The organism is Pseudomonas sp. MF6394, assembly GCF_002018845.1.
Taxonomy (GTDB): Bacteria; Pseudomonadota; Gammaproteobacteria; order Pseudomonadales; family Pseudomonadaceae; genus Aquipseudomonas; species Aquipseudomonas lactis.
Genome location: NZ_MVOJ01000002.1, coordinates 115,344 through 230,686, shown reverse-complemented (window position 1 = coordinate 230,686; position 115,343 = coordinate 115,344). Strand labels below are relative to the sequence as shown.

The 115,343-nt window shown below is 58.3% G+C and carries 105 protein-coding genes and 2 tRNA genes (2 of these 107 cut by a window edge); 67 read left to right on the top strand and 40 right to left on the bottom strand.

Going from position 1 to position 115,343, the window contains the following annotated elements; all coding sequences use genetic code 11:
• Nucleotides 1–576: the final stretch of a phospholipase gene (locus MF6394_RS03755; protein WP_078466200.1), read on the top strand. It extends 582 nt beyond the left edge of the window; the window shows 576 of its 1,158 coding nt (coding positions 583–1,158); its start codon lies beyond the left edge, outside the window; its stop codon occupies nucleotides 574–576.
• Nucleotides 577–1,101: 525 nt separating this feature from the next.
• Here MF6394_RS03755 and MF6394_RS03745 read toward each other — a convergent pair.
• From MF6394_RS03745 to rplM, 8 genes are all read right to left on the bottom strand, one after another.
• Nucleotides 1,102–1,851, bottom strand: a complete 750-nt coding sequence (locus MF6394_RS03745) for a FadR/GntR family transcriptional regulator (protein ID WP_003188534.1) — start codon at nucleotides 1,849–1,851, stop codon at nucleotides 1,102–1,104.
• A gap of 159 nt (nucleotides 1,852–2,010) precedes the next feature.
• A complete protein-coding gene (locus tag MF6394_RS03740) occupies nucleotides 2,011–2,430 on the bottom strand; it encodes a ClpXP protease specificity-enhancing factor (RefSeq protein WP_003188531.1) in 420 nt (139 codons plus the stop codon).
• A 17-nt stretch (nucleotides 2,431–2,447) separates the two neighbouring features.
• Entirely contained in the window at nucleotides 2,448–3,065 is a 618-nt protein-coding gene (locus tag MF6394_RS03735) for a glutathione S-transferase N-terminal domain-containing protein (RefSeq protein WP_003188529.1), read from the bottom strand.
• 148 nt (nucleotides 3,066–3,213) lie between these two features.
• A complete protein-coding gene (locus MF6394_RS03730; protein ID WP_044271591.1) occupies nucleotides 3,214–3,993 on the bottom strand; it encodes a cytochrome c1 in 780 nt (259 codons plus the stop codon).
• Nucleotides 3,993–5,204 carry a cytochrome b gene (locus tag MF6394_RS03725; RefSeq protein WP_003188526.1) on the bottom strand — a complete coding sequence of 404 codons (1,212 nt, stop codon included), beginning with the start codon at nucleotides 5,202–5,204 and terminating at the stop codon, nucleotides 3,993–3,995. The genes MF6394_RS03730 and MF6394_RS03725 overlap by 1 nt, the downstream gene beginning before the upstream one ends.
• Nucleotides 5,204–5,797, bottom strand: a complete 594-nt coding sequence (petA, locus tag MF6394_RS03720) for a ubiquinol-cytochrome c reductase iron-sulfur subunit (protein ID WP_003188524.1) — start codon at nucleotides 5,795–5,797, stop codon at nucleotides 5,204–5,206. The genes MF6394_RS03725 and petA overlap by 1 nt, the downstream gene beginning before the upstream one ends.
• A gap of 266 nt (nucleotides 5,798–6,063) precedes the next feature.
• Entirely contained in the window at nucleotides 6,064–6,456 is a 393-nt protein-coding gene (gene rpsI, locus MF6394_RS03715; protein ID WP_002555064.1) for a 30S ribosomal protein S9, read from the bottom strand.
• A 14-nt stretch (nucleotides 6,457–6,470) separates the two neighbouring features.
• Entirely contained in the window at nucleotides 6,471–6,899 is a 429-nt protein-coding gene (gene rplM, locus MF6394_RS03710) for a 50S ribosomal protein L13 (protein WP_003188508.1), read from the bottom strand.
• Between the two features lie 250 nt (nucleotides 6,900–7,149).
• Between rplM and MF6394_RS03705 the strand changes: the two genes are divergently transcribed.
• The gene (locus tag MF6394_RS03705; RefSeq protein ID WP_044271587.1) at nucleotides 7,150–8,190 is read left to right on the top strand and encodes an NADP(H)-dependent aldo-keto reductase; all 1,041 of its coding nucleotides are present in this window, start codon (nucleotides 7,150–7,152) and stop codon (nucleotides 8,188–8,190) included.
• A 113-nt stretch (nucleotides 8,191–8,303) separates the two neighbouring features.
• On the opposite strand, the gene MF6394_RS03700 is transcribed toward MF6394_RS03705, so the two are convergent.
• Nucleotides 8,304–9,440: an acyl-CoA dehydrogenase family protein gene (locus MF6394_RS03700; RefSeq protein WP_078466198.1), complete on the bottom strand. Its 1,137-nt coding sequence runs from the start codon at nucleotides 9,438–9,440 to the stop codon at nucleotides 8,304–8,306.
• Nucleotides 9,441–9,660: 220 nt separating this feature from the next.
• On the opposite strand from MF6394_RS03700, the gene MF6394_RS03695 reads away from it, so the two are divergent.
• Nucleotides 9,661–10,581 carry a GlxA family transcriptional regulator gene (locus MF6394_RS03695; protein ID WP_169855855.1) on the top strand — a complete coding sequence of 307 codons (921 nt, stop codon included), beginning with the start codon at nucleotides 9,661–9,663 and terminating at the stop codon, nucleotides 10,579–10,581.
• Between the two features lie 131 nt (nucleotides 10,582–10,712).
• On the opposite strand, the gene zapE is transcribed toward MF6394_RS03695, so the two are convergent.
• From zapE to MF6394_RS03680, 3 genes are all read right to left on the bottom strand, one after another.
• On the bottom strand, nucleotides 10,713–11,807 hold the full coding sequence (gene zapE, locus MF6394_RS03690) for a cell division protein ZapE (RefSeq protein ID WP_032893582.1): 1,095 nt from the start codon (nucleotides 11,805–11,807) through the stop codon (nucleotides 10,713–10,715).
• Between the two features lie 79 nt (nucleotides 11,808–11,886).
• Complete coding sequence (locus MF6394_RS03685; RefSeq protein ID WP_078466197.1) at nucleotides 11,887–13,242, bottom strand: tryptophan--tRNA ligase; 1,356 nt, start codon at nucleotides 13,240–13,242, stop codon at nucleotides 11,887–11,889.
• A 16-nt stretch (nucleotides 13,243–13,258) separates the two neighbouring features.
• Nucleotides 13,259–13,888, bottom strand: a complete 630-nt coding sequence (locus tag MF6394_RS03680) for an alpha/beta hydrolase (protein WP_003188497.1) — start codon at nucleotides 13,886–13,888, stop codon at nucleotides 13,259–13,261.
• A 146-nt stretch (nucleotides 13,889–14,034) separates the two neighbouring features.
• Here MF6394_RS03680 and MF6394_RS03675 point away from each other — a divergent pair, with 146 nt between their 5' ends.
• Complete coding sequence (locus MF6394_RS03675; RefSeq protein WP_032893585.1) at nucleotides 14,035–14,472, top strand: YhcB family protein; 438 nt, start codon at nucleotides 14,035–14,037, stop codon at nucleotides 14,470–14,472.
• A 193-nt stretch (nucleotides 14,473–14,665) separates the two neighbouring features.
• Here the strand turns inward: MF6394_RS03675 and MF6394_RS03670 are convergent, their stop codons facing one another.
• The 3 genes from MF6394_RS03670 to MF6394_RS03660 form a co-directional block, all read right to left on the bottom strand.
• Complete coding sequence (locus MF6394_RS03670) at nucleotides 14,666–16,390, bottom strand: ABC transporter ATP-binding protein/permease (protein ID WP_078466196.1); 1,725 nt, start codon at nucleotides 16,388–16,390, stop codon at nucleotides 14,666–14,668.
• 100 nt (nucleotides 16,391–16,490) lie between these two features.
• Nucleotides 16,491–17,051, bottom strand: coding sequence for a response regulator transcription factor (locus tag MF6394_RS03665; RefSeq protein WP_003171731.1), 561 nt, complete (start codon nucleotides 17,049–17,051; stop codon nucleotides 16,491–16,493).
• Nucleotides 17,044–18,306 (bottom strand): ATP-binding protein, encoded by a 1,263-nt coding sequence (locus MF6394_RS03660; RefSeq protein WP_003188495.1) that lies wholly within the window; start codon nucleotides 18,304–18,306, stop codon nucleotides 17,044–17,046. Before MF6394_RS03660 ends, MF6394_RS03665 begins: the two co-directional genes overlap by 8 nt.
• A gap of 205 nt (nucleotides 18,307–18,511) precedes the next feature.
• Here MF6394_RS03660 and MF6394_RS03655 point away from each other — a divergent pair, with 205 nt between their 5' ends.
• The 12 genes from MF6394_RS03655 to MF6394_RS03600 all read left to right on the top strand — a co-directional run bounded on the left by MF6394_RS03655 (nucleotide 18,512) and on the right by MF6394_RS03600 (nucleotide 38,124).
• Entirely contained in the window at nucleotides 18,512–19,225 is a 714-nt protein-coding gene (locus tag MF6394_RS03655) for an SIMPL domain-containing protein (RefSeq protein ID WP_032893587.1), read from the top strand.
• 146 nt (nucleotides 19,226–19,371) lie between these two features.
• Nucleotides 19,372–22,779, top strand: coding sequence for a dermonecrotic toxin domain-containing protein (locus tag MF6394_RS03650; protein WP_238597272.1), 3,408 nt, complete (start codon nucleotides 19,372–19,374; stop codon nucleotides 22,777–22,779).
• An 80-nt stretch (nucleotides 22,780–22,859) separates the two neighbouring features.
• Nucleotides 22,860–24,461, top strand: a complete 1,602-nt coding sequence (locus MF6394_RS03645; RefSeq protein WP_044271574.1) for an ABC transporter substrate-binding protein — start codon at nucleotides 22,860–22,862, stop codon at nucleotides 24,459–24,461.
• Between the two features lie 258 nt (nucleotides 24,462–24,719).
• A complete protein-coding gene (locus tag MF6394_RS03640) occupies nucleotides 24,720–26,348 on the top strand; it encodes an ABC transporter substrate-binding protein (protein ID WP_034126282.1) in 1,629 nt (542 codons plus the stop codon).
• A gap of 366 nt (nucleotides 26,349–26,714) precedes the next feature.
• On the top strand, nucleotides 26,715–28,259 hold the full coding sequence (locus MF6394_RS03635; protein ID WP_371914722.1) for an ABC transporter substrate-binding protein: 1,545 nt from the start codon (nucleotides 26,715–26,717) through the stop codon (nucleotides 28,257–28,259).
• Between the two features lie 171 nt (nucleotides 28,260–28,430).
• Nucleotides 28,431–29,825 carry an OprD family outer membrane porin gene (locus MF6394_RS03630; protein WP_003188488.1) on the top strand — a complete coding sequence of 465 codons (1,395 nt, stop codon included), beginning with the start codon at nucleotides 28,431–28,433 and terminating at the stop codon, nucleotides 29,823–29,825.
• 80 nt (nucleotides 29,826–29,905) lie between these two features.
• The gene (locus MF6394_RS03625) at nucleotides 29,906–31,504 is read left to right on the top strand and encodes an ABC transporter substrate-binding protein (RefSeq protein WP_044271568.1); all 1,599 of its coding nucleotides are present in this window, start codon (nucleotides 29,906–29,908) and stop codon (nucleotides 31,502–31,504) included.
• 76 nt (nucleotides 31,505–31,580) lie between these two features.
• Nucleotides 31,581–32,591, top strand: a complete 1,011-nt coding sequence (locus MF6394_RS03620) for an ABC transporter permease subunit (protein WP_003171721.1) — start codon at nucleotides 31,581–31,583, stop codon at nucleotides 32,589–32,591.
• 10 nt (nucleotides 32,592–32,601) lie between these two features.
• On the top strand, nucleotides 32,602–33,513 hold the full coding sequence (locus tag MF6394_RS03615) for an ABC transporter permease subunit (RefSeq protein ID WP_003188486.1): 912 nt from the start codon (nucleotides 32,602–32,604) through the stop codon (nucleotides 33,511–33,513).
• 10 nt (nucleotides 33,514–33,523) lie between these two features.
• The gene (locus tag MF6394_RS03610) at nucleotides 33,524–34,492 is read left to right on the top strand and encodes an ABC transporter ATP-binding protein (RefSeq protein ID WP_034134855.1); all 969 of its coding nucleotides are present in this window, start codon (nucleotides 33,524–33,526) and stop codon (nucleotides 34,490–34,492) included.
• Entirely contained in the window at nucleotides 34,492–35,463 is a 972-nt protein-coding gene (locus MF6394_RS03605) for a peptide ABC transporter ATP-binding protein (RefSeq protein WP_078466194.1), read from the top strand. The genes MF6394_RS03610 and MF6394_RS03605 overlap by 1 nt, the downstream gene beginning before the upstream one ends.
• A gap of 402 nt (nucleotides 35,464–35,865) precedes the next feature.
• A complete protein-coding gene (locus MF6394_RS03600; protein WP_078466193.1) occupies nucleotides 35,866–38,124 on the top strand; it encodes a TonB-dependent siderophore receptor in 2,259 nt (752 codons plus the stop codon).
• A gap of 83 nt (nucleotides 38,125–38,207) precedes the next feature.
• Here MF6394_RS03600 and MF6394_RS03595 read toward each other — a convergent pair whose 3' ends face one another.
• Together MF6394_RS03595 and MF6394_RS03590 are read right to left on the bottom strand one after the other, a co-directional pair.
• Nucleotides 38,208–38,462 (bottom strand): hypothetical protein, encoded by a 255-nt coding sequence (locus tag MF6394_RS03595; protein ID WP_047712579.1) that lies wholly within the window; start codon nucleotides 38,460–38,462, stop codon nucleotides 38,208–38,210.
• A 279-nt stretch (nucleotides 38,463–38,741) separates the two neighbouring features.
• Nucleotides 38,742–40,325, bottom strand: coding sequence for a peptide chain release factor 3 (locus MF6394_RS03590; RefSeq protein WP_003188476.1), 1,584 nt, complete (start codon nucleotides 40,323–40,325; stop codon nucleotides 38,742–38,744).
• A 332-nt stretch (nucleotides 40,326–40,657) separates the two neighbouring features.
• Here MF6394_RS03590 and MF6394_RS03585 point away from each other — a divergent pair, with 332 nt between their 5' ends.
• The 5 genes from MF6394_RS03585 to MF6394_RS03565 all read left to right on the top strand — a co-directional run bounded on the left by MF6394_RS03585 (nucleotide 40,658) and on the right by MF6394_RS03565 (nucleotide 45,724).
• Complete coding sequence (locus MF6394_RS03585) at nucleotides 40,658–41,374, top strand: ABC transporter permease (protein WP_004372306.1); 717 nt, start codon at nucleotides 40,658–40,660, stop codon at nucleotides 41,372–41,374.
• Between the two features lie 19 nt (nucleotides 41,375–41,393).
• Nucleotides 41,394–42,287: a glycine betaine ABC transporter substrate-binding protein gene (locus MF6394_RS03580; protein WP_044271547.1), complete on the top strand. Its 894-nt coding sequence runs from the start codon at nucleotides 41,394–41,396 to the stop codon at nucleotides 42,285–42,287.
• A gap of 12 nt (nucleotides 42,288–42,299) precedes the next feature.
• On the top strand, nucleotides 42,300–42,953 hold the full coding sequence (locus tag MF6394_RS03575; RefSeq protein ID WP_003188473.1) for an ABC transporter permease: 654 nt from the start codon (nucleotides 42,300–42,302) through the stop codon (nucleotides 42,951–42,953).
• Nucleotides 42,950–44,107: an osmoprotectant ABC transporter ATP-binding protein OsmV gene (locus MF6394_RS03570; protein WP_003188471.1), complete on the top strand. Its 1,158-nt coding sequence runs from the start codon at nucleotides 42,950–42,952 to the stop codon at nucleotides 44,105–44,107. The genes MF6394_RS03575 and MF6394_RS03570 overlap by 4 nt, the downstream gene beginning before the upstream one ends.
• 453 nt (nucleotides 44,108–44,560) lie before the next feature.
• Nucleotides 44,561–45,724, top strand: a complete 1,164-nt coding sequence (locus tag MF6394_RS03565; RefSeq protein WP_032893596.1) for a type III PLP-dependent enzyme — start codon at nucleotides 44,561–44,563, stop codon at nucleotides 45,722–45,724.
• Nucleotides 45,725–45,772: 48 nt separating this feature from the next.
• Here the strand turns inward: MF6394_RS03565 and MF6394_RS03560 are convergent, their stop codons facing one another.
• Together MF6394_RS03560 and MF6394_RS03555 are read right to left on the bottom strand one after the other, a co-directional pair.
• Nucleotides 45,773–46,522, bottom strand: a complete 750-nt coding sequence (locus MF6394_RS03560; RefSeq protein WP_069557487.1) for a tetratricopeptide repeat protein — start codon at nucleotides 46,520–46,522, stop codon at nucleotides 45,773–45,775.
• A 2-nt stretch (nucleotides 46,523–46,524) separates the two neighbouring features.
• Nucleotides 46,525–47,205: a Fe2+-dependent dioxygenase gene (locus MF6394_RS03555; RefSeq protein WP_003188464.1), complete on the bottom strand. Its 681-nt coding sequence runs from the start codon at nucleotides 47,203–47,205 to the stop codon at nucleotides 46,525–46,527.
• 205 nt (nucleotides 47,206–47,410) lie between these two features.
• Here MF6394_RS03555 and MF6394_RS03550 point away from each other — a divergent pair, with 205 nt between their 5' ends.
• Nucleotides 47,411–49,696: a TonB-dependent receptor gene (locus tag MF6394_RS03550; protein ID WP_078466192.1), complete on the top strand. Its 2,286-nt coding sequence runs from the start codon at nucleotides 47,411–47,413 to the stop codon at nucleotides 49,694–49,696.
• A 123-nt stretch (nucleotides 49,697–49,819) separates the two neighbouring features.
• The gene (locus MF6394_RS03545; RefSeq protein WP_078466191.1) at nucleotides 49,820–52,345 is read left to right on the top strand and encodes a PepSY domain-containing protein; all 2,526 of its coding nucleotides are present in this window, start codon (nucleotides 49,820–49,822) and stop codon (nucleotides 52,343–52,345) included.
• Between the two features lie 137 nt (nucleotides 52,346–52,482).
• On the opposite strand, the gene MF6394_RS03540 is transcribed toward MF6394_RS03545, so the two are convergent.
• From MF6394_RS03540 to ptsP, 4 genes are all read right to left on the bottom strand, one after another.
• Entirely contained in the window at nucleotides 52,483–54,024 is a 1,542-nt protein-coding gene (locus tag MF6394_RS03540; protein ID WP_078466190.1) for an alkaline phosphatase D family protein, read from the bottom strand.
• A 190-nt stretch (nucleotides 54,025–54,214) separates the two neighbouring features.
• Nucleotides 54,215–55,924, bottom strand: a complete 1,710-nt coding sequence (locus MF6394_RS03535; protein ID WP_069557483.1) for a PTS fructose-like transporter subunit IIB — start codon at nucleotides 55,922–55,924, stop codon at nucleotides 54,215–54,217.
• Nucleotides 55,925–55,935: 11 nt separating this feature from the next.
• The gene (gene pfkB, locus MF6394_RS03530; RefSeq protein WP_078466189.1) at nucleotides 55,936–56,856 is read right to left on the bottom strand and encodes a 1-phosphofructokinase; all 921 of its coding nucleotides are present in this window, start codon (nucleotides 56,854–56,856) and stop codon (nucleotides 55,936–55,938) included.
• Nucleotides 56,857–59,715, bottom strand: coding sequence for a phosphoenolpyruvate--protein phosphotransferase (gene ptsP / locus MF6394_RS03525; protein WP_078466188.1), 2,859 nt, complete (start codon nucleotides 59,713–59,715; stop codon nucleotides 56,857–56,859).
• Between the two features lie 285 nt (nucleotides 59,716–60,000).
• On the opposite strand from ptsP, the gene cra reads away from it, so the two are divergent.
• Complete coding sequence (gene cra, locus MF6394_RS03520; protein WP_003188455.1) at nucleotides 60,001–60,996, top strand: catabolite repressor/activator; 996 nt, start codon at nucleotides 60,001–60,003, stop codon at nucleotides 60,994–60,996.
• A 2-nt stretch (nucleotides 60,997–60,998) separates the two neighbouring features.
• On the top strand, nucleotides 60,999–61,775 hold the full coding sequence (locus MF6394_RS03515) for a TatD family hydrolase (protein WP_078466187.1): 777 nt from the start codon (nucleotides 60,999–61,001) through the stop codon (nucleotides 61,773–61,775).
• Here the strand turns inward: MF6394_RS03515 and MF6394_RS03510 are convergent.
• The 5 genes from MF6394_RS03510 to MF6394_RS03490 all read right to left on the bottom strand — a co-directional run bounded on the left by MF6394_RS03510 (nucleotide 61,722) and on the right by MF6394_RS03490 (nucleotide 68,155).
• On the bottom strand, nucleotides 61,722–62,150 hold the full coding sequence (locus MF6394_RS03510; RefSeq protein ID WP_078466186.1) for a hypothetical protein: 429 nt from the start codon (nucleotides 62,148–62,150) through the stop codon (nucleotides 61,722–61,724). The genes MF6394_RS03515 and MF6394_RS03510 overlap by 54 nt on opposite strands.
• Before the next feature lie 125 nt (nucleotides 62,151–62,275).
• On the bottom strand, nucleotides 62,276–62,980 hold the full coding sequence (locus tag MF6394_RS35120) for a methyl-accepting chemotaxis protein (protein ID WP_371914721.1): 705 nt from the start codon (nucleotides 62,978–62,980) through the stop codon (nucleotides 62,276–62,278).
• A 1,569-nt stretch (nucleotides 62,981–64,549) separates the two neighbouring features.
• Nucleotides 64,550–65,386, bottom strand: coding sequence for a regulatory signaling modulator protein AmpE (ampE, locus tag MF6394_RS03500; protein ID WP_003188449.1), 837 nt, complete (start codon nucleotides 65,384–65,386; stop codon nucleotides 64,550–64,552).
• Nucleotides 65,383–65,946 carry a 1,6-anhydro-N-acetylmuramyl-L-alanine amidase AmpD gene (gene ampD / locus MF6394_RS03495; protein WP_003188448.1) on the bottom strand — a complete coding sequence of 188 codons (564 nt, stop codon included), beginning with the start codon at nucleotides 65,944–65,946 and terminating at the stop codon, nucleotides 65,383–65,385. Before ampD ends, ampE begins: the two co-directional genes overlap by 4 nt.
• A 61-nt stretch (nucleotides 65,947–66,007) precedes the next feature.
• Nucleotides 66,008–68,155 (bottom strand): DUF1631 domain-containing protein, encoded by a 2,148-nt coding sequence (locus tag MF6394_RS03490; protein ID WP_078466184.1) that lies wholly within the window; start codon nucleotides 68,153–68,155, stop codon nucleotides 66,008–66,010.
• Nucleotides 68,156–68,400: 245 nt separating this feature from the next.
• On the opposite strand from MF6394_RS03490, the gene nadC reads away from it, so the two are divergent.
• Nucleotides 68,401–69,249, top strand: coding sequence for a carboxylating nicotinate-nucleotide diphosphorylase (gene nadC, locus MF6394_RS03485; RefSeq protein WP_047712568.1), 849 nt, complete (start codon nucleotides 68,401–68,403; stop codon nucleotides 69,247–69,249).
• Between the two features lie 119 nt (nucleotides 69,250–69,368).
• Here the strand turns inward: nadC and MF6394_RS03480 are convergent, their stop codons facing one another.
• The 3 genes from MF6394_RS03480 to MF6394_RS03470 form a co-directional block, all read right to left on the bottom strand.
• Complete coding sequence (locus MF6394_RS03480; RefSeq protein ID WP_044271514.1) at nucleotides 69,369–69,674, bottom strand: DUF6388 family protein; 306 nt, start codon at nucleotides 69,672–69,674, stop codon at nucleotides 69,369–69,371.
• Nucleotides 69,675–69,823: 149 nt separating this feature from the next.
• Nucleotides 69,824–69,899: transfer RNA gene (locus tag MF6394_RS03475), tRNA-Thr, on the bottom strand.
• 64 nt (nucleotides 69,900–69,963) lie between these two features.
• Complete coding sequence (locus MF6394_RS03470; RefSeq protein ID WP_078466183.1) at nucleotides 69,964–70,377, bottom strand: pilin; 414 nt, start codon at nucleotides 70,375–70,377, stop codon at nucleotides 69,964–69,966.
• 201 nt (nucleotides 70,378–70,578) lie between these two features.
• Between MF6394_RS03470 and MF6394_RS03465 the strand changes: the two genes are divergently transcribed.
• The 4 genes from MF6394_RS03465 to yacG are packed head-to-tail and all read left to right on the top strand — an operon-like array spanning nucleotide 70,579 to nucleotide 73,467.
• Nucleotides 70,579–71,787, top strand: coding sequence for a type II secretion system F family protein (locus tag MF6394_RS03465; protein ID WP_078466182.1), 1,209 nt, complete (start codon nucleotides 70,579–70,581; stop codon nucleotides 71,785–71,787).
• Nucleotides 71,784–72,650 carry a prepilin peptidase gene (locus MF6394_RS03460; protein WP_078466181.1) on the top strand — a complete coding sequence of 289 codons (867 nt, stop codon included), beginning with the start codon at nucleotides 71,784–71,786 and terminating at the stop codon, nucleotides 72,648–72,650. The genes MF6394_RS03465 and MF6394_RS03460 overlap by 4 nt, the downstream gene beginning before the upstream one ends.
• Nucleotides 72,647–73,270, top strand: a complete 624-nt coding sequence (gene coaE / locus MF6394_RS03455) for a dephospho-CoA kinase (RefSeq protein WP_078466180.1) — start codon at nucleotides 72,647–72,649, stop codon at nucleotides 73,268–73,270. Before MF6394_RS03460 ends, coaE begins: the two co-directional genes overlap by 4 nt.
• The gene (gene yacG, locus MF6394_RS03450) at nucleotides 73,267–73,467 is read left to right on the top strand and encodes a DNA gyrase inhibitor YacG (protein WP_003188437.1); all 201 of its coding nucleotides are present in this window, start codon (nucleotides 73,267–73,269) and stop codon (nucleotides 73,465–73,467) included. The genes coaE and yacG overlap by 4 nt, the downstream gene beginning before the upstream one ends.
• Here yacG and MF6394_RS03445 read toward each other — a convergent pair.
• A complete protein-coding gene (locus tag MF6394_RS03445) occupies nucleotides 73,464–73,679 on the bottom strand; it encodes a hypothetical protein (protein ID WP_003171680.1) in 216 nt (71 codons plus the stop codon). The genes yacG and MF6394_RS03445 overlap by 4 nt on opposite strands.
• Nucleotides 73,680–73,743: 64 nt before the next feature.
• On the bottom strand, nucleotides 73,744–74,433 hold the full coding sequence (locus MF6394_RS03440) for an energy-coupling factor ABC transporter permease (RefSeq protein ID WP_034134844.1): 690 nt from the start codon (nucleotides 74,431–74,433) through the stop codon (nucleotides 73,744–73,746).
• A gap of 127 nt (nucleotides 74,434–74,560) precedes the next feature.
• Between MF6394_RS03440 and MF6394_RS03435 the strand changes: the two genes are divergently transcribed.
• The 3 genes from MF6394_RS03435 to MF6394_RS03425 are packed head-to-tail and all read left to right on the top strand — an operon-like array spanning nucleotide 74,561 to nucleotide 76,777.
• Entirely contained in the window at nucleotides 74,561–75,190 is a 630-nt protein-coding gene (locus MF6394_RS03435; protein WP_003188431.1) for a DUF1780 domain-containing protein, read from the top strand.
• Nucleotides 75,191–75,244: 54 nt separating this feature from the next.
• Complete coding sequence (locus MF6394_RS03430; protein ID WP_032893628.1) at nucleotides 75,245–75,418, top strand: DUF3094 family protein; 174 nt, start codon at nucleotides 75,245–75,247, stop codon at nucleotides 75,416–75,418.
• A 60-nt stretch (nucleotides 75,419–75,478) separates the two neighbouring features.
• Nucleotides 75,479–76,777 (top strand): NAD(P)/FAD-dependent oxidoreductase, encoded by a 1,299-nt coding sequence (locus tag MF6394_RS03425; RefSeq protein WP_014716868.1) that lies wholly within the window; start codon nucleotides 75,479–75,481, stop codon nucleotides 76,775–76,777.
• A gap of 143 nt (nucleotides 76,778–76,920) precedes the next feature.
• Here the strand turns inward: MF6394_RS03425 and MF6394_RS03420 are convergent.
• Nucleotides 76,921–76,997 (bottom strand) — tRNA-Pro (locus MF6394_RS03420).
• Nucleotides 76,998–77,239: 242 nt separating this feature from the next.
• On the opposite strand from MF6394_RS03420, the gene MF6394_RS03415 reads away from it, so the two are divergent.
• From MF6394_RS03415 to MF6394_RS03315, 22 genes are all read left to right on the top strand, one after another.
• The gene (locus MF6394_RS03415; protein WP_008437313.1) at nucleotides 77,240–78,100 is read left to right on the top strand and encodes a ParA family protein; all 861 of its coding nucleotides are present in this window, start codon (nucleotides 77,240–77,242) and stop codon (nucleotides 78,098–78,100) included.
• Between the two features lies 1 nt (nucleotide 78,101).
• Nucleotides 78,102–78,860 carry a hypothetical protein gene (locus MF6394_RS03410; protein ID WP_008437314.1) on the top strand — a complete coding sequence of 253 codons (759 nt, stop codon included), beginning with the start codon at nucleotides 78,102–78,104 and terminating at the stop codon, nucleotides 78,858–78,860.
• The gene (locus MF6394_RS03405) at nucleotides 78,857–79,558 is read left to right on the top strand and encodes a DUF2786 domain-containing protein (protein ID WP_078466179.1); all 702 of its coding nucleotides are present in this window, start codon (nucleotides 78,857–78,859) and stop codon (nucleotides 79,556–79,558) included. The genes MF6394_RS03410 and MF6394_RS03405 overlap by 4 nt, the downstream gene beginning before the upstream one ends.
• Entirely contained in the window at nucleotides 79,555–80,274 is a 720-nt protein-coding gene (locus MF6394_RS03400; RefSeq protein WP_020301295.1) for an HNH endonuclease signature motif containing protein, read from the top strand. The genes MF6394_RS03405 and MF6394_RS03400 overlap by 4 nt, the downstream gene beginning before the upstream one ends.
• Nucleotides 80,258–80,476 carry a hypothetical protein gene (locus MF6394_RS03395; RefSeq protein ID WP_008437317.1) on the top strand — a complete coding sequence of 73 codons (219 nt, stop codon included), beginning with the start codon at nucleotides 80,258–80,260 and terminating at the stop codon, nucleotides 80,474–80,476. The genes MF6394_RS03400 and MF6394_RS03395 overlap by 17 nt, the downstream gene beginning before the upstream one ends.
• Entirely contained in the window at nucleotides 80,473–81,822 is a 1,350-nt protein-coding gene (gene dnaB, locus MF6394_RS03390) for a replicative DNA helicase (RefSeq protein ID WP_044275348.1), read from the top strand. The genes MF6394_RS03395 and dnaB overlap by 4 nt, the downstream gene beginning before the upstream one ends.
• A 180-nt stretch (nucleotides 81,823–82,002) precedes the next feature.
• Complete coding sequence (locus MF6394_RS03385; RefSeq protein ID WP_008437321.1) at nucleotides 82,003–82,524, top strand: hypothetical protein; 522 nt, start codon at nucleotides 82,003–82,005, stop codon at nucleotides 82,522–82,524.
• Nucleotides 82,521–82,760, top strand: coding sequence for a type II toxin-antitoxin system HicA family toxin (locus MF6394_RS03380; protein ID WP_008437325.1), 240 nt, complete (start codon nucleotides 82,521–82,523; stop codon nucleotides 82,758–82,760). The genes MF6394_RS03385 and MF6394_RS03380 overlap by 4 nt, the downstream gene beginning before the upstream one ends.
• Nucleotides 82,760–83,761, top strand: a complete 1,002-nt coding sequence (yejK, locus tag MF6394_RS03375) for a nucleoid-associated protein YejK (protein WP_008437326.1) — start codon at nucleotides 82,760–82,762, stop codon at nucleotides 83,759–83,761. The genes MF6394_RS03380 and yejK overlap by 1 nt, the downstream gene beginning before the upstream one ends.
• 33 nt (nucleotides 83,762–83,794) lie before the next feature.
• The gene (locus MF6394_RS34920) at nucleotides 83,795–84,031 is read left to right on the top strand and encodes an Arc family DNA-binding protein (protein WP_008437327.1); all 237 of its coding nucleotides are present in this window, start codon (nucleotides 83,795–83,797) and stop codon (nucleotides 84,029–84,031) included.
• Nucleotides 84,028–85,794, top strand: a complete 1,767-nt coding sequence (locus tag MF6394_RS03365; protein ID WP_008437328.1) for a ParB family protein — start codon at nucleotides 84,028–84,030, stop codon at nucleotides 85,792–85,794. The genes MF6394_RS34920 and MF6394_RS03365 overlap by 4 nt, the downstream gene beginning before the upstream one ends.
• A 28-nt stretch (nucleotides 85,795–85,822) precedes the next feature.
• Nucleotides 85,823–86,518, top strand: coding sequence for a DUF2857 domain-containing protein (locus tag MF6394_RS03360; RefSeq protein WP_008437329.1), 696 nt, complete (start codon nucleotides 85,823–85,825; stop codon nucleotides 86,516–86,518).
• A complete protein-coding gene (locus MF6394_RS03355) occupies nucleotides 86,515–87,816 on the top strand; it encodes an STY4528 family pathogenicity island replication protein (RefSeq protein ID WP_019816979.1) in 1,302 nt (433 codons plus the stop codon). The genes MF6394_RS03360 and MF6394_RS03355 overlap by 4 nt, the downstream gene beginning before the upstream one ends.
• Before the next feature lie 203 nt (nucleotides 87,817–88,019).
• Nucleotides 88,020–88,610, top strand: coding sequence for a hypothetical protein (locus MF6394_RS33720; protein ID WP_124356005.1), 591 nt, complete (start codon nucleotides 88,020–88,022; stop codon nucleotides 88,608–88,610).
• A gap of 68 nt (nucleotides 88,611–88,678) precedes the next feature.
• Nucleotides 88,679–89,404, top strand: a complete 726-nt coding sequence (locus MF6394_RS03350) for a PFL_4669 family integrating conjugative element protein (RefSeq protein ID WP_008437331.1) — start codon at nucleotides 88,679–88,681, stop codon at nucleotides 89,402–89,404.
• A 5-nt stretch (nucleotides 89,405–89,409) separates the two neighbouring features.
• On the top strand, nucleotides 89,410–89,949 hold the full coding sequence (locus MF6394_RS03345) for a DUF3158 family protein (protein WP_008437334.1): 540 nt from the start codon (nucleotides 89,410–89,412) through the stop codon (nucleotides 89,947–89,949).
• Between the two features lie 15 nt (nucleotides 89,950–89,964).
• Nucleotides 89,965–90,429 (top strand): single-stranded DNA-binding protein, encoded by a 465-nt coding sequence (locus MF6394_RS03340; RefSeq protein WP_008437336.1) that lies wholly within the window; start codon nucleotides 89,965–89,967, stop codon nucleotides 90,427–90,429.
• A gap of 110 nt (nucleotides 90,430–90,539) precedes the next feature.
• Nucleotides 90,540–90,965 carry a hypothetical protein gene (locus MF6394_RS03335; protein WP_008437339.1) on the top strand — a complete coding sequence of 142 codons (426 nt, stop codon included), beginning with the start codon at nucleotides 90,540–90,542 and terminating at the stop codon, nucleotides 90,963–90,965.
• A 178-nt stretch (nucleotides 90,966–91,143) separates the two neighbouring features.
• Nucleotides 91,144–91,341: a CrpP family ICE-associated protein gene (locus MF6394_RS03330; RefSeq protein ID WP_073845721.1), complete on the top strand. Its 198-nt coding sequence runs from the start codon at nucleotides 91,144–91,146 to the stop codon at nucleotides 91,339–91,341.
• Between the two features lie 99 nt (nucleotides 91,342–91,440).
• Nucleotides 91,441–93,345 carry a type I DNA topoisomerase gene (gene topA / locus MF6394_RS03325; RefSeq protein WP_008437341.1) on the top strand — a complete coding sequence of 635 codons (1,905 nt, stop codon included), beginning with the start codon at nucleotides 91,441–91,443 and terminating at the stop codon, nucleotides 93,343–93,345.
• Between the two features lie 110 nt (nucleotides 93,346–93,455).
• Nucleotides 93,456–95,336 (top strand): hypothetical protein, encoded by a 1,881-nt coding sequence (locus tag MF6394_RS03320; RefSeq protein ID WP_019818088.1) that lies wholly within the window; start codon nucleotides 93,456–93,458, stop codon nucleotides 95,334–95,336.
• Nucleotides 95,333–97,288 (top strand): DEAD/DEAH box helicase, encoded by a 1,956-nt coding sequence (locus MF6394_RS03315; protein WP_024073377.1) that lies wholly within the window; start codon nucleotides 95,333–95,335, stop codon nucleotides 97,286–97,288. Before MF6394_RS03320 ends, MF6394_RS03315 begins: the two co-directional genes overlap by 4 nt.
• Nucleotides 97,289–97,543: 255 nt before the next feature.
• On the opposite strand, the gene MF6394_RS03310 is transcribed toward MF6394_RS03315, so the two are convergent.
• The 5 genes from MF6394_RS03310 to MF6394_RS03290 are packed head-to-tail and all read right to left on the bottom strand — an operon-like array spanning nucleotide 97,544 to nucleotide 100,988.
• On the bottom strand, nucleotides 97,544–98,092 hold the full coding sequence (locus MF6394_RS03310; protein ID WP_008437347.1) for an arsinothricin resistance N-acetyltransferase ArsN1 family B: 549 nt from the start codon (nucleotides 98,090–98,092) through the stop codon (nucleotides 97,544–97,546).
• A 19-nt stretch (nucleotides 98,093–98,111) separates the two neighbouring features.
• A complete protein-coding gene (gene arsH / locus MF6394_RS03305; RefSeq protein ID WP_008437348.1) occupies nucleotides 98,112–98,846 on the bottom strand; it encodes an arsenical resistance protein ArsH in 735 nt (244 codons plus the stop codon).
• On the bottom strand, nucleotides 98,846–99,316 hold the full coding sequence (locus tag MF6394_RS03300) for an arsenate reductase ArsC (RefSeq protein WP_008437349.1): 471 nt from the start codon (nucleotides 99,314–99,316) through the stop codon (nucleotides 98,846–98,848). The genes arsH and MF6394_RS03300 overlap by 1 nt, the downstream gene beginning before the upstream one ends.
• A 9-nt stretch (nucleotides 99,317–99,325) precedes the next feature.
• The gene (locus MF6394_RS03295; protein ID WP_008437350.1) at nucleotides 99,326–100,615 is read right to left on the bottom strand and encodes an arsenic transporter; all 1,290 of its coding nucleotides are present in this window, start codon (nucleotides 100,613–100,615) and stop codon (nucleotides 99,326–99,328) included.
• Between the two features lie 22 nt (nucleotides 100,616–100,637).
• Nucleotides 100,638–100,988, bottom strand: coding sequence for a metalloregulator ArsR/SmtB family transcription factor (locus tag MF6394_RS03290; protein ID WP_008437351.1), 351 nt, complete (start codon nucleotides 100,986–100,988; stop codon nucleotides 100,638–100,640).
• Nucleotides 100,989–101,444: 456 nt separating this feature from the next.
• Here MF6394_RS03290 and pilL2 point away from each other — a divergent pair, with 456 nt between their 5' ends.
• The 12 genes from pilL2 to MF6394_RS03230 all read left to right on the top strand — a co-directional run bounded on the left by pilL2 (nucleotide 101,445) and on the right by MF6394_RS03230 (nucleotide 114,145).
• Entirely contained in the window at nucleotides 101,445–102,602 is a 1,158-nt protein-coding gene (gene pilL2 / locus MF6394_RS03285) for a PFGI-1 class ICE element type IV pilus protein PilL2 (RefSeq protein ID WP_019818090.1), read from the top strand.
• Nucleotides 102,602–104,416: a PilN family type IVB pilus formation outer membrane protein gene (gene pilN / locus MF6394_RS03280; RefSeq protein WP_019818091.1), complete on the top strand. Its 1,815-nt coding sequence runs from the start codon at nucleotides 102,602–102,604 to the stop codon at nucleotides 104,414–104,416. The genes pilL2 and pilN overlap by 1 nt, the downstream gene beginning before the upstream one ends.
• 3 nt (nucleotides 104,417–104,419) lie before the next feature.
• Complete coding sequence (gene pilO2, locus MF6394_RS03275) at nucleotides 104,420–105,751, top strand: type 4b pilus protein PilO2 (RefSeq protein WP_024073376.1); 1,332 nt, start codon at nucleotides 104,420–104,422, stop codon at nucleotides 105,749–105,751.
• Complete coding sequence (gene pilP / locus MF6394_RS03270; RefSeq protein ID WP_008437355.1) at nucleotides 105,741–106,313, top strand: type IV pilus biogenesis protein PilP; 573 nt, start codon at nucleotides 105,741–105,743, stop codon at nucleotides 106,311–106,313. The genes pilO2 and pilP overlap by 11 nt, the downstream gene beginning before the upstream one ends.
• Before the next feature lie 12 nt (nucleotides 106,314–106,325).
• Nucleotides 106,326–107,885 carry a GspE/PulE family protein gene (locus MF6394_RS03265; RefSeq protein ID WP_019818093.1) on the top strand — a complete coding sequence of 520 codons (1,560 nt, stop codon included), beginning with the start codon at nucleotides 106,326–106,328 and terminating at the stop codon, nucleotides 107,883–107,885.
• Nucleotides 107,875–109,014: a type II secretion system F family protein gene (locus tag MF6394_RS03260; protein WP_019818094.1), complete on the top strand. Its 1,140-nt coding sequence runs from the start codon at nucleotides 107,875–107,877 to the stop codon at nucleotides 109,012–109,014. The genes MF6394_RS03265 and MF6394_RS03260 overlap by 11 nt, the downstream gene beginning before the upstream one ends.
• Before the next feature lie 76 nt (nucleotides 109,015–109,090).
• Nucleotides 109,091–109,555 carry a type 4 pilus major pilin gene (locus MF6394_RS03255; protein WP_008437358.1) on the top strand — a complete coding sequence of 155 codons (465 nt, stop codon included), beginning with the start codon at nucleotides 109,091–109,093 and terminating at the stop codon, nucleotides 109,553–109,555.
• A gap of 10 nt (nucleotides 109,556–109,565) precedes the next feature.
• Nucleotides 109,566–110,501: an ATPase, T2SS/T4P/T4SS family gene (locus tag MF6394_RS03250; RefSeq protein ID WP_078466178.1), complete on the top strand. Its 936-nt coding sequence runs from the start codon at nucleotides 109,566–109,568 to the stop codon at nucleotides 110,499–110,501.
• Nucleotides 110,502–110,530: 29 nt separating this feature from the next.
• A complete protein-coding gene (locus MF6394_RS35115) occupies nucleotides 110,531–110,737 on the top strand; it encodes a cation transporter dimerization domain-containing protein (protein WP_443217238.1) in 207 nt (68 codons plus the stop codon).
• 486 nt (nucleotides 110,738–111,223) lie between these two features.
• Nucleotides 111,224–111,898 (top strand): heavy metal response regulator transcription factor, encoded by a 675-nt coding sequence (locus MF6394_RS03240; protein ID WP_019818106.1) that lies wholly within the window; start codon nucleotides 111,224–111,226, stop codon nucleotides 111,896–111,898.
• On the top strand, nucleotides 111,895–113,310 hold the full coding sequence (locus MF6394_RS03235; protein WP_019818107.1) for a heavy metal sensor histidine kinase: 1,416 nt from the start codon (nucleotides 111,895–111,897) through the stop codon (nucleotides 113,308–113,310). The genes MF6394_RS03240 and MF6394_RS03235 overlap by 4 nt, the downstream gene beginning before the upstream one ends.
• Before the next feature lie 604 nt (nucleotides 113,311–113,914).
• Nucleotides 113,915–114,145, top strand: coding sequence for a hypothetical protein (locus MF6394_RS03230; protein WP_019818108.1), 231 nt, complete (start codon nucleotides 113,915–113,917; stop codon nucleotides 114,143–114,145).
• A gap of 187 nt (nucleotides 114,146–114,332) precedes the next feature.
• Here the strand turns inward: MF6394_RS03230 and MF6394_RS03225 are convergent, their stop codons facing one another.
• Nucleotides 114,333–115,343 carry the 3' portion of an ArnT family glycosyltransferase gene (locus MF6394_RS03225; protein ID WP_019818109.1) on the bottom strand. Its footprint extends 429 nt past the window's final position, so 1,011 of the gene's 1,440 nt are visible here — the last part of the coding sequence; its start codon lies beyond the right edge, outside the window — the gene reads right to left on this strand; the stop codon is at nucleotides 114,333–114,335.

Below are 115,343 nucleotides of genomic sequence, written 5' to 3'. Positions count from 1 at the left end.
GTGGTGGCCCACCAGACTGGCACCGACCAGGCCCTGGAATTGGCCTACGCCATGAACAGCTTTGCCGATCACTTTTTGACCGACCTGTTTTCCGCCGGCCACCTGCGGGTACCGCGCAAACAACTGGCGGCAGTGGTGACGCCAGGAGAACTCGGCTCGCTGATCAGCCGCTTCATGCACGATGAAGACAGTAAATTCGGGCTCAAGGTGCGCAATGCCATGGGCGCTCAGTGGCATGCCTACGGCGACAAGCGCTACTTCGACAGCATCGACGCCGACAATCGCCTGCAGGTCAAAGGGGCCGTACAGGCCTCGGCCGATGAGATCTTCGAAACCTTCATCAGCGGCATCGCGCCCTCCCCGGCTGAGTTCAAGGCACCGCTGTATGTACCCGACCTGAACGCCGCACAAAACCCGGCGAATAACTTCTCGCCGCTGTTCAAGATGGAGGGGGACAAGGTACTGCGGCGCAAGGACGTCAACGATTTGAACGACAAGCACTGGACCAATGATTGGTGGGGATGGAGTACGTACTTGCTGCTTAAGGACTACAAGCCTAATCAACCCGCCAGCTAAATAGACGCGGTACTCCAGATAATGGAGATCAACTGTGTGTGGCTTGCCTGCTCCCACAGCTGACCGCGCCCGGCCACACACTCCACGATGCGAAGCGAGCCGCTCTTGATCTGCTTTTGATCTTAAGCGCCCCGTCAAACCACGCTGGCCGGAATTCGACAGGGATTTGGGGGGTAAACCGGCAGGGATGCCGGTTTAGCCGCCCCGCGCCATGGATGGCGCGTGGCGGCGGCCCCCCAAATCACTGGCGGATTACGGGCACACCGAGCCTAGGCGAGGTGCCGAGTGGTGGGGCAAGAGCCCTTTGGTTACTTTGGGGCTTTTCCAAAGTGACCCGCCGTCAGGGCGGAACCCTAAGTGGCCGTTACCTAAACAACGGATATGTACCCGGTCCAACTGTGTTGACTGTTAGGCCGCCTTCGCGAGCAAGCCCGCTCCCACAGTAGGATCGTTGGGGTGTCAGGTAGATAGCCGCCGGTTGGCAGGCCGCCATCGCAGGCAAGCCAGCTCCCACATGGGCAAACCTCAGCCCCGCTGCGCCTCTGCCTCTTCATGGGCATGACGCAGCCGCTCACGGCTGTTGGTCAAATGCAGGCGCATGGCCGCACGTGCCGCATCCGAATCCTGGCGGGCAATCGCCTCATAGATTTCTTCGTGTTCGCGGCTCAAGCGGCTCATGTAGTGCTGTTGATCATCATGAGCCAGGCGCGCCGAATTCAGGCGGGTACGCGGAATGATGCTGGTGCCCAGGTGGGTCATGATGTCGGTGAAGTAGCGGTTACCGGTAGACAGTGCAATTTCCAGATGAAAGGCAAAATCCGACGCCACCGCATCGCCAGCGTGGGCCGCACTTTCATTCAAGGCATCGAGGGCCGCACGCATGGCCGCCAACTGCTCATCGCTGCGACGCAAGGCCGCAAGGCCCGCAGACTCCACTTCCAGGCTGATACGCAACTCCAGAATCGCCAGCACATCACGCAAGGTCACCACGGTGGCCGGGTCTATGCGGAAACCGCTGGGGCTTGGCGTGTCCAGCACGAAGGTGCCGATACCGTGGCGAGTCTCGACCTGCCCTGCCGCCTGCAACCGCGAGATGGCTTCGCGCACCACCGTACGGCTGACGCCATGGGCGTCCATGATCGCCGACTCTGTGGGCAACTTGTCGCCGCGTTTGAGCTGGCCATCGCGGATCTGCTCGGACAACACCGTGACCAATTCCTGGGCAAGGCTGCGGCGCTTGCGGGGAAGACGTGGGGCGGCGCTGGCGTTTTCCATGATGAACCATCTTTCTCGACGAACTAAAGACCGCATCATAGCCCATGGTGGTTGTACGATCACCGTTCTGGCGCGACTTTCATCCATATCCTTCACGCAAAAAAAATGCCCCGACAGCTGTCGAGGCATTTTTCAGATGGGTTTGTAAGCGAAATCCGCCTACTTCACCACTTTCAAGCTTGGCCGACCGCTAGGGCGCGGCGGCTCGGCATCCGGTGGCGGTACATCATCACCGTCTTCGCCTTCGATCGTTTCGTCATCCTCTAAAGGCGACTCCAGATCGAACACCATGCCCTGGCCATTTTCCCGAGCGTAGATCCCGAGGATGGCACCGATGGGCACGAACAGCGTATGGGGCACACCGCCGAAACGCCCTTCGAAGCTCACCGCTTCGTTGTCCATGTGCAGGTGGCGCACGGCACTGGGCGATACGTTCAGCACAATTTGCCCGTCACTGGCAAAACCCTGGGGTACCTGAACCGCAGGAAATTCGGAATTGACCAGCATGTGCGGGGTGCAATCGTTGTCCACAATCCACTCATAGAGCGCGCGGACCAGGTAAGGTCGACTGGAGTTCATCAACGGCTCCTTAAGCCTTAGCGCATATCGCGTTCGGCGCCAGACAGACTCGCCTGGAAAGCCTCACGCGCAAACTGGCGCTCCATGTAATCAAGCAACGGCTTGGCCGGCCGTGGCAGTTCAATGCCCAGAATCGGCAAGCGCCAGAGTATGGGTAATAGGCAGCAATCCACCAAGCTTTGTTCCTCACTGAGGAAAAAAGGTTTATCGGCGAACAACGGCGAAACGCCGGTCAGGCTCTCGCGCAATTCCTTGCGCGCCTGCACACGAGCGGCTTCTTTGGAACGCGAATCCAGGATCACATCCACCAACCCGCACCAGTCACGCTGGATCCGATGGATCAGCAGGCGGCTGTTGGCACGCGCCACCGGGTACACCGGCAGCAAAGGCGGATGAGGGTAACGCTCATCCAGGTATTCCATCACCACGGTCGACTCCCACAACGCCAGGTCACGATCGACCAGGGTGGGCAAGCTGCCGTAAGGGTTCACTTCGATCAGCTTCGGCGGCTGACGGCCCGCCTCCACACTGATGATCTCGGCGCTGACACCCTTCTCTGCGAGCACGATGCGTACTCGGTGGGAATAGTGGTCGGCGGGGTCGGAGTAACAGGCCAACCGGTTGGTCACGCCCATGGCGGTCCTCCTCGCTTGTTGAAATTATCGAAAGCTCAAAAACGAGCGCGCCCAGAAAGCATCCCTGTAACGACCGGTTCAAACCGGCGCTACGTGTTCAGAGATGCCGCTGGGCGCGCAAGATTAACAGCAATTGCTTACGGTTGGATCAATGCACATCCTTCCAGTATTCACGCTTGAGCAAATAAGCGAATACGAAGAAGAAAGCCAGGTACAGCAAGACGTAGGTACCAATGCGCTGATGCTGCAGTTTGACCGGGTTGGCCGAGTAGGCCAGGAAGGTCACCAGGTTCTTGACCTTCTCGTCGAACTGCTCTTCGTTCAGCGTACCGGTCTTGGGCACGATGGTCAGTTGATCGCACGCTTCATGGGTCAGCGGCGTGCCGGTCAACGGATCATATTGCTTCTTGCCGTTTTCAACGACCTGAACCTGCTTGCATCCTACCACTTGGCGCCCCTGCAGGCCGACCAGAACGTTCGGCATGCCGACGTTCGGGAAGACTTTGTTGTTCACGCCATAGGGGCGCGCAGGGTCTTCGTAGAAGGACTTGAGGTAACCGTAGAGCCAGTCGGTACCGCGTACCCGGGCCACCAGGGTGAGGTCGGGCGGTGCGGCGCCGAACCAGGTCTTGGCGTCGGCCGGCTGCATGCCGATGTTCATGTGGTCGCCGATCTTGGCACCCGTGAACACCGCGTGGCTGAGCATCACTTCATGGGGAATGCCCAGGTCATCGGCAACGCGCTCATACCGTTGGAACTTGGCGCTGTGGCACCCCATGCAGTAGTTGGTGAATGTACGCAGCCCATCCTGCATGGCGGCTTTGTCAGACACATCGATATCGACTTTTTCCAACTCCGCGCCATGCTCGGCAGCGAAGGACAGTAGCGGCAGCGCCGCAAGCACGAATGCAACGAGTAATTTTTTCATCAGCCAGTCACCCTTTCCGGAACCGGTTTGGTCTTCTCGAGCCGGGTATAGAACGGCATCAGAATAAAGTAGGCGAAGTACAGGAAGGTGCAGACCTGCGACAGCAACGTCCGCTCAGGGGTAGGCGCCAATACGCCCAACACACCCAGGATCACGAACGAAATGCAAAACACCCACAGCCAGATCTTGCTCAGCCAGCCTTTGTAGCGCATCGACTTGACCGGGCTACGGTCGAGCCAAGGCAGCACGAACAGCACCGCGATGGCCGCGCCCATGGCGATCACGCCCATGAGTTTGTCGGGGATCGCGCGCAAGATCGCGTAGAACGGCGTGAAGTACCAGACCGGGGCAATGTGCTCAGGTGTCTTGAAGGCGTTGGCCTGTTCGAAGTTAGGCTTCTCCAGGAAATAACCGCCCATCTCCGGGAAAAAGAACACGATCGAGCAGAACACGAACAGGAACACCACTACGCCGACAATGTCTTTCACGGTGTAGTACGGGTGGAACGGAATGCCATCCAGCGGGATGCCGTTCTCGTCCTTGTGCTTCTTGATGTCCACGCCATCCGGGTTGTTGGAACCCACTTCGTGCAGCGCCAGGATGTGCAGTACTACCAAGCCCAAGATCACGATCGGCAAGGCCACCACGTGCAAGGCGAAGAAGCGGTTCAGGGTGATGCCGGAGATCAGGTAGTCACCACGAATCCACTGGGTCAGGTCGTTGCCGATCACCGGGATTGCGCCGAACAGCGAGATGATCACCTGGGCCCCCCAGTACGACATCTGGCCCCAAGGCAGCAGGTAGCCCATGAACGCTTCGGCCATCAGCGCCAGATAGATCAACATGCCGAAGACCCACACCAGCTCACGAGGCTTCTGGTACGAGCCGTAGAGCAGGCCGCGGAACATGTGCAGGTAGACGACGATAAAGAACGCCGACGCGCCGGTGGAGTGCAGCAGGCGCAGGATCGAGCCGTACTCGACGTCACGCATGATGTATTCGACAGAAGCAAACGCTTCTTCCGCCGACGGCGTGTAGCTCATCGTCAACCACACGCCAGTGACGATTTGGTTGACCAGCACCAACAGGGCCAGGGAGCCGAAGAAGTAGAAGAAGTTGAAGTTTTTCGGCGCGTAATATTTGCTGAGATGGTCTTCCCACATTTTAGTGGCGGGGAAGCGCGCATCCACCCAATCCATGAACTTGCTCATCACGCGTTCTCCTTGTCGAGGCCAATGACAATGATGTCGTCAGATTCGTAATTGTGAGGAGGAACCGGCAGGTTCAGGGGCGCGGGCTGGGATTTGTAAACGCGGCCAGCGAGGTCATAGTGGGAACCGTGGCACGGGCAGAAATAACCGCCGACCCAGTCTTTGCCCAAGTCGACAGGCGCCACTTCCGGGCGGAAGGTAGGTGAGCAACCCAGGTGGGTACACAGACCAACCAGCAGCAGAATCTCTGGCTTGATCGAACGCGCTTCGTTCTTGGCGTAGGCGGGCTGGTCGGACTTTTCGGATGTCGGGTCAGATAACTGGCCTTCGATCTTCTTCAAATTCCCCAGGATTTCCTCGGTACGACGAACAATGAAAACCGGCTGGCCGCGCCATTCAGCAATCATCTGCTGGCCTGGCTCGATCTTGCTGACATTCACCTTCACCGGTGCACCTGCGGCTTTCGCCTTGGCACTGGGAAACCATGACCCCACGAACGGGACCGCAGCCCCCACCGCTCCTGCAGCACCCACCACGGATGTGGCTGCTACCAAGAAGCGACGCCGGCCTGCATTCACGCCGTCATTGCTCATTCAGTCCTCTCCCATCAGCTTTTTGGCCTGTTAAATCAGGCGTCTACTAAGTGTTGAATCTTTACTTATAAAAATTTTGACGGATGGTAATGAAAAGCCCCACGTATGACAAGGGAATTGCCCGGAGCTCCGCCTCCAGGCCTTGTAGTATAGGGGGTCTACGGATGTGGCAAGTTGTCACGGCGAAAAATGTGCATAAATCGCAGGCAATAAAAAACGCCCAGCTCCGTAAGGAGGCTGGGCGTTTTTGTAGAACGTAAAGCGAATTAACGCTTCGAGTACTGCGGACGCTTACGCGCTTTACGCAGACCGACTTTCTTACGTTCAACTTCACGAGCATCGCGAGTCACGAAGCCAGCTTTGCGCAGAGCGCCACGCAGGGTTTCGTCGTACTGCATCAGAGCGCGAGTGATACCGTGGCGGATTGCGCCAGCTTGACCACTTACACCGCCACCGATAACGGTGACGTAGATGTCGAACTTTTCAACGGTCTCGGTCAATTCCAGCGGCTGACGAACTACCATGCGGGCAGTTTCGCGACCGAAGAAGTTGTCCAGGGAGCGGTTGTTGATCGAGATGTTACCAGTGCCCGGACGCAGGAAAACGCGTGCGGTTGCGGTTTTGCGACGGCCAGTGCCGTAATTTTGAGTCGCCGACATAATGAACTATTCCGTTAAAACTTCAGTTCTTGGGGCTGCTGAGCAGCATGAGGGTGTACAGCGCCCGCATAGACTTTCAGCTTGCGAAACATATCGCGACCCAGTGGGCCCTTAGGCAGCATGCCTTTGACCGCGATTTCGATCGGGGCTTCAGGCTTCTTGGCAATCAGGCCTTCGAAGTTGGAAGACTTGATACCGCCTGGGAAACCGGAGTGACGGTAGTACATTTTGTCGCTTGCTTTGTTGCCGGTTACACGAACCTGCTCAGCGTTGATGATGACGATGTAGTCGCCGGTATCAACGTGCGGGGTGTATTCAGGCTTGTGCTTGCCACGCAGACGGCTGGCGACTTCAGTGGCCAGACGACCCAGGGTCTGACCAGCGGCGTCGACGACAAACCAGTCGCGCTGAACTGTTTCCGGTTTTGCAGTAAAAGTTGTCATTCTTTAATAGCCTCAGGGGCCGCCTGTAAATTTAGACGGCGGATCTTACTGAATAGTGCGTACTTTGACAAGGTCAAAGGCAGCCGGATACAGACGCTATCGGGGGCTCGGGTCGGCGCGTCCGTTCAACGGCAAGATTCTTCGGCAGGCGGCGCATCACTTCCACTGCAGAAAGAGGTGGGCAATTATGCAGATTGCGAAAAAAAATTCAACCTGCTTTTATGATTGTTTTCCCCCGAAGGAGTACCCGATGGATTACCGACAGCTGGGCCGCACCGATCTGAATGTCAGCGCGATCGCGTTGGGCACCATGACCTGGGGCGAGCAGAACAGCGAGGCAGAGGCCTTCGCGCAGATCGAACGGGCCAAGGCCGCGGGGATCAACTTCCTCGACACCGCAGAAATGTACCCGGTACCGCCCAAGGCCGACACCTACGCCACCACCGAACGCTACATTGGCAACTACTTCAAAAGCCGTGGCGACCGCGCCGACTGGGTGCTTGCCAGCAAGATCGCCGGCCCCGGCAACACCATCGACTATATCCGCGATGGCTACCTGCGCCACAACCGCAAGCACATTGGCGCAGCCCTCGACGCCAGCCTCAAGCGCCTGCAGACCGACTGGATCGACCTCTACCAACTGCACTGGCCGGAGCGCAGCACCAACTTCTTCGGCCAGTTGAGCTACAAGCACAAGGACGAAGACGACCTCACCCCACTGGAGGAAACGCTCGAAGCCCTGGACGAACAAGTGAAGGCCGGCAAGATCCGCCACATTGGCCTGTCCAACGAAACGCCGTGGGGCACCATGAAGTTCCTCGCCCTGGCCGAAGCCCGCGGCTGGCCGCGTGCAGTGTCGATCCAGAACCCCTACAACCTGCTCAACCGCAGCTTTGAAGTGGGCCTGGCGGAGGTTGCCATTCGTGAACAATGCGGCTTGCTGGCCTATTCGCCTTTGGCGTTCGGCATGCTCAGTGGCAAGTACGAGAATGGCGCACGCCCGGCCAAGGCGCGCCTGACCGAGTACAGCCGCTTCAGCCGTTACTTCAACCCGCAGTCGGAAGCGGCGTGCAGCCGCTATGTGGCTCTTGCGCGGGAACATGGCCTGGACCCGGCGCAGATGGCGCTGGCCTTTGTGACACAGCAGCCATTTGTGACCAGCAATATTATTGGGGCCACGACGCTGGAACAGTTGGACAGCAACATCGCCAGTGCCGATCTGAAATTGTCCAAAGAAGTGTTGGAAGGGATTGAGGCGATTCAGAAGGATCATCCAAACCCAGCACCTTGATTGATCCTTAGACCGCTATCGCAGGCAAGCCAGCTCCCACATTTTGATCTGTGAATACCGTCAAATGTGGGAGCTGGCTTGCCTGCGATGAGGCCATCAAGAGCACCAGACAATCAAAGCGCCCGCGCAATAATCTCCTTCATGATCTCATTGGTCCCCGCATAAATGCGCTGCACCCGCGCATCCGCCCAGGCCCGGGCAATCGGGTATTCCCACATGAACCCGTAACCGCCATGCAACTGCACGCACTCATCGAGCACCTTGCATTGCAGGTCCGTGGCCCAGTACTTGGCCATCGCTGCGGTAGGCACGTCCAGCTTGCCGTCCAGGTGCATAGCCATGCACTTGTCCACAAAAACACGGCCGATCTGAATCTCGGTAGCCATCTCCGCCAGCTTGAAGCGGGTGTTCTGGAAATCGGCAATCGCCTTGCCGAACGCCTTGCGCTCACGGGTGTAGTCCAGGGTCCACTGCAACGCCGCTTCGGCTGAGGACAGTGCGCCAATTGCAACAGTCAGGCGTTCTTGCGGCAGCTCCTGCATCAGGTAGGCAAAGCCCATGCCCGCCTGGCCCAGCAGGTTTTCCTTGGGCACGCGCACGTCCTGGAAGAACAGCTCCGAGGTGTCCTGGGCCTTCATGCCGACTTTCTCCAGGCGCTTGCCCTTGTCGAAGCCCGGCGTATCGGCTTCCACCAGGAACAGGCTGGTGCCCTTGGCGCCGGCCTTGGGGTCGGTCTTGGCAACGACGATCACCAGATCGGCCATGTAGCCATTGGTGATAAAGGTCTTGGAGCCGTTGATCACGTACTCATCACCGTCCAGCACCGCGGTGGTCTTGACCCCTTGCAAGTCGGAACCAGCGCCCGGCTCGGTCATGGCAATGGCCGTGACCATCTCCCCGGAGATCAATTTGGGCAGGTACTTGTGCTTCAGCGCTTCACTGCCGTAATGCAGGATGTACGGCGCGACGATATCCGAATGCAGGGAAAAGCCGATGCCGGTCAAACCCAGGCGGCTGACCTCTTCGATCACCACCGCGCTGTAGAGAAAATCCGCGCCCAGGCCGCCATATTCCTCTGGCAGGTGGGAACACAACATGCCCGCCTCCCCCGCCTGGTTCCACAGGTTACGGTCGATATAGCCCTGCTTTTCCCATTGCCCATGGAAGGGCACGGCGTGATTTTCGAGGAAGGTCCGCACGCTCTCACGGAAGAGTTCGTGCTCCGAGCTGAACAAGGTTCTGGGGATCATGGGTCACCTGTGTGGATTGTCGGACAAGGACGAGCCCACAGAGCCTATGCCCCGAAGGCGTCACGGGACACTGGACACATGCGACAAAAAATAAGACGATCCAGCCGTCTGGTGACCACTTTCCCCTATAAGAATAAATGAAATTATGTCTAACCAAATCTCCACGCCGTTGCGGCGCGTCAGCATTTTGGCCATTGATCGGGTATTCGCTTCCACCCTCATGCAAGCCAAGGATTTCTTCCATCTCGCCAGCCTGCGCCATGGCAAACAGCAAGGCCTGGGCCTGACCCCAGGGTTCGAAACGCGCCTGGTCAGCCCCGACGGCCAGTCCGTGCGCAGCTTCAGCGATGTGATCATGCCGGTGGACGGCGGTCTCGAAGACGCCGACATCATCGTGCTGCCGGCCTTCTGGGACGACTTCGATGTGTTGTGCACCCGCTACCCCCAGGTGCTGCCGTGGCTGCGCGAACAACACGCCCGCGGGGCTGTGCTGTGCGGCGAGGCCACCGGGGTGTTCTGGCTGGCCGAAGCCGGGCTGCTCGATGGCAAGGAGGCGACCACCTACTGGCGCTTCTTCAATGCCTTCAGCGAGCGCTTCCCCAAGGTGCAGCTCAATCAGGACAAGCACCTCACAGACGCCGACAACCTGTATTGCGCCGGCGGCACCACCTCGGCCTGCGACCTTTATATCTACCTGATCGAACGCTTCTGCGGCGCCAACATCGCCCAGGCGGTGGCCCGCGACATTCTCTATGAGGTGCAGCGCAACTATTCACCGGGGCGGATCGGGTTTGGCGGGCAGAAGCTGCATCAGGATGTGATCATCCTGCAGATCCAGCATTGGCTTGAAGAGCACTTTGCCGACAAGTTCCGCTTTGAAGACGTCGCCCGGGAACACGGCATGAGCATCCGCAACTTCATGCGCCGCTTCCAGACCGCCACCGGTGACAAGCCGCTGCATTACCTGCAACGCCTGCGCATCGAGACCGCCAAGGGCCTGCTCTCGGGCAGCCGCAAGAGCATCAAGACCATCAGTTATGAGGTGGGTTACGACGATGCGAGTTTCTTTGCGCGGTTGTTCAGGCAGCACACGGAGTTGTCGCCCAACCAGTACAGGCAGCAATTCCAGCAAGCCGCCTGACCCAGGCTGAACGCGGTAAAAAAGTGTGGGAGCGGGCTTGCTCGCGAATGCGGACTGTCAGTCGACTTATTCATCAACTGACAGATCTCATTCGCGAGCAAGCCCGCTCCCACATTTGACTTATAGCGTGCTTAAGGCTTGTGCCCGCGCGACAGGAACTCGTGGGACTGCATTTCCAGCAGGCGGCTCAGGGTGCGCTGGAATTCGAAGTTCAAGCGGCCGCCGGTATAGAGGTCCTTGAGTTCGACTTCCGCCGAGATGATCAGCTTGACGTTACGGTCGTAGAACTCATCGACCATGTTGATAAACCGTCGCGCGATATCGTCGGTGGTCACGCCCATCTGCTCCACACCACTCAAGATCACGGCGTGGAAAATCTTGCCCAGCTCGATGTAGTCGTTCTGGCTACGCGGCCCATCGCACAGTTGGCGGAAATCGAACCAGGCCACGTCATCGCAGGTGCGCAGCGCGATGATCTCGCGGTTCTCGATCATCAGCTTGTCGTTTTCCACCGCCTGGGTGCATTCCGGTGTCAGCGCACGGAAGCTTTTCTTCAGGCTTTCGTGTGCGGCTTCGTTGAGCGGGAAGTGGAACAGCTCGGCTTGCTCCAAGTGACGCAGGCGGTAGTCGACGCCGCTGTCGACGTTGACGATATCGGTGTTCTGCTTGATCAGCGCAATGGCCGGCAGGAAGCGCGCACGTTGCAGGCCATCCTTGTACAGGCCATCGGGCACGATGTTCGACGTGGCCACCAGGGTCACACCGTTTTTGAACAGTTCTTCCATCAGCGTGCCAAGGATCATGGCGTCGGTAATGTCGGAGACGAAGAACTCATCGAAGCAGATCACCCGTGCCTCTTGGGAGAAACGCTTGGCAATGATGGTCAGCGGGTTTTTCTCGCCCGGCAGGGTCTTCATCTCTTCGTGCACGCGCTTCATGAAGCGGTGGAAGTGCGTACGTACCTTTTCCTTGAACGGCAGCGCTTCAAAGAAGGTGTCTACCAGGTAAGTCTTGCCCCGGCCCACGCCGCCCCAGAAATACAGGCCCTTGACCGGCGTGTGGTCTTTTTTGCCAAACAGCTTGCTGAACATCCCTGGCTTGCTTTGCGACGCGGCCACGAGGTCCTCGTACAAGCGCTGCAAATGACGCACGGCATTTTCCTGTGCCGCGTCGTGGAAGAACTCGGGGCGTTTCAGATCAGCTTGATATCGTTCTAGGGGCGTCATAATTTCGTTAGCAAGGCAACAAAAACGGGCCGACACTGTAACGACGGCCCCGGATAATGGCAATCAACCCTTGGTCGGGTTAATCCTCGATTGGGGCTAACGCAGCGCGCAAGGCTTCGATGGCCGCGTCACGCGAAGCTTGGTCGGCGTACTCGGCGCTGTCAGCGACTGCGGCGCCATCCAGCCATACGCTGAAGTTCAAAGCCTCGGCGCGTACGTCCAGCGCATCACCACTTTGCAGTTGCTTGGTCACCGCGCCGGCCGCTTTGCCATCGGCAAAGTTGCGCGACAGCAGCAGTTGCTCGCCATCAGCGGCCAGCAGGCGGAAGCGGAAGCTGCCGTCAGCTTCACGGAAGCTCACAAACCGCGCAGCCTTTGCCGCTTTCTTCTTGGTAGCGACTGGCGCCGCCGCCTGGTTGACGAACGAACGCAGGCCCACCGCTTCACGCAGCTCGGCCAGGAACGGTGCCGCCACAGCGCGGGCCTTCTTGGCGCCGACCTGCAGCAGGTCTTCCATGTCCGATGGGCGCGACATCAGTTGGTGGTAACGCTCGCGCGCTTCGCCCAGCTGGCCGTCGAGCAGTTGGAACAGACGGTTCTTCGCCTCGCCCCAGCCCAGGCCTTCTAACAACTGGCCACGGAATTCGGCTTCCTGGGCCTTGGTCGCGAACGCCTGGTACAGGGTGAACAGGTGCGAATTGTCCGGGTCCTTGGCTTCGCCTGGGGCGCGGGAGTCGGTGACGATCCGCGAGATCGCGTCCTTCATGTCCTTGGCGCTGGTGAACAACGGGATGGTGTTGTCGTAGCTCTTGGACATCTTGCGGCCATCCAGGCCCGGCAAGGTGGCCACGCTTTCTTCGATCAGCGCTTCGGGCATGGTGAAGAATTCTTTACCGTTGCCGAACAGGTGGTTGAAGCGCTGGCCGATGTCGCGGGCCATTTCCACGTGCTGGATCTGGTCGCGGCCCACCGGCACCTTGTGCGCGTTGAACATCAGGATGTCCGCCGCCATCAGCACCGGGTAGCTGTACAGGCCCATGCTGATGCCTGCATCCGGGTCTTCACCGTTTTCGACGTTCTTGTCCACCGAGGCCTTGTAGGCATGGGCGCGGTTGAGCAGGCCCTTGGCGGCAACGCAGGTGAGCAGCCAGGTCAGCTCCGGAATTTCCGGGATGTCCGACTGGCGGTAGAACGTTACCCGGTTCACATCCAGGCCACCGGCCAGCCAGGTCGCGGCGATTTCCATGCGCGAGCGCTGGATGCGCTGCGGGTCATCGCATTTGATCAGGGCGTGGTAGTCGGCCAGGAAGTAGAAGGAATCGGCATTCGCGTCTTCGCTGGCGAGGATCGCCGGGCGAATCGCACCGGCGTAGTTGCCCAGGTGCGGCGTGCCGGTGGTGGTGATGCCGGTGAGGATACGGGTACGGGTCGTCATGGGTGATCGCTTGTCATCAATTCGAAAGACGTGGCAGCACCAGATCCTTGAGATCGGTCAGCTTGCCATGAAAAAAGTGTCCGCATTCTGCCACTTTCAGCAGCTCATGGGGGCGTTTCAGGGCGGCGGACCAGGCGTAGACGAGTTGCGGGTCCACAACTTCATCGGTTTCCGGCTGGATCAGGGTCAACGGGCAGCCTTGGGGCAGCACGTCCGACTCGCCCAGGCGCATCACCGCCGCAGCCACCATGAACAGGTGTGCGAGCTTCTCGCCCTTGGCTTCCAAACGCCCGCCGAGGCTGGCAGCCACGTAACCGCCGAAGGAAAAACCCAGCAAGGTGATCGGCAGGTCCGGGTGCTTTTCCCGCAACCAGGTGGCGGCCGCTTCAGCATCGTCAACTTCACCGCTGGCCATATCGTGAGTACCGGCACTGGCACCGACGCCCCGGTAATTGAAACGCAAAGTAATCAAACCCGCGTCGCGGGCGGTGCGTTGCAAGGTCGATACGACTTTATTGAGCATGGTCCCGCCCTGCACCGGGTTAGGGTGGCAAACCAGCGCCAGGCCACGTGGTTCGGGGTGATCCAGGTACAAGGCTTCCAATTGGCCCACCGGGCCATCGATCAAAACGGGGGTTTCACGCATGAGCAAGGATGAACTCCGTGACCTCTCAAGGGGTCGACTCGTCTAGCTAAAAGTCTGTGCATGGCATCATTGCGAGCTTAATCGCGGTATACAGCGCAGGTTTGAGCCGTTAACGTAAAGCAAAGCCGTTTATAGAGGAAGGACTCGTGGAACACTCGCTCTTAGTTTGGTTGTTGCCGACTCTTGCCCTGGTTGCCGGTGTCGCCATTGGTTTCCTGGTTGCCCGCCTGCTGCCGAATGCCGCGCCTAACCGCACGCAGCGTCAGCTGGATGACATTCAGGAACGTTTTGACAGTTATCAGAACGAGGTTGTTACCCACTTCAACAGCACCGCGACCCTGGTCAAGAAGCTCACCCAGAGCTACCAGGAAGTACAGGATCACCTCGCCGATGGCGCTAACCGCCTGGCCCTCGACGACATCACCCGCCAGCGCCTGCTGGCCGCGCTGCATTCCGATGCACCGCAACCCCCACGGGAACGCCTGACCCCGCCACGGGAAAACCAGGAGCCACCACGGGACTACGCGCCCAAAACGCCGAACGCTCCAGGCATGTTGGATGAGCATTACGGCTTGAAGAAGTAAGTCATCTTCGAGCAATAAAAAAGCCCGGCTGATCGATGATCAGCCGGGCTTTTTTGTCTCATTTCCATGCCAACGCAGATCCAATGTGGGAGCGGGCTTGCTCGCGAATGCGCCGTGTCAGTCACTGACGTTTTGATTGATACACCGCATTCGCGAGCAAGCCCGCTCCCACCTTTTTGACCGCGTTTGAGCCTTAAGACACCGGCTGCTCCTGCAACCGACCACCGTCAATGCGCACATGCCGACCATGGAAACGCTTGAGGCTGCTGCGGTGGCCGACGCTGACGATGCTCAGTCCTGGCAGTTCATCAATCAACGCCTGGTACAGGGTTGCCTCGTCTTCTTCATCCATCGCCGAGGTCGCCTCATCCATGTACAGCCATTGCGGTGCAAACAACAACGCACGGGCAAAGGCCAGGCGCTGTTGTTCGCCGGGCGAGAGCATGCGTTGCCAGTGGTTGGCTTCATCCAGGCGATTGACCAGATGGGGCAGGCGACAGGTTTCCAGCACCTGTGCATAACGTTCTGGTGCATAGACGCTGTCGTCCTGTGGATAACTCAACACGGCCTTGAGCGTACCAATCGGCAAATAAGGCTTTTGCGGCAGGAACAGGTAGCGTGTCGCCGGCAGGCGAATGCTGCCATGCCCGGCCGGCCACAGATGCCCCATCGCCCGCAGCAACGTGCTCTTGCCGCTGCCGGAACGCCCGCTGAGCATGACGCGCTGGCCAGGCTCCACGGTCATGTCGGCGTCGGTGAGCAAATGGCGGCCGTCGGCCAGGTCCATGCCCAAGTCTTTGATCACCAGGCGCTCGCCTTCAGGGCGCACGTCGATCGCCGGCGTGCGTTGCTCGTTGTCGCTCATGGCTTGCTGGAAACTCAGCAGACGGTCGCTGGTGGCGCGCCATGTCGCCAGCTCCGAATAGGCGTTGATAAACCAGCTGAAGTTCTCTTGTACGTTGCCGAACGCCGAGTTGATTTGCATCAGCTCGCCCAGCTCGATCTTGCCGGTGAAGTAGCGCGGCGCGGCGACGATAAACGGGAAGATGATCGCGATCTGGCTGTAACCGGCGGTGAAAAAGGTCAGGCGCTTGGACACTTTCATGATGTCCCAGAAGTTCTGCCAGACCTTGCCGAAGCGCGTGCTCAGGCGCTGCCTTTCATTCGGTTCGCCGTTGTACAGGGCGATACTTTCGGCATTCTCACGCACCCGCACCATGGAAAAACGCAGGTCCGCCTCAAAGCGTTGTTGCTGGTTGCTCAGGCCGATCAAGCGCCGGCCGATCAGGTGCGTCAGCCAACTGCCCACGGCGGCGTACAGCAACGCACACCAGAACATGTAGCCGGGGATGGTGACGCCGAACACCTCGATGCTGCCCGAGACACCCCACAGGATGATCGAGAATGACACCAGGCTGACCACGTTGCGCAGCAACCCCAGGCCCAGGCTCAAGGTGCCAGAGGTGAAGTTGTTGAGGTCTTCGGAAATCCGCTGGTCCGGGTTGTCGGTGTAGCCGCCCTGCTCCAGCTGGTAGTAATTCTTGTGGGCGAGCCAACGGCTGAAGTGTTTTTCGGTGAGCCAGGCGCGCCAGCGGATCGTCAGCATCTGGGTCAGGTACAGGCGGTACACCGCACCGAGTATCGCCACCGCCGCGATCCCGCCGAAATAGCCGATCAGTTGCCAGAAGGCCGCGGTGTCCTTCTTCTCCAGGGCGTTGTAGAAGTCCTTGTACCAATGGTTGATCCACACGGAGATCGCCACGCTGAACAGCGACAGGCCAATCACTGCGGCCAGCAACAGCCAGGCCCTGCCCTTCTCTTCGCTGCGCCAATAGGGTGTGATCATGGCCCAGGTTCGGCGGAAGAAGTGCCCACGCACCGCATCGTTGACCGCGCGGTATTCAGCGTTCTGATTCATCGTTCAGGCTCGGTAGGAAAAAAGTGACAGGCGTTTGAACCGATCATAGGTGATCGGTTCGTGCGTCCGTGCAGCCTGAAGCGGGTTGTTCAGTCGCCGTTCAGCGTCGCACCGGGCGCTTCTGCAGCTTGCGTTGCAGCGTGCGGCGGTGCATGCCCAGGGCGCGGGCGGTGGCGGAGATATTGCCTTCGTGTTCGGTCAACACACGCTGGATATGTTCCCACTGCAGGCGGTCTACCGACATCGGGTTTTCCGGCACCAGGGTGTCAAGGTCGGCATGCTCGGACAGCAAGGCGGCCAGCACGTCGTCGGCATCCGCCGGCTTGCACAGGTAATTGCAGGCGCCGCGTTTGATCGCCTCGACGGCGGTGGCGATGCTGGAGTAACCGGTGAGGATCACCACGCGCATTTCCGGGTCGAGTTCCAGCAGCTTGGGCAGCAGCACCAGGCCCGAGTCGCCGTCCATTTTCAGGTCCAGGGCAGCGTAGTCCGGCAGGTCGGCCTGGGCGATGGTCAGGCCCTCTTCGGCAGAGCCTGCGGTGCTGACGCGAAAACCGCGCCGGCTCATGGCGCGTGCCATCACGCGGGTAAAGGTCGCGTCGTCATCTACCAGCAACAGGTGCGGCAGTTCTTCGCCTTCGACTTGGATCTCGTCACTCATCGATATCTCCTCGTGCGACACGGGGCAGGCGCAGCTCGGTGAGCGTGCCACCTTCCTCATGACTATAGAGCTTCACTGAGCCGCCCGCGCGGGTCACGCTGGCCTTGCTCAAAAACAGGCCCAGGCCGAAGCCTTTGCCCTTGGTGGTAAAGAAGGGTTTGCCGATCTGCTCGGCAATGGCCAACGGCACGCCCGCGCCATGGTCACGAATGCTGATGGTGACGTTTTCGGCGTCCCAGTCCAACTGCACACCGAGGCCTTCAGGGCAGGCGTCGGCGGCATTATTCAGCAAGTTGAGCAGCGCCTGGGTCAGGTCCGGCGGTGGCGCCATGCGCGGGACGCTGCCTTGGCCCAGCAGGTTGAAACGGTAACTGGCTTCGGGACGCATCAGGTGCCAGCGGTTGAGCGCCTCATCGAGCCACTGGGTGACGTCTTGCATTTCTACCGCCAGACGGCGATTGGCTTCGGCGGCGCGCACCAGTTGCTGGAGCGTTAGCTTGCACTGTTTGACCTGCTCCTGCAGTACGCTCAAATCGTCCTGCAGGGCCGGGTCGTGATGGTCCTGGGTCATTTCCTTGAGCAGCACGCTCATGGTCGCCAGCGGCGTGCCCAACTCATGGGCGGCGCCGGCGGCCTGGGTGGCAACGGCCAGCAACTGCTGGTCACGCAGGCCCTCTTCCCGGCGAATGGCGCGCAGTTCTTCCTGGCGGCGCAGTTCTTCGGCCATGCGTGCGGCGAAGAAGGTAATGACTGCCGCCGACAGGGCGAAGCTCAACCACATCCCGTAGATCTGCAGGTTTTCCCGGGCGATGGGGAATGTCTGCAAGGGGTAGAACTGCGCCAACAGCAAGGTGTACAGCGTCAGCGCGATGCCCGACAGCACCACCGAATAGCGCCACGGCAGGGTCACGGCGGCGATGGTCAAAGGCACCAGGTAGTAGGAGACAAAGGGGTTGGTGGAACCGCCGGAGAAGTACAGCAACACGCTGTGGATAAACAGGTCACAGGCCAGTTGCAGGGCGTACTCCAGCTCGGTCACAGGCCAGGTGGTACGCAATCGTATGGCGGTGAACACACACAATACGGTGGAAAAACCCAGGGTCACGGCCAGTTGCAGCCAGGGCAGCGGCAGCAGGTCGAACCAATAGGCAAGCCCGACGGAACCGGCCTGTGCGGCCAATACCAGGGTGCGAATGAACGTCAGGCGCCAAAGGTTCTGGCGAGTGGCGGAAGTCAGTTTTACGGCGGCGAGCATGAGCTCTCCCGGTGAGCGCTGCAGGCGGATCGGCACGAGTATAAACGAAGCAGACCTACTGGCACGGCGTGTGTGGCTCTTTGACGCAGGCCGGGCAAATGACCGTTCGTCGGCGCCCGCATCACTTGTAGGTAATGTGTAAACCCGAAGAACCCAGTGCCAACGTCTACAGTCTTACCGAGCACGACTATCTCAAGGAGCTTCCATGTCTCGTTTCATTCGCAGTGCAGCCATCATTACCCTCAGCGCCAGCGCCCTGGCCAGCCTGCCGGCCATGGCCGCCGATGCATTGCATTACAACCAGATCTCCCTGCGCGCCGAAGCCAGCCAGGAAGTGGCCCGCGACAAGATGATCGTCACCCTTTACACCGAATCGCAAAACGCCGACCCGGCCAAGCTCGCCGCCGAAATAACCACCACCCTGAACCAGGCCCTGGGCCAGGCGCGCGAAGTCAAAGGCGTGACCTTGCGCCAGGGCAGCCGCAACAGCTACCCGATCTACGACAGCAAGAACCAGAAGATCACCGGCTGGCGTGAACGCGCCGAGTTGCGCCTGGAAAGCGCGGACTTCCCGGCGCTGTCCAAACTCACCGGCGAGTTGTTGAACACCTTGAAAATGGACAGCATGGACTTCGCCATCGCCGACGCCACCCGCAAGGCCAGCGAAGATGCGCTGCTCAAAGACGCGGTGGCGGCGTTCAAGGCGCGCGCGCAACTGGCTACCGATGCACTCGGCGGCAAGGGCTACAAGATCGTCAACCTGAACTTCAACACCAATGGCTACCCGATGCCCTACGCCCGCAATGGCGGCATGATGATGAAGGCCGCCATGGCCGATTCAGCGCCGACGCCTGAAGTGGAAGCCGGCACCAGCCAGGTCACTATGAGTGCCGACGGCGTGATCGAAGTTTTACAGTAACTTTTTTAGACAGGACAGAGGCGCAGCCCCACGGGGCGTGCGCCTTTTTTTTGCGTTGGCGCCACGTCATATCCAGCAGCATATCTCGCAGGAATCAAGTGCCCGGCTTTCACGACTCATTACTGCCATAGCTACCAGGGAGGGCTGTGCTGGCATTTATTCACACAATGAGAGCCGAATTCATGTCCCTATCAATCAACCCAATACCCTCTGCATCACTGCCATCGGGAATCGCCTATCCGACGCCGAGCACTCAAACGCAGACGCCACCCGCAGTCCCGCCAACAGCCAATCCCGTCCAACCCGACGAAACAGCACTGCTCAAGGCCTACCTCGAGGCCGCACAGCGCAAGGTCTTACACGGCAATGCCGGGCTTATAACCGTCCCGCCCCAAAGTACCCTGGGTCAATGGCTTGGGCTGTATCGCAGGCTTTTGGAAAACTCCGTTGTCCAGAGTTGGCTGCGCGCACAACACTTCGCTGCGGACACCCTGCTTTCAATCAACCCCTCTACCGGTACCTTGTCGGCCGAGGTCGAGGGCAAAACCAAAACCTTTCAACTGTCGGATACATCAGGCTGGGGGCAAATTTCAGGGCCATTGCTGGACGCCGCAAAAGTTATCGCCCCTGGCAATAACGGTGATTTGCGTGTGAGGCTGCGCGAGGACTCCATACAGGTCAGCGCAAAAGTGGTGGCCAACTTTGAAGGCGTTACCCTGCCGCAAACACTGACACAGGCCCGTGCGCAAATCAGGCACCTGGAACATAAAGACACCTTCGACCCTATCCCCGCCGATGACCGCCTGCGCCCTGCCAGCAGCCGCTCGGCACAGGCGCTGCTAGTGCAACAACACAACGCCGCCAGGTACTACAGCACCGCACCACAGGCCTTGGCTTACAAGCGCCTGGCGGTTGACGTGGCCAACAATCTGCCCAATACGCGGGCAGAAGCCAAGAAGTGGGCGGATGACCTGCTGCTCAAACTCACGGGCAAACCTATCGACTCCGACACCGTCTACTTGAATCGCTTCAAAGGTGGCGAAAGCGCGGACACGGCGACCGGCTGGGAACACACATTCCAGGAGCCCTGGTCTTCGCTGCGCTTGCCCGACGCCCTGCTGAAAAACTTCTCCGAGCACGACTGGGTGCCTGGCAACCTGGACCTCGACGCGGGTTTGTATACCCAGCCTGCCGGGCAAAGCGAAAACGGCGGCTACGGAAAACACAATCAAATCGACCTCAAGCCGTCCCAAGTAATGCACGAAAGCTGGAAAACCGACTTTCAGGCCCAGATGACCCAGAAATTCGACGCGTTCTGGAGCGCGCATACCGATGACTACCAGACGGTAATCAAGGGCGAGTTCGTTTCCCAGGCCCGGGAACAACTGAAGAACGCCGAAGCCGGGTCACCTGCTGAGCGAGCGTTACAAGCCCCCGAACATCAGTTCACCCGTGGCGACTACAGCCTGGTAATGGCAGCGGCGAACAATATTCCACTCGACGAAAACACCCCCCTGAGCCTTGAACAGCTGCAGGCTAAAGCGCCAGTAAACAGCACCCCCCAAGTCCATGCCCTTGATATCCACGGCTTTATATCCAGCGACATTCTTCGATTCAGCAACGACGACGCTGGCCGGCAAGTGCTTTACCTACCTGGAGCCAAACCAGCATTTCTGCGCTTCGACTCCTTGGACAAGCTCAATCAATGGGTGATTGACCAGACCAAGGACCCGAAAAAAAGCCAGTCGCTGCTCGCGCACTTTTCGCTGGCTGATCGTCAGAACCGTAAGCCTGGCGTTCTCATACAACTGGCAAGCGGGTTCGTACCGGGCGGGAGCTTTACAGGTATTGGCGACACGCAAGATGGCCTGGACGCCCTCTTCAAGAAAATGGCCGCCGGCGCTCTGAAAACACCGCTGAATAAAAGCAGTCAGTCAAAGATCGAGGGGGACGTGTTTTCCACCCTGGCAACCGCTGCCAAACAGCGCATGACGAGTGATACCGACGTTGTCGTCAAATCCAACAGCGAAGTGACGCGGGATACCTGGCTCAATGACATTACCGTGGCCGCGGGGTTACTGGCCAAGCTTGCCCCCATCGCGGCACCGGTCACCGGCGCCGCAGTAATTGCCGGGTTGACCGAATTGGGGTTGGGGTTCGAACAATCCGCGTCCGGAGACACCGAGGCGGAACGCGACAACGGGGCCTCCCGAGCACTCGATGGTGTGCTGAACACATTATTTTCCATCGGGGCGAGTACCGTCCCTGAAGATCCTTTTGCACTGCCGCCGAAGAAAGAACTGCCGGTGAGAAACCCGCTTGTTCAACCACAAGTCACCGAAATTGAAGAACCAAAACCCGGGCCATCCAGCGGTACTCAGGTGGTCAACGACGCGGGGGCTGCGGCGCCAAAATCCCGCCCCCTACTGCCGATGGCGCCCTATGCTGTCCCCGAGGGTGAACAGTTGATAAAGGATGCGCCCCGCGACGCGCTGGGTGTCTACCGAATATCCGACAGCCAGGGAGCACTGCGCCAATTCGTGCGCCTTACCGATGAGACGGGGGCGAGCAAGGTATTTGAGATATCGGGGCGTTACCGCACCGGCGATGTGTTTGCCCGAGTCATCAACCCTGATAACGGCGCGGGACTGATGATCATCACACCCGGGCGTGATGGAGAGTGGGCCCGTGCCCCGGGCGATGGCGGGGTGAGGTGGCAGTGGCCGTGGCCGCGAACTGAGTCCCCGACACTCAGTAACGATATAAAAACCCCTGCACAGGTATCGGATAATTTTATTGAGTTAGACGGTACCAAAATGAAAGGCGCTGACATATTCGACAAGTATTTCCACGTTGAAGAGCAAGCGAACTATAAATATGGCATCAGCGTCGAGGAGGAGAACGGTGTTTTAAAGAATCGCCCTGTCTTTTCTTGGACAGCCGACAGCGGGGATTTCACGGTATCCGCATCGGAAAGAGCCTCCTCATCCCCGTTCGGTACCAGCGATTACTCCGAACAATTTATCAAAGACATCAACCGAGACCCTTACACAATAAGGCGCCCTGGCCGGGAGAACGTTGAAATCGACATATCTCGGCAGATAGCAGGAATGACTATCCCCAATAACTTAGAAGAGCCGATTCGTGAGGGTCTTATAAGGGACGGGATCGATAAATTTGAGCACATCGTGCCCGATCCTGACATGCGAGCGGCCATTTCAGAGGTTGCTCATCAAGGCTCTTCCGCTCCTGTGTGGTTTGAATTGCAGCCTCCACGCGTGAAGCCCGGCTTTAGCAGCGGCGTTGGCGACAGGCAGTACTTCATCGACTACAACCCTTTAAAAAACGAGACCGAGGTCATAATAACCACCCAATGGCGCCTGAAATATGCGGTTAGAGGTGAGTCCACCCTCGCCGATGACGTGAACATAACAGCCACTCGAACTTTCACCCTTCGTAAAAGTAATGAAATAGACGGCCCGCCCGTTACAATCGACAAATCGGCTCCCATCCGGATAGAAGTCTCCCCCCGCATAAACGTATCCCCTACCTAAGCCAGCTGAACGGCGGTAACCTCGGTCACCGCCGTTTTCGTTTGGGCAGCTTTAATATGCCCGCCATTTCAGGGGTCTTTATGCAAAGAATCGCCGTCAAGCCACTGCTCCTCGCCGCAAGCCTTGCGGCCTTTATGCCGATGGCCCAGGCCGCCACGACCCTGGTCTACTGCTCCGAAGCCAGCCCCGCCGGCTTCGATCCCAGCCAATACACCAGCGGTACCGACTTCGATGCGTCCGCCGAAACTGTGTTCAACCGCCTGACCCAGTTCAAGCGCGGCGGCACCGAGGTCGAACCTGGTCTGGCGACGAGCTGGGATGTTTCGAAGGATGGCCTGACGTACACCTTTCACCTGCGTGAAGGCGTCAAGTTCCACACCACCGACTTCTTCACTCCGACCCGCGATTTCAACGCCGATGACGTGCTGTTCACTTTTAATCGCCTGCTCGATGCCCAGAGCCCGTTTCGCAAGGCCTACCCCTCCGAGTCGCCCTACTTCACCGACATGGGCTTGAACACCACGATCAAGAGCGTCGAAAAACTCGACGAGCACAGCGTGCGGTTCAACCTGAACACGGTCGATGCTTCGTTCGTGCAAAACCTGGCCATGAGTTTCGCCTCGGTGCAATCGGCCGAATACGCCGCCCAACTGTTGAAAGAAGGCAAGGCCGAACAGATCAATCAGCAACCGGTCGGTACCGGGCCGTTTGTGTTCAAGCGCTATCAGAAGGACTCGCAGATCCGCTACGTGGCCAATAAACAGTATTGGAAACCCGAGGACGTGAAGCTCGACAACCTGGTGTTCGCCATCACCCCGGACGCCGCCGCACGCCTGCAAAAACTCAAGGCGGGCGAATGCCAGGTCAGCGGTTACCCGCGCCCTGCCGATATCGAGGTCATGAAACAAGACCCCAACCTGCGCGTGTTGCAACAAGCAGGCTTCAACCTGGGGTTTTTGGCCTATAACGTGACTCACCCGCCGCTGGATCAACTCAAGGTGCGCCAGGCCCTGGACATGGCCATCGACAAGCCCGCGATCATCAAGGCCGTGTACCAGGGCGCCGGGCAATTGGCGCAGAACGCACTGCCTCCCGCGCAGTGGTCTTATGACCCGAATATCCAGGACGCCCCCTACGACCCGACCAAGGCACGGTTGCTACTAAAAGAAGCAGGGGTTGCACCAGGTACCACCATCAACCTGTGGGCAATGACCGTTCAACGCGCCTCAAACCCGAATGCGCGGATGTCCGCACAAATGATTCAACAGGATTGGGCCAAGGTGGGCATCAAGGCCAACATCGTCAGCTATGAGTGGGGCGAATACATCAAGCGCGCCAAAAATGGCGAACACGATGCAATGATTTATGGCTGGACCGGCGACAACGGCGACCCCGATAACTGGCTGGGCGTGCTCTACAGTTGTGCCGCAGTCAAGGGCAGCAACTACGCCAAATGGTGTAACCCGGCCTACGACAAGCTGGTGCAGCAGGCCAAGGTCAGCAGCGACCGCGAGCAGCGCATCAAGTGGTATCAACAGGCACAGAAAATCCTTAAGGAACAAGTACCTATAACGCCTATTGCGAACTCGACGGTTTTCCAGCCTATGCGCAAGCAAGTGCAGGACTTCAAGATCAGCCCGTTTGGGCTAACGCCGTTCTACGGTGTGGGTCTAGATAAGTAACAGCCGCGCCCCAACCGAGTGCGCTAGACGCCTCGGCTGGGCTTTTTTGGTGCGCGATTTGCACCGAAAAAACCCTCCAAACAAGCACTTTTGTGTCGAAACTTTCATAATTGCGACATTCCTGTACGTTCGTACCACAGTTTTCCCTTTGCAACCGCTCTGCATCTTGCATTGGGTATGGCGCCTGCATAAGTATCCGCAGGCCGACTCACGAGGTCGCCCTCACCACCAAAAATGACAACAAATCATGAGGCCAACATGCTTAAACACGCAGTCCTTCCGTTATTAGTGAGCGCTGGCCTTATGGCCGCAGCCCCCGTAGCCCTTGCGGCAACTAACCTGGTGTTCTGCTCCGAAGGGAGCCCGGCCGGTTTTGATCCAGGCCAGTACACCACCGGAACAGACTTCGATGCCTCGGCCGAAACCATGTTCAACCGCCTGAGCCAGTTCGAACGTGGTGGCACCGCCGTCGTTCCTGGCCTGGCCACTAGCTGGGACGTGTCCCCGGATGGCCTGACGTACACCTTCCACCTTCGCGAAGGCGTCAAGTTCCATACCACCCCGTACTTCAAGCCAACTCGTGAATTTTCGGCTGACGACGTACTGTTTACCTTCAACCGGATGATCAATAAAGACGATCCATTCCGTAAGGCCTACCCCACCGAGTTCCCGTACTTCACGGACATGGGGATGGACACCAACATCAAGAACATCGAAAAAATCGATGACCACACCGTCAAGTTCACCCTTGGCACCGTGGACGCCGCGTTCATCCAGAACCTGGCCATGAGCTTCGCCTCGATCCAGTCCGCCGAATACGCTGCGCAGTTGTTGAAGGAAGGCAAGCCTGCCGACATCAACCAGAAGCCGGTCGGCACTGGCCCGTTCGTGTTCAAGAGCTACCAGAAAGACTCGAACATTCGCTACACCGGCAACAAGGACTACTGGAAACCTGAAGACGTGAAGATCGATAACCTGATCTTCGCTATCACCACCGACCCGTCGGTGCGTATCCAGAAACTCAAGAAAAACGAATGCCAGATCACCCTGTTCCCACGTCCGGCCGACCTCAAGGCGCTGGGTGAGGACAAGGACCTGAAACTGCCGCACCAGGCCGGTTTCAACTTGGGCTACATCGCCTATAACGTCATGCCTGTACTCAAGGGCCAGACCGCCGCGAACCCGCTGGCTGACCTGCGCGTCCGTGAAGCCCTGGACATGTCGGTGAACAAGCAGCAGATCATCGACTCCGTGTATCAGGGTGCCGGCCAACTGGCGGTCAACGCCATGCCGCCGACCCAGTGGTCCTATGACACCACCATCAAGGATGCCAAGTACGATCCTGCCAAGGCCAAGGAATTGCTCAAGGCCGCTGGCGTCAAGGAAGGCACCGAGATCACCCTGTGGGCCATGCCGGTCCAGCGCCCCTACAACCCCAACGCCAAATTGATGGCCGAGATGCTGCAGAACGACTGGAAACAGATCGGCCTGAAGGTCAACATCGTCAGCTACGAGTGGGGCGAGTACATCAAGCGCTCCAAAGGCGGCGAGAACCAGGCCATGATCATTGGCTGGAGCGGCGACAATGGTGACCCGGACAACTGGCTGAACGTGCTGTTCGGCTGCGACTCGCTGTCGGGCAACAACTTCTCCAAATGGTGCGACAAGAAATTCGACGGCATCGTTAAAGAAGCCAAGGCCACATCGGATGTCGCCAAACGCACCGAGCTGTATAAGCAGGCGCAACATATCCTCAAAGATGCAGTCCCGATGACACCTATCGCGCACTCGACGGTGTATCAACCCATGCGTAATACCGTGCAGGATTTCAAGATCAGCCCGTTTGGCTTGAACTCCTTCTACGGCGTTAGCGTCAGCGGCAAGTAAGGATCAATAACGGCGACGTTTCATAACGTCGCCGTTATTCCATCCGCCTGGACCTTCGGAAACAGACTACGTTTGCAAGCGTTGCCGTCTTACAGCAATGAACTGCGACCCGTGCCTCCGTTGCCTACAAGGTCAGTCAGAATTGACGCATTTACTGCAAGGTCAACGCCCCATAAGGTCGTAGGACAGCAGAGGCATCATTCTGGGGAAGGGCACTTGCTGTGTGTGGGATCAGTGAGGTTTGCCTGGCTTTACGCCAGAAGCAAGGCTCGCTGTTGATAACTACAAACAAGGACGGGGATCGTCATGCGCCATACAACCGTTGTATCCGCTCTGTTTGCCACCAGCCTGCTGGCCGTGGCCACGATGGGCCAAGCCGCCGAGAAGAAGAGCCTGGTGTTCTGCTCCGAAGGCAGCCCGGCAGGGTTTGACACTGCGCAATACACCACCGCCACCGACAACGATGCGGCGGAGCCTTTGTATAACCGTTTGGTGGAGTTCGAAAAAGGCGCCACCGACGTCGTCCCTGGGCTGGCAACCAAGTGGGATATCTCCCCGGATGGCCTGACCTACACCTTCCACCTGCGTGAAGGGGTGAAGTTCCACAGCAACAAGGAATTCAAGCCGACGCGCGACTTCAACGCCGACGACGTGCTGTTCACCTTCAACCGCATGCTTGACCCCGACCACCCGTTTCGCAAGGCCTACCCTACCGAGTTTCCGTACTTCAACGGGATGAGCCTGAACAAGAACATCGCCAAGGTCGAGAAAACAGGCCCCTACACTGTGGTGATGACCCTGAACACGGTGGACGCCGCGTTTGTGCAGAACATCGCCATGAGCTTTGCCGCGATCCTTTCGGCCGAATACGCCGAGCAGTTGCTCAAGCAAGGCCGGCCCAGCGACATCAACCAGAAGCCGATCGGCACTGGCCCGTTCGTGTTCCAGCGTTACCAGAAAGACTCGCAGATCCGCTACGTGGGCAACAAACAGTACTGGGACCCGAGCCGCGTCAAGCTGGACCAACTGATCTTCGCCATCAACACCGACGCCTCGGTACGCGTGCAAAAACTCAAGGCCGGCGAATGCCAGGTGACCCTGCATCCACGCCCCGCCGATGTCGACGCCCTCAAGGCCGACCCGAACCTGCAACTGCTGACCAAGCCGGGCTTTAACCTCGGCTATATCTCCTACAACGTACGCCACAAGCCGTTCGATCAGCTTGAAGTACGCCAGGCGCTGGACATGGCGGTGAACAAGCAGAGCATCCTCAACGCCGTGTACCAGGGCGCCGGGCAACTGGCGGTCAACGCCATGCCGCCGACGCAGTGGTCTTACGACGACAGCATCAAGGACGCCGCCTACAACCCGGAAAAAGCCAAGGAGTTGCTCAAGGCCGCCGGCGTCAAGGAAGGCACCGAGATCACCTTGTGGGCCATGCCGGTACAGCGCCCGTACAACCCCAACGCCAAGCTGATGGCCGAGATGCTGCAGAACGACTGGGCCAAGATCGGCCTCAAGGTCAAGATCGTCAGCTATGAGTGGGGCGAGTACATCAAGCGCACCAAGAACGGTGAGCACGATGTCAGCCTGATCGGCTGGACCGGCGACAATGGTGACCCGGACAACTGGCTCGGCACCCTCTACAGCTGCGACGCCATCGGCGGGAACAACTACTCCATGTGGTGCGACCCGGCGTACGACAAGCTGATCAAGCAAGCCAAGGTCGTGACCGACCGCGAACAAAGGACTGTTCTGTACAAACAGGCGCAGCAACTGCTCAAGCAGCAGGTGCCGATCACGCCCATCGCCCACTCGACGGTCAACCAGCCGTTAAGCGCCAAAGTCGAAGGCTTCAAGGTAAGCCCCTTCGGCCGCAACGTGTTCTCGGGCGTCAGCATCAACCCATAAGACAATAACCGGATGGCGGGGAGCGAAATCGGCTTCCCGGCAAACGTGCAGGCTTTTGTTGGGAAATTTCCTACGCCAAACGTTTGCATTAGCTTGAACGAGTTCCACACCCAATAGCCGGATCACCCAAAAAGACCGGCATTAAAAAAGAGAACCAAAGGAGCTTCACCCATGAAACTGAGCAGCAAAGCGCTTCTGGCCTTGGCCATCAGCAGCATCACGGCCACCGCCTACGCTGAAACGCAAAGCCAGGACTTCGTTCCTACCACCCTGGCCGGCACCAGCGCCCAAAGCGAGGCCAAAGGCTTTATCGAAGATTTCAGCCTGGGCGGCACCACGCGTAACTGGTACTCCCATGAAAGCAAATACCGTGGGGGCACCTTCTCGTACCAGAAGCACGGCCAGACCCTGACCGATCGCAACCGTACCAACTGGGTGCAAGGCACCATCCTCAACGCCAGCTCGGGTTTCACCCAGGGCACCGTTGGGGTCAAGACTGAAGTGGCGGTGTACAACGCCCTGGTGCTGGACCGCAGCAAGCGTGATATCAAAGGCGGCTCCAACCGTACCCTGGCCGACTCCAACGGCGACGCCGTCGACCAGTGGAGCAAACTGGGCCTGGCCAACGTGCAGTTCCGTGTGTCCAACACCACACTGACCGCCGGTCGCCAGAACTTCAGCAGCGGCATCGTCGACACCATCGGCAACCGTGCCCTGCCTTCCAGCTTCCAGGGTGTGAGCTTCAACAGCGAAGAATTCAGCAACCTGTCGTTCCAGGGTGGCGTGTTTGACCGCGTTTCGCCACGTAGCGAGCAGAGCCTGTCGAAATTCCGCAGCGAATACGGCAATGGCGCAGAAACCGACAAAGTGTCGACCCTGGGTGTGAACTACCAGCCACTGAAAAGCCTGAAGACCAGCTTCTTCGCCGCCAACGTGAAGGACTTCTGGAACCAGTACTACTTCGGCGCCACCCACGAACTGGGCGACGCGCAGCAGTTGGGCCTGACCACCGGCTTCAACTACTACAAGACTGTCGACGAAGGCAAAAAAGAGATGGGGGAAATCGACAACGATACCTTCTCCCTCTCCCTGGGCCTGACTCACCAGGCACACAGCCTGACCTTCGGCTACCAGCAAGTGAACGGTAACGAGTACTTCGACTACCTGCACGAAACCAACGGTATCTACCTGGCCAACTCCCTGACGTCTGACTTCAACGGCCCGAACGAGAAATCCTTCCAGATCGCCTATGCCATCAACATGGCTGAATACGGCGTACCTGGCCTGAAGTTCAACGCCTACTCGGCACGCGGCTGGGGCATCGACGGTACCCACTACACCGGCAACAACGGCCGGGCCAAGTTTGCCTATGACGGCATCCAGTCCCAGGACGGCGAGAAGCACCAGGAATACGGTGTCGGCGCCTCTTACGCACTGCAGAGCGGCCCCCTCAAAGCCACCACCGTGCGCGCAACCTATGTTGAGCACCGTGGCAGCGAGTTCCAGTCCGACGGCAGCATCAAAGAGTTCCGTCTGGTCACCACCATCCCGTTCAACATCCTTTAATTAGCGCCAGGCAGGCGGCGAGCTCAGGATGAGCCCGCCGCCTACGCTTTTCTGGCTCCATCGATTGCAGAGGGCTCTGAATGAAAATGCTCCCACTACAAGCCGCCATGGCCGCTGCGCTGTTGAGCGTGGCGATCGGCGTTTCGGCCAAACCGCTGGTGGTCTGCACCGAAGCCAGCCCGGAAGGTTTCGACCCGGTCCTGTACACCACTGCCGTGACCGCTGACGCCGCCGCTGAAACCATGTTCAACCGTCTGGTGGACTTCAAGCCCGGCACCACAGAAGTGGTGCCTGCCCTGGCCAAAGACCTGCCGGAAATCAGCGCCGATGGCCTGACCTATACGTTCCACCTGCGTGACGACATCAAGTTCCACACCACCGACTATTTCAAACCCACGCGCAACCTGAATGCCGATGATGTGCTTTGGAGCTTTCAGCGTCAGCTGGACCCGAATCATCCGTGGCATAAAAAGTCCGCTGTGGGTTACCCGTATTTCGAAAGCATGGGCTTTAAAGAACTGCTCAAGAGCGTAGAGAAGACCGACGACCACACCGTCGTGTTCACCCTGACCCGTCCTGAAGCCCCCTTCCTGGCCGACCTGGCCATGGCGTTTTCCTCGATTCACTCAGCCGAATATGCCGACCAATTGCTCAAGTCCGGCAAGACCGATGATCTGAACGCCAAGCCAATCGGCACCGGGCCGTTCATCTTCAACCGCTACGCAAAAGACGCGCAGGTGCGTTTCAAGGCCAACCCGGAGTACTTCCGTGGCAAGCCGCCGGCCGACCCGCTTATTTTGGCAATCACCACCGATAGCAATGTGCGCCTGCAAAAGCTCAAGGCCAACGAATGCCAGATCGCGCTGTATCCCAAGCCCGATGATGTACCCAGCGCCAAGGCTGATCCCAACCTGAAAGTGGCGGAACTAGCGGCGATGACCACCAGCTACACCGCCATGAATACCACCCACAAGTACATGAGCGATGCGCGGGTACGTCACGCGATCAATATTGCCTTCGATAAAAAGGGCTACAACGAATCGCTGTACGGCAAAGGCAACGCCGTCGATGCCACCGGGCCGTACCCGCCGACCCTGCTGGGCTTCAGTGACAAGCTGAAAAACCCAGTTCGCGACCTGGACAAGGCGCGCGCCCTTCTCAAGGAAGCCGGCGTGCCGGAAGGCACCGAATTCACCCTGTTCACCCGCAACGGCGGCGGCCCGACCAACCCTAACCCGATGCTCGGCGCCCAGCGCATGCAAGCGGATCTGGCCCAGATCGGCCTGAAGGTCAATATCAAGGTCATGGAATGGGGCGAAATGCTCAAGCGCGCCAAAGCTGGCGAGCACGACATGGTTTCTGCCGGTTGGGCCGGGGATAACGGCGACCCGGATAACTTCCTCACCCCTAACCTGAGTTGCGATGCAGCGAAAAACGGCGAAAACTACGCCCGCTGGTGTAACAAAGAGTTTCAAGACTTGATCGACAAGGCCCGCGCCGACGCTGAACCCGCCGAGCGCGCTGCACTCTATGAACAAGCTTTGGCCGTTTTCGAGAAGGACCAGCCGTGGATTCCCATGGCCTACCCGAAAATGTTTACCGCCATGCGCAAGAACGTCGAGGGTTATACCCAAAGCCCTCTGACCACCAATAACTTCGCCACCACCCAGGTGAAGTAAATAAGAAAAACGCTCGGCACCGTCGACACTGACGGTGCCGGACCTGCCTAACCGGCTGATTGAGGTACACACCAAGATGTTTAGTTTTATTGCCCGCCGACTGGGGTTATTGATCCCCACGTTCTTCGGCATCACGTTGCTGACCTTTGCGTTGATTCGCATGATTCCAGGCGACCCCGTAGAAGTCATGATGGGCGAGCGACGGGTTGACCCCGAAATGCACGCACAGGCAATGGAGCGCCTTGGCCTTAACAAGCCGCTGTATGCGCAATACTTGGACTATGTCGGCAAGCTCGCCCAGGGCGACCTTGGCGAATCGCTGCGCACGCGCACCAGCGTGTGGACCGAGTTCACCGCCCTCTTCCCCGCGACCCTGGAACTGTCCATGGCCGCGCTGTTGTTCGCCGGTATCCTGGGCCTGTTGGCCGGGGTGATCGCGGCACTCAAGCGAGGATCCCTGTTCGACCATGGGGTGATGGGCATCTCCCTGGCGGGGTACTCGATGCCGATCTTCTGGTGGGGCCTGATCCTGATCATGTTCTTCTCGGTGAGCCTGGGCTGGACCCCGGTTTCGGGGCGTATCGACCTGCTCTATGACATCGAGCCACGCACCGGTTTCATGCTGATCGACACCTTGCTGGCTGACGAGCCGGACGCGTTCTGGGATGCGTTGCACCACCTGATCCTGCCGGCCATCGTGCTCGGCACCATCCCGCTGGCGGTGATCGCGCGCATGACCCGTTCGTCGATGCTCGAAGTGCTGCGTGAGGACTACATCCGTACCGCCAAGGCCAAGGGCCTGTCGCCAGCTCGCGTGGTGTTCGTGCACGGCCTGCGCAACGCGCTGATCCCGGTACTCACCGTGGTCGGCTTGCAAGTCGGCACACTGCTGGCCGGTGCGGTACTGACCGAAACCATCTTCTCGTGGCCCGGCATCGGCAAATGGCTGATCGAAGCCATTGGCGCGCGGGACTACCCGGTGGTGCAAAACGGCATTCTGCTGATCGCCTGCCTGGTGATCCTGGTGAACTTCGTGGTGGATATCCTCTACGGCTTCGCCAACCCACGCATCCGTCACCAGCGCTGAGATCATGACCATGACCACACCTACTCAAGTGTCAGCAGTCGATCAGAGCCTGCTGTACCCGTCCCCGTACAAAGAATTCTGGCAAGCCTTCTCCAAGAACAAAGGCGCGGTTGCCGGCCTGCTGTTCATGTTGCTGATCGTGTTCTGCGCGATCTTCGCCCCGTGGGTTGCCCCGCATAACCCCAGCGAGCAATACCGCGACTTCCTGCTGACCCCGCCGGCGTGGCTGGAAGGTGGGCAAATGCAGTTCCTGCTCGGCACCGACGAACTGGGCCGTGACTTGCTCTCGCGCCTGATCCAGGGTTCGCGCCTGTCGTTGCTGATCGGTTTGTCGTCGGTGGTGATGTCGCTGATACCGGGCATCCTGCTGGGCCTGTTCGCCGGGTTCTTCCCGCGCTTGCTCGGCCCGACCATCATGCGCTTGATGGATATCATGCTGGCCCTGCCGTCGCTGCTGCTGGCCGTGGCGATTGTCGCCATCCTCGGCCCTGGCCTGATCAACACCGTGATCGCCATCGCCATCGTGTCGCTGCCGTCCTATGTGCGTCTGACCCGCGCGGCCGTAATGGGCGAACTGAACCGCGACTACGTGACTGCCGCCCGCCTCGCTGGCGCCGGCCTGCCACGCCTGATGTTCATCACCGTGCTGCCTAACTGCATGGCGCCGCTGATCGTACAGGCGACCTTGAGCTTTTCCTCGGCGATTCTCGATGCCGCGGCCCTGGGCTTCCTCGGCCTTGGCGTACAACCGCCAACCCCTGAGTGGGGCACCATGCTGGCTTCGGCCCGAGACTACATCGAACGCGCCTGGTGGGTCGTGAGCCTGCCTGGCTTGACCATTTTGCTCAGCGTGCTGGCAATCAACTTGATGGGTGACGGCCTGCGCGACGCGCTGGACCCGAAACTCAAGAACGCCGCCTGAGGAGATTCCCATGTCACTATTAGAAATCAAGAATCTCAACGTGCGCTTCGGCGACAAGACCGCCGTGCCGGTGGTCGATGGCCTCGACCTGTCCGTCGACAAAGGCGAAGTACTGGCGATCGTTGGCGAGTCGGGTTCGGGTAAATCCGTGACCATGATGGCGCTGATGGGCCTGATCGAGCATCCTGGCATCGTCACCGCCGACGCCCTGAACTTCGACGGCAAGGACATGCTCAAGTTGAGCAACCGCCAGCGCCGTCAGATCGTCGGCAAAGACCTGGCGATGGTGTTCCAGGACCCGATGACCGCGTTGAACCCCAGCTACACCGTGGGTTTCCAGATTGAAGAAGTGCTGCGCCTGCATTTGAAAATGTCCGGCAAACAAGCACGCAAACGCGCCATTGAGCTGCTGGAAAAAGTCGAAATCCCAGGCGCCGCCAGCCGTATGGACGCCTACCCGCATCAACTGTCCGGCGGCATGAGCCAACGTGTGGCAATCGCCATGGCGATTGCTGGCGAACCGAAACTGCTGATCGCCGATGAACCGACCACTGCACTGGACGTGACCATCCAGGCGCAGATCATGGAACTGCTGCTGGCCCTGCAAAAAGAGCAGAACATGGGCCTGGTGCTGATCACCCACGACCTTGCGGTAGTGGCTGAGACCGCCCAGCGCGTATGCGTGATGTACGCCGGCCAAGCCGTGGAAGTCGGCCAGGTGCCGCAGTTGTTCGACATTCCGGCGCACCCGTACAGCGAAGCGCTGCTCAAGGCGATTCCCGAGCACAGCCTGGGTGCTACGCGCCTGGCCACGCTGCCGGGCATCGTGCCCGGCCGCTATGACCGTCCGCAGGGTTGCCTGCTGTCGCCGCGCTGCCCGTATGTGCAGGACGCCTGCCGCGCCCAGCGCCCGGGCCTTGATCCGAAAAGCAACAGCCTTGCCCGCTGCTTCTACCCGCTGAACCAGGAGGTGGCGTAATGGCCGTCGTACTTACCGCCCGCGACCTCACCCGTCACTACGAAGTGTCCCGTGGCCTGTTCAAGGGCCACGCCACCGTGCGTGCCCTCAATGGTGTGTCTTTTGAGCTGGAAGCCGGCAAGACCCTCGCCGTGGTGGGCGAGTCGGGCTGTGGCAAGTCCACCCTGGCCCGTGCCCTCACGCTGATTGAAGAGCCCTCGTCGGGCTCGTTGAAAATCGCCGGGCAAGAAGTGGCCGGCGCCGACAAGGCCCAGCGCAAGCAATTGCGCAAAGACGTGCAGATGGTGTTTCAGAGCCCCTATGCCTCGTTGAACCCACGCCAGAAAGTCGGTGATCAACTGGCCGAACCGCTGCTGATCAACACCAACCTGTCGGCCACTGAGCGCCGCGAGAAAGTGCAGGCGATGATGAAGCAAGTGGGCCTGCGCCCTGAGCATTATCAGCGCTACCCGCACATGTTCTCCGGCGGCCAGCGCCAGCGCATCGCGTTGGCTCGGGCGATGATGTTGCAACCCAAGGTGCTGGTGGCGGACGAACCGACCTCGGCGCTTGACGTGTCGATCCAGGCGCAGGTACTCAACCTGTTCATGGATTTGCAGCAGGAATTCAACACCGCTTACGTGTTCATCTCTCACAACCTGGCGGTGGTGCAGCACGTGGCTGACGATGTGATGGTGATGTACCTCGGCCGCCCGGTTGAGGTGGGCCCCAAGGAAGACATCTACGCTCGCCCCTTGCACCCTTACACCCAGGCGCTGCTGTCGGCCACCCCGACCATTCACCCGGACCCGAGCAAGCCGAAGATCAAGATCGTCGGCGAACTGCCCAACCCGCTGAACCCGCCACCTGGCTGCGCGTTCCACAAGCGCTGCCCGTATGCGACGGAGCGCTGCAGTAGCCAGGAGCCGCTGTTGCGTGCGTTGGATAACCGGCAGGTGGCTTGCCACTACGCGGAGCAATTCGTGGCCTGAAGCAACACAACCGCCCTGTAGGAGCGAGCTTGCTCGCGAAAAACGTCAACGATAACGCGGGTAGTCTGGCTTAACGCGGTGTCCATGGGTTCTTCGCGAGCAAGCTCGCTCCTACAAGGGGCTGCGGTTTAAATGAGTTCCATCGCCCTTCCCGCCAGATTGCGCATCAGTCTGGCCGGAGGGGCTTTTTTTTGCGCGGTTGTAACAAAAAACATACCGTTTGAACCCATGCCCAACGCCCTGAAAACATTGAGCCAGAGCGTTTCAAAAAGTGTATAGATTGTAAATGCAATTTACTTCTGTTTGAGAATCAATACCATTAAGGCGCACAGAGAGCGCTGGATGCACAAAAAAATTCAGACGCCTCTCGTTCAATCGCCCCTCCTAAAGGACTTTGTGGACATGTCGTCTCAATTCAGGCTCAGCCATCTCTCGCTGGCGTTTATCGCTACCCTTTCGTCCCCCGCGCTACTGGCGCAGAGTGTGGAAAAAGAGCGCGACAAAGTGCCGATCCAAGCGACAGACCTGCCTGTGGATGGCACGCCACAAGCCCTGGTACTGGGCGAAACGCGGGTACTGGGCACCGCCGCCGAAGAACTCAAGCAAGCGCCCGGCGTGTCGATCATCACCGCCGAAGACATCAAGAAACGCCCGCCCACTAACGATCTGTCGGAGATCATCCGCCGCGAGCCGGGTGTGAACCTGACCGGCAACAGTTCCAGCGGCAGTCGTGGCAATAACCGCCAGATCGACCTGCGCGGCATGGGCCCGGAAAACACCCTGATACTGATCGATGGCAAGCCGTCCACCTCGCGCAACGCTGTGCGTTACGGCTGGAGCGGTGACCGTGATACCCGTGGCGAAACCAACTGGGTACCGGCCGAAGAAGTCGAACGCATTGAAATTCTGCGCGGCCCGGCCGCCGCCCGTTATGGCTCCGGTGCCATGGGCGGTGTCATCAACATCATCACCAAACGCCCCACCGACCAACTGCACGGCTCGCTGACCGCCTACACCGCCTTCCCCGAAAACGATGCCGAGGGCGCGAGCAAGCGCACCAACTTCAATCTCAGTGGCCCATTGACCGACAGCCTGGCGTTCCGCGTCTATGGCGGCCTGAACAAGACCGACGCCGATGACGCCGACATCAACCGCGCAGCGCAAGCGACGCCGGACTCGTTGGTAGCCGGCCGCGAAGGTGTGCGCAACAAAGATGTGAATGGCTTGCTGAGCTGGCAGTTCACCCCCGAGCAAACCCTCGACCTGGAGGCCAGCTACAGCCGCCAGGGCAATATTTTCGCCGGCGATACCATGCTCAACGGCGGTGGCGCGTTCGTGGAAAGCCTGGTGGGCAAGGAAACCAGTGTGATTCAACGCAGCAGCTTTTCTGCCACCCATCGCGGCGAATTCGACTGGGGTTCGACCCTGGCCTCGCTGACCCACGACCTGACCCGCAACGAGCGCCTCAACGAAGGCCTGGCCGGTTCCGGCGAAGGCGCGCCCTCGGCCAGTGCAGGCCGTTTCGAGTCCCGCTTGCGCAACACGCGGGCCACCGCCGAGGTCAACCTGCCCCTGAGCGCCGGTGCCGAACAGGTGCTGACCCTGGGCAGCGAATACCTCTACGAATCGATGAACGACCCAGGCTCGCTGCGCCCGCAAACTTACGACCCAGGCACCGGCGGCGTGCCCGCCATCCCGGGCGTGAGCCGCAACAGCACCAAGACCACCGCCTCAAGCTACGCCTTGTTTGCCGAGGACAACATCGAACTGGGCAGCAAGACCGTGATCACGCCTGGCTTGCGCTTCGACGATCATGAGGAATACGGCGGCAACTGGAGCCCCAGCTTCAACGCCTCGCACCAGTTGACCGACGAACTGAGCATCAAGGGCGGCATTGCCCGCGCCTACAAAACCCCCAACCTGTACCAGTCCAACCCGAACTATTTGCTCTACAGCCGTGGCAATGGCTGCAACGCCAGCGAAGCCAACATGGGCGGTTGCTACCTGGTGGGCAACCGGGACCTGAAGCCGGAAATCAGCGTCAACAAGGAAATCGGCCTGGCTTTGGACAAGGGCACCTGGCGCACCAGTGCGACGTATTTCCGTAATGACTACAAGAACAAGATCAACGCCAGTAACGAGGCGGCGTTCCGTCTGGGCAATGGCCGACGTGTATTGGAGTGGGAAAACAGCGGCCCAGCCTTGGTGCAGGGCGTTGAAGGCAACCTGTTCATCAGCCTGCGCGATGATCTGGACTTGAACACCAACCTGACCTACATGATCGACTCCAAGGACAAAGACACCGGCGAGCCCTTGAGCATCATCCCCAAGTACACCGTCAACACCACGCTGGACTGGCAAGCCACTGACAAGCTGTCTTTCCAGGTCAGCGGCACTTATTACGGCAAGCAGGAGGCGCCGACGCTCAACTCACGCAGCGCCAGCAGTTACAATCGCAGCGCCCAGCAGGACGTTGACCCGTACGGGCTGATGGGCCTGAGCAGCGGCTACGAATTCAATAAAAACTTGAGCGTACGGGTGGGCATCAACAACTTGCTGGACAAGCGTTTATCGCGCAAAGGCAACGCCGAGGATGCGGGGGCGCAGACCTACAATGAGCCAGGGCGGGCTTACTTCGCGTCGGTGACCACTTCGTTCTGAGGAAAGTGGGCGGCCAGTAATAACAATGCCTTGGAAACCCCATCCAAGGCATTGTTTGAAGCGCTTTACATTGCTGAGCGAGCCTACGTCTGGCTATCGCCTTCGTCTGCGTCGTCGCTGTCGGGCTCTTCGGTGGTCGAGTCATCATCCCCCTCAGTGCCACCTTGGCCTTTATCGCCGGGTTCCGCTTCGGACTTGGCCAACTGCAAGTCCGGGCTCTGGCTACTCGTCACCATGGCTGAGCCATGCACCGGGTTATGCGCCCAGGCCGTCGACATCCCCAACGACAACAGCACCAGCACCTTCATCAACAGCACTATTCGTTGAAAAATACTCATGATCGATTCCGTCCAGTCAGTAGGTAAAGCCCAGGCGACAGACCAATTACCATCGCCAGTCTTTGAAGCTAGTTCTGATCAAGGGTTTGCGCCAATTTCTGGTCAAATCGAGATTAACTGTGGGAGCGGGCTTGCTCGCGAATGCGGGGCGTCATTCAACAGATGCGTCGGCTGATCCACCGCCTTCGCGAGCAAGCCCGCTCCCACACTTAGCCTTTTGGCGACCAATAAAAAGGGCGAAGCCATCACAGCTTCGCCCTTCTCTTAACCGCTCAAACCTTAGTGGTGTTCGCGGGTCGCACGGAATTTCACATCCGGCCAGCGCTCTTCCATCAGCGCCAGGTTCACCCGCGTCGGCGCCAGGTAGGTCAAATGCCCACCGCCGTCGATCGCCAGGTTTTCCACGGCCTTGTTGGAGAACTCTTCCAACTTCTTCTTATCGCTGCAATCAATCCAGCGCGCCGAATACACGGTGATCGGCTCGTAGGAGCACTCCACCTTGTATTCCTCTTTCAAGCGGCTGGCGACCACGTCGAACTGCAGCACGCCCACGGCGCCGAGGATGATGTCGTTGCTGCGCTCGGGGAAGAACACCTGGGTGGCGCCCTCTTCGGCCAATTGCTGCAAGCCTTGGCGCAGTTGCTTGGACTTGAGCGGGTCACGCAGGCGCACGCGGCGGAACAGTTCCGGGGCGAAGTGCGGGATACCGGTAAAGCCCAGCGCTTCGCCTTCGGTGAAGGTGTCGCCGATCTGGATGGTGCCGTGGTTGTGCAGGCCGATGATGTCGCCGGCAAACGCCTCTTCCAGCTGTTCACGCTCGGAGGAGAAGAACGTCAGGGCGTCGCCGATGCGCACGTCCTTGCCGGTGCGCACGTGGCGCATCTTCATGCCTTTTTCGTATTTGCCGGAGCAGATGCGCATGAAGGCGATACGGTCACGGTGTTTGGGGTCCATGTTCGCCTGGATCTTGAACACAAAGCCGGTGAATTTCTCTTCGACCGGTTCCACGGTGCGCTCGTTGGCAACGCGGGCCAGGGGTTTTGGCGCCCAGTCCACGACGGCGTCGAGCACGTGGTCGACACCGAAGTTGCCCAGCGCGGTACCGAAGAACACTGGCGTCAGTTGGCCGTCGAGGAACTCCTGCTGGTTGAACTCATGGCAGGCGCCCTGCACCAGCTCCAACTGGTCGACAAAACGGTCGTACTCGTCACCCAGGTGGGCGCGGGCTTCGTCGGAGTCGAGCTTCTCGATGATCTTGGTTTCGGTGCGTTCATGACCGTGGCCAGCGGTGTACACAATGATGTAGTCGTCGGCCAGGTGGTACACGCCCTTGAAGTCGCGGTAGCAACCAATCGGCCAGGTGATCGGCGCGGCCTTGATCTTCAGGACGGCTTCGATTTCATCCAGCAGCTCGATGGGGTCGCGGATATCGCGGTCGAGTTTGTTGATGAAGCTGACAATCGGCGTGTCACGCAGACGGCACACGTCCATCAGCGCGATGGTACGTGGCTCGACGCCCTTACCGCCGTCGAGAACCATCAGCGCCGAGTCCACCGCGGTGAGGGTGCGGTAGGTATCTTCGGAGAAGTCTTCGTGCCCCGGGGTGTCGAGCAGGTTGATCATGTGCTCGCGATACGGGAACTGCATGACCGACGTGGTAATGGAAATACCCCGTTGTTTTTCCATTTCCATCCAGTCGGAGGTGGCATGGCGGTCGGATTTGCGCGATTTCACCGTGCCGGCTACCGCGATCGCCTTGCCCATCAGCAACAGCTTTTCGGTGATGGTGGTCTTACCGGCATCGGGGTGGGAAATAATGGCGAAAGTGCGGCGTTTCGCGACTTCGGCGGCCTGGTGGGTCATGGGAAATCGCCTGGCAGGTGAGTCAAAAAAGGGCGGCGAGTATAGCGCAAACGCGAGGGTACGGACCACCGTTGAGCCCATTGGGGGTGGCTAAATGCACCCAAGTGTGGAACCTTTTAAAAGGTCGAGACGTCCACTCCCCTGCTACCGCACTCGGAACAGGGGCTGAAATATCAGCAAGTTAGCCTGACGAGGCTGCGCTCATGGCTTGATCGCATACTGCATTGCCAGTATCGGCGAGCTGCTTTTCGCGAACCTATTCGCCGACAGCCAGGAATGGCATTGCCGCCGGAGAATGTGTTCGCCGACAAAAGAAAAAAAGGAGTCCGCCTGTGGCTATTCGCTATGGCAAAGGGCTGATAGGAGGCGCGGTTGTCGTCGCGCTCCTGGCCCTGCTGGTCCACTGGATCGGCATCAACACGATCGAACTGTACCGCGACGATTTGTTGTTTTACCTGCAAGCTCATCTGATTCTCGTCCTAGTCTCCATGCTGGCAGCCCTGATTGTGGGCATCCCCGCCGGTATCCTGCTCAGCCGACCCAATATGGTCGGGCGCGCAGAACGTTTCATGCAGATCTTCAACATCGGCAACACCGTCCCTCCCCTGGCCGTACTGGCCATCGCCCTCGGCGTCCTCGGCATCGGCAGCGGCCCGGCCATCTTCGCGCTGTTCCTCGCCTCCCTCCTGCCCATCGTGCGCAACACCTACGAAGGCCTGAAAAACGTTCAGGGTTCCCTGAAAGAAGCCGCCACCGGCATCGGCATGACTCCTCGCCAGGTGCTGTTTCGCGTGGAGCTGCCCAACGCCGTGCCGATCATCATCGGCGGTGTGCGCGTGGCCCTGGCGATCAACGTCGGCACCGCGCCGCTGGCCTTCCTGATCGGCGCCAACAGCCTGGGCAGCCTGATCTTCCCCGGCATTGCCCTGAACAATCAGCCGCAACTGCTGCTCGGCGCCGCCTGCACCGCGCTGCTGGCGTTGCTGCTTGATGGCCTGGTAACCATGGCCAGCCGCCTCTGGCTGGAACGCGGGTTGCGCCCGTCTTAAGCCCGGTAAAGGAATTCACATGAAAAAACTGAGCTTGATATTAGGCTGCGTCCTGCTGCTTGCAGGTATTGCACAAGCCGCCGAAAAACCCGTGATCCGCATCGGCGCTCGGGTGTTTACCGAGCAGACCCTGCTCGCCGAAATCACTTCCCAGTACCTGCGCACCAAGGGCTACGACGCCCGTGTGACCGGCGGCCTGGGCAGTAACCTGGCGCGCAGTGCCCAGGAAAGCGGGCAACTGGACCTGATCTGGGAATACACCGGTGTGTCCCTGGTGGCCTACAACCATATCGACGAGAAACTCGACAGCGAACAGTCCTACGCTCGGGTCAAAGAACTCGACGCGAAAAAAGGCCTGATCTGGCTGTCGCCGTCTCGCTTTAGCAACACCTACGCCCTGGCACTGCCGGAGAAAGTCGCGCAGGAACATCCCGAGATCAACAGCATCAGCGACCTCACCCAAGCCATGGCTCAGGAGACCAAAGAGCATCGCCTGGTCGCCCTGGACACCGAGTTCGCCAACCGCTCCGATGGCCTGGCCGGCATGGTCAAGCTGTACGACATGAACCTGACGCGCAAAAACACCCGGCAGATGGACGCAGGCCTGGTCTACACCGCGCTGCGTAACGGCCAGGTGTTCGCCGGTTTGGTCTACACCACTGACGGTCGCCTTAACGCGTTCAAGTTGAAGCTGCTGGAAGACGACAAGCACTACTTCCCCGACTACACCGCAGCCCCGGTGATCCGCCAGGAATACCTCGACAAACACCCGCAACTGGCCGCCGAACTCAAGCCTTTGGCCCACCTGTTCGACGACGAAACCATGCGCCAGCTCAATGCACGGGTCGACGTCGACCATGAAAGCCCGTCCGCCGTTGCCGCCGATTTCCTGCGCCAACATCCAATCAACTAAAAAGGAGAAGACATGGAATTTTTGAACGCCTTTTCCCATCTTGATTGGGCCCAAGTGCTGCACTTGACCTGGCAGCACATCACCCTGGTCGGCATCGCCGTGATCCTCGCGATCTTTATCGGCGTGCCCCTGGGCATTCTGATGACGCGCTTCCCCACCCTGGCAGGTCCGTTGCAAGCCAGCGCCACGGTGCTGCTGACCGTGCCCTCCATTGCGCTGTTCGGCTTGCTGCTGCCGTTCTACTCCAAGTTCGGCCAAGGCCTGGGGCCAATGCCGGCGATCACCGCCGTGTTCCTCTACTCCCTGCTGCCGATCATGCGTAACACCTACCTCGCGCTGACCGGCGTAGAGCCAGGCATTCGTGAAGCCGCACGCGGCATCGGCATGACCTTCGGCCAGCGCCTGCGCATGGTCGAACTGCCGATTGCGGTGCCGGTGATTCTCGCTGGCGTGCGCACCGCCGTGGTGATGAACATCGGTGTGATGACCATCGCCGCCACCATCGGTGCCGGTGGCCTGGGTGTACTGATTCTGGCCTCTATCAGCCGCAGTGACATGTCGATGCTGATCGTCGGCGCCGTGCTGGTCAGCCTCCTGGCCATCTTCGCCGACCTGCTTCTGCAATGGCTGCAACGCTCGCTGACTCCAAAAGGATTGCTCAAATGATCGAACTTCAAAACCTGTCCAAGACTTTTCAAAGCAACGGCAAGACTGTCACTGCCGTCAACGATGTGAGCCTGACCGTCAACGAAGGCGAGATTTGCGTATTCCTGGGGCCCTCGGGCTGCGGCAAGAGCACCACGCTGAAAATGATCAACCGCCTGATCAAGCCCACCTCGGGCAAGATCTTGATCAACGGCGAAGACACCACCGACCTCGACGAGGTGACCCTGCGCCGCAACATCGGCTACGTGATCCAGCAGATCGGCCTGTTCCCCAACATGACCATCGAAGAGAACATCGTGGTGGTGCCCAAGCTGCTCGGCTGGGACAAGCAGAAATGCCACGACCGCGCCCGCGAGTTGATGAGCATGATCAAGCTGGAGCCCAAGCAGTACCTGCATCGCTACCCGCGTGAATTGTCGGGCGGGCAGCAACAGCGCATCGGCGTGATCCGCGCCCTGGCGGCCGACGCACCGTTGCTGCTGATGGACGAGCCGTTCGGCGCGGTCGACCCGATCAACCGCGAGATGATCCAGAACGAGTTCTTCGAGATGCAGCGCGCGCTGAACAAGACCGTGATCATGGTCAGCCACGACATCGACGAAGCCATCAAGCTGGGTGACAAGATCGCCATCTTCCGCGCCGGCAAACTGCTGCAGATCGACCACCCGGATACGCTGCTGGCGCACCCGGCCGACGAGTTCGTCAGCAACTTCGTGGGCCAGGACAGCACCCTCAAGCGCCTGCTGCTGGTAAAAGCCGAAGACGCGGCGGACAACGCCCCGTCGGTGAGCCCGGAAACCCCGGTGGCCGATGCCCTGGAACTGATGGACGAGCATGACCGCCGTTACGTGGTGGTCACCTGCGCCGAAAACAAAGCGCTGGGCTATGTTCGCCGTCGCGACCTGCACCGCCAGGCCGGCACCTGCGGCCAGTACCTGCGCGAGTTCAATGCCACGGCGGCCTATGACGAGCATTTGCGCATCCTGCTGTCGCGCATGTACGAGTTCAACCGTTCGTGGTTGCCGGTGATGGATGCAGAGCGGGTGTTCTTGGGTGAGGTGACCCAGGAGTCGATTGCCGAGTACCTGAGTTCCGGTAAGTCCCGTGGGGGCAAGACCAGCATTGTCTCCCCTGCCGAGACAGCCTTGGCTTAAAACTGTGGGAGCGGGCTTGCTCGCGAATGCAGAGTGTCAGTCGCCAGATAGGTTGACTGGTGCACCGCATTCGCGAGCAAGCCCGCTCCCACATTGGACCTTCAGTGGCTCTGAAACACCTCAAATCTCCCCATCCGGGGAACATCAATCCGTCACACCGGTCGGTTACATAAGTAGCTGCACGCGGCCGCGCGACGAACGCGTGCAAAAACGCGACATTTTTAGTTGATCCCACGCCCGCCAAGCCCTAAAGTTCGCGCCGAACGTCCATGCTGGAAACGATCCATCCGGCTCAAGTACTGACGACGAGACAGCAAGGCCAAGGGCAGCTTACCCCGTGGCCTTTTTGCTTTCGGCGACATGCCTTGGGAAGTAGGCGAACCAAAGTGGGGATACGGAGGACGTTCATTTGCACCCATTGATCAAATTAGTTTGCCCTTAGGAGTTCCCAGCATGTCGATCCAGGTCGAAGATTATTTCGCGCGCGCCACTTTTGACAAAATGAAGGCGTTCGCCGACAAGCAAGAAACCCCGTTCGTGGTGATCGACACCGCGATGATCAGCCAGGCCTACGATGACCTGCGCGCCGGTTTCGAATTCGCCAAGGTGTATTACGCCGTCAAGGCCAACCCGGCCGTCGAGATCATCGACCTGTTGAAAGACAAAGGCTCGAGCTTCGACATCGCTTCGATCTACGAGCTGGACAAGGTCATGGACCGCGGCGTCAGCGCCGACCGTATCAGCTACGGCAACACCATCAAGAAATCCAAGGACATCCGCTACTTCTATGAGAAGGGCGTGCGCCTGTTCTCCACCGACTCCGAAGCCGACCTGCGCAACATCGCCAAGGCCGCGCCGGGCTCGAAAGTGTATGTGCGCATCCTCACCGAAGGCTCGACCACCGCCGACTGGCCGTTGTCGCGCAAATTCGGTTGCCAGACCGACATGGCCATGGACCTGCTGATCCTCGCCCGCGACCTGGGCCTGGTGCCGTACGGCATCTCGTTCCATGTCGGCTCGCAACAGCGCGACATCAGCGTGTGGGACGCGGCCATCGCCAAGGTCAAGGTGATCTTCGAACGCCTGAAAGAAGAAGACGGCATTCACCTGAAGCTGATCAACATGGGCGGTGGCTTCCCGGCCAACTACATCACCCGCACCAACAGCCTGGAAACCTACGCCGAAGAAATCATCCGCTTCCTCAAGGAAGACTTCGGTGACGACCTGCCGGAAATTATCCTGGAGCCTGGCCGTTCGCTGATCGCCAACGCCGGCATCCTGGTCAGCGAAGTGGTATTGGTGGCGCGCAAGTCCCGTACCGCGGTCGAGCGTTGGGTGTACACGGATGTGGGCAAGTTCTCCGGCCTGATCGAAACCATGGACGAAGCCATCAAGTTCCCGATCTGGACCGAGAAGAAAGGCGAGATGGAAGAAGTGGTCATCGCCGGCCCGACCTGCGACAGCGCCGATATCATGTACGAAAACTACAAGTACGGCCTGCCATTGAACCTGGCCATTGGTGATCGTCTGTACTGGTTGTCGACCGGTGCCTACACCACCAGCTACAGCGCGGTGGAGTTCAATGGGTTCCCGCCGTTGAAGTCGTTTTACGTGTAAGCCCGCTTCGCATAAAAAACCCATGACGCGTCATGGGTTTTTTTTGGCTTACGAAAAGGTCGCGGCTCTTTGTTGGTAGGCCTCGGCCATGGCGCGAATTCGCGGATCATCCGCCAGCGCCAGGGCCTTGTGCGCCGTTCGCAGGAATTTGAGATTCCCGCCTTCCAGCGCCTTGCGCAACCACTCCAGTGCCGCATCGATCTGGCCGCTGTCGGCCAGCACCGCCGCATGGCTGAACTGCCCACGAAAATCCCCGGCCTCGGCTGAACGGCGATACCACTCGACAGCCGCCTCAAGGTCCTTGGGGCAATGCTGCCCATCTTCCAGGTAGCGCCCGAGCAGGTTCATGGACTTGGCGTGGCCCTGCTCGGCGGCCTGGCGGTACAGCGCCAGTGCTTGCGCCTGGTCTTCTACAACGCCACGGCCGGTAGCCAAGAGGTTGGCGTAGTTGTACTGCGCCCAATCCAACCCGGCGTGTGCCGCCAGGCGATATTCCCGTGCTGCTGCGGCTTCATCGACGGCACAGCCCCAACCATGCTCCAGGCAGCGCCCGGTCATATTGCGCGCCATCTGGTGCCCGCCCTGCGCGGCAATCTGGAACCAGCGCAGCGCCAAGGCTTCATCGCGCGCAATGCCGCGCCCTTCCAGCAATATTTGCCCGAGCAGGGCCTGGGCATCGACCACGCCTGCCTTGGCCGCGATGAGGATTGCCTGGGCGGCGCGCACCGGCGAATCGTCGAGCATGCTTTGTAATTGTTCGACGTTGAGCACTTCTTCGCGGCGCAATAAAAAGCCCATGTTCAGACCTCGACCCAGCGGCGCAGCAGGTTGTGGTAGGTGCCGGTGAGCTGGATCAACGCGGGGTGGTCGGGGACGTCGCGGGTCAGTTGCTGGATCGCGCCGTCCATCTCGAACAGCAGGGTGCGCTGGCTGTCTTCGCGCACCAGGCTTTGGGTCCAGAAGAACGAGGCATAGCGCGCGCCACGGGTCACCGCGTTGACCTTGTGCAGGCTGGAGCCGGGGTACAGCACCATGTCGCCGGCGGGTAGCTTGACCCGCTGCAGGCCGAACGTGTCCTGGATCTCCAGTTCCCCGCCGTCGTAGTCGTCGGGGTCACTGAAGAACAGCGTGGACGAAAGGTCGGTGCGCACGCGCTCGTGGCTGCCTTTGGGCTGGCGCACCGCATTGTCGATATGAAAGTCAAAACTGCCGCCTGCGGTATAGCAGTTGAGCAGCGGCGGGAAGACTTTGTGCGGCAGCGCGGCCGACATGAACAGCGGGTTGCTCCACAACCGCTCCAGCATGGCTGCGCCAATTTCCTTGGCCAAGGGGTGACCTTCAGGCAATTGCAGGTTGTGCTTGGCCTTGGCCGACTGGTGACCGGCGGTGATTTTGCCGTCAGCCCATTCGGTCTCTTCCAGGGCTTGGCGAATGCGCAGCACCTCCTCGCGAGAGAACAGGCCGGGAATGTGCAGCAACATGAGGCAATACCTGCGATCAGAGAGGCGTCAATGGTATTGATTCTTATCCGCCCTGTAAAACACGGGGACGAACGAGAGGGCAAATTCCGTAACAAAAAAGTGTAAAGAATGTAAATTTGATGCGAATAGCAATATCTCGCAATTGATACAAAGTCTTGTTGGCCCTATATTCCGCGGCCTCACATCCTTGGGGAAGGGACACGTCATGTCGCGCACTATTCTAAAAATACCGGTCAGTTCACCACGCATGCTGGCTTCGGCCATCGGCGTTGCCCTGAGTGCCGGCTCCGCCGCCCACCTGGCGCAGGCGGCTGAAAATACCGAGCCAAAAGGCGAGCGCAACCCTATCTCCCTCGGCGCCACCAACATCACCGGCCAAGAGCAGGACAACACCTCCTACCAGGTGGAGAAAGCCTCTTCGCAGAAGTACACCGCGCCGCTGGTGGACACGCCGCGCTCGGTCACTGTGGTGCCGCAACAAGTACTCAAGGACACCGCCGCCACCTCGTTGCAGGATGCCTTGCGCACCGTACCGGGTATCACCTTCGGCGCCGGTGAAGGTGGCAACCCTCAGGGCGACCGTCCGTTTATCCGTGGTTTTGACGCTCAGGGCGACACCTACCTCGATGGCGTACGCGATACCGGCGGCCAGAGCCGCGAGATCTTCGACATCGAGTCCATCGAAGTCAGCAAAGGCCCCAACTCCTCGTTCGGCGGCCGTGGCTCGGCCGGTGGCAGCCTCAACCTGGTGAGCAAGACCCCACAAGCGCGGGACTTCACCAACGGCGGCTTTACCTACGGCTCCGACCAGACCCGCCGCTACGTGCTCGACGTGAACCGCCAGTTCCTCGACGACAGCGCGGCCTTCCGCCTGAACCTGATGAGCCATGAACAAAACGTGGCTGGCCGCGATGCGGTGAACTACGACCGTTGGGGCGTGGCACCGTCGCTGACCTTTGGCCTGGGCACACCGACCCGCGTCAACCTCAGCTACTACCATATGGAAAGTGATGACCTGCCGGATTCGGGGATTCCGTATGGCTATGGCTCAGCAACCGCCACGGCCCACGTGCATGACAAACCCAACGATGGCGGCGACAGCAACAACTTCTACGGTTTGAAAAGCCGTGACTTCCGCAAGACTCGCGCCGACATCAGCACGTTCTCCATCGAGCACGACCTGAACGACAACATGACGCTCAAAAACACCCTGCGCCACGGCAGCACCGGCCAGGACTATGTGCTCACTCAGCCGGATGACAGCAAGTTCAACGTCAACCGCTATGGCACCGTCTGGCGTCGCGCCAACAGCCGTGTCTCCACCACGACCACAACCACCAACCAGACTGACCTGTTTGGCAGCTTCCAGGCCCTGGGCTTCAAGCACACTTACTCCACTGGCCTGGAATTTACCGGTGAAGAAACCCGTGTCAGTGGCTACACCGTCAGCCCTAATGCGAACCCGGTGTGCACCACCGCCAAGGGCAGCCTGGGCGGCCAGTGCACCTCACTGAGCAACCCAAACCCCGACGATGCCTGGAACGGCAGCATCGCCCGCAACTACAACGGCACCAACACCAAAGCCACCAGCCGTGCCGCGTACGTGTTCGATACCATCGAGCTCGATCCGAAATGGCTGCTGAACGTAGGCTTGCGTTACGACACCTTTGACACCGAAGCCAACACCAACGCCGTCGCCGGACGCACCAAGATCAAGGACGACAGCCAGTTCTTCAACTGGCAGGCCGGCCTGGTCTGGAAGCCGGTGGAGAACGGCAGCATCTACGCCTCGTACGCAACATCGGCCACGCCAGCCGGTGGCCTGATAGGCGAAGGTTCCGACGGCAACCCACTGTCTGCCGGTGCCGCCACCAGCGACTTGCAGCCAGAAGAAACCGTCAACTACGAACTGGGCACCAAGTGGGACCTGTTCCACGACCGCCTGTCCCTGACCGCAGCCGTGTTCCGCACCGAGAAGAAAAATACCCGCATCCTGGTGGATGCACTCACCTACCAGAACGCCGGTGAATCTCAGGTCGATGGCATCGAGTTGTCCGCCAGCGGCAAAATTACCGAACAATGGCAGGTGTTTGCGGGCTACAGCTATCTGGACAGCGAACTGGTCAAATCCGGCCTCAACGGGCGTAACGGTGTCGTGAGTTCCGGCTCCAGCAAGGGCAACCAAATGCCCAACACGCCGAAGAACTCGTTCAGCCTGTGGACCACCTACGACGTGACGCCCAAGCTGACCATCGGCGGCGGCGCCTTCTATGTCGATCAGGTTTACGGCGACGTCGGCAACACGGTGTATGTACCCTCCTACACCCGCTACGACGCCATGGCCAGCTACAAGCTGACCAAGAACGTCGACCTGCAATTGAACGTGCAGAACCTGACTGACAAGACCTACTACGACAAGGCTTTCTCCACGCACTTCGCCAACCAGGCGGCCGGTCGTACGGCGTTGTTGACCACCAGCTTCCACTTCTAAAAGCGGTAAAGTTCCAGCCAGAAGCCCCACACATCGGATGCGTGGGGCTTTTGCGTGTTTCCCGGCAACTCACGGCATAATGCGCGCCGTGATCAGATATCCAGCTAAGCGAGGCGCTCCGACGTGTTGAAGAAAACCCTGTTCCAGTTGCATTGGTTCTTCGGCATCACGGCCGGGCTGGTGCTGGCCTTGATGGGGGTCACCGGGGCCGCGTACTCGTTTCAGGACGAGATCCTGCGGGCGCTCAACCCCACCGTGTTGAGCGTGCAGAAACGCGAGGCCGGTGTACTGCCGCCCGCCGAGCTGGTACGCAAGTTGGAAGCGGCCGAAGGCAAGACCGTGGCCATGCTGTGGGTAGAAAGCGACAGCGGCAACGCCGGCCGCGTGTCCTTCACCCCGCCACCGGGCGAGCGCCGTGGCCAGATGCGCTACTTTGACCCGTACACCGGCGACTACATGGGCGACGCGGTCGGCCAGGACCTGTTCGGCTTTATCCTGCAACTGCACCGCTTCCTCGCCATCGGCGATACCGGGCGCAATATCACCGGCGCCTGCACCCTGATCCTGTTGTTCTTCTGCCTCTCCGGCCTGTACCTGCGCTGGCCGCGCCAGGTGAAAAGCTGGCGCGTCTGGCTGACCCTGGACTGGCGCAAAAAGGGCCGCAGCTTCAATTGGGACCTGCACTCGGTATTCGGCACCTGGTGCCTGCTGTTTTATCTGTTGGCGGCGCTGACCGGGCTGTATTGGTCCTACGACTGGTACAACCGTGGCGTGACCAAACTGCTGTCCGACGCGCCGCAGAACGAGCGCATGCGCAAGCGCGGCCCAGCCCCCGCTGGCCCGGCTCCGGTGGCCAACTACGACGCGATCTGGAGCAGCATCTACAGCAACGCCGGCCCCGACTTGAGCGCCTACAACATTCGGATGCCGCCGGTGGCCGGGCAACCGGCCACTGTGTATTACCTGCTCAACTCATCGCCCCATGACCGCGCGCTGAACCAGATCAACCTAGACCCGGCCACCGGCGAGGTCAAATCCCACGAGCGCTACGCCAGCAAAAGCCTCAAGGCGCAGTTGCTGACCAGTGTGTATGCGCTGCACACCGGCAGCTATTTCGGTCTGGTCGGGCGGATTGTCCTCACCGTCAGCTCCCTGCTCATGCCGCTGTTCTTCATCACGGGCTGGCTGCTGTACCTCGACCGACGCCGCAAAAAGCGCCAGGTCCGCGATGCCCGCAAAGGTCTGACAGGTAACCACAGCGATGCGCCGGCCTGGCTGATCGGCTTCGCCAGCCAGAGCGGTTTTGCCGAACAACTGGCCTGGCAAACGGCCGGGCAATTGCAGGCTGCGGGCCTGGCGGTAAAGGTGCAGCCCCTGGGCAGTGTCAGCCCTGACGACCTCAGCCACTCGCAGAACGCACTGTTTGTGGTCAGTACCTTTGGCGACGGCGAAGCCCCCGACAGCGCCCGTGGTTTCGAGCGCAGCGTGCCCGGCCAGGCGCTGCCCCTCAAAGGCTTGAACTACTCGGTGCTGGCCCTGGGTGACCGGCAGTACGAGCATTTTTGCGGCTTTGCTCGGCGCCTGCATTTCTGGCTGACCAACCAGGGCGGCAACCCCCTGTTTGCCCCGGTGGAAGTCGACAGCGGCGACACCCTGGCGTTGCCGACCTGGCAACAACAACTGGGCCAGCTCACCGGGCATGCGCCGGCAGCGGCCTGGCCGACGGCCCAGTACGAAAACTGGACCCTGAGCCAGCGCACCCTGCTCAACCCCGACAGTGTCGGCTCGCCCGTCTACCTGCTGGGCCTCACATCCACGTCTGCGCACAGCTGGCTGGCCGGCGACCTGGTGGAAGTCCTGCCGCGCAATTGCCCCTGGGCCATCGAACACTTCCTGGCCGGCCTGGGCTTGGTCGGCAGCGACGGCGTGGTAATCGACGGCGTCGCCCACACCCTCGACCAGGCCCTGGCCACGCGCCAGTTGCCGGACAACCGCACGCACCTGGTCGGCCTGCACGCCCAGGCACTGGTGGACGCGTTGGTACCGCTGGGCATGCGCGAATACTCCATCGCCTCGATTGCCAGCGACGGTGTGCTGGAGCTGATCGTGCGCCAGGAGCGCCACCCCGACGGCAGCCTGGGGCTTGGCTCCGGCTGGCTGACTGAACACGCCGCCCTCGGCTCGGCCATCAGCCTGCGCCTGCGGCGCAACAGCGGCTTCCATTTGCCCGACGCGCCTGTGCCGCTGATTCTGCTGGGCAACGGCACCGGCCTGGCGGGCCTGCGCAGCTTGCTCAAGGCGCGTATTGCCGACGGCCAGCAGCGCAACTGGTTGCTGTTTGGCGAGCGCAATATCGCCCACGACTACCTGTGCCAGGACGAACTGCAAGGCTGGCTCGCCAATGGAGACCTGGCCCTGCTGGACCTGGCGTTTTCCCGGGACCAGGAGGAGAAAATCTACGTACAGGACCGTTTGCGCGAATCAGCGGATGTGCTGCGTAAATGGCTGGCGGATGGCGCGGCGATTTATGTGTGTGGCAGCTTGCAGGGGATGGCGACGGGCGTGGATCAGGCACTGGCAGACATCCTGGGCAATGAGGCGCTGGAGCGCCTGATCGAACAAGGCCGCTATCGTAGGGATGTCTACTGACCCTGCTAATGCCTGCCTTCTGTAGGAGCGAGCTTGCTCGCGAAGAACGTCAACGATAACGCGGGCTTCCTGAATAACGCGGCGTCTGTGAGTTTTTCGCGAGTAAGCTCGCTCCTACAGTTTTGATTGCATTCCAATCAGGTCGGTTGCAGTTTCTGCTCGAACACGGAAACCCCATCCAAGTCGCGCAGCATCACCGTCAACTCCGCCGTCTGCCCATCAATCTGCACTTCACCAAAAAACTGAAAGCCCGCGAACGGCGAGGTGTTCTGTGCCGGTGGCGCCTTCTGGAACACCACGTGCGGGCCAAAGGTTTTATCCAGTGGGTTGGGCCCGAAGCTCCCGGCATTCAACGGTCCTGCCACAAACTCCCAGAACGGCTCGAAATCCTGGAACGCCGCGCGGTCCGGGTGGTAGTGATGCGCCGCGCAGTAATGCACGTCCGCCGTCAGCCACACGTGGTTGCGCACCTTGTGCTCATGCAGGAACCCCAGCAGTTCGGCAATCTCCAGCTCACGCCCTTGCGCCGGGCCAGGGTCGCCGTTGGCGACGGCTTCCCAACGCGCCACGCCGGGGCTGACCTCACCGTCGGGTACGCCCAGGCCGATGGGCATGTCGGCGGCGACCACCTTCCACTGCGCTTGCGACGCCTTGAGCCCGCGCTTGAGCCAGTCCAACTGCTCACGCCCCAGGAAGGGCTTTTCAGCGCCCAGGTTGTCGTCATTCGGCCCGCGATAGCTGCGCATATCCAACACAAACACATCCAGCAGCGGCCCATAACTGAGCTTGCGATAAATGCGCCCGCCAGCGTCGGCGCTCTGTCGGCGCATGGGTGAGTATTCCAACCAAGCCTGGCGGGCACGGCCCACCAGAGTGTTGATGTCGCGGGTCTGGTAACGCTCATCCAACTGCTTGCTCGATGACCAGTTGTTGATCACCTCGTGATCGTCCCACTGCCAGATCTGCGGCACCTCGGCATTGAAGCGGCGCACGTTTTCATCCAGAAGGTTGTAGCGGTAATTGCCGCGATATTCATCGAGGGTTTCGGCCACCTTGCTCTTGGCTTCGGTGGTGATGTTGCGCCAGATGCGCCCGCCTTCGGTGGTGATCTGCGCGGGTACCGGGCCGTCGGCGTAGATGGTGTCGCCGCTGTGGATAAAAAAGTCCGGCAGGCGCAGGCGCATGGCTTCATAGATGCGCATGCCACCGATGTCGGGGTTGATGCCGAAGCCTTGGCCGACGGTGTCGCCGCTCCACACAAAACGGATATCGCGCCGCTGTTGCGGCACGCTGCGCAAGTGACCGAACCAGGGCTCACTGGCAATGCCGCTCTGGGCGTCTTCGAAATGCACGCGGTAGAAAATCGCCTGGTCGACCGGCAGCCCGGTGAGTTCGACACGGGCGGTAAAGTCGGTGCGGCTGTCGGCCAGGGGCGAGACGAACCGGCGCGGGTTGCTGAACACACTGCGGGTATCCCACTCCACCACCATCTTCGCCGGGCGGTCGCTGCGGCTCCAGATCATGGCGCGGTCGCCCTGCAGGTCGCCCGATTGCACGCCGTCAGTGAGTTGCGGCCGGTCCTTCACCGAAGCGATCACCGCCGGCGCCAGGCCCGGCAACAACAGGCCAGCGCCTACGGCTTGCATCACACGGCGGCGGCCCAGATCGAAGTGGCTCATGCAGGTGCCCTCTTGAGTATCAAAAGGGCCACTTAAGCATGGAGGGATGAAGCGGATGTGACACCGATCGGGAGAACGATCAAATTCACCTGTGGGAGCTGGCTTGCCTGCGATGCAAACACCTCGGTGTATCAGGCAAACCCAGTCGATGCTATCGCAGGCAAGCCAGCTCCCACATTTTTTGCCAGTGTCAGGCAGTCACGGCCAGCTCGGCCGCTTCCGGCCGCTTGAGCAGGGCATACACCAGCCCGGTCAATACACTGCCCGCCACAATCGCCAACAAGTACAACAACGCATGGTTCATCGCATTCGGAATCACCAACACAAACAAGCCGCCATGGGGCGCGGCGAGTTTGCAGCCGAAGTACATCGACAGCGCACCGGTCAACGCACCACCGGCGATGCTGGCCGGAATGACGCGCAGCGGGTCTTTGGCGGCGAAGGGAATCGCACCTTCGGAGATAAAGCACAGCCCCAGGATCATCGCCGCCTTGCCGGCTTCGCGTTCGGTCTGGGCGAACTTGCGTCGGGCCAGTAACGTAGCGATGCCCATGCCAATCGGCGGCACCATGCCGGCGGCCATGGTCGCGGCCATCGGCGCGCCGCTCGACGCGGCCAGCAGGCCGACCGAGAACGCATACGCCGCCTTGTTGATCGGCCCACCCAAGTCCACGCACATCATGCCGCCGAGCAGAATGCCCAGCAGCACCGCGTTGGTGGTGCCCATGGTGCTGAGGAAGTCCGTCAGGCCCGTGAGCAAGCGGGCGACCGGTGGCCCCACCAGGTAGATCATCACCAAACCGGTAAACAGGCTCGCCACTAACGGGATGATCAGGATCGGCTTGAGCGCTTCCAGGCTCTGGGGCAGTTGCACCGCGCGGCTGATCAGCTTGACGCAATACCCGGCGACGAAACCGGCGAGGATGCCACCAATAAACCCAGCCCCCAGCGTCCCCGCCAGCAGCCCGCCAATCATGCCGGGCGCAAGGCCAGGACGGTCGGCAATCGAGTAGGCGATGTAGCCCGCCAGCAGCGGCACCATCAACAGGAACGCCTGGTCACCCACGGATTTGAGCGCCGCCGCCAAGGTGCCAGGCTGTTCGAAGGCATGGATGCCGAATACAAACGACAAGGCGATCAGCAGGCCCCCCGCCACCACCATCGGCAACATGTACGACACGCCGGTGAGCAGGTGTTTATAGACCCCGGTTTTCTCCGCCTTGGCCGCTGCACCGCTGGCCGCGCTTTCCACCGCGCCTTCGGCCAGGGCCTTGTTGAGGATGGCTTCGGATTGCTTGAGGGCAATGCCGGTGCCACAGCGATAAATCTTCTTGCCGGCGAAACGCTCGGTGGCCACTTCGATATCGGCCGCGAGCAATACCACATCGGCATCGGCAATCGCCTGGGGGCTCAACGGCGTGCGGGCGCCGACCGAGCCTTGGGTCTCGACCTGCAAGTCATAACCCAGTCGCTGGGCCGTCTGCTGCAAGGCTTCGGCGGCCATGAACGTGTGGGCCACACCGGTGGGGCACGCGGTAATCGCTACGATACGCGGCGCAGCCTTGGCCGCCACCGCTGCGTCGTTGGCGACATACACCTGGGCCTCTTCAGCCCCACGGCGCAACACGCCTTCGACATCCGCCAACGCCTGGGCCGGCGTGCTCTGGAACACACGTTTGCCGACAAACCGCTGCATATCCACCGGGGTACTGCTGACCAGCAGCACCCACTCGGCATCATCAATCGTCGCCTGGGACAACTGGCGCTCCGGGCGCTGCACATCGACGACTTCAACACTGGTGTGCAAGCCCATGCGCTGGGCGGCGGCGTCCAGCAAGCGGGCGCACAGCACACTGGTGACCATGCCGTTCGGGCAGGCGGTAACAATGGCTAACTTCATCACAAACCCTCTTATTGTTCTGTCAGCGTGCGCACATCGACGCCGCTTTCGAGACGCGCCAACTGCGCGTCATCGCTGATGCCAAAACCGATCTGTGTCACCGCCATCGCGGCAATTGCCGTGGCCCGGCGCAGGGTGTGCTCCGGCGTGTCGCCACTGAGCAAACCGTGGAGCATCCCGGCCAGCAGCGAGTCGCCGGCGCCCACGGTACTGGCCACTGCCACCTTGGGCGGCGTGGCATGCAGCGCCGCACCTGGGCGGTACCAGGTCACGCCTGCGGCCCCGTCGGAGACCACCACATGTTCGACGCCTTGCTGATGCAGTCGGCTGATGGCATCGGTGGCGCTACCCAGGGCCTCGGCCAACTCTTCGGTATTGGGTTTGACCAGCCACGGGCCAACCTCCAACCCCAGGCGCAGCGCTTCGCCGCTGGTGTCCAGGGCCACTTTCAACCCGAGGTCTTTCAACGCCTCCAGCAAACCTTTAAACCACTGCGGGCTGACGCCGCGCGGCAAGCTACCGGCCACCACCACCGCATCGAACTCCGGGCCAATGATCGCGACCATCTTAAGCAGCGCTTTTAGCGCCTCTTCAGTCACCAGCGGCCCCGGTGCATTGATGTCGGTGACCCGCCCATCCTGTTCGGCAATCTTGATGTTGCTGCGGGTTTCGCCGGGGACACGGATGAAGGCATCGCCAAACCCACGGCGCTTGATCAGCGCATTGAAAGCCTGGGGGTTGGCACTGCCGAGGAAGCCGCCCACGCTGACGTAATGGCCCAGGTCCGCCAGCACTTGCGCCACATTCACGCCCTTGCCCGCCGCGTGGGTGAGCATCGCTTCACTGCGATTGACCTCACCGGGTTGCAGGTGCGCCAGGCATACCGTGAGGTCCAACGCCGGGTTCAGCGTCAGGGTCAGAATATTCGCCATCTACACGGCCTCCACTAGGGCACGCACTTGCGCGGGCGAACCCACCGCCAGTGCTTGTTGCGCCAGGCCCTGGGCCTCGCTCAGACTGAATTCACGCACTCGCGCCTTCACCTCGGGAATGCTGCGGGCCGACACGCTCAACTCATCCACACCCAGGCCGACCAGCACCGGTACCGCCAGCGGATCCGCCGCCAACTCGCCGCACACACCCACCCATTTGCCATGGGCATGGGCGGCGCGCACGGTGATGTCGATCAGTTGCAAAACTGCCGGGTGCAAGCCATCGGCCTGGGCCGACAGGGTCGGGTGGCCACGGTCGATGGCCAGGGTGTACTGGGTCAGGTCGTTGGTGCCGACGCTGAAGAAGTCGACTTCCTTGGCGAGCACCGGCGCCAGCAACGCGGCTGAAGGCACTTCGATCATGATCCCCAGTTGCAGGTCCGCCACCGGGATCTCCAGGCGCAGGCGCTCGGTCATGTCCCGGGCGGCGCGCCACTCATCCACGCTGCCGACCATGGGGAACATGATGCGCAGCGGGCGGTTATCCGCAGCACGCAGCAGTGCGCGCAGTTGCGCTTCCATGATCTGCGGGCGTTGCAGCGTCAGGCGAATGCCGCGCACACCGAGGAAGGGGTTTTCTTCTTCGGCGATCGGCCAATAGGGCAAGGGCTTGTCGCCGCCCACATCCAGGGTGCGCACCACCAACGGGCGACCGTTGAGACCGTCGAGTACGCGACGGTATTCGGCTTCCTGGGTGGCCTCGTCCGGCGCCTGGGGGTGGGCCATGAAAATCAGTTCGGTGCGCAACAGGCCGATACCTTCGGCGCCCTGCTCCACTGCACTGGCCACCCCGGCGCTTTCACCAATGTTGGCGAACACTTCCACGGCGTGGCCGTCGCGGGTCAGCGCCGCTTCATGGCGTTGGGCCGAAGCAGCTTGCAAGCGCTGTTCGCGGCTGTCGCGCTCCACGGTGGCCCGTTGCAGGGTGGCGGCGTCGGGGTCGACATGCAGGCGACCGCGCTGGCCATCGAGCAACAGCGGCGTGCCGGCTTTGAGCAGTAACACCGCAGCACCAGCACCGACCAAGGCCGGAATACCCAGTGCGCGGGCGACGATGGCGCTGTGGGCTGTGGCGCCACCTCGGGCGGTGAGAATGCCGGCAACGCGGGCCGGGTCCAGGCGTGCCACGTCCGAAGGGCCGACTTCTTCCATCACCAGGATGTAGGGTTCACTCGGTTCCTGCACGCTTTGGACGCCGCATAATTGGGCCAGCACGCGGCGGCCGATGTCACGCAAGTCGGCAGCACGCTCGGCCAACAGGGCATCCTGCAAGGCTTCCTGCTGCTTGGCGGCGGCTTCGATCACGCTCATCCAGGCGGCTTCGGCGCTTTCGCCTTGCTTGAGGCGGGTGTCGACTTCGTCGGTCAGTTCCGGGTCGTCGAGCATTTCCTGGTGGGTGATGAAAATCTCGCGGATGGCCTTGGCCTGGCTGCGTTCGATCAGGCCCTGGATATCCGTGCGCACATCGCTCAAGGCCGTGTGCAGGCGCTGGCGTTCGGCGGCGGCAGACTCACCGCGCAAGGGGTAATCGAACACCTGTGGCACTTGGATGTGGGCCGGGCCGATGGCAATACCCGGTGCGGCGGCAATCGCCTGGAGTTGGCTACCGCTCAGTGGCGCGCTGAGTACGGGTTCGATATCGACCTGCGCTGGCTGTGCACTCACCGTAGGCAAGGGCTCGACCTCTTCGCCAAGGCCCTCTTGCACGGCGGCCAAGAGGGCGGGCAATGCATCGCCGGCCACCGTCGGCTCGGCCACAAATTCCAGCACCTGGCCACGACGTGCGCCGAGGCTGAGCAACTTGCTCAAGCTTTTGACCGACACGGCGCCCACCGCGCCATCGACGATGCGCACGCGGATATCGCCATCAAAACTTTTCGCCAATTGGGCAAGGATCTTCGCCGGGCGAGCATGAAGCCCGTGGGCGTTGGCCAGGGTAATGCGGGCGCTCGGCCAGTCCGGTGGCAGTTCACCGCCCAGCACTTCCAGCACCGCGCGGCTGCTGGTGGCGCGCCCCAACTCCTGGCCGCGCCCTTCAATCAGCAAGGCACACAGGCGTTCAAGCAGGGTCTGGTGCGCTTCACCGAGGCTCGCCAGGCAAAACAGGCCGTGCAAAGGCTGGCCGAGGTAGCGCATGGGTTTGTCCGGCGTCACAAAGGCCAGGCCCGGACGCTTGACCGTCTGCTCGCTGTGCAACCACCACAGGCCATCGCCCAGGGGCAGCGCGTCGACCTGCTGCAATACGGCGGCAAAACCATTGCTCACACAGTCGGCCTGGCGCAGCAGGCGTGCACCGCGCCACACCAACTCTTCAAAATCATCGGCCGACACGCCCAGGCTGATCATCTGTGCATCCAGCGCCAGTTCCTGAGGCGCGCCTTGCAACAGTTTCAACAGGGCTTCGGCACTGCCGGCACGGCGCAAGGCCTGGCCCAGGTCGGTTTCACCGAGGGCACGGGTGAGCAGTTGCAACAGGCGCAGGTGTTCATCGGATTTAGCCGCGATGCCAATCGCCAGGTAAACGATCTGGCCATCGCCCCAGTCCACCCCTTCGGGGAACTGCAGCAGGCGCACACCGGTGGAGAACACCTGGTCGCGGGTTTCTGGCGTGCCATGGGGAATGGCAATGCCTTGGCCGAGAAAGGTCGAGCCTTGGGCTTCACGGGCTTGCAAGCCACTGAGATAACCTTCGGCAACCAGGCCATCGGCCACTAATTTGTCAGCGAGCAGGTGCAAGGCAGCAGATTTATCCACAGCCACCTGGCCCATGGATATCTGCTCTACAGTGAGCTCAAGCATGCCGTTCTCCTAGTTAGTGCGACGGGGCGCACTAGGTATTGTTGTAGGTAAATATGTTCAAAATTAACTGACTGAGCGGTCAATTGGCAGTGGTCACTCAGCGGCGAACATCGTAAAAATACGCTTGCTGAAACGTTTAATCTAGAATTTATGGCAGATTACGCGTTAATTGCGCAAGCTTGAAGGGCCACTCGGCGCTTGCTGTGGGGCATGGGTCGAATGCAGGAATCGGTTACGATTGGACAAAATGTCGGGGCGAGCGCCAAAAAACAAGGAAATCCCGGTTTGAAACTCAGTGATATCGCACGTCTGGCCGGTGTGTCCGTTACCACCGCCAGCTATGTCATCAATGGCAAGGCCGAACAGCAGCGCATCAGCAACGCCACCGTTGAGCGTGTGCGTGCCGTGGTCCAGGCCCATGGCTTTACCCCCAACCCTCAAGCCGCCGGGCTGCGCAGCCGGCATACGCGCACCTTGGGGTTCATCCTGCCAGACCTGGAAAACCCCAGCTACGCACGCATCGCCAAACTGCTGGAACAAGGTGCGCGGGCGCGAGGCTATCAGTTGCTGATCGCCAGCTCCGATGATGAAGCGGACAGCGAACGCCAACTGCTGCAACTGTTCCGTGCCAGGCGTTGCGATGCGTTGTTCGTCGCCAGTTGCCTGCCGGCCAGCGATGACAGCTATCGCGAGCTGCAGGCCAAGGGGCTGCCGGTGATTGCCATCGACCGGGAGATGGAGCCGAACCAGTTCTGTTCCGTGGTCAGCGACGACCACCAGGCCTGCCAGCAACTCACCAGCAGCCTGCTGCAACCGTTGCCCAAGCAGATCGCGCTGATCGGCGCACGGCCCGAGCTGAGCATCAGCCAGGCGCGTACCGCCGGTTTCCGGGATGCGCTGCAAGGCTTCACGGGCGACGTGATTATCGAACAGGGCGAAGCTTTCAGCCGTGACTGCGGCCGAGAGCTGATGGAGCAACTGCTGCAACGCCTGGGGCATCTGCCGGACGCGCTGGTAACCACCTCCTACGTACTGCTGCAAGGCGTGTTTGATGCGCTGCATGATTTCCCCCTCAAGTCACGGCCCCTGCGCCTGGGCACCTTCGGCGATACGCAGTTACTGGATTTCCTGCCGCTGCCGGTCAACGCCATGGCCCAGCAACATCAGTTGATTGCCGAAACCGCCCTGCGCCTGGCCCTGGCCGCCATTGAAGAGGAACAGTACCAACCCGGCGTGCATGCGATTGGCCGGACCTTCAAGCAGCGTATCCACGAGGCCTGAGCGTGGAGCTGATCGACACCCACACGCACCTGGACTTCGAGGACTTCGACCAGGATCGCTCGCATGTCCTCGCCCACAGCCGTGAACTCGGCGTGCGACGCATGGTGGTGCTGGGGGTGTACCAGAAAAATTGGCAGCGGCTGTGGGACTTGGTGCAACAGGACGAAGGCCTGTTCGCCGCCTTCGGCTTGCACCCGGTGTATCTCGATGAGCATCGCCCCGCCGACCTGCTGGAACTGGGCGACTGGTTGACGCGCCTGCATGGCCACCGGCAACTGTGCGCCGTGGGCGAAATTGGCCTGGATTACTTTCTGGAACAGTTGGACCACCAGCGCCAGCAACCGCTGTTTGAAGCCCAACTGAAACTCGCGGTGGAGTTTAAACTGCCAGCCTTGCTCCACGTTCGCCGCAGCCACGCCGCCGTGATTGCCACCCTCAAGCGCATCCGCGTGCCCAGAGGCGGCATCATCCATGCGTTCGCCGGCAGCGCTGAAGAGGCACGCGAGTACATCAAGCTCGGGTTCAAACTGGGCCTGGGCGGCGCTGCCACCTGGCCCCAGGCCCTGCGCATGCACCGGGTACTGGCGCAGTTGCCGCTCGACGCCGTGGTGCTGGAAACCGACTCGCCGGATATGGCCCCGGCCATGTACCCCAACCAGCGCAATAGCCCGCAGCACCTGCCGCAGATCTGCACGGCCCTGGCCGAGCGCATGGGTATCAGCCCTTTATTGCTGGCTGAGGCGAGCACACACAATGCGTGCGAGCTGTTCAACTGGTAGCGGGCTGATCACCTGCAACTTCAAGGTCATTGTCTGTCGATGGCGGGCATAGCGCACCACCAGCAAATGGATCAGCACGGCGACCAGCGAAATGTTCAGTTGCCCGATCACACTGAGCAGCCCCAACCATTCAGCGACCAAGGCCATCAGCAAGGTTGCGCACGTCAGCATGATCATGCTCGGCCGCACCAGCGCCCAGTGGTCCAGGGCCCTGAACTGGCGCAACTGCTTGACGCACCCCAACTGCAACCCGCAGTGGCAATACGTACAGTCAAACGGTATATCAATGGCAATGGCGTTCAGTTGCCAGGGCTTGAGCTCAAACGTCATGTTGCATTGGGCGCAATGCCCTTTGATACCGATTGCGGCGGCCATCGTTTTGTCCCCTCGTGACCGTGACGGATGAAATAAATTTTCACCTATTCACGCCCCGATAAAACACGCATCGGTAAATCAGGACATAAGCCACATGGCCCGCCGCTTCGTCCTTCAGAACCTCCCTACACCCGAAACGCGCCAATCAATTGCTTCAACTCAACCACCTGGGTTGCCAGTTGCCGACTGGCCGCTTCCGTGTGCTGCGCGCCTTGCGCCGCATGCTCGCCGGCGCGGTTGATTTCGACAATGTTCTGGTCGATGTCTTGAGCGACCGCCGTTTGCTGCTCCACGGCGGCGGCGATCTGCTGGTTCTGATCGACGATCATCCCAACCGCCCCCAGGATATTTTCCAGGGCTTGCTGGACTTTTTCCGACTGCCCTACCGTGCCATTCGCCATTTCATGGCTGCTGCCCATGGCCTTCACCGCCGCACCGACGCCGCTGTGCAAGCGGATGATCATCTGCTCGATTTCCTCGGTGGAGTGCTGTGTACGCCGGGCCAGAGTGCGCACCTCGTCGGCCACCACCGCAAACCCGCGCCCTTGGTCACCGGCGCGCGCCGCTTCGATGGCCGCGTTGAGCGCCAGCAGGTTGGTCTGCTCGGCGATGCTCTTGATGACCTCCAGGACGCTGCTGATGGACTGGCTGTCGGTCGCCAGTTGGTTGATCACCCGCACCGATTCGTCGATCTCCGCCGCCAGGCGCGCAATACCGCCTTGTTGGGATTGCACCAGCGCACGCCCGCTGACGGTTTCATCGTTGACACTCTGAGCACTGCTGACCGCCGCCGCCGCGCTGCGAGCCACCTCCTGGGCGGTGGCGGACATCTGGTTCATCGCCGTCGCCACTTGCTCGATCTGGCTGCGCTGGCCGGACACCGCCTGGTTACTCTGTGCCGACACCGCCTGCACCTGGCCCGCCTGCAACTCCACCTGGCTGACCGTATGCCCAACACGCTCGATCAGGTCATGAATCTTGGCCACGGTGCCATTGAACACCTGGCCCAGGTCGCCCAGTTCGTCACGGCTCTGGGCAACGAAGGTGACCGTCATGTCACCCGCCGCCACTTTGTCCATCATCGCCCCCAGGCGGCGCAAGGTGGTGCGGGTGGAGACAAAGAAACCGGCATAGAGATAGAAAATCAGCGCAAACACCGCCGCCAGGGCCGTGACCAGCAACACCATGTGCAAACGGTTCTGCGCCAGGCGCTGCTGCAACTGCTGCCCGAGGAACGCCAGGGTGGTGTCATCCAATTGATAGGTCTTGGCCATCAGTTGGCTGACGCCGTCATAAAACCCCTGCCAAGGCGCGTCGAGGGTCTCGGCCATCACCACCTGCTCTTCGAAAAACTCACTGCCTTGCTTAAGGCTCGCCTGGCTGGCTTGCGCCGAGACGTCGAGGGCGGCGTGCGCGGCCTTGCTGGCGCCCAGTGCGTCCTGCAGCTTCAAGCCATATTCACCGTGGAGTTTTTCCAGTTGCTGCAACAGTTCGTCAAAACGGGTGCTGGAGGACGAATTGATAAAGCCCTGCCCCAGGGAGTACGCGCCCATCGCCCGGCCTTCGCCCAAGGCTTGGGTGACTTGAGGGGTGACGGTGGTGACCAGGTCGCTGAGCTGGCGCAGATCACTTTGCGGATCACGGCTCAAGCCGGCTTGGCTGGCAATGATCTGGCTGAACATCTGGGCCTGGTTGAGTAACTTGCTAATCAACGCCGCTTTGTTGAGCAACGAGGTTTCCTGTTGCTGGGCCTTGAACGCGGCGATCAGTTCGTCGCGCTTACTGTCAAAGGCCGCAACTTGCTCGGGCTGGGTCGCGATGGCGCGCAAGCCCTGCAAGCGCTCCACTACACTCGCTTCCAAGGCACTGATCTTGGTCTCCAGGTCTGCCGCTTTGCCGGACTGGCCGAGGGTCGCGTTGATCTGAACCTGGTTGTTGAGGGTTTCCAACTCGCGACGCAACGCCAGGCTGCTGCCGAGCAGGTCAAGGCTTTGCAGTTCGACGCGGGTGCCCTGGTATTCACGCCAGGAGTCGCGCACCAGGTAATAGTTGGTCGCCAGCATCGGCAGCAGGAACAGCACGCTGATCAGGCTGAACTTCATGCCGAAGCTCAGGCGGTTCATCAGCGCGACGGCGGGATAGAGCAAGCTCTTCACAGGTGACCTCCCCTTCTTTTATTTTTATTGAGGCGCAGGGCGGCGGCAGATAGCCACTATTTGGCGCTCTATCTGTATAGCTCAATTCGAAAGGGAGTTTTGTAACGTAAGGTTAACGCAGAGGCGCAAGCCCTAATGCCATGTAGGAGCGAGCTTGCTCGCGAAAAACTTAACGACGCCGCGTTTATTCAGGAAGCGCGCGTTATCGTTGAGGGTTTTCGCGAGCAAGCTCGCTCCTACAAATCAGGGGAGTACCGTCCAGATGGCAAACCCGGCATACCACAGCACCGCCGCACGCAGCAGCAGTTCCCACAGGCGATCCAGGCTGTTGATGCCATCGGCCCCCACCACTGGCGGCGGGATTTCCGCAGCGGCCAGGCCGACTTTTTCCACCAGCTGTGCAGCGCTGATGTCCCAACTCAGCAGTTCGTGGAGCATCACACGGCTGACCCCGACGAAATTGCCCACCAAGGCAAAGCTGGCCGCCAGCAGGCGTACCGGCAACCAGTCAAACGCGTGGCGCAATTGCGTGGCGCGTTCGGCCACCAAGGGGTTCTGGCTGTGTTCACTGGCCAGCGCCAACAGGCGGTACGCCAGGGCGGCCACCGGGCCCAGCAGGAAATACCAGAAAATCACCGCAAAAAAGCTTTGGTACGCCTGCCACAGCAGGTAGCCCTGGACGCGCTCCAGCAGTTGCTCGCCACTGTCGGCGCCAAGCTTGAGGTCGCGTTCGGCCACATGCTCGGCCGCCTGCAGGTCACCGCGCCGCCAGGCATCACGAAACGGTCCCAACCCTGCCAATAGGTCGCCACGGCCCAGGCTATAGATCACCACCAGCAAATGCACCGGCAATGCCAACAGGCCATAGGCCACCGGTTCCAGCACCAGCAACAGCAACGCCAGCAATGCCACCGGCAACAGCACCAATACCAGCAGGATCAGCCAGGGCCGCTTGCCCATGCGCGGGCTCGATTCCAGCTTGGCCAGTTCACGCAGCCATCCGCCGTCACGCTGCAACCGCAGGCGCAAGGCCGAGAACTTCTCGATCCATACCGCCAGCACCAACACCAGGAAACTCATCGTTCGTGTCCTCCATCCTGCAGGGCGCTGCGAAAGCGCGTCCAATCAAAAGCGGGGCCCGGGTCGGTCTTGCGCCCCGGTGCGATGTCGCTGTGACCACAAATACGTTGGTGGGTGATCTTTGGGTAAGCCTTGAGCAACTGGCGGGTCAGGTCGATCAGCGCCGCATACTGGGCATCGGTGAACGGCAGGTCGTCCGTACCTTCGAGCTCGACCCCCAGGGAAAAATCGTTGCACACCTCGCGCCCGTCAAAAACGGAAACACCGGCATGCCAGGCCCGGTCGCGGCACGAAACAAATTGCGTCACAGTGCCGTCACGTTCAATCAGAAAATGCGCAGACACCCGTAGGCTGGCTATCCCCTCAAAGTAGGGATGCTCTGAAATATCCAGGCGGTTCTGGAAAAACTCCTGCACCTTGCCGGTCTTGAACTGCGCCGGAGGCAAACTGATGTTGTGCACCACCAACAGCGAGATTTCGCCTTCAGGGCGCTCGTTGAAGTTGGGCGAAGGGCAATGACGAATGCCCTGGCACCAACCGCTGGCGGGGTCCAACTGCATACAGGCTCCTTGAGTGAGACGAGGTGTGACCAGTATGCCGCGTTCCACCCTGCGGTTGCGATCACTTGCCGCGATTGAGTTGCCGCAGATTGCCCACCACGGCTGCCAGCGCACGCTCGAACAGTGGGCCGTCGTCCAAGGCGTGCAGGACGCCCTGCTTGAACGCCAGGGCTAACTGGCACGCGCTTTTCTCCAGTACCTTGAGGCCCCCTCGACTGACAAAAATATAGGTATCGGCGGGCGGCATGATTGCGGTCAACTTGCAGCGCAGGGTACCGGCTTCATGTTGCTGCAACGCAACCCAGGCACCGACTCGCAACTGCTGGACCTTGAGCAGGTCGGGGTCGTCAGGGGGCATTGATTTGTCGGCGGTCGGCGGGCCAGCGTCCAGGGTAAAAGGCTCGCGGACTTCGACCAGCGCCTCGCCGTCGAGCGGCTGAACATGCAGAGCCTGCAACCGCAGGAAAAACTCGCGGGTACTGAAAGGATCGAACGCCGCACCGGCCAACCCGTCACGCAATGCTTTGAGCAGCCCGGGTAATTGCTCCAGCAAACGCCGGCCGGCTTCGGTGTCTTCACGCAGGCCCACGCTCCAGAGCAATTCATCCAGGGTGCGCAGCGCCGCCTGCCATTGCAGCGATTGTTCACCGTTTTTGAGAACGGCCACTAACAGCACCTGGCTCCAGGCCTGCTGCACAAATTGCAGCACCGATGCCGGCAAGGTTTTGCCCACGAGCCGCCGATTGAGCACCTGCGCCACACGCTGGCGCGCCACCTGGGTATGCAGGCGCTCTTGCTCGGCGTCACGGGTATGCCGTTCAAGACGTTCACTGCGCGTGCGCTCTTGGGCTGTAAATGCGCTGAACGTGGTGAGCAACTGGGAGAAAATCGCCGGGTCTTCGACGTACTCATTCAGCAACCGCTGTACGAGTTGCTCGATACACAGATAGAGGTTGTCTCGTGAGTGGTCATGGGGCGGGCTCCAGCCGATGACGGCGCTCGCGATGTCATTGAGCAAGCGCCGCGCCGGATGCTGCGTGTAACTGAGCAGGCTCTTGTCCAGCACCGCCACTTTCAGCAGCGGGATCTGCAAGCGGGCGATCAGCGCCTTGAAAGCGTCCGGCACACTGCTGTCATCGAGCATGAACTCGAACAGCATGGCCACCAGATTGATCACATCTTCGTCTGCTTCTTCCAACACCCGCGACTTGCCACTTTTGACACTGACCCGGGTGAGCAACTGTTCAAGCTGGCTGCGCAGGTCGAAATCGTCCTCGCACTCCGGCTCCGGTACATATTGCTGCAAATGCGACAGCAGCCGCAGCAGATCGCGGGTGGCAATGGGTTGCGGCTCGGCGCTGGCTTCAAGGGTGGGGGCCACGCTGCCACGCACGGCTACCAACAACGTCTGCAAGGCGCTGAACGCTTGCTGGCCGCTTTTATCCAGCGGCGGGTCGGCCACCGCTTGGCCGGTGCAGTCCTGGTGCTCCCGGGCCGCACGCCCGCCGGCTCGACGGGATGGGATCGCTTTGAGTTCCGGCAATACGCCAGTGGCGATCAGCAATTGGTTGGCCTCGCCATACAACAGGTCGGCGTCACTGAGCACGTATTTCTCAAACAGCTTGAGCATGACCAGCTTGACGCGGATCTCCACCCCGAGGCTGCGCCCTGCTTGCAGGAAAAACTCGCACAGCCGCGCCGGGCCCAAGGGGTTTTCCGGATCATCCAGGCGCCTGCCAAGCAGTTCACTCAAGCGCGCGTTCAATTGCCCCAGCGCCAAGCCATCACGGTGTCGCACCCGACCGAGCATCGCCTCCAGGGCCACGGCTTTTTCCACGTCATCGGCGCTGGTGCCGGGTACCGCCTCATAAGACACCAGCGGCACCAGGTGTGCCCCGCTGCACCGGGCCTGGCCCAGGTTGGCGAACGCCACGAACAGCTGCTCCATGAACACGCGTTCGAAGTTCTTGCGCTTGAGGCGCAGGTCGCGCATGGCCTCGAAAAAAATATGATGGTCGACGGTGCTACGGGCCTTTTCGGCCATTTCAAACAGGGTGTCGTCGGCGTTATCGAACAGTTCCTGCAAGCCTTGCTGCAGTTGTTGCGCAGCCTTGTCACGCACCTGCAGCAACACCACCGGCAGGCGCGCGAGCGGCGATGGCGTGGCCTGTGCCCTGTTGATAGGCACCACCTTCCCGTCATTGTGCATCCTGGCCTCCTGAAACGGCGGTTTTGAGAGGTGGAAAGACCGGGGCAGGCCCGGCAGGCACTGCAAATATCCCGGTTACCACCAAGACGTCAAAGCTATGACGCCAATTGCAAGGCGCGAGATTATCTTGCAAACGAGGGCAGTTGCGCCAGCACACTCTGACTTTGTGCGGTAAATGAGTGGCGAGCCTGGGTTAGAACGCACGCTGGCCCTATAATCGAGGCACTTTGTTTGTGGAGCCTGTTATGCCGAACCTCCGTCTTGCCGACCTCACCGCCGAAATCGAAGCCAACGTGCGCCGCGCACTGCTGGAAGACATCGGCAGTGGTGACATCACCGCGCAGTTGATCCCGGCCGAACGGCTGGCCAAGGCCACGATCATTACCCGTGAAGCGGCCGTGATTGCCGGTACGGCCTGGGTGGATGCGGTATTTCGCCAACTGGACCCACGGGTCGCCGTGCATTGGCAGGTAGCTGACGGTGAACGTGTCAGCCCCAACCAGGCGCTGTTCCACCTTGAAGGCCCGGCACGCTCGCTGCTCACGGGTGAACGCAGTGCGCTGAATTTTTTGCAGATGCTGTCAGGTGTAGCCACCCGAGCGCAGTTCCTGGCGGATTTTGTCGCGAGCACCCAGGTCAAACTGCTGGACACCCGCAAGACACTCCCAGGTCTGCGTTTGGCGCAGAAGTACGCGGTGACCTGCGGCGGTTGCCACAACCACCGCATCGGGCTGTATGACGCGTTCCTGATCAAGGAAAACCACATCGCCGCCTGCGGTGGTATTGCCCAAGCGATTACGGCCGCCCACAAAATAGCCCCGGGCAAGCCGGTGGAAATCGAAGTGGAAAGCCTGGAAGAGTTGCGCGAAGCCCTGGCGGCGGGTGCCGACATCATCATGCTGGATGAACTGAGCCTGGACGACATGCGCGAAGCCGTGCGCCTGAACGCAGGCAAGGCCAAGCTGGAAGCCAGCGGCGGGATCAATGAAACCACCTTGCTGCCTATCGCTGAAACCGGCGTGGACTACATCTCCATCGGGGCGATGACCAAGGATGTGAAGGCGGTGGACCTGTCGATGCGCCTCAGTATCTGAAGATGCCGTAACCGTAGGAGCGAGCTTGCTCGCGAAAAACCCTAACGATAACGCGTACCTCTGGGGGCACGCGGTGGTCTTGAGTGTTTCGCGAGCAAGCTCGCTCCTACAGGCTGCTTTTAAACTACAAGGTTATTCATCTCGCAGTACTCGTCCCATTCGACACCCAGCACCTCGGCCGCCTCTTTGTGCAAGGCCAACCGCGCGGCTTCGAACTCTTCGGGTGTCGAGGTGTACTTGAGGGTCAGCTCCCAAGGCTGGTAGCCCTGGCTCTCGGCCTCATCTTCAAATGCCCACTGAATCTGGTCGCGCTGATCGTCAGCGCTCAGGTCCTTGATCTCTTCTTTAAGCTGCGGCGTCGCCTCGAGGTATTTCTCGAGAGCTTCTTGATGCCGAACTTCCTGGGTCATCTCAGTCGTGGTCATGTCGTTCTCTTAGATCGAGGAATGGGAATGCATCTGGGTCTTCAAGGTTGCGCAGATACAAAAGAGCGGGCGCAAATGCCCGGCTCACCTGGCCTTCAGAACCATTCTGGGATCATCTGAAAACATTGCCGTTGAAACAGTGGTGCCTGTGGTGCCCGAGACAGGAATCGAACCTGCGACCTTCGCGTTACGAGTGCGCTGCTCTACCGGCTGAGCTACACGGGCGGTGGGCTAAAGCTAGCACTGCATTGGGCATGCAGCAACTTGCTCGCTCACCGCCCGGCGACTGTCACGCGCCGTTGGCGCCACAACCCTTGGCAGCGTACTGCGGGTCTACCGTGGTGGCACAGCTCCAGCCGGTGGTAGCGCTGCGGGTCAGGGTGATGGTCTTGCCGAGCACGGGCGCTGGCGCATCGAGGATTTCACAACGCAGGGTACCGGCGCCCGAGGCCACATCGCCTGTCACATCGATCGTGCAGTTGGCGGTGGGGCTGGTGCCCCCGATGAGGGCCAGGGTCGGCACGGTGCCCTGGTTAATGACGTCCTCATAGCCGGCCTTCAACGCGCTGATTTCAGCCAACCCCGCGGTGAACTTGGCCTTGGCCTGGTGCTTGGTGTACATGGGCAGGCCGATGGTGGCCAAAATGCCGATGATTGCCACGACGATCAATAACTCGATCAAGGTAAAACCTTTTTGACGCATTTCTTTCACTCTCCAGAATAGAACCATGACAAGGCGCGTCCTGCGCCCCGTAGTGTGCAACGGCGCCAGTGTACTCATCCCCACGCAGCCGTTCGCCTGCAAGACGCACAATCTGACATTTTATCGCCCAACACCAGCCTGGCCGACTCCGCCACCTGACTAAGCTATAAATTCTTCACGACCTGGGTGTGCCAACTTCACATGAACGACACGTCGACAATCTATGCCTGGGAGGGCATCAACCGCAAAGGGCGCCGGGTATCCGGAACGATCGCCGGCCATAACCTTGCGCTGATCAAGGTGCAACTGCGCCAGCAAGGAATCTGCCCCGAGCGAGTGCGCAAGAAGTCTTGTGCACTGCCGACCTTCAAGACGCGCATAACGCCCGCAGATATCGCCCTGTTCACTCGCCAGTTGGCTACCTTGCTCAAGGCCGGCATCCCGCTGCTGCAAGCCTTCGACATCATCAGTGAAGGCGTCGAAAACCCACAACTGCGCGAACTGGTGAAAGCGCTGAAACAGCATATTGCCAGCGGCCACCCGTTGGTTGCTGCCCTGCGTCAATATCCCCGCTACTTCGATGAGCTGTACTGCAATCTGGTGGCGGCTGGCGAAATGGCCGGAGCCCTTGAAACCCTGCTGGAGCGCGTGGCGATTCATCTGGAAAAAAGCCAACGGCTCAAAACCAGGATCAAGAAAGCCATGACCTACCCTATCGCGGTACTGGTAATTGCCACAGGGGTGAGCACAGTGCTGTTGATTCACGTTGTGCCGCAGTTCCAGAACCTGTTCGCCGGGGTCAACGGCCAATTGCCGGGATTTACCCTGGGGGTCATCGCGCTGTCGGAACTGCTGCAACAGGCGTGGTGGATGCTGGGGCTGGGTGTGGGCGCGGCGCTGGTTACGGGGCGCCACGCCTACCGGACTCACCCGGGGTTTCGCCATGGGTGGGCAGCAGGTTTGTTGAAAATGCCCGTGGCAGGCAAACTGCTGCACAAATCTGCGGTCGCCCGCTACGCTCGCACGCTATCCACTACCTTTGCGGCGGGCGTTCCTCTGGTACAGGCATTGGGTTCGGTGGCTGGCGCCGTCGGTCATGGCCCCTTCAAACAGGCAATCGAACGTATGCGCCATGATGTATCCACAGGCATGCAGTTGAATCAATCGATGCATAACAGCGGCCTGTTCCCAGGCATGGCGATCCAGATGACCGCAATCGGTGAGGAGTCCGGCACCCTGGACCGCATGCTGGAAAAAGTCGCGAACCACTACGAGTCAGACGTGGACACCTTGGTCGACAACCTCACCAGCCTGATGGAGCCGCTGATCATGGTGGTATTGGGGGGGATTGTCGGCGCGCTGGTAGTCGCCATGTACTTGCCGGTATTCCAATTGGGGACGGCGTTTTGAGCCTGCTGCTGAGCGAACATCCCTGGGCGTTTGTTGGCCTGGCGCTGGTGTTGGGCCTGATCGTCGGCAGCTTCCTCAATGTGCTGGTGTGGCGCCTGCCCAAAATGCTCGAGCGGGAGTGGCGTGCCCAGGCCCATGAGATTCTGGAGTTGCCAGCCGAGCCCGGTGGGCCCCCCTATAACCTGATGCGCCCCAACTCATGCTGCCCGCACTGCAATCAACCGATTCGGCCTTGGGAAAACATTCCGGTGCTCAGCTACCTGCTGCTCCGGGGGCGTTGTGCCCACTGCCGCGAGCCCATCAGCCTACGCTATCCTCTCACCGAACTGGCGTGCGCGCTGACCTGCGCCGCTGTCGCCTGGCACTTCGGCTTCGGCTGGCAAGCCGGCGCGGTGATGCTGTTGAGTTGGGGCTTGCTGGGGATGAGCCTGATTGATCTGGACCACCAACTGCTGCCGGATGTGCTGGTGCTGCCGCTGCTATGGCTGGGGCTGATCCTCAACAGCGCTGACCTGCTGACGCCCCTGCCCGATGCAGTATGGGGCGCGGTCATCGGCTACATGAGCTTGTGGAGCCTGTTCTGGCTCTTCAAGCTGGCCACTGGCAAGGACGGCATGGGCCATGGCGACTTCAAATTATTGGCCTTGCTGGGAGCCTGGGGCGGCTGGCAGATTCTGCCGATGACCCTGCTGATGGCCTCGCTGCTGGGCGTGTTTGTTGGGTTGATTCTGTTGCGTTTGCGTAAGGCCCAGGTGTCAGCGCCAATGCCGTTTGGCCCCTGCCTGGCAATTGCCGGCTGGATTGCATTGCTCTGGGGTGGTCAAATAACCGACTTCTATTTGCAGTCTGTCGGTTTCAGATGACCACTTCTGTTGCAACACCCTGGATTCTTGGGCTCACGGGCGGCATTGGCAGCGGCAAAAGCGCTGCGGCCGAGCACTTTATCAAGCTGGGCATCGACCTGGTGGACGCCGATCACGCCGCGCGCTGGGTCGTCGAGCCTGGCCGCCCGGCGCTGGCGCGCATTGCCGAACATTTCGGCGCCAGCGTGCTGCAAGCCGACGGCCAACTGGACCGTGCCGCGCTGCGCAAACTGATCTTTGAGATCCCACAAGAACGCCTGTGGCTGGAAGCCTTGCTGCACCCGCTGATCGCCGAGGAAATTCGCAGCCACCTGGCACGCGCCCAGTCGCCCTACGCGATCCTGGTTTCACCGCTGCTGATCGAGTCCGGGCAGTACAGCATGACCCAGCGCATCCTGGTGATCGACGTGCCGCAATCGCTGCAGATTCAGCGTACCCTGCAGCGCGACGGCATCAGCGAACAACAGGTGCAGGCGATTCTCAAGGCTCAGTTCAGCCGCGAAGACCGCCTGAACCATGCCGATGACGTGCTGGTCAACGATAAGGACCTTGCCTGGCTGCATGGCGAGGTCGAGCGACTGCACCACTTTTACCTTACTTTGTGTGGAGGCCGATCATGAGCCAACCCTTGACCGTCGACTGCCCAACCTGCGGCGCCCCCGTGGAATGGAAAGCGACCAACCTCAACCGGCCGTTCTGCTCGGACCGTTGCAAACTCATCGACCTGGGTGCCTGGGCCGCTGAAGAACACAAGATTCCCGTGGCCCCGGACGCCGAAGACGAACTGTTTTCCGAAGACCTGCCGCCGCGCCACTAAGGCCGCATAAAGGCATATTCCTGCTGGTCGTCGAGGTTTTCTGCAAGGTATTGCAACTCGTCGGCCAGGTCTTCAAAGCTGCGTACACCCTTGCTTTGCTGCACCACTGCGCTAAGCATGGCGCGCAAGGTCAAACCGGGGTCAAAACCGATTTCCTGCGCTGCATCCTGGCTTCTGCGCAACTCCTGCCGTGCCCATTCATACACACTCATGATTCATGCTCCTGAAAATTTTGCCGAGCATGGACCTGCGCCGCTGCCTGGCATTTGACCTGGATCAACGCCGCGAATCGTCGTCCTTCCAGGGCGCCGAGAGGTAGCGGGTGCGGTTGAAGGTCTCCAGCCATTCCGGGCAAAACACCACCAATGCGCTGATGACCATGCCGTTGATAAAGGCCTCGGGAAAGATGATCAGCCACAGGTAACCGACAAAGTCCTCCAGCCATTCCGGCATCGCAAAAAGGCCATCGAACCACAACAGGCCCAGGCCGGCCAACAGGCACAGCAATGCCGACAGTGCGGCAGCAAAAAAGCCCGAACAGAAGATATACACAAAGGGGTTTCGCGGCTGCGCCCGCTCCACCAACAGCGCGCACCCTTCGGTGACCAGCACCGGCAGCACGATCAGGAGCAGGCCATTGACGCCAAGCGCGGCCAGGTCCTGGCGCCCCAACAGCATCAAGCCAAGCTGGGCGGCAAAACCACCGACGATAGCCAGCGGCCAATCGAGCAGCAAGGTCACGGCGGTCATGCCGATGAAGTGATAGGACACGCCGGTATCGAAATCCCGCCGCACCAGCCACAGCATGAACAGTGCGAACACCGTGCCGAACAGCAAATGCTGGCGCCGACGGTCGGCAAACAGCTCCACCCAGGGCGAGCGAAGGATCGCCCACATCACCACGGGCGCATACACCAGCCAGCCGATACCGAGGGTCTGGGGTGCCAGAACCGCTGCACTGATCACGGACGCTCTGCCTTTACTAAAAAACTCATCACACACCTCGTCCCTGGCCTGTTTCACGTGAGCATTCTACACCCGCGTTTTAAGGCAAGACTTCCTGTGGTCATCATTTGAACGCTAAGCTGCGACTATGGATGACTCAGATTATTTGCGCCTGCTCACCGTAGCAGCCGAACAAGCCAACGCATTCCTGTCCAATGCCCGCAAGTGGGAGCGTGAGCGTTGGGTCTGCCAGCGCCTGCTGCAAGGCTTGAACGTGCCCTATCGTGTCGAAGAGTTTCACGCAGCGGGCCAGGAGCCGCCCGACGTGCTGTTTCGCGACGCCAGCTTCGAGGTCTTTTTTGTGCTGGACGAGGGCCGTCGCCTGAACGACGAGTGGCGCGATGAGCTGCTGCGCAGGCGCAGTGCTTTCTCCCTGAGCCAACTGGTACGGCGCGAAGCCAAGCCACGGCGTATCCCCGCCCATGAGTTCCTGCTGCGCCTGGCCCCCACACTGCGTAAAAAAGCTCACAACTACAAAGAACGCGGCATGGATCTGGGGGAGCTGGACCTCATTGCGTTTACCAGCCTCAAACGCGAGGTGCTGGACCTCAACAGCCATTTTCCGCCGCCGACCGAATACCTGCGTCAGGGCTGGCGCTCGCTATCGCTGGTGGGGCCGACATTCGCACGGGTCCTGTTCGCACATCCCGACGCGCCGGACTTCTTGCGCAACAACCTGGGCCGCAGCATAGTGTTTGATGTCGGCATCAGCCTGTGATGCCCCTGGCTGTAACGTGGCGCCCCTTTGCAACGTCTACCTGACGAGGCCTTTATGACCAGCCGCCTGAAACCCGATGACCAAGAGCGTGTCGAAGAGTACCTGCAACTCTCCCAGAACAGAGTCGAGCGCAAGCCTTTCCGGCCGTGGCTGCTCCTCTGCGTGGTGCTGGTAGTGGTGATCGGGCTCGGTGCGCTGAGCCGCCTATTGAGTTACCTGACGCTATGAGCCGCCTGGCGCTCGCGAGGGTAACTGCTCCGATTTCTTTTAGCCTTGCGAGATATCCCCATGACCCATCGTATTATTATCGTCGGCGGCGGTGCCGGCGGCCTGGAGTTGGCTACCCGCCTGGGTAAGACCCTGGGCAAGCGTGGCAAGGCCAGCATCACGCTGGTCGACACCAACCTGACCCACATCTGGAAGCCCTTGCTGCACGAAGTGGCTGCCGGCTCGCTGAATTCCTCGGAAGACGAACTCAACTACGTCGCCCAAGCCAAATGGAACCACTTCGAGTTCCAGCTGGGCCGTATGAGCGGGCTTGACCGTGAACAGAAGAAAATCCAGCTGGCCGCCACCCTCGACGAAGAAGGCCGCGAACTGGTGCCCGCCCGCGTACTGGGCTACGACAGCCTGGTGATTGCGGTAGGCAGCACCACCAACGATTTCGGCACCGAGGGCGCGGCGCAACATTGCCTGTTCCTCGACACCCGCAAGCAGGCCGAGCGCTTCCACCAGCAGTTGCTCAACCACTACCTGCGCGCCCATGCAGGCCAAACCGACGCCGTTGAACAGATCAGCGTCGCCATCGTTGGCGCCGGTGCCACCGGGGTTGAGCTGGCCGCCGAGCTGCATAACGCCGCCCATGAGCTGGCCGCCTATGGTCTGGACCGTATCAAGCCAGAAAACATGCACATCACCCTGATCGAAGCCGGCCCGCGGGTATTGCCTGCCCTGCCGGAGCGGATCGGTGGGCCAGTGCATAAAACCCTGGAGAAACTAGGGGTGACGGTACTGACCAATTCGGCGGTCAGTGAAGTAACCGCCGACGCCTTGATCACCAGCAGCGGCCAGGTGATTCCGGCTAGCCTCAAGGTCTGGGCGGCCGGTATCCGCGCCCCCGGTTTCCTCAAGGACATCGATGGCCTGGAAACCAACCGCATCAACCAGCTGCAAGTCCTGCAAACCCTGCAAACCACCCGCGACGAAAACATCTTCGCCTTTGGTGATTGCGCCGCCTGCCCGCAGCCGGGCACCGACCGCAATGTACCGCCACGGGCCCAAGCGGCTCACCAACAGGCGTCATTGCTGGCCAAATCGCTGAAGCTGCGGATTGAAGGCAAAGAGCTGCCGACCTACAAGTACACCGACTACGGCTCGCTGATCTCGCTGTCGCGCTTTTCTGCGGTGGGTAACCTGATGGGCAATTTGACGGGCAGTGTGATGCTGGAAGGCTGGCTGGCGCGGATGTTCTACGTGTCGCTGTACCGCATGCACCAGATGGCCCTGTACGGGTTCTTCCGCACGGCGATGCTGATGCTGGGCAGCAAGATCGGCCGCGGCACCGAGCCACGCCTTAAATTGCATTAACAACCTGGTCTCGAAAGAGGCCTGGTAAATGTGGGAGCAAGTCGAATCGTCGCACCGCCGCTCCCACATTTGTTTTGCGGTGAATTCAGGATTCACGCAGGCAAAAAAAATCCCCGTATCTTTCGATACGAGGATTTTTAATATGGTCGGGGTAGGGGGATTCGAACTCCCGACATCCTGCTCCCAAAGCAGGCGCGCTACCGGACTGCGCTATACCCCGGTAATAAAAAGGCGACCTTTCAGTCGCCTTCTTCGATCAGCGCTTTTGGCCTCTGATCTTAAGATTCGATTCCAGCGTTAACTGGTCTCAAAAATGGTGGGTCGTGTGGGATTCGAACCTACGACCAATTGGTTAAAAGACAATTGGTTTTAGTGCTTCATAGCCCAGGATCGTGTTCGCTACACATAGCTGTTTCCGTGGCCTCGCAGCCTCTAATGAACCCACATTAGAGGCTCCAAACCATGAAAATCTCTGCGGTCGTTTCGACCAAAGGCGGCGTAGGCAAAACTACCATCGAGGCCAACCTCGGCGCTTTTTGTGCGGATGCAGGCCTGCGCGTGCTCATGATCGACCTAGATCCTGCACAGCCTTCGCTCTCCTCGTATTACCAATTGGTCGATGAAGCTCAAGGAGGCATCTACGACCTGCTGGCATTCAATATCACCGAATCAGCCAAGATCATATCCAGCACCACGATACCAAACCTGTCGCTTGTCATTTCCAACGACATCAACAACCAACTGAACAGCCTGATCCTGCAAGCACCTGACGGACGGTTGCGACTCGCCAACCTGATGCCGGGCTTCAAAGATCATTTCGACCTGGTACTGATTGACACCCAAGGCGCCAGGTCGGCAATGCTCGAAATGGTGGTCCTAGCCTCTGATTTGGTCATATCCCCACTTCCGCCCAATATGCTCGCTGCACGGGAGTTCAGCCGGGGATCCATGCAGATGCTGGACGGCCTGCGCGCCTATGGGCGCCTGGGCATGAAAATCCCTCCTGTGCGGATCGTCGTCAACAATCTCGACCAAACCACCGACGCGCAAATGATCGAGCAGTCGGTACGGGAAATTTTCCAGGACAATGACGAAATCAACGTTCTGGAATGCGTCGTCCCCTCCGCAGTGGTGTTTCGTAACAGTTCATCCCTGGGCGTCCCAGTACACCGCTTGGAATACAGACAGCCTTCCAACCGCATATCCCCTGCAGCCCTTGTCGTGATCCGCCAATTGGCCATTGAGCTTTTTCCAGAATGGCGTGACCGCTTCGAGGCCATGACCGAGGAAAAGGTAGCTAACTTGGTGAGGGAGGGTCGTTGAAATGGCGAAGCCCTCCATTACCGACGCCCGCAGTATTACTGCAAACCTCATCCTAGAGGTTGGCAAGTACTACAGCGCTCAGCAATTGCGCAGCTTGCAAGCCAAGCTCAGTGGAACCGCACGAGAAATCCGAGCCCTGACAAGCGGTTACCAATTACCCGGTCGGATTGGCGCTCAGTTGAGCGTTGACCAGCTTCAGCTTTTGCAGGACGCCGCGAAGCTTATCGAGTCAGTGAACTCGAACATTAAGCACGCGAAGGAAAAGCGCGGCCGCGACGAAAACCAAGCCAAACGCCGTCAGCAAAGTCGATATGCCGAAGCCAAACGCCTGGTAGCTGAAACATATTTAGAACCCTTTGCTCCTGAGCCAACGGCTTTGGACCCTCTTCTAGATATTCTTAAAACAGCGCTGACGCTTAATCGAGCAGACGTTTTCAGGAATGGTTATTCCCCTAGGGAGTTCAATCTCAGGCTCCGTGATTACCTGTCGCCTGCCAGAACTCGAAAGCTCATTGGCTGGACCAGCCCAAGTGCTTTTTGGATAAGCACGGTTCTCTCTCTTCGTAATGACGTTGTGCAAGCTGTTGAGCAAGAGATTGCTTACGACGATGGGTCAAGTGTTCAAGACCGCCTTGATGCCCTGAAACAGAAGGTTGCGGACTGCCTTGCCCGGACTCACCTCTCTGCTGATGAGGAAGAAACACTTCGCCTGTGGTCAGAGGCGCTCTCCCCCCGCCTCCAACAGGAAGGGGGTGAATGATGGACAAGCAAAAAGTCCTCAGCAAGGTCGCCAAACTCATGGCGCTGGCCAAGTCACAAGGCGCTGCCCCAAACGAAGTGGAAATTGCACTTCGTCAAGCTCGCCATTTGATGAATCAGTACAACTTGGAACACACCGAAGTCGCTGCCCATACAATCGAAGAATCCATTGTGGGTACCAAAACCCGTCGGGCACCGCAGGATTGGCTGCACAACCTGGCCTCAATCTGTTCCCAAGCCTTCGATTGCAGCCACTTGGCGTATTTCAATCCGCTACTTGGCTGGTCCTTCAAGTTCTTGGGGAAAGGTATTTCACCCGATCTGGCAGCTCACACCTATTCAACGCTGCATCACCAGCTTGTCGCAGCCCGACGAGCTCATGTTGCCCAGCAGAAGCGCTGCCAACTGAAAACCAAACGTCACCGCGGCCAACTGTTTGCCGAGGGCTGGCTCAATGCCGTCGCCTCTAAGGTGAACCAGTTTGCAGGTGGGATAGACGAAAACACTGCGCTGGAGATCCAAGCCTACCTGGAATGGCATCATCCAAAACTAACGCTAGCCATTGTCAAGCCCATCGAAGCCAAAGGTCATGACACCCGCTCTTTGCAAGCGGGATGGGACCAGGGCAAGCATGCCAGGCTGCATCGTGGTGTCGGACAGCAGTCACAAGGAGCCCTTGGGCATGGAGGGAGCCAATGAGAACTCATTCGCTTTCACCTTTGGCCATGGCGGCGCTGGAACAAGCCAGATCCCAACTTGGGCTTGCCCCGGTTCACAAACACCATGTTTGGAGTGAGGCAGAAGAGCGCTCGCTCATTGCCCGCTATCCCAATGAACCGACTCAGGTCCTAGCCGCCGAATTGGGGCTCAGCGTCTATCAGGTCTATGCCAAAGCCAAACGGCTGGGCTTGAGCAAAAGCGCCGAGTTTCTTCGCAGTAGTCTCTGTGGCCGGCTTGACGGCAAGTTGGGCGCAGAATTCCGCTTTCCCAAGGGATCCGTCCCATGGAATAAGGGCCTTAAGGGGCTCCCCTCCTCTGGCCGTATGACTCAGACGCAGTTTAAGGCCGGCAATAAACCGGGGAACTGGCTGCCTATTGGCAGCCTGCGCACAACTCCTGACGGTTATCAGCAGAAGAAAATCACCGATACCGGTTACCCACCCGTTGACTGGAAAGCCGTGCATGTACTGCTTTGGGAGGAGCATCACGGACCAGTCCCTATAAACATGTGCGTGTGCTTCAAGGACGGCAACAAGGCCCATATAGCCCTGAATAACCTGGAGTTGCTGACGAGAGCAGAACGTATGCGTCGGAACACCATTCATCGGTATCCGGAAGAGCTGAAATCCGCAATACGCGCTATCGGCAAACTCAAACGCACCATCCGGGAGGTTGAACATGAAGAACAAGATTGAAGATCTACGTAATCACCTGTTCGTCGCGATCGAGAGCCTCCTGGACCCAGAAAGACCAATGGAAATCGAACGGGCCAAAGCGGTTGCCGAGGTTGCTCAGGTCATGATCAATTCAGCGAAGGTTGAAGTCGACATGGTCAAAGCCCTGGGGGCACGCAACGGGAGTGGTTTTCTTCAGATAGGCCAGGAGTCTGGGAAATGAATCACCTTGACCTCTCACCTCCCTACTCCGTAGAGGCTGAACAAGGTGTGTTAGGTGGGCTACTGCTCGACAACAACACCTGGGATCTCGTCGCAGACAAACTGGATGCCTCTGATTTTTTCCGACACGACCATCGGTTGCTGTTCCGGACAATGGCAAGCCTTGCTGACAAGTCCATTCCGTTCGACATCGTCACCGTCCACAACGCGTTGGAGGAGCCAGACGAAGCCGGAGGGCTGAGCTATCTGGGCGAGCTGGCCAAAAACACGCCGTCTGTAGCCAACATCGAGCATTACGCATCCATCGTGCGTAATCGCTCTCGGCTCAGACAGCTCATGTCCCTTGGATACCAATGCTCTCGCGAGGCGACAGACCCGTTGGCAAGTGCGGAGGATGTTCAAGAATCAATTGAACAGCAACTGTTCGCTCTGGGTGAAGGCAAGAGCGCAACGGAATTCGTCAATATCAACCAATGCCTGACGAACGTCGTCGAACAAATAGACGAACATTTCAACGGCAATATCACCGTGACCGGCCTGCCTTCAGGCCTGGAGGACCTGGACGAGCTGACGTCGGGTTTTCAAAAAGCCGACCTGATCATCCTCGGCGCGCGCCCGTCTATGGGGAAGACCTCTCTGGCCTTGAACTTCATAGATACGGCTCTGCAGGCAAAGCTTGATCGTACAGTTCAGGTTTTCAGCATGGAAATGCCGGCCAAAGCACTGATGTATCGATTGATGGGCATCCTAGGCCATATCGATCTGGGCAGGCTATTGAAGGGCAAGCTCGATGATGATGATTGGCCGAAGCTGACTGCAGCGGTTTCTCGTATTAATGGCTATGGAGAGCGGCTGGTCATCGACGACTCATCAGCGCTCACGCCTGCAGTAATCAGAGCTAAATCTCGTCGAGCAGCTCGTCGCTTCGGACACCCGAGCTTGATCCTGATCGATTACCTGCAGCTCATGCGCTGCCCAGGTCAGGAAAACAGGGCCAACGAGATCAGCGCTATATCCCAGTCCCTCAAGGCCCTAGCGAAAGAGATGAATTGCCCGGTGGTTGCGCTTTCCCAGCTCAACCGAGAACTGGAGCGACGGCCAAATAAGCGTCCGATCAACGCAGACCTGCGTGATAGCGGTGCGATTGAACAGGACGCGGACCTGATTATGTTCGTCTACCGGGACGAGGTGTACCACCCTCAGAGCGAACACAAAGGCATTGCAGAAATCATTCTCGGCAAGGCGCGTAACGGCCCAACTGGGACCGTACGAACAGCCTTCATCGCCAATCAGACCCGGTTTGCCAACCTCAGTCCCAACGCCGGCTGGCAAGGGGCTCAACTATGAAAAAGCACACCTCAGCGATGAATACTCTCGTACGCATCACTCACTGGTGCCTTCAATGCGATAGCCACCACCCGAAACATCAAGTGAGTGGCGCTCCAGCCTTACCCGGCGGTGAAGTGGACGAGCTTATTTGCCCTACTTGCAATAGCTATGACATCGAGGAGCTTCAGGAGGTGTCGGATGCACAGTAGCGCCGAGCTATTTCCTAGTATCCATGCCGGTGCCGTGTTCGAAGCCTCTGCTGTGGCTCATGCCCATAAATCTGGGATCAACCCGGTGGAGCTCGACGCATTAGCTCAAGCGATCGGCCGCCTTGCTCGTGACCACAGCACCGTGGTCCCAATGAGCATGCGTGAGGATCTGTTGGAGTTTGAGAAGCTCGGCTACGTCGAGCTGACCAACACGCCCAGCGCAACAATTACCGTTGAACTGCTCTGTGCGGGCGCCTTGCTATCCAGCTACTTCTGGTCGGTTTGGGTGCCCCGCTACCTCCAGTGCTGCTCGCTGAAAGTGGCCGTCATGTCTCACCTGCAACACCCCGCGGAAGTTCAGCACTGCAGCGTGGTGTTCCGCGTGCCTGGAGCACGTGAGGCTACGCGTCACTTTTTGCATGAGCTCGGTACCAAGTTTCCTGGCGATCAGGCTGAAATCATCGCGATCCAGACCGGTAACGTTCTGGCAGACAGGGATGCAGAGCTATGACCACCAATCTCCTACGCGGAAAAAGCGAGAGCCTTCGTGTACTCGTGAAGTTTGCTGAAGCGAATGGCTGGACGGTGTCTCGCACTCAAGGTGGCCATATCAAGTTCACGAAATCTGGCCTTGGATCGATTTACACCTCATCAACCGCAAGCGATTACCGCTCAGGCCTCAACGCCAAAGCCCGTATTCGTCGTGCTGATCGAGCTCAAACCCTACACTCGCAGGAGGCAATCTAATGCCTATCCGTCATTGCATCGTCCACCTGATCGACAAAAAACCCGATGGCACACCTGCTGTTCTCCAGGCACGCGATTCGGAGCTATCCGAATCGGTCGCCATCGAGAACATGCTTGCCGACCTCAACGAGAGCTATAACGCCAAACAAGGCAAGGCCTGGGGTTTCTTCCATGCCGAGTCCGGCGCGCACCCGTTTAGCGGCTGGTTAAAGCAGTACTTTGAAGGTGACCAGGACTTCACCGCCTTCAGCCACACGGCGGTCGAGCATCTGCAAAAGCTGATGGAAGAGTCCAACCTCTCCACCGGTGGCCACGTACTGTTTGCCCATTACCAGCAAGGCATGACCGACTACCTAACTGTCGCCCTGCTCCACCACAGTGAAGGCGTGGTGGTTACTGACGATCTGGACGTCACTCCTTCACGCCACCTGGACGTTGGCCAGTTGCACCTGGCAGCGCGTATCAACTTGTCCGAGTGGCAGAACAACAAGCAATCCAAGCAGTACATCTCGTACATCAAAGGCAAAAACGGTAAGAAGATCTCGGGGTATTTCAGCGACTTCATTGGCTGCATGGAAGGCGTCGACGGCCCGGGCGAAACCCGCGCCCTCCTCAAGGCGTTCAGCGACTTCGTTGAAAACGAAGACCTGCCAGACGAATCGGCCCGCGAGAAAACCAAGGCCCTGGTGGACTACGCCACCAGCCAGGCCAAGCTCGGTGAACCCATGGGCCTGGAGGAACTGTCAGGCTTGATCGATGAAGATCGCCCCAAGGCGTTCTACGACCATATCCGCAATAAGGACTACGGCCTGTCGCCGGAAATCCCCCTGGATAAACGCACTCTCAACCAATTCCGTCGGTTCACCGGCCGTGCCGAAGGCTTGTCCATCAGTTTTGAAGCGCATCTGCTAGGGGACAAGATCGAGTACGACGAGGCGTCCAATTCATTAGTCATCAAGGGGTTACCTACCCAACTCACTGATCAGTTGAAACGTCGCTGAACACACTTTCTACCCTAGGCATCGGAGCCCACCATGAGTAACAAACCACAGCGTCTGCATGAAGAAAAATTCGTTATTCGCCTGCCCGACGGGATGCGCGAACGCATCGCGTTGGAAGCACGTGAAAACGCCAGGTCGATGAACTCAGAAATTGTTTATCGGCTGGAGACAACTGCCGAACTTGAAGCTGCTCTGGATCGTGCTTTGAAAATCATTGACCAGCTTTTGGCGGCAAGCCCGGCTTATGAGCAGCCAGGAGCCAGAGTATGAAAGCGTCTTTGGCCCAAACCATGAAAGATAAGCTGTTGCTGCCGGCGTTTGAATCGAAGTCGCCGGTGGCAGCGCGAATGAGCGACCCCATCGTCGATACCCCCATGCTGTTGACTCTCGACGAAACGCTGCCGTATGACGAAAACCCAAGGACGACTCGTAACCCGAAGTACGATGAAATTAAAGAGTCGATACGAAATCGGGGACTCGATACGCCACCTCCCGTCACTCGTAAACCTGGGGAAGATAAGTACCGGATCCGCAACGGCGGCAACACTCGCCTGGCAATTTTAAACGAGTTGTATCGTGAGACCGGCGACGAGAAGTACTTCAAGTTTCACTGCCTATTTCGACCCTGGGACGCCGTTCGGGGCGAAATCATCTCGCTCACCGGCCACTTGGCTGAAAACGACCTCCAAGGCCAGCTCCTGTTCATTGAGCGGGCTATTGGGGTCGACAAAGCGAGAGCGCTGTATGAAACAGAGGCAGGGGAGTCTATCTCATTACGTGAGCTTTCACGGCGGCTGTCAGCGGATGGCTACCCGGTCTCCGCGTCTCACTTGAGTCGTATGCACGACACCATTCGGTACTTACTGCCAGCAATTCCAGGCGCGCTGTACTCTGGACTGGGAGTAGACAGAATCATAAAGCTTCTGTCTTTGCGCAAAACAGCTCTTCAGTGCTGGGATCGCAATTATCAAGAGCAGGAGCAGCACCTTGATTTCGATACGCTTTTCCAAGATGTACTGTCCCAGTTTGAGGGCGACGCTGAAGAATTTCTATTCCAGCGATTTCAGGACGAACTGATAGATCACCTTAAAAAGCCGCTGAACCTCGGCTACGAGCAAATACTGTTGGAAATCACTCAGAACCAGGACCAATTGCGCCGGTCTACGCCGGTTCTTGAGCTGCCACAGTACCCTGCATCGCAATTTGAGGGGGGGACTCAACTTAACGTTTCGAACAATGGCATTGAGGCTAATCAGAACCCTCTACAACTACCCCCTACTACTTCGGGGGGCAGCACACATAAGACGACGCCCTCCAAAGAGAGTCCTTCACCTCAAGGGGTGCAACAGCAACTGGCCCCAACTCCGCAGGAGCAAATGAGCCCACAAGAGCGCCAAGCACGTATCGATGGGCACGTTGCGAGCCCTGTGAAGACTTCTCCCAGAGTCGACAAGATGAAACGGGAGCTCGCTGCGCTTGACGGTGAGGTCTTGCCCGACTTCGCCTCCAATGCCTTGGTGGCCATCCCTGTTCAAGCTGGCGGACTCAATCCCATTTCTGACCTTTGGTACATCGAACGCGAAATAGACAATACCGCGACCCTGCGTCAGCACATCGCTCAATTGGCTCGCGAAATAGCCAGCTCGGTCAAAGCCCCAGGTCAATTTATCGATATCGATGGTGGCGTCGGGTTCAGCTACCGACACCCCGAAGCGGAAGTCGAAATTACTGCCACAGCCCAACATACCTTGACGCTGCTCCAGTCTTTGAGCGGCTCGATGGCCATCGTACTGAAAATGATTCAGCAGCAACCCAAGCTTCAAATCGACGCGTTGGCTGACTTTGAGTTCGCAGCCGGACTGGGCCAGATCTTACTGGGCCAGCCTCACACAAAAGATCAGCCCCCTGAAAGTGAATGCCGTCTCAGCGACGGCGCTCTAGTGAAGCTGTTCCGCATTATTCGTCTCGCAAGACGTTTGATTGACCTGGAAATCCAGTCAGTCGCCAACAACGGTCCGAATTCAGCCAGTTAACACACGGACTCTACAAGGGGGAGTCGTCATGTCCAAGACACCAATAAATGAAGCAATCCTGTCACAGGTGCTTCATCACATGCGTAATGGCCAACTTCGGCGCTGCATCGAAATGGGCCTGGAGCCAGAGATATTGGCTCAGCTCCAACAACCTTCAGTACTGAGCTTGCTGCTTAACACTCCCGTGTCTTGGTGCAACGTCACCATTGATGGGGACATGGTAAAAAAACTACTGTCAGGCGCGCAGCGTTCTGATGAAGAAGTGCGCATGATTGAACGTGCGCTGCGACTTGGCGCGACCACTCAAATGCTGCAACAGTTCTTCGGGCTGTCTCCGCAGGATGTGGCCCTTCAACGCCTAATGATCGGCGTGACGGCACGTCGTGGCCGTTGGCGCGAATTCAGTGAGGAGATGGACGCTCAGCTTTGGTACCGATGGACGCACCTAATGCAAGAGCATCAGGTAGAGCTTGGCGACAGTCTCGCGTTGCTGGACATCGCCATGTTGGTCGCCGAGGAACTCAATGCTCCACAGGATACTAGCCCAGATGAGACCCACGAAAACCTCAGCCTGGCCATCATCTGGCATCGCATTCAGTCCTGGATAAAGGAAGGGCTTTACCCTCCTGCAAACCCTGGCCTTCCGAGAAGGCTACAGCTTGTGTCTTCTCAACGACTTGCACAGCCTGCAGCGACATCGGTGGAAGGTGACTCTGTATTATGAGGTTGTCTCGGCTTCCCTTGTCGACGCTTTTAGACTCGGCCTCGGGTCACCTTGAAGCTCATTTGCTTCAGAAAAAAGAGTCGGCGCCTCCGGGGATTGAAGGGTCTTCCCCCTACTCCGGAATTATTTTCAGCGGGAACCCACACGAAACGGTTCCTCGCCGATTGCTTTTGGATGATCGCTTAACCCCGCTTGAAAGAAACACCTGGCAGGTATTTCGCCTACTGATCAATGACGACGGCCTTACGGCGTTCCCTACCTATGACCAACTGCGGCCATATTTGGGTATGCAACCCGGTAGGCCTGCCTCGCGTGAAACTGTATCAAAAGCATTAGTGACCTTACGTCTCACCCGTTGGCTTAGCCTGGGGCGACGGGTGCGCAATGATCTGAGTGGACAAGTGCAAGGCAACGTCTACCTGCTTCACGACGAACCGGTCACACCGGCCGAAGCTATAGAGTTCGACAAGGACTACTTGCAGCTACTCGCGCAGTCAATGCAGCACCAGACCAAGGTGATTCGCGAAGTGGCAGAAATTGCCTGGAAGGAATTTGCAGCTGATCCTGATGTTGGCCAACGCTTACCTAGCAGGCTGGACATCATCGAATCCCGCATGAATAGCCAGGCCTGGACCAAAGCGCAGGCTCCAGTCGTTCTTAAAGCGACTGAGTTCGGAATCCGAACTCAGCAAAATATAGCTCTATCTCCACTGAGTTCGGATACCGAACTCAGTGAAAAAGGCGAAGAGCGAATCGCTTTGGAGCAGAGTTCGGATGCCGAACTCAGCCGTAAATCACTGAGTTCGGACTTAGTTCGGCATCCGAACTCATATAGTACGTATACAGATACACACAAAGATGTTTGTAAAAGCTCTGTACATGTACCGCCCACACCAAACGACATCGCTGCCGATTTGCTCGGTGCACTGCATCGACTACCGGTCGAGCAAAAACAGAACGCGGTCCTGGCGCTGCAAAAGGTTCCAGCAGAGTTGAAAACCGCGCTCATCAAACAATGGGTCCACCGCTGTGACTCGGGAGGGGTCCGAAACCCGCTTGGATACTTAATGACGCTCGTCGGCATGGCCGTTCGCGGCGATTTCAACAGCCAATGGAACCCTGACGACAAGGCAAAAGCGAGCCCCGAGCGTCAAGACGCTTCAGCCCCGCCAGAGGGCGCAGAGCAGCCGACGAAGACGCTAACGCAGACGCGTAGCCCTGAGTCGATACAAACCGCAAAACACACACTCAGCGGAATGCTGCATCTGCTGAAGCCTAATCGGGGTACACATCCATGATGTCAGGTGGACAACCAGAATATCGTGGTAACGCGGCCCAGAGCGAAGCGGTCGTGACCGGAATCTGTGCCAGCTACACAGCAAGTGTTGCGGCCCGCAACACCCTGACAGGAACCGAAATACGCCGCGGCCGCCACGCAAGTGACTCGGCCCAAATCACTTGCCCAGGATCCGGCATTCGTGCCAGCGACACGGCAAGTGTTGTGGCCCACAACACCCTGACAGCATCCGGCACCGGAGGTGGCCGCCATATAAGTGGTGCGGCCCGCACCACCTTGGCAGGATCCGGCATCCGTGCCGGCGACATGGCAAGTGTTGTGGCCCACAACACCCTGACAGCATCCGGCACCGGAGGTGGCCGCCATATAAGTGGTGCGGCCCGCACCACCTTGGCAGGATCCGGCATCCGTGCCGGCGACACGGCAAGTGTTGTGGCCCACAACACCCTGACAGCATCCGGCACCGGAGGTGGCAGCCATATAAGTGGTGCGGCCCGCACCACCTTGGCAGGATCCGGCATCCGTGCCGGCGACATGGCAAGTGTTGTGGCCCACAACACCCTGACAGCATCCGGCACCGGAGGTGGCAGCCATATAAGTGGTGCGGCCCGCACCACCTTGGCAGGATCCGGCATCCGTGCCGGCGACATGGCAAGTGTTGTGGCCCACAACACCCTGACAGCATCCGGCACCGGAGGTGGCCGCCACGCAAGGGATTCGGTCCGCACCGGCGAGTTTCAGCTCTTCCTATATAGAAGCCTCAACAAATCCCCTTCCATCGGGCTACGTATTTAATGCTGCGTCTCCTATAGCCAAATTGCAGCATGGGTACGTCAATCCTCTTCCCAAGGAAACACTGCACCATGGCTGATAACTTCCGGCTCAACATCGGTTCACTGCGCAGCGATGTGAAGCTCACCCTTCACACTCACCACGCCGCTCGTATATGGATGGGGCGCCCTAAAAATGACCTCAAAGCCGGCATCATTGGTCTGTCAGGGTTCTGCACTGTCGTCAATCGAATGTCTCGAGGCGCCCAACAGGATGATCCCTACTCTGACTGGTGGATGATCCTCCTCGAGGAAAAGATCAACGATTCCAAGGAAGCGTTAAAGACCATCGAAGATCGCCTGGACACAGCCATGGCCTCTCTTCCACCGGCCATCAGCATTAGCGAAAACCTCTCGATCCAGCCTGTCAGCCTCCCGCTGTACATCTCCAATCCCCTGGGATTTCAGGCTGTGTACCTGCTGACGAACTACGACGAAATTGTCAGACGCATTCTGTTGGCCCAGCACGTTGGCCTTGTCGGGCGCCACGATATGGAAACCTGGATCGACGAAGGCGCAGCGGTACTGCGGAGACTGTTTGGTCTGGCCCAGATCTATAAGTACTCAGGCGCTGCCCGCGACGACTTCGCTGCAAACAATGCCAAGGCTGAAGCAGCCCGCAAAATGTACGAGCGGTACGGTGAGCTGCCACAAGACATCCTGGAAGGCACCCGCCGTTCGAATTTCGCGCCACCGATCATCCGCGGTCAGCAGCAAACCGAGACGGATGATCATCTCGATGACCCCGTTGAGGGTTAAAGAGCATGGGCCAGATTCCCTCCAATGATGGGTCGCTGCAACAGACCGCCTTCCGGCCACTGCAACAGGAAGCCTTTCAGCGACTGCAACAGGCTGCCTCACTAAAGGGCCTTTTAAAGCCTTTTAAAGGTAAGGGGGAGCTGACCCAATTTGCCGATCTTTGCCGAGCTCAAGAATCGGACTTAAAAGCTCTTGCCCAGGAAGTGCTGAGCCAGGCCCGCCGATATCCATTCACCCTAGTTCCAGTGCGGTTGACTGAGCAGAACACCCAAGCCGGCACCCAGTTTTTGAGATGGCAGCAGGTGACAGATCGGCGAATGGGCGTAGGGGTTTGGGCAGAAATGATGGGCTCACCCAGAACACCGGAATCCATGCTGCAGGATCTTTACGTGATGGAGCTGCAGCGCATCACCTTGAATATGCAAATGAGTTTGCTGCACTCGATCACCAAACAGGCCGCCGAGTGCGCAGAAAAAATGGGCCAGGCAGAGGCCGTGTATACCGCTCGCCTGCAGCAGCTCAACAACCCAACGCAACACCAATAACCTCGGAGAATACTCATGGGCACGCCCGTACAAGGCTGGGAAGGCAATATCGGTTCTGCACCGGAATTCAAAGAATTCCCCAACGGCAATAAAGACCCACGTCGACTCATGCGAGCCAACGTTTACTTCGACAATTCGATTCCGGATGGCAAAGGCGGCTACGAAGATCGTGGCGGTTTTTGGGCGAATGTGGAGTGGTGGCACAAGGACGCCGAGCATTATTCGCAACTGTTCCAGAAAGGTATGCGAGTGCTGGTTTCCGGTCGCGCCGTTATGGACCGTTGGAAGAACGACGATGGCGAATTCGAAGCTTTGAAAATCCAGGCCAGCCGGGTCGGCATGCTGCCACACCGCGTGACCATGGTGAATCTGGCGCCTTCGCAAAACCAGAATTCGCAACAGTCCAACAGACCCGAATCGCGGCCGCAGCCAGCTCCAGGCCCGGATGAATATCCAGATACCGATCCACCGCAATTCTGAAAACAGGGGCTTAATTTTTCGGCCCATTCGTGTAGCTGTCGGTGTTGGGGGAAACAGCTCATCGTTTCCCCCGACCTCATTAGAGAACCACTACAAATTAGGACGTGCCGATGGATGAAGTTTTGAGGGACCCAACAGGGTACGTTGTCATTGGCGCAGAGCACCCAGCTTTAGGCCGTGTTTACTGGGCTTACTTTGATGAAAGCGAGGTGAATGCTCCGGACTACTACGGGCTCACCCTGGACATAAACCGAGCATCATGGGCTCCAGTTGGGTGGCGAACGGGAGAGTATCTGATGGGGGGCCGTGGAGAGACAGACCTTGATACCTGGCAAGCCCGCCGATTTATCAACACCTTGCTCGATGAATACCGCTTAGATACTGAATACCGCGTCGACTTTGACGACGACGACGAAATGACTGAACACTTATACGGCAAGCTGGAACAACTACGTGTTCAAAGCGGACAATCCACTCAGGACTTCATCGCGTGGATCAGAGTTGCGAACTGGACGGACGAGCCAGCTTCGAATTGACATCAAACCGCCAATTGGTTGGCAAAAAATCGCGCCATTCGTTAACTTTCAGGTTGAGTCACACTTCCATTCGGCTATCTCAAGCACAGAAGTTTAAAACTTCCGTTTTTGATGCAAAAAAATGCGCTATTCGTGATGTTACTGTCTGATAGATCTGTTCTTCGGGGACCGATAGCCAATGGCGCAATCTCGAACTTCTTTGAAACCAGCAGATAGGCGGCAATTCAATAACCCCCATACTGCCGTTCAAATAGCCGGTGCTGACGCCGCCCGAAAAGGGCTACGGGTGTATGACTGCCCTTACCACCATCCTGCGATGCGCGCGTCGTGGCTAAAGGGCTTTGCCCAGGAACAGCAGCTGACGCTGGACCTCTAGCCGCTAAAAGCCTCCCGTTGTGCATTGACCATTTCCCATTGAAGCCTTACCTGCCATGACGTGACAGTCCCGCTCTGCATAATTGAGAAGGGGCACACCGTGAAGCTATTGATCATCGAGGCACCTGGGAAGCTGAAAAAGCTTCAGCCAATGATGAAGAAACTGCGCCCAGGCGAACACTGGTTGGTTGTCGCCAGTGGTGGGCACATACGTGACTTGCCCGCCAGAGGGCAGGACGACAGCATGATCACCACAGGCGTCCGCAAAAATTACACACCGGTGTACGAGATCCTGGATAAGAGCGCCAAGGCCGTGCGGACCATCAAGGCCGCAGCTAAACAGGCCGATGAAATCTACCTCGCAACCGATCCGGATCGCGAAGGTGAAAGCATCAGCTGGCACATCCAGCAGGTACTGGCGGTCAAATCCTACAAACGCATCACCTTCAATGAAATCACCCTGAAGCGTGTCGCAGAGGCTCTAGCCAATCCTCGCCAAATCGATTTGAACAGAGTCGCGTCACAAGAATGCCGGCGTGTACTTGATCGTTTGGTGGGTTACCTGGTGACTCAGGAGCTACGCCGACTGATGGGCAAGCCCACCTCTGCAGGCCGCGTGCAATCGCCTGCCGTATACCTGGTGGTTTTGCGCGAGCGCGAGATCCGCAACTTTCAGGTAATCAACCACTTCGGTGTGCGTCTGAACTTTGTGGATATGAATCAGGGCACCACCTGGTATGCAGACTGGCAACCGGTACCGGATTTCGCGAGCAAAGACTTTCCTTACGTTCAAGATGCCAACCTGGCCCGACTCGTCGCCGGCACACGTAATGTCGTCGTCGAGTCCTGTGAAGACCGCAAGGCCGAGCGCCACCCACCCGCGCCCTTCATCTCTTCCACCCTTCAACAAGCAGCCAGCAACGCCTTGAAATGGGACCCGGACAAGACCATGCAAGTCGCCCAGCGATTGTATGAACAAGGCGTGATCACCTACCACAGGACGGATAATCCCAACGTACCAGACGAGGCCATGGAGGATATTAGAACCGTAGCTAGATCTATCGGATTGAAGACCGTCGACGAGCGACGTACATTCAAGGCCGCCGAAGGCGCGCAGGAAGGCCACCCCGCTATTACCCCGACGCATTGGGCTGATACAAAAGCTGGTGAGAACGACGAGGAACTCGCCCTGTACAAGTTGATTTGGGTCCGGGCGCTGGCCAGCCAGATCGAAGCGGCGGTATTCGACGTGCGTGCTGTAAAACTGCTCGCGGTTGGCCCAAATGGTAAGGCTTTGCGATTCAATGCAACTGGTGAAACCCTTTTTCATCCTGGGTGGCGGAAACTGCTCAAGGGCGATGACACAGACGATGAGGAAGATGGAGCAGCGAGCAACCCAGTTCCTGCACTCACACCAAAACAGATCATCTCTGTGCACAACGGAGAACTGCTGAAGAAGAAAACTCAGCCGCCATCCCGCTACACCAAGGCCAGTCTAATCAAAGAAATGGAGCGCCGCGGTATTGGTCGTCCCAGCACGTTCGCCTCGATCTTGAAGAACATCACCAGCAAAGGAATGATTGAGGAAAAAAGCCGCAAGCTGGTACCGGCGCCGCTGGGGGAGGAAACAATCGCGAAGCTGGAAGGGTTCTACAGTTTCGTGGAGCTCGATTTTACGAGGGAGCTGGAGCGGGATTTGGACAAAGTCGCCCAGGGCCAAGACACCTATGGAGCTGTCGTTGCGCGTCTGCATAGACGCCTGGAAGAGGAACTGTCTCAGCAACGTGGAATGCCGAGTGTGCCGATGGCGTCCGCTCCACGCCCAGCCACAGCAGGTGGCGCTTTCAACTGTCCCAAGTGCAATCAACCCCTCGCAAGGCGACAAAAAAAAGGGGGCGGTGGCTATGACTTTTGGGGTTGCACAGGCTTCAAATCGAATGGATGCAAGGTGAGTTTTCCAAACTTGAATGGCAAACCAGATCTCAATAAACCCAGAGGGGTGTGACTTCTGCCATTGCCGATATAAATCACCGACAACGCCGTTACGCATTAACCCTAGAAGCCCACCATTCCTATACCTGACAGTCCTCTGCGAAATTGCAGAGGAGGTCATGGGTGAGCGTACAGAAGAGACAATCGGTGGTGGGGCTGCGCATCTTAGCGCCGAAGCTGGAGAAGTTCTCAGACCGGCAAATTGAAGTCGCCCAGACCTGGGCTTTACAATTTAACGTACCGCCCTCCCAGCTGACCTCCTTCATCGATACCTATCTGAGTTCCACTGTCCATACTCGTTGCTGGTGCGTAGCCCTGCCCTCTACAGATGATCAAACACGGCGGCTCCTGGCCAGAATCGGCGATCACCTCCAGTACTTCGATGGTCATCAGGTTAAGGCCTGCAAAATCTTCAGCAAGGACCGCGTGCATAAGAGAAAACCCACCGCAATGGTGGCCCAGCAGCTACTGCTCAGGTTTGAAAAACGCTGGTATGCAGACGTCCTACTGACCTCCTTCTGCAAGTCTGCTGGAGAGAGGGCGAAAGCCCTTTCGATTGAAGATCTAGGAAGCTTTAATCGCCGCGGCTTCGATTGGACGGCGAGCAACAATCGGTACTTCAATCCCCGCACCCGATTTTACCTGAAGCAGATTGGCAGCACGCTGAAGCAGTTTTGCCAGTGTCTGGACCAAGAGCTTTTATTCGCCATTCGTTCAGCGCAATGTCCCTCACCCAAGCTCTATAACTGGCTGGCTCAAGGTGACCGAAAACGCCGCCTTCAGGCCCTAAAAGCCCAGCCAGTACTGATTCCACTTCTGGTACTAGCAGATCAATGGCCGTGGCCGTGGGATGGGCAGCAGCAGGTATACATGAACTGCCCATGGGATGAACTTCAGGCGTGGCGCCCATACTGGAGTGAGGACCGTTATTTGATTTCCGCTGAAGAGTGCCTGGTAGGTCGCATAGCCGACGCGGGCCTCCCCCTTTCCGACACACTGGCTTGGCTGCTACAGGCGCCGCGCGCTGCAGTGCGCTACCTGGGTCAACAGCGGGTATTCGATACCGGCAGTGCATTGACCCGTATCAGCCGCGAGGGGCCACAAGGACCCTGGCATCGACTGCTGCTGGGAGCCTCACTGGGCAATCGCCGTCCTCTTAAAAAAGCGCACTGGATCACTCTCTTCGCGCTGCTGGATAAAATCCCGTATCAACTGCTGGATCAAACGCAGGACTGGAACAGGCTGCTGTCAGGGTGTCCAACTGATTGGTCGGACGACAATTGGTCCAAAATCGCCGACGACTTTCGAGACCTGAACGAGCTCTTTAACAACGTTGATGAGAGCGACGGACCAGCTTCTGGTGAAGCACTGCAGAAACTCAAAAGCTTCATTGCTACTGCTTCCTATCACCAGATCGCCAGCTTGGTGAATGGCTTTCACCTCGCGTTGATAGACATCCGTGAGGCTTTAGATGCAGTAGATCCACAAACAAGAACAGACTCTTTAACGCCCTGGAAGCCGCTGCTTTATTCAACCAGCACACCCCTCGTGAGTCCAAATGGGCTGCAAATTATCGAACTGAAGTGCCCCGCCGATCTTGATGCGGAACATCGAGCGCTGGGCCATTGCATTGATGGTTACGACTACAGTGCTTATCGGGGCATCTGCCGTCTTTTTTCGGTTCGCGAAAACGGGAAATCGTTGGCCTCTGCAGAAATCCAAATGGATGAAAGTGCCTGGGGCGAAACGTTAGCAAAATTGACTCCCAAACACCTGGTGACGATACAACTGAGAGGGCTCCGCAATCGCACACCTAAGTCGGGCTCCAGGGTTGACCGGGCCTATCAATGGTTTTGGGCAAAGATCAAATCGGGTGAGCTCGCCATTAACCTGGAATGGCCCGACCAAACACTATCCATGTCGCGCTATACAAATCGAAACCGGAAAAAAATGCATGCCCAGGCCTGTGCGGAATGGATCAACCAACGATTGAGCAGGACATGAGTCGTCCACGTCTGATGAACCGCCGGCAGGACCTGGTCGAAAAAGTCATTTTTGACGGCTATGACTTCGGGGTCTTAATGCAATACGTTGAGGGTGCGAACCGGCTGTTTCTCGAACGTAATGGTTTCTATATTCGGCGTGCCGAGCATCCTCAACATCGCTATTGGCGATTACCAAAAGGCAAGTTGCTGGATGACCTGGATGTGCTCTTCCACCGTTTGATGGAGTTGTCCGAGGACCGTTTCAATGAAAGTTGGGAGACGTTTTCACATAAAATCACAGCCGCACAAAACGACCCAGATCGGCAGGCATTCACGTGGGGGCTGACCTTTCGGATAGCTCCACTCGTTCAGGGCGGGATCCTGCTGTCAGGTGACTACCATCCTGGCGCGGTCGCCGTTTCAAGGCGCATGCACGGCGTGTTTCTCGGGCATTCCAAGTCCTGGCGCATTGACGCTGGTGCGGAAGTGGTGCGAAGCAACTTGATCCTGGAGCTTGGATTGTCGGAGGATCAGTTCGAAATCCTCGACACCGTGCAAGAGCTGCTGACCGACGGATCCGTTGTTCCAGCTGATGAAATCACCCGCATCAGTCTTGGTGGACCGCCACAAGAGCGCGCAGCAAAAGCGGCTGACGATAGCACCTCAACCGATGTGTATTTAGCCGCGGTGCCCTCAATCGAGCGCACCGGGTCCACTACCGAACAGATTAACCAGGCATTGGCTGGTTATTCTTTACTGGACCATCAACCGGCAGGCATCCGGCACTTGCTACAGCGCACAAGCGCCTTGCTTGCGGATGACATGGGGCTTGGTAAAACTCGCCAAGCAATCATTGCCGCTGCAATCCGAGCAGCTAATAGACCCATCTTGGTTATCACCCTGTCGACGTTGATCATCAACTGGCAACGCGAAATCCAGATGGTGTATCCCAAGGCCACTATCGGCCAACAGGTCTTTGATCCCTCTTCGCAATGGATTATCACCAACTACGAACGCCTTGGCGATTTTGTTCTGCATGCAGGACACTTTGAAGTGATGATCATCGACGAGGCGCACCGCCTGAAAGAGCCGACCGCCGCGTGGACACGTCACGGCTTCGACATTGCCGCCAAGATACCCAACCGTTACCTGCTGACGGGTACGCCAGTCCTCAACCGAGAATCTGAGCTGCACACGCTGCTACGGCTATCCGGCCACCCCGTTGGGAAACTGCCCTTGAAAGAATTCTGCGAACAGTTCGCCGGCAGTCAGGATTTCCGCATGAATCTGCGGGGCGCAATCGGCGATTGGATGCTCCGTCGACGCAAGGATGTCTTGCCCGGTCTCAAGGGCAAACAGCGCCAAACTTTACCCATCGAACTCACTGCTGAAGAGCGCAAGCAATACGATCAAATTCGGCTCGAAGACAGGCCTAGCCTCGCCAGGTTGGGATCACTGCGTCAGTTGCTTGAGCAGGTAAAGATTCGTGTCGTAATGGATCTGCTGTGCGAACTGGACGCGGAGGACAAAGTAATCTTGTTCTGTGAGTTCAAGGATACGGTAGGAACACTTCGCACTCGGTGCAAGCAAGCTGAGTACGGGTGCGTCACGGTTGTCGGCAGTGACTCTGTAGGCAAACGGCAGAAGGCGATCGATCAATTCCAAAGTGATCCAGAAACCCGCGTCTTTGCCGCCACTACCTCCGCTGCCGGCACCGGCAACAACCTCACTGCGGCCAACTATGTGATGTTCCTGGGCCTCCCCTGGACGCCTGGACTGCAGGACCAGGCTGAGGACAGGGCCTACCGCAATGGGCAATTGCGCATGGTCGTGGTGAAAATCCCGCTGGTGGAAAACACAATCGACCAGATGCTTTGGCAAATGCTGCAGGATAAGCGTCAGTTGGCAAGTGACCTCATTGAGCCCGACGCGGCCGGCAACGCGAGACAAGCATTGGCGACCAATTTGTAGATCTGCGGTATATCACTGCTTCTTAGTGGCTGAGACCTTGTAAACGTACTTGGAACCATTACTTTTGTTTTCTGGAATCTAATAGGCCTCCCCATCGGCAACAATAGTTTCGTTCGATATCTGCAAACTTCCGAAAGTGGCAAATCTATTTCGATTTTACCCACTTTGCTCGTATTCATTTCGAGGAGTCGAACATAATTGACTTTGTTACGTATTAGAATCTTCCCATCGCTCATAATGGCCGTCGAGACCCATTCAGAAGAGACTGATCTCACTGAAAGGCACGGACAGTTTTGGCGGACTCGTTGAATCCAGCGCGATACGCCAATATCCAACATCATGCCAAGCGCCATGCTTGAATCCTACTTCTGGATACGTACCGATGTGAGCGAAGCCTAGTGCTTCATGCAGCCCCACGCTGCCATCGTTTGGCAGCGCGATCCCGGCAAAGGCTGCGTGAAACCCTTGCCTTTTCAATGTCGGCAGCAACACGCCATACAGTGCCCGGCCGACCCCGCTACGGTGCGCTTCTGGCGATATATAAACGGTGACGTCGACCGACCAGCGATAGGCCTCACGAGCCCGGTGCTGACTGGCATATGCATAGCCGATGAGCTGGCCGTCTCGCTCCGCTACCAGATACGGGTAAGTCGGCAAAGTCGACCCAATCCGCTTGGCCATCTCTTCGACTGTGGGCGGCTCAAGCTCAAACGAAATCGCCGTATGCTCAACCATCGGTGCGTAAATTGCCTGGATGGCTTGAGCGTCCGAAATCTGCGCAATCCTTACTGTGGTGTTGCTCATCCTCTATCCCCTTGGTCGCTCAAATCGATCTTTGATTGACTCGTTTCGAGAGTGCTTCGGCGCTTTCCTTGCGCTCCGAATAGCGGTCTACCAAATACGTTTCCCGGCCCCGAACCATCAGCGTGAACTTCATCAGTTCCTCCATCACGTCCACAACACGGTCGTAGTAGGCGGATGGCTTCATACGCCCTGCGTCGTCGAACTCCAGAAAGGCTTTGGGTACTGACGACTGGTTTGGGATGGTGATCATCCGCATCCAGCGCCCGAGGATCCTAAGCTGGTTTACCGTGTTGAAGGACTGTGATCCACCGCAGACCTGCATGACGGCCAACGTCTTGCCCTGGCTGGGGCGGACAGCGCCCAACGTGAGAGGTATCCAGTCTATTTGGGCTTTGAATACAGCAGACATTGCACCGTGACGCTCTGGCGAACACCACACCTGTCCCTCTGACCACAGAACCAGATCCCGCAGCTCTTTAACCTTTGGATGGTCTTCCGGAGCGTCATCAGGGAGAGGCAGACCCGAGGGATCAAAGATGACGGTCTCGGCTCCCATTAGGGTCAGGATGCGCGCGGCCTCTTGGGTCAGCAGCCTGCTGAAAGAGCGCTCACGGGTTGAGCCATACAGCAACAAGATGCGTGGTTTGTGAGTCGGTTGCTCGTTGCCTTGCAGGCGATCCAGTGTGACGAAGTCGATTAGCGACTGATCCAGATTAGGTAGATCCAGGCTGCTTTCCGAGGAAAATTCGTCCATTACAGTTCACCTATTTGATCTAGCTCGCGCTTCAGTTCCTGCGGTGTGAGCGCCGAATGATCCAAGCTGAAGAATGCCTCGAAACGCTTTTTAATCTGGACGACGGTCGCGTCAAATGCGGCTTGGATGTCGCTGTCTGTGCCTTCTACATCGGAAGGGTCGGCGAGGCCCCAGTGGCTTTTGACAGCAGGCCCGAAATAGACCGGGCAGGGTTCGCCTCCAGCCTTATCACACACGGTGATCACCACATCCGGTGGTGAGTCCGAAAACACCTCTGAGCCTTTGCTGTAGAGATCTGTGGTGTCGATACCAAGCGCTTGCAACGTACTCACGGCGCGTGGATTCAGTTGTCCGCTTGGGAAGCTGCCCGAACTGACGGCGTTAAAACCGCTCGGGGCCAGGTGGTTGAACAACCCCTCCGAGAGAACGCTCCGGCAGCTGTTTGCCGTACACATAAATAGCACTTTCATGGGTTTCTCCTAGACAGGGATGCTCAGCCGCGACGCCAGTGCCACCAGCGTTACCAGCAAGATAGGGAGGGTGAGGATGCTGCCGACTTTGAAGTAGTAACCCCAGGTGATGCGGATATTTTTCTGCGCTAGCACATGCAGCCACAGCAACGTGGCCAGGCTTCCGATGGGCGTGATCTTGGGGCCAAGATCGCAACCGATGACGTTGGCGTAGATCATGGCCTCACGTACCAGTCCTGTAGCGTCGCTGCCCTGAATGGACAGAGCGCCGATAAGCACACTCGGCATGTTGTTCATGATCGAGGACAACAGCGCAGCGGTGATACCGGTGCCCAAGGTAGCGGCCCATAGGCCATGCTCGGCAAATATGTTCAGCAGCCCCGAGAGCGAGTCGGTTAGGCCAGCATTACGCAGGCCATAGACCACCAGATACATGCCCAGCGAAAACACGACAATTTGCCAGGGCGCGTCCTTGATGACCCTTCTCGTGGAGATGATTTGGCCTTTACCTGCGATGACCAGCAGGATCATTGCACACGCAGCAGCAACAGCGCTGATGGGGATACCTAACGGCTCCAGTGCGAACAGACCAACCAGCAGCAGGCCAAGTACCCACCAGCCAGCAATGAAGGTCGCCCGATCTCGAATCACCGACTCCGGGGCCTCAAGCTGATCCGCGTCGTACTGGGCGGGAATGTCCTTGCGATAGAACATCCAGAGCATGAACAGTGTCGCGGCCACGGCCACTAGGTTCACTGGCCACATGACAGAAGCGTATTCACCGAAACCCACGCCAAAAAAGTCTGCCGAAACGATGTTCACCAGGTTGGACACCACCATCGGCAGACTGGCGGTATCAGCGATGAAGCCTGCGGCCATCACGAATGCCAAGGTGGATGCCGGGCTGAAGCGAAGCGCCGTCAGCATCGCGATGACGATTGGGGTCAGAATCAGTGCGGCTCCATCATTGGCGAACAGTGCCGAAACGGCTGCACCGAGCAGGATCATCAGCGCAAACAGACGTCCGCCTTTGCCCCGACCCCAGCGAGCGACATGAAGCGCCGCCCATTTGAAGAATCCCGCTTCATCGAGCAACAAACTGATGATGATCACAGCAATGAAGGTCGCGGTAGCGTTCCAGACGATGTGCCACACAACCGGCACATCCCCTAGACTTACGGCGCCAGTCAGTAGTGCCAGAACGGCACCCGCTGCCGCGCTCCAGCCGACACCTAACCCCTTGGGTTGCCAGATAACAAAGACGAGCGTAACTACGAAAATCGATGCTGCGATGAGCATGAGTATGTTCCAGATCAGGATGTCAGCAGCAGGAGGCTTGGCGCACGGGTCTGTCTTCCATGGAAGCCAGCCGTCCTTGATGGTCGTTAACCCAGGACTGGTGTGCCTGCGTAGTGACGTTCAGAACATCCAGTGCCCACTGTTCAAGCTCGGGATGCAGCCGGTAGTAAACCCACTGACCCTGCCTCCGATCTGCGAGTAACCCGCAAGCACGCAGTTGGGCAAGATGCCTGGAGACCTTCGACTGGTTATCGTCCAGTGCCCAGATTAACTCGCACACGCACAACTCACCCTCAGCCGAAAGCATGAGCATGATCCGGGCGCGAGTTTCATCACCCAAGCACTTGAAGAATGTGTGTGGTGTAAGGCTCATAAGCAATCGCTCTGCATATGTGGATAATCGAATATGCAGATTTAACCACGTTCAGCCTGCTTGCACAAATGCCTGTGGCGGGAGTTAACGATGGGGATCAATGCTCACCGGTCGACCACAGGGTAACGACCAGGAGGGATTAACAATCGCCTCAGCACGCGGACGGAGATTTGATGTTCGAATGGATGTTCGCTGAACGCGATTTTGGATTCATTACTCTAGGCGTAATGGCAGGATAGCTGGTCAGGTCGAATGCAATTGAGTGGTCAGCGTGAATGCAAATGAATGCTCAGCGTGAATGGAAATGGGTGATCAGATACTAGGTAATTTTCCACCTCGGTCGCGTCATCTTTGTATAGCCTATAAATACCTATAGACGTAGTTTTCTATTTCCTACTGCGCAGCTGGTACCAGCCTGTCACCGTTCCCCTATCATTACAGGGGGCCTCTCGGCACATGATCAGGCACGTCACCACGCTCTCGCTTCTAGCGTTAATCGCCAGTTGCACGACCCAAACGGCGCAGACACCCAAGCCCGCTTTCGACAGCAGTCGCAATCCGGACATGTTGACGCCAGACCTCTATCCTGGCGGCGCCGTTCCTGAAAAAGAACCAGTAGTGCGCTATGGCCGCTACACCCTCGTCAGCACGCTGCCAGATTCTGGCCAACGTGACCTGATGGCTCAGATTATCGACATCAGCATTCCAGCCAACATGCACCCAAATGTGCATGAGGCCATGCAGTACGTGGTGGACCGTTCAGGTTATACGCTTTGCTCGGCAGACTCTGGCCACGTCAACATCCTTTACACCCGACCACTCCCAGCAGCCCAATATAAACTTGGCCCTATGACCCTGCGTAACACCCTGCAGGTGCTCGCAGGTCCGGCCTGGCAGGTGAAGGTCGACGAGGTCAACCGTCAGGTGTGCTACGTCCTGCGCCCTGGCTACCAGCTCCCGGACTCTCCACGTCCTGCATCAACTCAGATTGCTCAACTCAACACATCGACAGCTGCACAGCCTATCGCAGCGAAGAGCAATAACAATGATGCGGGCAGCCAAGTAGTAGTCGCCGCCGTTCCCCAAACAGCGCCTTTCACAACAACGGCATCAGCCGCTACCCCTGTGGCGAACGCTGCACCAGCCAAAACCGTGGCCCCTCCTACGGTGATTACCAAGGATGGCTCTACAAAACAAACGTCTGCCTTGCCGACTCAGAGTCCGGCCTCGACTTCGTCCAGCAACCCAGATGCCAAGGCCGCTTCAACTCCGAAACTGGTCACCGCGCCGTCCGCAGTTTCTGCAGCGCCAAAGCCGGTTGCGACGGACATTGCAGCGCCGAAGCCGCTGGCCCAGACATGGACGGCTTCAACTGGCTCAACCCTTCGTCAAACCGTCGAAGGCTGGGCTGAAAAAGCGGGCTGGAAACTGATGTGGCAGGTCGATGATTTGGATTACTCAATTGACGCTCCACTTCGATTTGAGGGCAGTTTCCAAGAAGCCATTGGGTCGATTTTCCCTCTCTACGACTCGGCTCCACGGTCCTTTCTGGTCGATGTGGTCGACAGTAACTCCTCACAGCGGCTGATTTTTATTACAGAGAGGAACAAATGATGACTGCTCGTCTCTGGATCAAAAGCACAGCCTTGTCACTTATCGTCGCACTGGTGAGTTCCTGTTCGCTGCAGCGTGTGAATGAATCGGCCAGCCGAGCTGAAAATGACGCTGCGACAGCCTCTCAATACAGCCGATTTCTGAGAAATCAGCAGCAAGAGTCCGCGCGCGCTACGGTGGTGTTCAGCGACAAACCATGGGTGTCCAAAAAACCGCTGGTCGCCAAGCGTGGTTTACCGCTGACCATGGATTGCGACATCACCTATCGCCCCTCATATAACGTTGGGATCGCTGAGATCGCGCAGTACATCACTAGTGAATGTGGTGTACCGGTCATCGTAGCCCCTGACGCAATCGACCCAAGTGTCCTTTCCAGTTCGACGCAGGGCAACTCAGGACCTGCAGTTCCACCTGGTTTGGGCTCTGCCGACAACCTGACCAACTTCATGCCCGCCGGCGTCATCGGCAATGTTCCGAGCAACGCCCGCTCAATGAATTCGATTGGGCTGACTGCACCCAACACATTCCCCATTAAGTACAGCGGCAAGCTGTCAGGGTTGTTGAATCAAGCGACCTCCCAGTTGGGCTTAGCGTGGAATTATTCCTCCGATGATCGAAGCGTGCATGTCACTTACTTCGACACCAAGACGTTCGACGTCTGGGCATTTGGTGATGACCAGGTCATTGAAAGCACAGTGAAGTCGGGCTTGCTGACCGCTACAGGCAGCGGGAGCAGTTCCGGTGGTGGTGGCGGCGGATCTTCGTCGACAGGTGCATCGGGTGAATCAGGCAGCAACCAGAGCACCACCGTTACCATCAAGACCTCGCTGATCGGAGACATTGAAAAAAACGTCAAGGCGATGCTGAGCCAACAGCCCCAAGGTCGGATGTTCCTCTCGCGTTCCACTGGCACCCTGACGGTAAGTGATCGACCAGAAGTACTCTCAAACGTTGCTAAATACCTGAATTCGATCAACAGCAGTATCACCCGTCAGGTGTTGTTCAACGTCAAAGTTTTCGAGGTAACTCTCACCGACACAGACCAGACCGGCCTGGACTGGACGGCTGTCTATACGTCCTTGAGCAACAAATGGGGCTTTTCGCTGAAGAATGCCACCACCGGCATAAGCACGGGCGCGGTGTCGGGCTCGTTGAGTATTTTGGACACGTCGAAGTCTCCTTGGGCTGGCTCCAACTTAATCATCAAAGCACTTTCCGAACAGGGCCGAATCTCGAACGTTCGCTCGCCGTCGGTCACCACGCTGAATCTGCAGCCGGCACCCATCCAGATCGGCAACGTAAAGAGCTATGTCGCATCAAGCTCGACAACCACTACGGCTTCCGTTGGATCGTCTACTTCGCTCACCCCCGCGACTATCACCAGCGGCTTCAACATGATGTTGCTCCCTCGAATCATCGACCAGGACAACATGTTGCTGATGATCACCCTGAGCATGAGTAGCAAACCGACCTTCACCACTTTTACGAGCAACGGCTCCAGTGTCCAGACAGCGGATTACGACACCAAGAATCTGTCGCCCAAGGTCAAATTGCGCAGCGGTCAAACCCTCGTACTGACTGGTTTTGAGGAGAACAGCGAAAACGCAACCAAGTCTGGCGTAGGGGATCCTGGATTCTTCGGTTTGGGCGGCAGCCGTGTCCGCACCACAGGGCACAGCGTACTCGTAGTGCTGATTACTCCTGTTGTTGATAGCGACACAGGCAGCCCCAGCGCGGTGATTTCACCTGCTGCCAACGAGCCTTGGGGCTCTTGCCCTACCCCACTGCTGCATTGCACAGGTTCCAAGGGGTAAGCCATGGTTGCGGAAACCTCAAAAAATGCACGCTCTGCTCGAGTCCAGGTACTCCAGTATCGTGGAAAATCATTTGTCACCGGTCTGCGCTGGCATCCGCTGGGTAGTGTCACCGGGCACATGAAGGAAGCGCGCCAGTACGGTCGTGAGCACCACCTCGACATTGTCGCCATTAGAAGAACACCAGCCATTATTCAGGCAGGTTTTGTAGCGCGCAGCGAGGAGGTCATCAAAGGGATGTACTCGCTCGCGGCCACCCTGGCTGGACAGCTGGGGGACTCATGGATCGCGGCCTGGAAAACTGAAAGCGAGATTGACCAATATGCCCTCGTTGCTGTGTATCAAGGTGGCGTGATCTCTGGCTGCGACATGATCGGCACTGGTGCTGAGGTCCGCCGCCGAGTCGCGCAACAACGCAGTCGTGGGATCAACTTCGACAACGAGTACCTGCCCCCAGAGTTCGATATGGGCGGTCAACCACTGGACGTGGCAGAGCTGCTTCAGCCGTCGCATCTAAAACGCGAGTACCGGCTACGGCCACTCGTCTTTGGGCTATCCAAACCAGAACTTGTACAGCTGGCGGTTCTTGGCGTGCTGATCGCTGCCGGCATCATCGGATGGGCTCAATGGCAGAACCATCAGGACCAGATAGCCAAAGAGGCGGCTTTCCAGGCTGAACAGCAACGCCTGGCAGAGTTGGCCAGACTGCAAAAAGAATCCGGTATGGAACAGACGCCCCAAGCGCTTGAACACCCTTGGGCCAAACGTCCATCTGTTGCAGATTTCCTGGAGGGTTGCAGCAACGTCATTTATCAGTTGCCTCTGTCCATTCAGGGATGGCAGTTCACGAGTGCCGTCTGCGACGGCGCACAGGTTTTGTCCTCCTATAAGCGCTCGGGCAATAGCACGGCCGACAAACTGATACAGGCGACGCAGGGCCACTTTTCTGATCGGCCGGCCTTCTTTGACGAGGGCAACTCGGCCACGTTGAAATTCGACATCTCTCTACCCGCAGCCGGTGATGAGCCTCTAAAAGACGCCATCGTGATGTTGGCGAACCTGTCGTCTTGGCTGCACAGCTTCACTCAAACCCCAGTGCTGAAAGAAGTGCCGGTCGTTGTGCCCATTCAACCAGCGATACCGGGCCAACCTGCGCCACCGCCGCCCCCACCGCCTCAATGGAAGCAATTCGAGCTGAGCTATGCCACTGGCATTACGCCGCTGGACTCATTATCCGGCGCACCCAGTCAGGGCTTACGGCTGCGCGAAATCACAACCAAATATGAGACCGGCCACCTTGTCTGGTCAGTAATAGGTGACCTATATGCGAAATAAAGCGCTGTGCTTTTTGTGCTCCATCCTTGCGTTAGGGGCACCATCGAGCTGGGCAGATGAGAACACCCTATCTGGGGTGAACGTCGGCGAGCTGGCCCAGATTCAAAGCCAGACGATCTTGTTGAATGCCAAAGCCGAGAAGGCCAAGGCCGAAAGATCGATCAAGGGCGAAGACCAAAGTGCGACGACGCAGCCGTCAACTGTGTTTTTTTCTCAAGGAAACCTCACACAGCCGGCTGCAGCCTCGGCGCACAGCAGTGATACACAGTCTGACTTGCCTGTCGTGAAAGCGGTATTCGGCTCAGCAAAACGGCTGCGTGCGACTCTGCTCTACAGCAGCGGATTTGAAGTAGACGCAGATGCCTCATCTCGGGAGTTACCCGGTGGCTATCGCATGGCCATCCTCTCCGTCGAAAACGTGACCCTCGAGCGTGGCGGTAAGCGCTACCCCCTCGGCTTTTCCAGTACGCCCCCGGCCAGCTTGAGCAACGTTAACAATTCAGCCCCCAGCATTACCCCATCAGCACCTATGCCGCCTGGGCTGATCCCTGGCCAACGTTGATTGAGAAGTTCGATGACGATCCTGACTGAAAAACCAGATGTCATAGAGCCTGACAGTGATGAGTCTGCTGCAGTCCTACTGACGTCGCACCAAATACTGCTGACGGCCCCTGGTGGACCGTTTGAGCTGAAACCCGAGCTGCGTCAACTATGTGCGTTGACCAGCGATGGGATTTTGTATGTGTCAGCCCAACACCAAACGGATGCCTATGTCATGGCATTCGAGGACCAGCTGGAACACGAAAATCACCACTTTGAGGTCAAGGTCTGCTCGATGAGCACAATCAAGGCACTCTACCGCGCCAATGATGATGCAAATGGTAAAGCACTATCGGCGACTGAGACGAAGCGCCAGGCCCAGGTGGTGCAGCTTTTAGGAGAAGCCCACCGGCGCAATGCCAGCGACGTCCACTTTGTCGTAGGTCACGATATCACTCGAATCTTCTTTCGCATCCACGGGCTCTTGTGGGAGGCAGAACAGCACCAGAGCCAGGTGGGCATGGAGCTCTGCTCGTCCCTCTACAACAGCATGTGCGATGTCGCGAAAGACCACTACCAGCCGCAGGTGAGCCAGGACGCCAGGGTAAAACGCGCCTATGTCGACCAACTCGGTTTGTTCGGTGCCCGAGTCGCCACTCGGCCGCTCGTAGATGGCCCTCTGATGGTTTTGCGTCTGCTGTATGACGACAAAACCAAAATGACGCTTAGTGATCTCGGTTTCCTGACGCAGCAAATTGATGCATTCAGCCGCATCCGCAGCTTGCCTTATGGGGTGAACCTGATCACTGGACCCACCGGTTCCGGCAAATCGAAGTCGCTGCAGGTAAACCTGAACCTCTTGCACGAAGAGTGCGGTGGAACAAAACACATTCTGACGATGGAAGATCCACCTGAATATCCACTTCTCGCCAATCAGTCACCGCTGGGCGCCGGTGAAACCTGGAATGACGGGATCACCAATTCCATGCGACTCGACCCTGACATTCTCATGTATGGGGAGATCCGGGACCTTGCATCAGCACAAGCGGCTTTCCGCGGCGGTATGACTGGTCACCTGGTGCTGACGACACTGCACACCAACAACGCTGTAGCAGCTCTTCAACGACTGATCGACATGGGTGTAGACCGACACCTGGTTACTGATCCTGCACTGATGACAAGCGTGGTCAATCAATCCCTCTTGCCCGTGCTGTGTTCCCACTGCCGCGTCCCCGCACGCGAGCATCTCGGGCAGCTCAACAGTGCGCTGGTGCAGCACTTGCGCGATTTGGAAGCGATTGATGAGACCTACCTCAAAGGACCGGGATGCCCGCATTGCAAAGGCTTGGGCATCACCGGTCGCACGGTGGTTGCGGAAACTTTGCTCACCGACCTTGAATTCATGCGCGTTTTCAATGGGCAGGGTGCAAGTGCGGCACGTCGCCACTGGGTCAAGGAAATGGGCGGTATTACCAAGACCGCACACACGATCATCAAACTGAAACAAGGATTAGTAGACCCCCGCCACGCCGAAATGACGGTGGGGCCGTTGGACTTTGACCGGCAAATCCTGGAGCTCGCTCATGCTGAGTGACGTCAGAGCGATGCTGAATCGTTGGGCAGAGACCTTCTATGCCAAGCAGTTTGGCAAAAACGAAAGAATCCAGTTCTACGAGAGCCTGATGGGCATCCTTGAGGATGGTGTGTCGCTTGAAGACGCACTGCACACGGTGGCCAGAGCATTCAGCGATAACGGGCAGAAGCTCCATCCAGTGTCCCTTGCCTGCAGGGATATCGCGCAATCGGTAAAAGGTGGGAAATCGCTGAGCATTTCCTGCGAAGGCTGGGTTCCCTATGACGAGAACTCTTTGATCGCTTCCGGGGAAGACACCGGCAACCTGGTGCAGGCATTTCGGGACTGCGTGAGGATCATCGAAGTACGTCAGCGGATCAGCAAACTCGTAGCGTCCGCCACCGTTTTCCCCTCCATGGTGTGGAGCGTCATGGCGGCGTTGCTGTATGTGATTGCAGTGTGGATGGTGCCCTCCATGACACGACGCTCCAACCCCGAGGCGTGGACCGGCGTGCCGGCCTTCCTCTATGCCCTATCGAATTTCGTGACCCACTACGGGCTAGTGACGCTGATAGCTGTAATCGTCTTTATCCTCATATCGATCATCACTCTACCCGTGTTTTGCGGCCTTCAGATTACGGCCGCCAGCCCTTCGTGGAAGCTGCAGTTGAACAAGCTGCTCCAGGTCCTGCGAGTCCGAGCAGAGAGGCTCCCGCCTTGGTCAGTCTACAAGGCGCTCCACGGATCGATCTTTCTGCTCAACATGGCTGTGATGCTGCGCTCCGGCATCAACCAACTAGATGCGCTGACCTCTCTTCAACGCAATGCCTCTCCATGGTTGAAAGAGCGCCTGAGCGCCATTCATTACGGAGTGAGCGCCGGCAAAAACTTCGGTACCGCATTGAAGCTTGCGGGTCATCAATTCCCAGACCCCATGGCGATGCATTTTCTGGAAGTGCTCGCCACCCGCAAAGGCTTCGCTGAGTCGATGGAACGGTTTTCCAACCGGTGGCTGGAGCAAACGCTTCAGCGCGTCGAAGCCATCGCCAAATCTCTTATCGGCATGTCCTCCATGGCCATGGGGGTCATGATGATTCTGGTAGTGGTCGGGATCTTCCAGTTGGCCGGCAATGTGACTGCAACGCTTTAAATCAAACCTAAATGAGGTACTGGAAATGCCAACAAACACTCAAAACAACCAACGCGGATTTCTCTCCCTGGACGGGATGTTCTGGTTGATGCTGATCGCGGTGGCACTTGGTTTCATCGTGTTCATGGGCTACAGAACGTTCGGCAGCTCGGACGTCACCATTGAACAGAGCAATCTCGGCACGTTGCTGAGCAATACCAAACGACTGAAAAGCACCACGGGCTACGCCACGGCAGGCACCAACTTGGCGCCTTCTTTGATCAACCTCGAGGCAACTGGCGGCATGAGCATCAACGGTAATGCCCTGTCCAACCGCTGGAACGGCGCAGTGACCGTAATGAGCAACGGCATGACCTTCACCATCACAGAATCCAACCTTCCGAAAAATGCCTGCATCACCCTTGCCTCGAACATGGCCAAGGACAAACAGACAACGACGGCGATCAATGGCGGCACTGCAATTGCCGGCGAAATCACTGCGGTGGCAGCTGCGACCAGCTGCTCCTCGGACGCCAATACCATCGCTTGGACTTCGTACTAAGGAACTCAGTGTGAGCGTGATCTCTGATGCTGAATTCGTCGACCTGTACCTCGGCGATGGATTTGCCGACGCCAAAGGTCTCCCTGGGCAGGCACGAAGGGTTGAAGCGCCCGCCGAATGGCGGGCAGACCTTGAGCGCTTACGGGCGCAGTGCGAGGAAAAGCACAAGGCAACCCAGGATCCAGAGTTCGCCCTAATTGAAGATGGCGTCGTCCTTCGTGTAACCCAGTTGCTGGATTTGAATGGCAAGCCTGTGTTTGTCGTAAGCAAATCCTCAGTCCAGATCCGTCCATTGGACATGCTGGGTCTGCCCGACTATCTGCAGGACGCGCTGATGAGCGACACGGTACGCGGCCTGATATTTATTTGTGGGGAAATGGGCACAGGGAAAACCTCAAGTGCTGCATCACTGGTGAAAGCACGTCTCGAGGCCTGGGGAGGCATTTGTGTGGCTGTAGAGGATCCTCCAGAACCATTTTTGAATGGCAGGCATGGGAGTGGGCGCTGCATTCAAGTTCCGGTCTCTCGCCGGATGGGGGGATACGAGGAAGCTTTGATCCTAGCGCTGCGCACAAGAGCCGATTTCCTGTTCGTGGGAGAAATTCGCGACAGCTCGACAGCAGCACAAGTAATTCAAGCCTCGATCAATGGCCATCTCATTATCAGCACAGGTCATGCCGGCAGCGTTACTCAAGGCATTGAACGTATATCAGCCCTGGCTCAGCCGTTACTCAATAACGCCCGAGAGCTGCTCTCCAAGGGGTTGGTGGCTGTTCTTCACCAGTCCTTATCAAGTGGCAACGAAGGAAGTCGTCGATTAACCCTGCAGAGCCTGCTTTTCACAGGCGATGACGGACCGGGCATCCGAGAGAAAGTCCATGCAGGAAAGATCACGATGCTCGATCACGACATGGGGTACCCGACAATCTCAATATTGCGGAAATAGAGTCCCTGATACTTGGAGTAGATGGGGTCATGGAGGTCCATGATCTGCATGTTTGGGCTCTAAGTAGTGGCCGCAATATCCTGACGTCGCACGTAGTCGTGCGAGATTCATTAAATCGAGATGTTATTCTCGCATCAGTCATTGACGCGGTGAGTAAATCGTTCGAAATTCATCACTGCACGATTCAAATGGAGCAAGCAGCCTTTCATGATAATGCTCCGAAGCCTTCACACTAGTCGTTTTTTTGATGACGCTAATTGTTGTATTTGCAGGCAGAAGCCCTAAGAAAAATCGACTTAAGATGCGTTCCCCAAGACTATACGCGCTTTTAAATATGCATTACTGCCACCTCTAAATTTAACGACTAATCGAGTTGACCGGCGGCCAATATTAAAGGAGCCTTCAGGCAGATTCGCCTGCTACGCGCACTGAAGGCATCCGCCAGCTTTGGCCTTAAAAACCTTACCATTGACAGATTCTCGATTATTCCAAACAATCAATTTATCATAACTATCAATAATATTGCGCAAAAATTACAAATTTGCAAAGCTTACGCGCATTTAGCCAATTCGCGCTAGGATCAGTTATTATTGAGTTAATGTAATGCGCATGAAAATAAATAATGAAATTAAACACCAAGCACACAGCAGTACTACCAATCAGCGTATAACCACACTGGCGGCCGATTGGACTATTATTTTACTCACATCCTGAGATAAGTTATGCGCGTTCTAGTTGTGGAAGACGAAACCAAAAACGTAGAATACCTTCAGCAGGGCCTTTCTGAAAGCGGGTACATCGTAAATATAGCAAACAATGGTGTTGATGCCGCTCACTTATTCAATACTAATATTTATTCGTTTCTGCTTCTCGATGTGAACCTCCCTGACATCAATGGCTTGGACCTTTTGGAAGTCATTAGAGAAACCAGCCGGGTCCGCGTCATTATGCTGACTGCCTGGGGACGAACCAACGACAAGCTCAAGGGTTTGGACGGTGGCGCAGATGACTACCTCGTCAAGCCCTTCGAGTTTCCCGAGCTGCTTGCTCGCATGCGCTCGCTGCAAAGACGTGGCGACGAGCTTTTTGAGAAAAACGCGCTGAGAATTTCGGATGTAGAGCTCGACTCTGTGCGCCATCGGGTGTTCCGTGGATCTACACGCATAGACCTCAACACCAAGAAATTTGCTCTCCTGCACCTTCTCATTAGTCGAGCTGGCAAAGCACTTACACGCTCTCAGAGCATCTGGCTGATATGGGACATGAACTTTGACTGCGATAATAACGTTATTGACGTCTCTATCCGGCGATTACGCTCGAAGATCGATGATCCATTTGAGACCAAGCTCATACATAAACTTCGAGGCATAGGGTACGTTCTGGAGGAGCGCGCATGAGGCCGTTCAGTCTGGCTGTGAAGCTGGGATTCAAAGTCGGTTTGATGAGCGCAGCGCTGCTCCTCCTTTTCGCCACCTTTGGGTATGTGATGGTGAGCCAAGCTCTCGAGAGAAACTCCCGAATGGACCTCGAAGTGAAAATGGCGGGTATGACTCACAACCTATCCGCTATCACTAGTATCGCTGATGTCAATCCAGACGCGCACCAGCTAGTTGACTTGGTCATGGGGCACAATAATCTGTACGTCAGCATCTTTGAGTCAGGACAAACGCAAACTCCACTGCTCTCAATAGGTTCGAAGGCAGTCAACCTGGAAGTGCACAAGTTCAAGCCAACCGAGCAGGTTAAACAGCACGAGTGGCGTGACTCCACGGGTCGCCCGCTACTTAGCGCTTCGCGAGTAATGAATCTAGGCGATGGAACCGAAGTTAGTGTGTTCATGACCATGGACCAGTCAGCCAACCAAGCCCTGCTCGATGCATTGCTAACCTGGGCGCTGATGGTCTCGCCTCTTATTCTCTTGCTGATCTTGGCCATTGGATGGTGGACTGTGCGCAGAGGACTACTGCCTCTGACCAAGTTCTTGAGGATTGCCTCGAAAATTTCCACCGAGAGCCTTGATCATCGCCTACCAACGAAGGGGATGCCGGCAGAACTGAAGAAGCTCGGCGATGGAATCAATATCATGCTGATGCGTCTAGATGATGGGGTTCAGCAGCTATCGCAGTTCTCGGACGATCTTGCTCACGAACTGCGTGCACCTTTGTCCAATCTCATGGGTAAGGCTCAGGTTGCGCTGACCCGGGAAAGGTCTCTTCCTGAGTACCGAGAAGTCTTGGAGTCGTGCACGGAAGAGTTGGACCGCATGAGTCGAATGGTTTCCGACATGCTATTTCTAGCCCAGGTCAGCCACCCCGCGTCAATGGTAGAATTCGAAAATGTCTGTTTGCTCGACGAAATTCAGCGGGTCTGCGACCTCTTCAGCATTACGGCCGAAGAAGGCGAAATACAACTCCAGCTCACAGGAAATGGCGTGGTGCGTGGCAATCAGATAATGATTCAACGAGCCATCTCGAACCTTGTCTCGAACGCGATTCGCTACTGCCCAAGAGGCCGGACGGTTTACGTGAAAGTTCAACGCGGTGCTAACGGAACTACCTTGAGTGTTGGTAACCCGGGGCGCGGAATCGCCAAGGAACACCAGGTGCATTTGTTCGAGCGGTTCTACCGTGTAGACAAAAGCCGAGCACGAAATGAAGGTGGTACGGGTCTGGGCCTAGCTATAGTACAGTCAATTATGGGATTGCATCAGGGTTCTGCGAGCGTAGAAGTGACTGATCAGAATTTTACCTGGTTTCACCTCAACTTTCCCGACACCCAAATGAAGCAAACGCAAATGGGCGCAGCCTAGGTCCCGTATATGGAGGGGGCCGATTTTAGAAGAGCTCTCTTTTTTACTTGAAAGCTTTAATGCCTGAGGGCTGCCGTATTGTTTTGGTCTTTAGCTCGACGTCTAGAGGGGAAGGCAGCCCTACCCGAAAATATGGCGAGCAGCCACATATAACGCGACCTTATCGGCACGCCCCCCCCCCCCCGCCTTAAACTCTTTCACGCCCCTCTGAGTGAACCACAGACGGAGTCAAAAAAATTCGACAGCCAGTTTGACTAACCGCCAACGGCGCCGCATTTGAGATGCCAGCTAATCTAGCCGTTAGCTTCGATGCGTAAACAAAAATATCCAATCGCTGCTACACAGTCTTTAGATCGTTTATGGCTAGCTTCCACTAGTGGCAAAAAATCCAAAAACATCAATGGCTTAGATATCACATTAAAGGTTATGAAAGAAAAATAGCCTGCTTCGGAGCTTTCACAAACACAAAATTTATACCGTTTCACCAAACGCATAAATTACGAAATTGTAATGATTCCCTCACCCTGCTGTTAGCTTCAAAATCCTAAACTATCAAACCACAAAGGCTGCTAGTTAAGCAGACCTAGTAAACATCGAGGGCACAATGAAATTCATAAAACTCCTCTCTATTGGTATCGTACTGACTGGATTTATGAGTTCCGCTTTTGCTGAAGACGGTTTCGAGCGAACCAAAAATTTCAAAGATAACTTCCGAGCCGAGCAAGCTCGTCTATGGGGTCCTGATGTATCGGAGAAAAGTAAGCAGAAAATTGCTCAAGAAAAACAGAAAGAACCTAAGGGCATTAGCAGCAAGTCGACAACTAAGAGACAGTAAAAAACAATTAACACGATCAAAGCCATCGACAAAAAGCCAGATTAATATCTGGCTTTTTAGCAACCTCTCCCTAATTGTACTTATTAAATAATTTTTCAGCATCAAAGATAAATCCTGAGATGGATTATTCACTTTAAACTGAAAAGCAGCTAGAAATTTAAATACTCTCTTCGCCGGGCTCTTACTTTCAACGGGAGCCAGTAGCACTATCTCCTAGAATATTTTCACCATCCTGTGCAGTGTCCTTCCAGCGGCATAGAAGCAGTTGGCTCGCGTTCGTTTCAGTGATTATTTTGCAACCAACGTCTACAGGTAGATCAGAATCGCTGTCGCGCAAACGCCTGGAAAGGTAGAACGATCTGTCGCGAGGCCACTTGTCAGGATCTTTGATGCTTTTGGACATTCCCCGGCTATAAAACTCCGACGAATACGAGCGGCGGCCAGGATAAATCAGGGGGCCCGATTGAGACGACTGCACATCCAGCCAGGCCTGCACTAAATCTCGCTGGTTCTGAGGACGATCCTCAAGCACACCGTTATAGATAATACCGGCGCCCGCGACTGGCAGCATCAGAGCGCTCGCTGCAGCAGCCCAAGCAGTCTTTCTGCCCACTTCGCTGATACATTCGGCAAGGAGTAGCGTCCATGCAGGCAGAGCAGGAAGAAGATAGGTCCAGAGAATGTTACCAGAGAAAGTAAAGAAAACAGGTGTCGCCAATGCCCAAAGCCAAAGGTATACATCGAAGCGCTGCATCGTCCCACGCCTGCTAATAACGAGGGGTAGAAAGAAAGTCCAAGGAAGCAACGCTAAGCCAAGCTGAATCCATATGGTGCCGTAGGGCTTGGCGTGAGCACTCCCGTAGAGATCCCCGGCCCAATCACTTACAACATATCGGCTCCAGTGCTCGCCGACAAAAAAATACTCAAGGAAACCCGGCGTCTTCATTTCGGCTGCAATGTACCAAGGCACTGATATACCTAACATGAGAGCAATCCCCGTTACCCAAGGAAGCCTCAATACCCGATTCCATTGCTTGTAGATGACGATCCAAAAAAATGCTGGCGCGCCCATCAGTACCAAGGTCAGTGGCCCTTTAGCAAGCAGGCCCAAGCCGAGAGCTAAGAACATAAGGTAGGCATCCCCTTTGCCTGCGCACTTCATCCAACGCCAGAAACCATAGCTGGCCAACAGGATCGA

Bases quoted from the DNA above. Each gene is read 5' to 3' on its own strand.
- MF6394_RS03745 (WP_003188534.1), bottom strand. From the start codon at position 1,851: ATGGAAAACGCCAGCGCCGCCCCACGTCTTCCCCGCAAGCGCCGCAGC.
- MF6394_RS03740 (WP_003188531.1), bottom strand. From the start codon at position 2,430: ATGAACTCCAGTCGACCTTACCTGGTCCGCGCGCTCTATGAGTGGATT.
- MF6394_RS03735 (WP_003188529.1), bottom strand. From the start codon at position 3,065: ATGGGCGTGACCAACCGGTTGGCCTGTTACTCCGACCCCGCCGACCAC.
- MF6394_RS03730 (WP_044271591.1), bottom strand. From the start codon at position 3,993: ATGAAAAAATTACTCGTTGCATTCGTGCTTGCGGCGCTGCCGCTACTG.
- MF6394_RS03725 (WP_003188526.1), bottom strand. From the start codon at position 5,204: ATGAGCAAGTTCATGGATTGGGTGGATGCGCGCTTCCCCGCCACTAAA.
- petA (WP_003188524.1), bottom strand. From the start codon at position 5,797: ATGAGCAATGACGGCGTGAATGCAGGCCGGCGTCGCTTCTTGGTAGCA.
- rpsI (WP_002555064.1), bottom strand. From the start codon at position 6,456: ATGTCGGCGACTCAAAATTACGGCACTGGCCGTCGCAAAACCGCAACC.
- rplM (WP_003188508.1), bottom strand. From the start codon at position 6,899: ATGACAACTTTTACTGCAAAACCGGAAACAGTTCAGCGCGACTGGTTT.
- MF6394_RS03705 (WP_044271587.1), top strand. From the start codon at position 7,150: ATGGATTACCGACAGCTGGGCCGCACCGATCTGAATGTCAGCGCGATC.
- MF6394_RS03700 (WP_078466198.1), bottom strand. From the start codon at position 9,440: ATGATCCCCAGAACCTTGTTCAGCTCGGAGCACGAACTCTTCCGTGAG.
- MF6394_RS03695 (WP_169855855.1), top strand. From the start codon at position 9,661: ATGCAAGCCAAGGATTTCTTCCATCTCGCCAGCCTGCGCCATGGCAAA.
- zapE (WP_032893582.1), bottom strand. From the start codon at position 11,807: ATGACGCCCCTAGAACGATATCAAGCTGATCTGAAACGCCCCGAGTTC.
- MF6394_RS03685 (WP_078466197.1), bottom strand. From the start codon at position 13,242: ATGACGACCCGTACCCGTATCCTCACCGGCATCACCACCACCGGCACG.
- MF6394_RS03680 (WP_003188497.1), bottom strand. From the start codon at position 13,888: ATGCGTGAAACCCCCGTTTTGATCGATGGCCCGGTGGGCCAATTGGAA.
- MF6394_RS03670 (WP_078466196.1), bottom strand. From the start codon at position 16,390: ATGAATCAGAACGCTGAATACCGCGCGGTCAACGATGCGGTGCGTGGG.
- MF6394_RS03665 (WP_003171731.1), bottom strand. From the start codon at position 17,051: ATGAGTGACGAGATCCAAGTCGAAGGCGAAGAACTGCCGCACCTGTTG.
- MF6394_RS03660 (WP_003188495.1), bottom strand. From the start codon at position 18,306: ATGCTCGCCGCCGTAAAACTGACTTCCGCCACTCGCCAGAACCTTTGG.
- MF6394_RS03655 (WP_032893587.1), top strand. From the start codon at position 18,512: ATGTCTCGTTTCATTCGCAGTGCAGCCATCATTACCCTCAGCGCCAGC.
- MF6394_RS03645 (WP_044271574.1), top strand. From the start codon at position 22,860: ATGCAAAGAATCGCCGTCAAGCCACTGCTCCTCGCCGCAAGCCTTGCG.
- MF6394_RS03640 (WP_034126282.1), top strand. From the start codon at position 24,720: ATGCTTAAACACGCAGTCCTTCCGTTATTAGTGAGCGCTGGCCTTATG.
- MF6394_RS03635 (WP_371914722.1), top strand. From the start codon at position 26,715: ATGGGCCAAGCCGCCGAGAAGAAGAGCCTGGTGTTCTGCTCCGAAGGC.
- MF6394_RS03630 (WP_003188488.1), top strand. From the start codon at position 28,431: ATGAAACTGAGCAGCAAAGCGCTTCTGGCCTTGGCCATCAGCAGCATC.
- MF6394_RS03625 (WP_044271568.1), top strand. From the start codon at position 29,906: ATGAAAATGCTCCCACTACAAGCCGCCATGGCCGCTGCGCTGTTGAGC.
- MF6394_RS03620 (WP_003171721.1), top strand. From the start codon at position 31,581: ATGTTTAGTTTTATTGCCCGCCGACTGGGGTTATTGATCCCCACGTTC.
- MF6394_RS03615 (WP_003188486.1), top strand. From the start codon at position 32,602: ATGACCACACCTACTCAAGTGTCAGCAGTCGATCAGAGCCTGCTGTAC.
- MF6394_RS03610 (WP_034134855.1), top strand. From the start codon at position 33,524: ATGTCACTATTAGAAATCAAGAATCTCAACGTGCGCTTCGGCGACAAG.
- MF6394_RS03605 (WP_078466194.1), top strand. From the start codon at position 34,492: ATGGCCGTCGTACTTACCGCCCGCGACCTCACCCGTCACTACGAAGTG.
- MF6394_RS03600 (WP_078466193.1), top strand. From the start codon at position 35,866: ATGTCGTCTCAATTCAGGCTCAGCCATCTCTCGCTGGCGTTTATCGCT.
- MF6394_RS03595 (WP_047712579.1), bottom strand. From the start codon at position 38,462: ATGAGTATTTTTCAACGAATAGTGCTGTTGATGAAGGTGCTGGTGCTG.
- MF6394_RS03590 (WP_003188476.1), bottom strand. From the start codon at position 40,325: ATGACCCACCAGGCCGCCGAAGTCGCGAAACGCCGCACTTTCGCCATT.
- MF6394_RS03580 (WP_044271547.1), top strand. From the start codon at position 41,394: ATGAAAAAACTGAGCTTGATATTAGGCTGCGTCCTGCTGCTTGCAGGT.
- MF6394_RS03575 (WP_003188473.1), top strand. From the start codon at position 42,300: ATGGAATTTTTGAACGCCTTTTCCCATCTTGATTGGGCCCAAGTGCTG.
- MF6394_RS03570 (WP_003188471.1), top strand. From the start codon at position 42,950: ATGATCGAACTTCAAAACCTGTCCAAGACTTTTCAAAGCAACGGCAAG.
- MF6394_RS03565 (WP_032893596.1), top strand. From the start codon at position 44,561: ATGTCGATCCAGGTCGAAGATTATTTCGCGCGCGCCACTTTTGACAAA.
- MF6394_RS03560 (WP_069557487.1), bottom strand. From the start codon at position 46,522: ATGGGCTTTTTATTGCGCCGCGAAGAAGTGCTCAACGTCGAACAATTA.
- MF6394_RS03555 (WP_003188464.1), bottom strand. From the start codon at position 47,205: ATGTTGCTGCACATTCCCGGCCTGTTCTCTCGCGAGGAGGTGCTGCGC.
- MF6394_RS03550 (WP_078466192.1), top strand. From the start codon at position 47,411: ATGTCGCGCACTATTCTAAAAATACCGGTCAGTTCACCACGCATGCTG.
- MF6394_RS03540 (WP_078466190.1), bottom strand. From the start codon at position 54,024: ATGAGCCACTTCGATCTGGGCCGCCGCCGTGTGATGCAAGCCGTAGGC.
- MF6394_RS03535 (WP_069557483.1), bottom strand. From the start codon at position 55,924: ATGAAGTTAGCCATTGTTACCGCCTGCCCGAACGGCATGGTCACCAGT.
- pfkB (WP_078466189.1), bottom strand. From the start codon at position 56,856: ATGGCGAATATTCTGACCCTGACGCTGAACCCGGCGTTGGACCTCACG.
- ptsP (WP_078466188.1), bottom strand. From the start codon at position 59,715: ATGCTTGAGCTCACTGTAGAGCAGATATCCATGGGCCAGGTGGCTGTG.
- MF6394_RS03510 (WP_078466186.1), bottom strand. From the start codon at position 62,150: ATGGCCGCCGCAATCGGTATCAAAGGGCATTGCGCCCAATGCAACATG.
- MF6394_RS35120 (WP_371914721.1), bottom strand. From the start codon at position 62,980: ATGTCCGCCACCGCCCAGGAGGTGGCTCGCAGCGCGGCGGCGGCGGTC.
- ampE (WP_003188449.1), bottom strand. From the start codon at position 65,386: ATGAGTTTCCTGGTGTTGGTGCTGGCGGTATGGATCGAGAAGTTCTCG.
- ampD (WP_003188448.1), bottom strand. From the start codon at position 65,946: ATGCAGTTGGACCCCGCCAGCGGTTGGTGCCAGGGCATTCGTCATTGC.
- MF6394_RS03490 (WP_078466184.1), bottom strand. From the start codon at position 68,155: ATGCACAATGACGGGAAGGTGGTGCCTATCAACAGGGCACAGGCCACG.
- nadC (WP_047712568.1), top strand. From the start codon at position 68,401: ATGCCGAACCTCCGTCTTGCCGACCTCACCGCCGAAATCGAAGCCAAC.
- MF6394_RS03480 (WP_044271514.1), bottom strand. From the start codon at position 69,674: ATGACCACGACTGAGATGACCCAGGAAGTTCGGCATCAAGAAGCTCTC.
- MF6394_RS03470 (WP_078466183.1), bottom strand. From the start codon at position 70,377: ATGCGTCAAAAAGGTTTTACCTTGATCGAGTTATTGATCGTCGTGGCA.
- MF6394_RS03465 (WP_078466182.1), top strand. From the start codon at position 70,579: ATGAACGACACGTCGACAATCTATGCCTGGGAGGGCATCAACCGCAAA.
- coaE (WP_078466180.1), top strand. From the start codon at position 72,647: ATGACCACTTCTGTTGCAACACCCTGGATTCTTGGGCTCACGGGCGGC.
- yacG (WP_003188437.1), top strand. From the start codon at position 73,267: ATGAGCCAACCCTTGACCGTCGACTGCCCAACCTGCGGCGCCCCCGTG.
- MF6394_RS03445 (WP_003171680.1), bottom strand. From the start codon at position 73,679: ATGAGTGTGTATGAATGGGCACGGCAGGAGTTGCGCAGAAGCCAGGAT.
- MF6394_RS03435 (WP_003188431.1), top strand. From the start codon at position 74,561: ATGGATGACTCAGATTATTTGCGCCTGCTCACCGTAGCAGCCGAACAA.
- MF6394_RS03430 (WP_032893628.1), top strand. From the start codon at position 75,245: ATGACCAGCCGCCTGAAACCCGATGACCAAGAGCGTGTCGAAGAGTAC.
- MF6394_RS03425 (WP_014716868.1), top strand. From the start codon at position 75,479: ATGACCCATCGTATTATTATCGTCGGCGGCGGTGCCGGCGGCCTGGAG.
- MF6394_RS03415 (WP_008437313.1), top strand. From the start codon at position 77,240: ATGAAAATCTCTGCGGTCGTTTCGACCAAAGGCGGCGTAGGCAAAACT.
- MF6394_RS03410 (WP_008437314.1), top strand. From the start codon at position 78,102: ATGGCGAAGCCCTCCATTACCGACGCCCGCAGTATTACTGCAAACCTC.
- MF6394_RS03405 (WP_078466179.1), top strand. From the start codon at position 78,857: ATGATGGACAAGCAAAAAGTCCTCAGCAAGGTCGCCAAACTCATGGCG.
- MF6394_RS03400 (WP_020301295.1), top strand. From the start codon at position 79,555: ATGAGAACTCATTCGCTTTCACCTTTGGCCATGGCGGCGCTGGAACAA.
- MF6394_RS03395 (WP_008437317.1), top strand. From the start codon at position 80,258: ATGAAGAACAAGATTGAAGATCTACGTAATCACCTGTTCGTCGCGATC.
- dnaB (WP_044275348.1), top strand. From the start codon at position 80,473: ATGAATCACCTTGACCTCTCACCTCCCTACTCCGTAGAGGCTGAACAA.
- MF6394_RS03385 (WP_008437321.1), top strand. From the start codon at position 82,003: ATGCACAGTAGCGCCGAGCTATTTCCTAGTATCCATGCCGGTGCCGTG.
- MF6394_RS03380 (WP_008437325.1), top strand. From the start codon at position 82,521: ATGACCACCAATCTCCTACGCGGAAAAAGCGAGAGCCTTCGTGTACTC.
- yejK (WP_008437326.1), top strand. From the start codon at position 82,760: ATGCCTATCCGTCATTGCATCGTCCACCTGATCGACAAAAAACCCGAT.
- MF6394_RS34920 (WP_008437327.1), top strand. From the start codon at position 83,795: ATGAGTAACAAACCACAGCGTCTGCATGAAGAAAAATTCGTTATTCGC.
- MF6394_RS03365 (WP_008437328.1), top strand. From the start codon at position 84,028: ATGAAAGCGTCTTTGGCCCAAACCATGAAAGATAAGCTGTTGCTGCCG.
- MF6394_RS03360 (WP_008437329.1), top strand. From the start codon at position 85,823: ATGTCCAAGACACCAATAAATGAAGCAATCCTGTCACAGGTGCTTCAT.
- MF6394_RS03355 (WP_019816979.1), top strand. From the start codon at position 86,515: ATGAGGTTGTCTCGGCTTCCCTTGTCGACGCTTTTAGACTCGGCCTCG.
- MF6394_RS03350 (WP_008437331.1), top strand. From the start codon at position 88,679: ATGGCTGATAACTTCCGGCTCAACATCGGTTCACTGCGCAGCGATGTG.
- MF6394_RS03345 (WP_008437334.1), top strand. From the start codon at position 89,410: ATGGGCCAGATTCCCTCCAATGATGGGTCGCTGCAACAGACCGCCTTC.
- MF6394_RS03340 (WP_008437336.1), top strand. From the start codon at position 89,965: ATGGGCACGCCCGTACAAGGCTGGGAAGGCAATATCGGTTCTGCACCG.
- MF6394_RS03335 (WP_008437339.1), top strand. From the start codon at position 90,540: ATGGATGAAGTTTTGAGGGACCCAACAGGGTACGTTGTCATTGGCGCA.
- MF6394_RS03330 (WP_073845721.1), top strand. From the start codon at position 91,144: ATGGCGCAATCTCGAACTTCTTTGAAACCAGCAGATAGGCGGCAATTC.
- MF6394_RS03315 (WP_024073377.1), top strand. From the start codon at position 95,333: ATGAGTCGTCCACGTCTGATGAACCGCCGGCAGGACCTGGTCGAAAAA.
- MF6394_RS03310 (WP_008437347.1), bottom strand. From the start codon at position 98,092: ATGAGCAACACCACAGTAAGGATTGCGCAGATTTCGGACGCTCAAGCC.
- arsH (WP_008437348.1), bottom strand. From the start codon at position 98,846: ATGGACGAATTTTCCTCGGAAAGCAGCCTGGATCTACCTAATCTGGAT.
- MF6394_RS03300 (WP_008437349.1), bottom strand. From the start codon at position 99,316: ATGAAAGTGCTATTTATGTGTACGGCAAACAGCTGCCGGAGCGTTCTC.
- MF6394_RS03295 (WP_008437350.1), bottom strand. From the start codon at position 100,615: ATGCTCATCGCAGCATCGATTTTCGTAGTTACGCTCGTCTTTGTTATC.
- MF6394_RS03290 (WP_008437351.1), bottom strand. From the start codon at position 100,988: ATGAGCCTTACACCACACACATTCTTCAAGTGCTTGGGTGATGAAACT.
- pilL2 (WP_019818090.1), top strand. From the start codon at position 101,445: ATGATCAGGCACGTCACCACGCTCTCGCTTCTAGCGTTAATCGCCAGT.
- pilN (WP_019818091.1), top strand. From the start codon at position 102,602: ATGACTGCTCGTCTCTGGATCAAAAGCACAGCCTTGTCACTTATCGTC.
- pilO2 (WP_024073376.1), top strand. From the start codon at position 104,420: ATGGTTGCGGAAACCTCAAAAAATGCACGCTCTGCTCGAGTCCAGGTA.
- pilP (WP_008437355.1), top strand. From the start codon at position 105,741: ATGCGAAATAAAGCGCTGTGCTTTTTGTGCTCCATCCTTGCGTTAGGG.
- MF6394_RS03265 (WP_019818093.1), top strand. From the start codon at position 106,326: ATGACGATCCTGACTGAAAAACCAGATGTCATAGAGCCTGACAGTGAT.
- MF6394_RS03260 (WP_019818094.1), top strand. From the start codon at position 107,875: ATGCTGAGTGACGTCAGAGCGATGCTGAATCGTTGGGCAGAGACCTTC.
- MF6394_RS03255 (WP_008437358.1), top strand. From the start codon at position 109,091: ATGTTCTGGTTGATGCTGATCGCGGTGGCACTTGGTTTCATCGTGTTC.
- MF6394_RS35115 (WP_443217238.1), top strand. From the start codon at position 110,531: ATGGAGGTCCATGATCTGCATGTTTGGGCTCTAAGTAGTGGCCGCAAT.
- MF6394_RS03240 (WP_019818106.1), top strand. From the start codon at position 111,224: ATGCGCGTTCTAGTTGTGGAAGACGAAACCAAAAACGTAGAATACCTT.
- MF6394_RS03235 (WP_019818107.1), top strand. From the start codon at position 111,895: ATGAGGCCGTTCAGTCTGGCTGTGAAGCTGGGATTCAAAGTCGGTTTG.
- MF6394_RS03230 (WP_019818108.1), top strand. From the start codon at position 113,915: ATGAAATTCATAAAACTCCTCTCTATTGGTATCGTACTGACTGGATTT.